The following is a 111,737-nucleotide window of genomic DNA, read 5'->3' on the forward strand; positions in this document are numbered from 1 at the left end:
CGTGGTCATGAGAACGAGGGCGATGATCAAGAATCCCCCCAAGATGGACCAGTATCGGATGCCGGTGCGGGCGAGCCCGACAAGGCTCGCCCCTCTAGTGCCGGAACCGGTTGTCCCCTTGGTATCCGGATCTTTCATTGTCGTTTTTCTTTTTGCATCGTTATTCTTCGTCGGCGTATTTGGTGATCGTGGCGCGCGCGGTCTCAACCAGCTTGCGCCCGTCGATGCCCTTGCTCTCCACATCCGCGATCCAGTGTTCGACCACCGGTTCCAGCTTTTTCTTGAAAGCCGCAATTTCCTCGGGCGAAAGCTCGATCACCTCGTTGCCGGCTTCCTTCAGAGTCTCTTCGCAGCCGACTTCCGACTGCGTCCAGATCCGTCCGACTTCCCTGGTGAATTCCACACCGGAATTGTCGTCGATGGTCTTCTTCAGAGCGTCGGGCAGGGACTCGTATTTCGCCTTGTTCATGGCGATGACAAAGGTCGTGGTGCCGAAACGGATGCAGCCCTGACCTTCGGTCTGGTACTTGGTGAGTTCCTGGATCTTGAGCGGACGGACGATTTCGAAGGGGATCAGAGTCCTGTCGACCACCTCCCTGGAAAGGGCCTGGGGAAGATCCGGAAACGGCATGCCGACGGGGTTCGCCCCCAGCGCTTCCAAGATCCAGGCGCCGGTGCGCGAGGGGATGCGCATCTTCTTGCCCTTCAGATCGTCCGGCGTTCTGACCGGCGTATCCACCATATGGAACGCCTGACCTGCATGGACGTGCAGCGTGATTACGTGCATGTCCTTGAATTCCTCGGCCAGCATGCCGTTCTCAAGCATCTCGCGCATGGCGAGATTGGTGGCGACCAGGTTGTTGGTGTGGATGAAGGGCAGCTCGAACACTTCTGAGCGCGGGAACTGACCGGTGGTGTAGCCGAGCACGGTCCAGATGATGTCCACCACGCCATTGCGCACCTGACCCACGAGCCGCGGCGGCTTGCCGCCCAGCGACATGGAGGGATAGGTGTCGATCTTGATCTTGCTGCCCGACGCATGCCTCCATGCGCTCGGCCCACGGCACGAGCATCTTCGCGTGAGCCGGCGATTTCGGGCCGAGCAGATGATGCAGTTTCAGCGTCACGTCTGCAACGCTTGCGCTGCCCGCGACGCCGAACGCCATGCCGACGGCTGCAGCCATCGCAATGAGTATACGGAATTTCATGTTTTCCTCCCAGAATAATCAGTTGTAAGCGGCGATTTTGCACTCCCCTCCGCGACGATGGCGTGAAGTGACCGTTTCCTCCGAGTGCCGAATACGAGAAGTACTCTTGCATTCGAGCAATACCACGTCAATTTATTTGTTTTGTAATTCGTGTTTTAAATGATTTAATATTTAAAAAAAGTTTGTGAAATAGGAGAAATATATCGTTGTGTTGGGAATAATTTCTTATCTGCCGAAATAGTCTCTGCGTAATATTGCAAAATATGAAATACGCATTGGAGCATCCCCCCAGCAAGGGGAACGATCGTCCCGCGTGGCTCCCGGCTCGTGGCTCGCAGCGCGTGGCGGGAAGGGGCATGATCGCGGGGCGCGCGACGATTCGAGATCTGCGGGCCGAAGCGCATCGGCGCATCGACAAGAACAAGCGGGGGCTGCTGCCGTCTTGTGGCAGACTGGAAACGAATGGGGCTGGATCGCATACACACCATTGCCGATCTGCACCTGCGCGCGCGACGTCGCGTTCCGCGCATGGCGTTCGATTTTCTGGACGGCGGCGGCGGAGAAGGGGTTGGCGGTTGAAGAGAACGAGACGGCTCTGGCGCGCCTGAAGCTCCAGCCGCGCACCTTGCGGGACGTCTCCGTGCGCACGCAGGCGGTGGATCTGTTCGACCGCAGGCGCTCAGGTCCCCTCGGTATCGCGCCGATCGGCTTTGCCAACGTGATCTGGCCGCACACGGACACGATCCTGGCCCGCATGGCGCAGGAAACCAGCATCCCCTACATAACTCTCCACCGCGGCCTCCACCAGCATCGAGGATATTGTCAAGGTCGCCCCCGATGCCTGGTCTCAGCTTTATGTGTCCGACAGCGACAAGATCGCCCTCGACATGCTGGCGAGCGCTCGGCACGTCGGGATCAAGGTCGTCGCTCTGACGGTCGACGTGCCGTTGCCGGGGTGTCGCTACCGCGATATGCGCAACGGCTTTTCACTGCCGTTGAGGCCGTCTTTTGCCAATGTGGCCGACTTTCTCCGCCGCCCGGCCTGGATCCCGGAGACGCTGCGCCGCGGCACCCCGACATTCGCCAACTATGCCCCTTATCTCACGAAGGGGGCGGATTTCGTTCGGCACCATGCAGCCGTCGAAATCGGGGCCGATGGCGACGTCCTCCGGCCCGAGCTTTTCCACCAGATGATCGACATGGCGCACCATCGTCTCCAGCGGCGTATCCGGATTGAAGGCGCCGTCGTCGCGCAGAAACGCCACATGGAAATTGAGCCCGACCACGCCACCGGTTTCCGCGATGGCCTCAAGCTGGCGGTCGGTGAGATTGCGTGCGGAGGGGCACACGGCATGGGCGTTGGAGTGGGTGGCGATAAGCGGTTTCGTTGCCATGCTCGCCGCATCCCAGAAGCCCTTTTCGTTGAGATGCTAGAGATCGACCAGTACGCCCAGCTTCTTGCAGGCGCGCACCAACTCTTTGCCGGCGTCCGTCAGTTCCGGTCCCGTATCGGGCGAAGAGGGGCAGCACATGGGCGCGCCTTCGCCGAAGATATTGGCTCGGCTCCAGACGATGCCGAGCGAACGCAGGCCTTCCGCGTAGAGCTCTTCCAACGCCTTGAATTCGCTGTCGATCGCCTCCGCGCCCTCGATATGCAGCAGCATGGCGATGCGTCCGGCCGCCATTGCTTCGCGGATCTCGGCGCTTGAGCGGCAGATCGACACCGCGTTCGGCCGCTCCGCCTCGATCGCCTTTGCCCGGGTGATCAGGCGATGTGTCATGTCGAGGGCGGACGACTGGCTGAGGCGGTCGAAATTGGCCGGGTCGTTCGGCCGGTACTTTTCGCTCGAGGTTATCTGCGAAGGCACGAACATCGCGAAGAACCCGCCTGCAAATCATTCCGCATTGGCGCGCGGCAGATCGATATGCCTGTTGGCGCTGCGCTCGAAGAGAGAGCGCTCCTTGTCCGTCTCCGTATCGAGTTCGAGCCGCAAAAGAGTGGTGTTATGGCCGTCGAAAACGGTGATCGGAGAACTGGTCATTGGGTGTTCTGATGGTTTCCGCAGGCGCGGGCAGAAGGAGAGCGAACCTGTTACGCCTTCGCTATGTTACATCTTTGTTTCGCCCTAACGGCGTGTCCCCATAAATGAGGCTGGAATGGGGATGCGATCGTGCGGTCGGAACCCTTGATGCGGCCTGTTCTTTCTCCGCGAGGTCATCGCCGACGACGCGAAGGTGTCGAATTTATATGCGATATTATATAAATGCCGAGCGCCATCCCGGCGCAAGCCTTGATTGCAAGGCTTCGTTCTTAACGGAAATGTCGTGGCTCTCCACTATTCTCATCAACGGGAACCGCGAGGGTAACAGGCGGAATTCGGAGCGGGAAAATGACGTATGATTGGGCGCATATTGTCTCCTGGCATGAGGATCGGCTGGGACGCATCGCCGATGCTGTGGTGCATTTCATCGGTCTGGCGCTGGCGGCAGGCGGTGCTGCGGTGTTGCTGGTTCATGCCTTCGGCGTTGCCGAACTGGCAGCCGTCTGCATCTATGTCGTCGGGCTGATCGCGGCGCTGACGGCCTCCTCGCTCTATAACATCTGGCCGGTCTCGCGGGCGAAATGGATCTTGCGCCGCTTCGACCATTCCGCGATCTTTCTGTTCATCGCGGCGACCTACACGCCCTTTCTCGCACAGATGCCGACCGGCGCGCTGACCATCGCTCTGACGGTGACCGTCTGGGAGCTTGCCGTGGTCGGGATCATACTCAAGTTGGCGTTGCCCGGCCGGTCCAACCGGATCGCCGTCGTCAACTATCTGGCGCTCGGCTGGTGCGGGGTGGTCGTCTACCCGACCCTCAGCGCGGCGCTGCCCGTCTCCACATTGTGGCTCATCGGGATCGGCGGCGGGCTCTATTCCTTCGGCGTGGTCTTCTATGCCTGGGAGTAGCTGCGCTTTTCCAAGGCGATCTGGCACGTCTTCGTTCTGGCCGGGGCCGCCTGCCATTTTAGCGCCGTCTTCGACAGCCTGCTCTATCTGCCCCATGTCAGCTGAGACGCGGATGGGCCCAGTTCTCGGCCTCGAAGATCCGCCCCGGTTCCCCCCATGATTTCATTCCCGCCGCTTTGTCGTAGTAACGCTACGTAAAATTTGGTACGCTCCGAGCATTGCTTTTGACGGGCGATGCTTTTGCATTTTGCTTAATGAGAGCAAAGTTCATGCGCCTTGGTTCTTTTTATATGTTATTTTTCCCGATCCGAGAAAATCGGATCGACATAGCAGGGTGACATTGACGAATGCGTTGGCAACGCGCTCCCGCACCCCGACAGGGCAGGAGACGGCGGCTGTGATTCGGGAAGCACGCACCTTCCACCGAACTCACGACGAGCTGGTTCTCCCCCATCTTCGGCGCCTGAGCGCAGGGGCCGGGTTGTATTTGGGAGATGATGGGAAAGACGGGGTATCCATTCCGGGTAGCGGTTCTGTCAACCGTGACAGCGTCTCCGAGGGGACGGCCCGGAGGCGGCTACCATCGAATCTCTTTCTTTGTCCGCCGTTTCTTCTCCTGTCCACACACCTTGCGTTTTCAATCGGCTGTGACCTTGTTGCGATCGAATGGATCGGCCCCCTTTTCTAAGCTTCGCCGCAACTGGTGTTCCTTGCGTCTTATGTGGAGGCATCGGCGGGTGAAGGCGGCGTGACAAGGGCATTTCGCGACCGCGCTCGTGCTCGCACTCGGATTGACGGGCCTTGCTCCTGAGGGCCGGGCACAGGATCCGGATGCGTTTCGTACCCTCGATGCCGCGGCTGCAAAACCCGAGACGGCGGTGCTCGACGAGGTGCGGATCGCGCCGTTGCCCAAGTCCGTTTCCTTCCCGCAAGTCGAAGATCTGTGTTTGTCCGTCGATAACGGTGAAACCTCTGCCTTTGCATCCCGCATCTGTTCCCAGATCGAGCGTCAGGTCCGCGCAAACTATCTGCCGCCGGCCTTTCTCGCCAAGCTCATCTGGAAGGAAAGCTGATTCGCCCCCCACGCCATCAGCCCAAAGGGGGCGGAAGGGATCGCCCAGTTCATGCCGGAAACGGCGGCGCGCTGGGGCTTGAGCAATTCGTTTGAGCCGATGGAGGCGATTGCGGCCTCCGCCACGTTGCTGGGACACCTGGCGCGGGCGTTCGGCAATCTGGGGCTGGCGGCGGCCTATAATGCCGGGGAGCGCCGGGTCGAGGCCTATCTGGCGGGACGGTCCGGCTTGCCTTTCGAGACGCGGGACTACGTTGCCTCCATCACCGGAGTGTCGGCGCGTGCATGGAAGGAGGAGCGCCACAAGGTCATCGACTTCAAACTCGATGCCGCGCGCCCGTTTGGTGAGGCCTGCGTGGAATTTCCCGTCCTGAAGGCGTCGCTGAAGAAGGCCTTCGCCAACACCTACTTCAATCGCGGTTTGGCGCTGACGGCCAAGGGGGTCGTTTGCCGAGGCGATCGATTGCTATTCGGTCGCCATCCGGCTGAAGTCGGATTTCCCGCACGCCTACAACAATCGCGGCATTGCCTATCGCCGGATGGGGGACTATGAGCATGCGCTTGCCGACTATGACGCCGCGATCCGGCTGAAGTCCGATTACGCCAATGTTTACAACAACCGGGGTTACGTCCGGCGCAAGCTCGGCCGCTATGCGGAGGCGATTGCGGATTACGACGCGGCGATCCGCCTGAAGCCGGGCTATGTGACCGCGTTGTTCAACCGCGGCTATGCCAGGGCGCGGCTTGGGCAGGATATCGAGGCGATCGCGGATTATTCGCGCGTGCTGAAGATCGCTCCAGATGATGTACTTGCGCTCTACAACCGGGCGGCCTCGCGGGTGAAGATCGGCAAGCTGGAGGCCGCGCGCGCGGATCTCGACCGTGTCATCGCGCTGCAACCGGATCTGGCCAAGGCCTATCTCCGCCGCGCGCTCGTGCTGAGGAAATTGGGACGGGAGAAGGCAGCCCAGGCCGACTACCGCAAGGTCGTCGCGCTGAAAGAGAACTACGCCGCAGCACGCTTCGCCCGGCTGTTCGAATAGGCGGGGAGGGGAAGGCGTTGCGGGTGCCCATCCTTCGAGACGGCGCTCGCGCGCTTCCTGAGTGTCCAGCACGAAAACAATATCGGTTCATCCGCAATACTCTCCATTCGTCATCCCGGCCCCGAGCCGGGATCTATTCCGTGATTTAGCGCCATGGAATGTGGTTGGATTATCCCACAATATCAAAATGTTACCGAGATGAAGGATCACGGCATGGATTGCCGGTCGGAGCCGGCAATGACGAAAGAAATGTGGCTGGAGTAATGCAACACCATTTACACGCCGAACGCTCAGGATGACGTTATCGTGTTCTTATCTCAGAAGAAGCGCGCCCCACACGGTAACGTCATCCTGAGGAGCGCTCGCAAGAGCGCATCTCGAAGGATGGGCCACAACCACCATCCCGCGCGTCACGGCAGCTTCGTCTCGATCATCGGCCGTTCGATCTCGCTTGCATGATAGGCATGGCAGAGCGTGCAGGACTGCCCCGCGCCCTCCGGCGTGTGACAGGTGGCGCAAAGCGTTTTGTCGACGGCTTGAAGATGCACACAAAGACCTTGGGATCGAACGCCTCATAGGTTTCGGTGAATTCTCCGCTGCCGCCGGGTGCCAGTGCATGACAGGCAAGGCAGCCCCTTGTCACCGACGGCGGAGAGATGCGGTTCGTGCGAGAAGACCGTGAACCGTCCCCGCACCCGGTCGCTGGAAAATCCGTGCCATTTCAGATGACGCGCGCCGTTATCGTCATCGATGCTGTGACATCGGGTGCATCGGCCCACCGCTCTGTCGGGCGAGAGCTCGTTGAAAATGGGAGCCAGCAATGTTTCCTGCGGTGTGGCGAAGGCGTGTCCCAAATAATCGAGCCAGGTGCGCAGAAAACGGTCGGCGTGCCCCGTCGGACGATAGCGGATCGTGAAATCCTGCCGATACCAGCCGCCGAATTCTGCCCAGGCTTCCGGATTGAACGGTTCGGTCTTGTACTGCGGTGTCGCCTCTGTGGTCTCGTTCTCGTCGGAAGTCGGAGTGGAGAGAATATCGGCCCCGGGTTCTCCGCCCGGAATGTTTGCGTCATCTCCGCCGAGAATATCGCCGCCGCCTTCATTGAGAATTCCGGCGTCGGCGGGAGCATCGAGAATGGATATCTCCGCTCCGTCGCCAGACAGAATGTCGTCTTGCGGGGCTTCTTCCGCGGCCTTCTCCGGAGCGGAAGGGGAGGGCTCCTCGGGGGCTGGCGGAATGAACCCCTTTGTCGGCTCGTCCATGGCGTGGTGGGCAAGGTCGTCACGGAGATCCGGGAATCAGTCGCGATTGGCGCTGCGGATGACGTTATGCGCGATCACGCCGGAAAGACGGGCCATTTCCTCATGTCCCATCGGCGCGGCCTCGCTCGTCGTGTCGCTGAGCGCCATCGTGTCGGAAAGCTGCCGGTCCTCCAGCCGCGCAAACAGCGCCTTGACGGCCCTGGCAAACGCCGCGACGCACTCCATGTCGTCCTCGCTCGCGGTGCGCAGGTCGAGAAGATCAAGATCGGCCACCCCCGCCGTCGGGTCCATGCTGCCTGTCCGCTTGAGAGAAGAAGCAGTAGGAAGGGCGTGATCCCGGCATCTGATTGACGGGGCCAGCTGCCGATATCGATCCCGCGTTCTTCAAGCGTCAGCAGATCGAGCCTCGGAACGGCAAGAAAATCGATACCCTTCGGGCCGGCCGCCCGCGTCGTGCCGAGAATGTCGCCGTCATGGCAGCTCTGGCACATTACCTCGTAGGAGCGCGTTTCCATGTAGCGGCGGTCGGGTCCCGACTCGTGGCAGCTTGCGCAGGACTCCGGTGCGCCGGATGCCCCGTCCCTGGCCGTCACATCGGGGAAATGCTTCGAGATGTGGGATTCGTGGCCAAAGATGATGCGCGTGCGCCGGTTGAACGGATAGCCGTCGAAGGGCGGATGCGAGCCGGAAAAGGACGTGAACTGCTTCACATGGCACGACTGGCAGCGTACATCGGAAATCGTGGTGAGGTCGTGATCCGCGCCCTGATGGTCCGCGTGACAGGTCGCGCAGAAGATTTCCGGCTGCCCCGTCGCCTCTGTTGGGGAGGGCGTCGCAAACCAAAGGGCGATGGATCCAGCTTTCACCGATGCCGTCGTCGGCCCTTGCGGCTTCCGTGAGCCGGGCAAGTTGCGCGACCGGTTGCGTGTGTGGCGTGAACGGATCGGAGTCCACATCGTGACAGGTGAGGCAGAGCTTCGAATTCGCTTGTGGCCCGGTTTCGGCCACGAAACTGTGCAGGAAACCGAACGCTCCCGGCCCAAGCCCCCCGCATGACAGCTCGCACACTCGCTCTGGCTCGCATGCGGGTCGGAAAGCGGCCCGGGCATCAGCCATTGGCTGGCGTGCCCGCCGCCGATGAATACCACGACCAGCCCGACGGCCAGCGCCGCCGCCCAGCGCGCGATGCGGCCGCGTCTGGCGCGCAAGGAAAGCTGTGGGCGGCACGGTTCAATGCGGATCGCGCAGGTGTCGTCCGGCAACGGACCGTGTTCGCAGGGATCTCCGTCCTGTTGTGAGCGGCGGCAGTTCCAGCGGCCGTCCTCCATGTGGGGACGGCAGACGCCTGAGGCCCGGCAGAGGCCATGCGCATCGGGGCCGAGCGTGCAGGGATGACCTTCGCCAAGATGGCCGCAGACCCACCTTTCCTGCGGGCGCTGGTAGCGGCTCTCGCGAAAGCCGAATTTCTGCAGGAGCCGCATGTCACGCCACCCCCGAGGAAAAGGCATAGGCGATGACGATATGTGCGACGATCACCAGCAGCATTGCCCAGCTTGCCGGAATATGCAGGAACAGCCAGAGCTTCAGCAGTTCGCCATTCGCGTACTGGAAATCGAGATTGTCCTTGGCCTCGACAAGCTCGCGAAGCCGTATCAGCCGCGCTTTGCCGTCCTCATCGAGATAACGCTCGATGGAGGAAAGCTCGCCCAGCATGTGGGAGGCGGGCAGGTTGGAGGAAAGGAGATGCGCGGCGATGTTGCGCGGGCACGCGAAATAGGCGGCGAGCCGGTCGGCATAAAGCTCAACGATGGAGACGGTGTTCCCGTCGCGAACGGAATCGAGCGCGATCGCTCCCGCCTCTTCCGCCAGTTGTCGCCGGAAGACCGGAATGCGCTCGAAGATGATCCGTTCGCCGTGCTCCTCAAGGTGCAACGGTATGGGCTTGCCGAGAAGCGCCCCCACGCATCCGCTTGCCGCCACCAGCATGAACAGCGTCCACAACAGCCATTCCATCGGCGCATCGGACAGCCCGTAGCCGGTGTGGACGAGAAAGGCGCTGAAACAGGCGAGCCCCAGGTAGGTGTGCAGCATATCCAGCCGTGCACCCGGCCGAGCGGCAGCAGTATGACGCGTTTTCTGAGTGTCAGCAGCATCAGCCCGGCGATGGAGCCCGTCAGCACCCAGCCGTTGAAATATTGCGGGTCGCGAAGGGCAATGTCCCAGCCCCGGTCGAGAAACCAGAACACGGCGAAGACGATGGCCGCCAGCGCCAGCCCGATGCCCACCCGCCTGTTGAACAATCCGCTCATGCCAGCCACTTCATCAAGAATTTGGTGTCGCGGATGTTGATCCGTGTCAGCGCATCGTGTGGGCAGGCCTGGGCGCAGGCCGGGCCGGTGAGCTGATCGAAACACAGATCGCACTTGGTCGCCCGCGCGATCGTCTGGCCCTCCCAATCTGCGATCCGCTCACCGTCCCGATCACGGATATCGATCATGCGGATGTTGTTGTAAGGGCAGTAATTGGCGCAGGTCGCGCAGCCGATGCAGATCCGGTCCTGGATGACGACGGTGCCGTCTATGGCGCCTGTCGGGTAGCCGATCAGGCAGATCGGATCGGTGCAATGCATGCAGGCATTGACGACCATCGCATTCTCGAACGTGTAGCCGTGGCGCACGAAACGCGGATTGTTGTGGTGCGCGGTCGCACAGGCGCGTACGAAATCGTCGCAACCGAAACAGCGGTCGATATTGATCACCATGGCGTTCTCGCCGTTGATGAAGCGGTGATCGACGAAGAAATCCATCATGCCCTGGCGCATGGTTTCGGTTTCGGCCGATAGCGCAGGTAGGGTTTCCGGTTTCAGCAACCGGCCGGGCAGGTTCGGCAGAACCAGCCGCCTGACCAGATGGGTGGGTATGCGGATGATGTCGACATAGCCGATGGCGTGAAGGCTGGCGCGATGTTCTGGCCCGCGCTCCTCTTGTGCCGCGGCGATCCCCTCCAGCCCGAACGTGTCGTTGCGCGACAGGTGGCGTACCGTGCGTGCGCCGTGATCCACCCGTTCGGAAACCCGCGCAAAGCCGCTGTTGATCAGCAGCAGGCCGTCGACATGATTGCCTTGGGCGCAGATCTGCGGTTCCTCGTCGATGATCCCGCCGGAATCGGCCCCGTGCGTGGCGCGGGCGCGCTTGAAGCGTTGGGTCCAATCGAAATTGCTGTAGGTCTCGAACAGGGAATGAGCGGCGATCTCGTCGAGCGCGGCCGTATCGAGATGGTCGAAGAGCGGGTATTCCTGCAACCGGGTGACAAGCCCGCGTTCGTGGTAAAGACCGTCGATCTGCTGGCGGAAGACTGGCGACCAGTCGTGGATTTCCCGCAGGCCCTGCCAACGCAGCTCGAATAGAAGCGTCTCGTCCTCAGCCACGAAGACGCTGGCGCTCCTTGGGCTGCGGGTCAGCGCTGCCAACTCGCCGAACATCTGCGGCGCATCCAGACGGAAGCTTGAGCCCTCCGCCTCCAAAGCGTCAATATCCTCCACCGTGCGTGGATCGTGGCCGTGGTAAGGGGCGTACTGATAGCCTGCGCGGGTGCAGCGCGGCGGGCGATATTCCGGCGGCTTTCGGCGTTCGCTCAGGAGACGCAAGGCACGCAGCCAAGAGGGACGTCGACGCGGCCGCGCAGCCCGCGTGTTCTTCGGCGCGGCCGCCAGACCGACGATCGAGCCCTCCAAAATGACGAACAGCGAATTGCCGTAATCGCCCTTGCGGATGATCGTTTGTCCGCGCTTGAACCGTCGCAACCGGCCGTCATTGGCGATGATCGCCTCTAACGGCAGCCAGGCGGGAAAATCGCGCGCGCTCACATGGGCAAAGGCGGGCAGCTCGAGAATGCGCGCCACCGTCTCTGCTTCGAGCGCGGCCTCACCGAAAGGTTCGTTCCAACGCCTGTTGCGGGTGTCGGGAGCCGGGGAGGTTAAGGGTGCGGAGGAGGGGGGAGTCATGGCCACTACCGGCACCGATCAGTTCGACGCCGTGCCCTTGTACTTGTCGGGGGTAGGCAGGTACTTGTCGACCGCCGCGAATTTCGAGCCGTCATAGGCATTGGCGAATTTCAGGCCGAGCACGGGAATCTTGCCCACCGCCTCGCTCAGTTCCACCTCGTTGTTGAGCTTGAGGCCCGGCGCCAATCCGATCTTGGTGATTTCCAGAAGCTCCGGCGCTTCCGGCAGGAGCTTGGCGAGCTGCGCCATGATCTTGCGCGCCCGGTCCGCGCGCTTGGCCCCATCTTCACCGCGTAATCGGCCTTCTGCGTCGCCTTTGAGACGCCGATCAGCGCGGTCTCAAGCTCCGCGATACGCCCGATGATGAACAGCATGCGCTGGCGTTCGGTGGAGGCTGCGGGATTGGAGGCGCCCTTGTTGTACCAGGTGTTGTGGCGCACCTCGCCCTGCGACCAGGCGACGAGTTCGAACGCGCTTCCCGCCGCGTGTCCGCCCACGTTGACGAGCTTTTCGTTCGGTGCCAGATGGCAGGAGAAACAGTTCTTGGCGAGCGTGTAGGTCATCGAGGGGCGGATCATGCTCGCGGCCTCCGCCTTCTCCCAGCTAACCTTCTCCTCCTCGGCCGTTTCCTGCCCTTCCTTCTTGCCGGAAAAGCCGGAATGAAGCTTGTATCAGTTCTTCGCCGAGCCGTGACAGGACTCGCACGAAATCCCGGCGATCGCCTCCGGCTTGCCGCCCTCAAGCTTTTCGGTGAAATGACACCCCAGGCACGCGCTGTCGGCCTTCAACCGGCGAATGCCCATCTTGGTGGCGATCTCTTCGGCCTCCTTGGAGCGCGGAAGATCGCGGAAGGTGGTGAAGTGGTGGGTCTTCTGTCAGATGGCAGCTTCCTTCTTGTGGCACTCCGCGCATTCGTTCGGCCCTACGACGAGCGCCGGGTCTTCGGCACGCACGAGCCCGGCGCTGAAGCAAAGTGCCGCAACAGCAAAAACCAGAGCAGCGAGCCAATCGGCCTGGCCGCGCAAAAAGCTCAAGTTTCTCATTTCAATTCCCCACCTCTTCGGGTCCGCCCGGCGCAATCGATCCCCTCGCGCGTCAGGCATCCAGAACCAGATCTCCCTCGGGACAGGCGATGCACAAAAGTGCGGTGCCTTCGGCTGGTTTGGTGACGTAGCTCACCCGGCCTTCTCTCAAGGCCGTGGTGCAGGTGCCGCAATTACCCGCCCGGCATCCGGCATTGACGCGGACGCCGTTCGCATCCGCCAGTTCCAGCAGCGTGCCGTCCGCCTCGTTCCAGGTCAGCGTCTTGCCCGAACGCGCAAACCGCACGCTGACACCGGAACGCGCGCCTGCGGCCGGTTCGCCGTGCGTCACGGTTTTCACCGAGGTCGGGCCGAACTCCTCGAACCGGATGTCCTCCTCCGGCACGCCCCAGTCTTCCAGCGCGGTCGTGATCGCCTCCATCATCGGCGGCGGTCCGCAGACATAGAATTCGTAGTTGGAGGAGCCGAGCGTCTCCTTCAGCACGTCGAGCGACAGCTTGCCCTTTCGGTCGAAGGCCCGGGCTGCTTCGCATTCCGGCGTCGGCGCGCTGAACAGCGTCACCGAATGAAAATGGCTGTTGCCGGCGATGATCCTGTTGATCTCCGCCCTCAGCGCGATATCGCGGCCGCTGCGCACCGCATAAAAGAACCAGACTTCGCGGTGGGTTTCGTTCGTCGCCAACCATTTCAACATGGAAAGAACTGGCGTCACTTCGACGCCCCCGGCGATCAGCACCACCGGTCGCTCGGACTGGATGTCGAGATGAAAACCGCCATTGGGGGCTTGTACGTCGAGAACGTCGCCGACCTTCAAAACGTCGCGGAAATAGCAGGAGGAAAGCTCTCCGGGCGTATCCTCTTTGCCGGGCGGCGGATCGAGCCGCTTGATGGTGACGCGATAGCGATCGCGCACTGTCGGCGTGTCCGACAGCGAATAACAGCGCACGACAGGCTGCGGCCGATCGGGGATCTGCAGCTCGAACGTGAGGAACTGGCCGGGCAGGAAGGGCGGCAGCGCGCCGCCGTGATGGGGCTCGAGACAGAGGGAGGATATCGCCCGCCTCGTTCTCAACCCGCCGCTCGACAATGCGGAACTTGTGCTTTCCCGCCCAGGTGAGCTGGGTGCGCACGCGGTCGGTCTCCGCCCGGCTGATCAGGATATCCGTCTGGCGCTTGAAAGCGGCAAGGCGGCGCTCGTCCATCCGGCGGTTGCGGATGGCGCTGCCGATCTGACCGGCAAGCCCCGTCGCCGCCTGCAAAAGCGCCAGCAGGACGATCGCACCTCCGCCGATCTCAAGAGCGAACACCATCACGCGCCTCCCTGTCCGGGACGCGCGGCGCACGGGACGGAGTGCCGTCGTTCATGCATTAGAACTGTCTTCCCGATCAAAACCGCGTCCTCAATTCCATGCGAAAGCTGGAGCCGAGATCCCGGTTCTGGCCTTCGGAGAGAAAGGCATCGACCTCCACGCTGGACCGATCGCTGAGCGCATGTAGAAACTGTCCGTCGACGGCGACTGACTGCTCCCTCATTCCAGCCGTCCGTATCCTTGCGTCCTCCGATTTCCAGCGTGAGCTGCGTCTTGTCCTCGTTGAAAAACATCTGGTAGCCGAGCGCTCCTCCGAAGGCCTCGTCCGCCCGGTTCGACAGCGCGGATGAGGCGGCACTGGGAATAGGGGAGGCGAACAGCACGCCGACTCGGCCGAGCGGCCCGCCGGTGGTCGGATCGCGTGTGGCCGAGGAATAATAGCCGATGCCCCAGAAGACGTTGGTGTAAAGAAGGTTTTCGGAACGCGGTAGGGTGCGCGAGACTTCCGAGAACAGCAGCACGCCGTTATCGACCTTCGCACCTTTGGCATCGAGGGTAGCCGACGCGTTGACGCGGAAGGCCGTATTCCAGTGTCCGATGCGCTGGACGGCCGAGGCCCCGAGATAGACGCCGTCGCCCCCGTCCGGGCTGTCGCCTACCACATAGGCGGCATCCAGATTGACGGTGGATTTGCGCAGGTCCGTTTCCGTGAACAGGCCGAAAAGCAGCGTGTTGTGGTCGAGCACGTTGTCGTCGCGGTGAATGTTGTTGAAGCCGAACAGCCCGGTGATGCGCATATCCGGCGTGATGCCGGGAATGACGACGGTGTCGCGCGTGATGCCGATGGAATCGATTCGCGCGTTGATCATCATGCCTTCCTGGAAGAGCAACTGCTGGCGGCCGATGGAAAAGCTGAAATCGAGGCCCTTGTTGTCGTCCGGGTCGAGATTGGGAAAGATCTCCCCGAACTCGCCCTCGAAGAAGAGCTGGGTGATGTTCGCGTTGACGCCGTTGACCTCGTTGAACCCCGTTCCATTGCGTCGCACGTGCGGCCGTTCTCCGAAAGCGGCGAAACGCCCAGGAATACCCGCTCGGTCGGCGTCAGTTTCAGATTGAAGAACAGGTTGAGCTGGTTCGACCAGTATTGGCGCCCCGATCCTACGCCGTCGTCGTAATGGCCGATGGAGGTGCGCGCATCGCCGAAGCCCCAGAGCGAAGGCTGCCAGATCGCGCCCGTGGGAAGTTCGATGCCGGGGGAAAGATTGCCGGTCGCCAGAAACTTCTCGCCGAGCTGGAAGATCGGCGGCGTTTCCTTCGGCTGCTTTTCTTTTGTCAGAAGAGGGATCGCCTTTTTGCTGAGTTCATTGCCATGCCCGCCGCGTGCCTCCACCTAGTGCGGCTTGTGTCTGGGCTCGGCTTTCTTGTGGCGCAAGATTTCCTCGCGGGTCAGCATCGGGATCGGTTTGTCGCTGAGCGCGCTGGAGCTTTGAGCGGCGGCAAGATCGACCCCGCCGAGCGCCAACAGCCCGACAAACAGTCCCGTTTTTCCCCTCCAGCCCCTGAACATCCGCCGCCCTATCTCACTCTGACTTTTGTACGCTTCGTCCACAGAACCGAACTGCCGCGCACCACCTCGCGGGCGATCTGGGCGGGGCTCATGCCGAAATCGAACCCTGCGTCCTGAATGGCGGCGATCAGGTTGACCGGCACCATCTGGGAAATGAGCTTGATATCGATGGAATAGGTCTCGCCGCGCTTCAGCTTGTCCGCAGGTACGCCATGGGTGGCGGTACGATGCATCAGCGGGTCGATGGTCTTCTTGTGCTTGCGCGCCCCGCGCGGTCGCCCGTAAAGCGTCGTCGGTCGAGGCTCGGGCCTGACGAAGGGCAGCACGTCGGTGGAGGTGTTGACCGCCAGCACCTGCTCGCGCTCGCCGCCGCGCAGCATCCGGATGACGAACTTCGATTGCAGCGTGAAAAGATCGGGATCGAGCGGCAATTCGCCGTTATGGACGTAGAGCGAATGGAGATCGCGCACGTCGCCGTTGGGATCGCGGTCGCCGGAGACATAGACCGTCCGCCCGTGCCGGTCCTTCACCGTCACTTGCAAGAAGATCATGCGCTCGGCGTCGAAAGCAGTCGGTACGGAGTGCCCGTCCGTCCCGTTGATCACGTCGATCTCGAAATCGAGCCCGCGCCCGTCCGCGCGCTTCACGCGAACATCGGAGAGTTTGAAACCGTTGCGCAGCACCTGTTCGCGCAAGCGCCGGGCCTTCTTCAGCCGCTCCAGTCGCTCGTCGATGATCTTACGCCCGTCATAACGGTCATCGATCGAGGCCCAGGCCTTGGGGAAGGGATAATCGCGCGAGATGCGGTTCTCGAAGGCATCCGTGCCCCATCCGCCTTTGACGTCGAATTGCAGCCATTCGGCAAGCGTCTTGAACTGAGCGGCTTCCACGTTATGCGGGAAGATGCCGGGATGGATGATCGAATAATCGGGGCCTGCGAAGATGTGGTTGGAAAGCTTGCGCGGCTTTGTCGGCTCGTCCCTCACCATCGCCGCCGGGCCCCAGTCGTAGCCTGAGGCCACCCCCTGGATCTTGCCCATGTGGCAGTCCTGGTAGGTCTCGCCGCGCTTGGCGGCAGGCGACTGCTTGTATTCGGCAAAGGCTTCTTCCAGCCGGAAACCGTTGATAGAGCGTTACGTCGTGGCACGTGCCGCAAAATCCGGGCTTCGTCAGCGCGAAGAACTTGTTGGCCTTGGTGTGGATGGAGCGGCTCGGATCGTCCTTCGAGGTAGAGACGCGATAATCCTGCGGGTTGTTGAGGACGCGTTTCAGTTCCTTGCCGCCGGTCGGGCTGTAGACGGGCGAAAGCTGCGCATGGGCGTACTGGGAGGCCGACCACTGCTCGTACTGGTGCGGATGACACGTCGCGCAGGTGTTGGCGGAGGGGTGTACTTGCTCTCCAGAAACAGCTTCTCGTGTTCCGCGTTGGCGCTGACCTTCGTCTGCGGCTTTTCTTCCTTCTTGCGGCCTTCCGCCGTCTCTCCGGCCGTGTCGTCGTTCAGCAGCAGATCGTCGTCGCCGGAAAGAAGGTCACTATCCGCGCCTCCGAGCTGTAGGAGCAGGTCGCCGTCATCCGTTCCGCTCAAGAGGTCGTCCCCCGACGGGGCGACATCCGCCCCGAGAAGATCATCTTCGCTGGGCGGAGAGCTTTCACTCGACAAGAGATCCTCGTCGCCGGAAGGGGCGAGCAGGCTGTCGTTGGAAGAGGGGCTGAGCAGATCGCCGCCGTCATCGGATTGGCCGAGCAGGTCGCTCTCGGGCGCTTCCGGTGTCGGATCTTGCGCCAGCAGATCGTCATCGGCGGCCATCCGAACGGGAGGGCGCGCGGCTTTACGGCCTGCAGTTTTCGCGAGATAGCCCTCAAGACGCGCTGTAAGCGGAGCGGCCCCGTAAAATCCGGCGCCATGGAAGCCGGGCTTCACCGGCGGGGAGGGCATTTCGGCGAGAGCGCCTGTCAGGCAGCCGGGAACCAGCGCCGCACACGCAAATACGAGAGCGCGAAACAGGAAAGGCCGGCTCACTGTCTACTCCGCCTTGGCTAATCGCTGCGCACTCGTTTCCGCAAACGCAAAGGTTGTGGGATGCATCCGGATTCACGATGCGAAAACAAAACACTTCCCCTCCACCCGCGGGTCGGGGGGCTGTCCACTCGTAAAAATCCGGCGAGTTTGTGCGCTCGCTTGATATCGCTAGGGAATGATGTGCATATCGCGTCCGCTAAAAAAAAGTATAACAATGAAATCCGTTAGGTAATCCACATTACAAAAAAATATCAGTATTTAAATTTCGTGAGGGGAATTGCGTATTTGGATTTAACGGACAAGAAAGATCATATGTTGATTTGAAATGTCGGCATTGCCGACTTTCCCGAAATTCAGGCGCGTTGGTCCGTGCAGGAAAGCCGCAAGTGTTGCGAAAGTGCCAGTTCCGCGGCTCCTGCCGAAAAACAAAAAAAGCGGCCGCTGGAACGGCCGCCTCGAATGATCTATCTTGTGACCCAGATCCTGTTTCAGGCGCTCTTGTGGCAGGTCGCGAAACGCGTGGCGTTGCGGCAGAAAGCGGGCGGTTCGCTGTGTTCGTGGCCCTCTTCCAGCCAGGAGCGGCATCCCTCGCCATGCTTGCAGAACAGGCAGTGCACAACCGCGCCGCGCAGGAAGGCGTCGCCGCTCGGGCCGCCGGTCAGGGTAACGTCGGTGTCGGTCTGGCGCATCATCTCGCCCATCATGTGCATGTGATCGCCGGCGTGTTTTAAAATTCCCATGGGAGTCCCCTCCATGTGCGGTGGCCGGCCGCGCGCGACCGGTATCGAACGGGGAGAGTGACGTAAGAGCAGGTTCTCGGCGTTGATTGATATCAATCCGGCATGAGCCCCGCTGAGAGGCGGTAAAGAAGATTGGGGATACCGCGAATTAATCGGTGTGGTCTTGTGTTGAAGACGAGATGTTCCAACCACGGAGCAAGCCATTGTCCGCCGTGTCCACCATCGCGTTGCCCGTTCCGGCATCTTCCGGAAAGGGGCTGCCCACGCTCTCCTCCGGAGACGTGCTGTACGCACGCTTGGTTTCGTAATGATCGGACGGCACGGCGCAGCTCTCATTGGGGCAGGGACGGCAGATTGATGTGCGTCTGCCGGTACAGGTGCCCGCAGGATCGGCAATCGCGCTGAAGGTCGAGACTGGATGGCCGCAGCCTCAGCTTGCCCTGATGGTCGACGGCAAGGGCCAGTCTGTCACCCCGCAGGCGGCACGGGCCGCGATCCCGCCCTCCGCCGGGCAGGCATCCGGTGCGGCCGGAACGGGACAGGCGACGGTTGCGCCGCAATCGGCACCGCAACCGGCTGTTCTCCCACCCGTGTTGACATCCGGGGACGTCTTCACCGTGCGGGCGAGGGGGCAAACGGGACGGCCCGGTTCGCACCCGGGCAATCGGAGGTGACGGCCTGCCTTCCCACGCCGCTCGATCTAGGCACACGCGTTCTTGCATTGAAGGTTGAGGCGGGCGGTACCAACACCCCGCGGCTTTCCATCGTGGTCGATGCCGAGGGTCGCCCCGCGACACCCGACACCGTGCGCGCGCAGGTCGCCTCCGGACAGGTGCGCACGGGTTCCAGTTTTCCCGCACAGATAAGCTCCTCGCAAACAGCCGCCTCGACGCAGACTGCACAGTAACCGTCCCTGAATGCCTCGACGGGCGATCTGGTACGCGCCCGCGTCCTCTCCCAGACGAGCGACGGCACGGCCCGGCTGTCGATAGGTCGAGTGCAGGTCGAAGCGCGCCTGCCGGTCGCACTGGAACTGGGAGCTGCCGTGACCCTGAAAGTTGAGGCTGGGAAGGTCGAGGCCGGGAAAATCTCGTTCGGCAATGCCGGAACAGGGGTTGCGACCGCAGGCAGTGTGGGCACCGGGACTGCGACGGCGGGGCAGGCTGCGCCACGTCTCTCCGTTCTCGTCGATCCGCAGAGCCGCCCGCTTTCCGGCGATGTGACGCGCACCGTCAATGCTGTCCGGGTCCAGCCGGGCGTGGAGGCAACCGTCGTTTCTGGATCACGCACCTTGCCCGCATCCGGTTCGGTCGTGACCGCCCGCTTCCTGTCGCCCGCCGCAGACGGCATGACGCAGCTTTCCATCGGCAAGACGGTCGTCAAGGTCCCGCTGGCAACGCCGCCGGAACCGGGCTCGACGGTTCTGGTGAAGATCGAAGGGACGGGGACCGCGGCAGCGTCGACGGCAGTTGGCGCCCGGTCCGAAGCTTCGGCTGCGACAGGGGGGCGCAGGCCGTCCGCAGATCGCTCTTCTCACCGATCATCAGGGCCAACCGATTTCCGATGAGACCGCAAAAGCGATTGCGCAGTCTCGGGCACGCCTTCGGGGGAGGCGACAATCACCCGCAATGCTGCGTCCACCGAAGGGCGCACTGAGCTGCGTCCCGAAGTCCTGCAAAAGGCGGTCGATGATGCGCGTCCGCAGGTTGCCGCGCCACAGGATTCGATGGCTCCGCTTTTCGCCAACGCTGCCACCGGGCGCAACAATCCCTTGCCGCCAGTCTTGCAGCAGGTGGTGCGCGATCTTCTGAGGTTCCGGGTGCCGACGGACGGCCTGAGCGGAGACCAGTTACGCACCGCCGCCGGACAATCTGGGATTTTTAACGAGGCCGAAGCCGCCGCCGCCAAGGTGCAGAACAAGGCCGCCGGCGCGCAGGCACGCCGCCGCCGCTGCCGCGCGCCGGAGGCCAGTTGCAGGGACAGCCGCCTGCCCAGGTGAGTCTCGCCGACGATGCCTCTCCCAAGCAGGCCGCGCGCGCTTCTGTCGGATACGGAGGCCGCGCTGTCGCGCATTGGCCTGTCGCAATTTGCCTCGCACGGCTCCGCAACCGGGGCAGATGCCGCCCACGGACGCGCGGTGCAGCCTGCCCAATGGATCTTCGAAATCCCGCTCACCATGGAGACGGGAACGACGATGGCGCAATTCCAGATCACCCATGAGGATCAGAACGGCGGCGCCTACGATCAGCCTGAGGCGGCTGGGTGATGACTGCATTTCGCGCTCGATCTGGAAGATACAGGGCCGGTCGAAAGCCTCGTTGCGCTGGGCGGTGCGGGAACGGCGGTGACGGTGTGGGCGGAGCGGCCCGATGTCGCGGCGACCTTGCGCGCGGGGGCGGACGAGCTTGCGGGCGTTCTGGAACTCTCCGAGATCGATGTCGCCAGCGTGCGGGTGCGCCAGGGTCTGCCCAAACGCAAGGCGGAGACGGCGACCTCTGGTCGCTTTCTGGACCGGCGTACATGAGCGACGAGATGAAAAAGGGCGATCCGAACTGGGTCGCGGTGGCTCTCAGAGACGACCATGTCGGCGCCCAGCGCGTGACGACAGCCAAGGGTGCCGGTCATGTAGCGGACAACATCCTGAAGCTTGCGCGCGAGAGCGGCGTGCCGGTGGAGGAGGACGCGATCCTTGCCCAGGCACTGGCGCAATTGAACCTCGACGAGGATATCCCGGAGGAGCTCTACAAGGCCGTGGCGGTGATCATCGGCTTCATTCTGCGCAGGGGCGGCAAACAGCCCAAATAGGGAATGAATTGCGGGCTTCCACCGTATTTTGGCAACCCGTTGTGGGGCGTGTTTCAAGAACCTCTTGCAGCTTGACGAAAGACGCACTAGGCAACAGCAAAGCCCGCGCGCGACGAACCCATCGCCGCGCAGGCCCAACGCTTTGCCGCAGACAGGATCCTTTGCAGCCATGACGATAGTCGATACCCGCACCCCCGACCCGAAGAAGTTCATCAAGGGCGACACGGGCGATTGGGAAATCGTCATCGGCATGGAGGTGCACGCGCAAGTCACCTCCAAGTCGAAGCTTTTCTCCGGGGCTTCCACCGAGTTCGGTCATGAGCCCAATTCCAACGTCTCGCTGGTCGACGCGGCCATGCCCGGCATGCTGCCCGTGATAAACGAGGAATGTGTCAGGCAGGCGATCCGTACCGGTCTCGGCCTGAAGGCGGCGATCAACAACAAGAGCGTGTTCGATCGCAAGAACTACTTCTATCCGGATCTGCCGCAGGGCTATCAGATCTCGCAGTTCAAGCAGCCGATCGTCGGCGAGGGTAAGATCCTGCTCGACATGTCGGAAGACGAGCAGGTGGAAATCGGCGTGGAGCGCCTGCATCTGGAACAGGATGCGGGCAAGTCGCTGCACGACCAGCACCCCTCCATGTCCTTCGTCGACCTGAACCGCTCGGGCGTGGCGCTGATGGAGATCGTCTCCAAGCCGGATCTGCGCTCCTCCGACGAGGCCAAGGCCTATCTCACCAAGCTCCGGACCATCCTGCGCTATCTCGGCACCTGCGACGGCAACATGGAGCAGGGCTCGATGCGCGCCGACGTCAACGTCTCGGTTCGCAAGCCGGGCGGCGAGTTCGGCACGCGCTGCGAGATCAAGAACGTCAACTCCATCCGCTTCGCCGGACAAGCGATCGAATACGAGGCGCGTCGCCAGATCGGCATTTTGGAGGACGGCGGCTCCATCGATCAGGAAACCTGCCTGTTCGATCCGGGCAAGGGCGAGACGCGCTCCATGCGCTCCAAGGAAGAGGCGCACGATTACCGCTACTTCCCCGATCCCGACCTGCTGTCGCTGGAATTCGATGACGCCTATGTCGATGCGCTGCGCGTTGGGTTGCCGGAGCTGCCGGACGAGAAGAAGAGCCGCTTCATCGCCGATTACGGCCTGTCGGCCTATGATTCCGACATTATCGTGCAGGAGAAGGCATCTGCCGACTTCTTCGAGGAAGTCGCGAAGGGCCGTGACGCAAAGCTTGCCGCCAACTGGGTGATCAACGAGCTTTTCGCCTATCTGCACAAGGCGGGCCTCGACGTTGCGACAAGTCCGATCTCCGCAGAACAGCTCGGTGGCATCATCGACCTGATCAAGGCTGGCGACATCTCCGGCAAGATCGCCAAGGATCTCTTCGAGATCGTGTGCGCGGAAGGCGACGATCCGAAGAAGATCGTCGAAGAACGCGGCATGAAGCAGGTCACCGACCTCGGCGCGATCGAGGCGATGGTGGACGAGATCATCTCCGCCAATCCCGACAAGGCCGAACAGGTCAAGGAAAAGCCCGGTCTGCTCGGCTGGTTCGTTGGCCAGGTCATGAAGGCGTCGAAAGGCAAGGCCAATCCGCAGGCGGTCAACGAGCTGCTGCACAAGAAGATCGGGATCGAATAGGCAACAGGCGCTAGTCGCCCGTCCCTCCATTCCGCAAGATTACCCCTCCCCCAATTGAGGGGAGGGACCTTTTGAGAAATGGAAATGAGGCGATCGATTCGCGTCCGGGTTCTGACGCGACCATTTTCGCATGCCCAGGTGCTGTGCATGCCTCAAATGAGGCAGAATGTCGTCAAACTTGCGCTACGGCAGGGCCGAACGCGCATTGGAATTCCTGAATCTTGCCATGCCTTTGCCGTGTTCGTTTCCGATTTTCCTCGTCTAAAGCGAGACATAAGCGGATAAGAGCCTAATCCGACCGTATGTCGGTAACGGGTGGAACCAACTCGCAATCGCCGCGTTGGCGTTGCAGGTCAAATGTTCGCTCAAAGAGAAATGAAGGCAACGAAGGGAACGGCAGGCGATCGATGGGACAATGCTTGTGCTGAAAGGCGCGTTCCCGAAACGTCAATGTTAAGCCCGACGGTCAGGTCTACACGTGCGAGATAAGTCACTACTCAACATTGATCGACGTTTTTGTCTCAAGGTCGGAGCCGGTTTCATCGCCGCTTTGGTTGGCAGCGGAGCACTTCCCGCTTTCGCGGAGGACGCAACGCAGCCGGACAAGAACTCCGACGCAACCCGTGACGTCGTCGGCGACAAGCAGGCCGACGGTGCCGATTCCGCCCCGTTCAACTGGGACTGGCTGGTCGCTCGCATGAAGGCGCGCGCTGATGCGCCCTATCAGGACGATCAGGGCACGCTGCCGGACATGGTGGCCGCTCTCGATTACGATAAGCATCGCCGGATCCGCTTCAAGCCGGATCATGCGCGCTGGCGCGACAGCAACCGCAATTTCGAGCTTCAGGCCTTCTATCCCGGGTGGCTGTTCGACAAGCCCGTACACTTGTTCGAGGTCGTGGACGGCAAGCTTCATCCGATGGCGTTCCAGGCGGACGACTTCGAATATCGCGAGCCGCTGGATGCGGAAGCCTTCGAGAAGGTGGATCTTCCCGGTGTTGCCGGTTTCCGGCTGCATTACCCGCTCAACCACTCCGACTATCGCGACGAGCTGGTTTCCTTTCTGGGCTCAAGCTATTTCCGGGTGCTCGGGCGCGGCAATGTCTATGGTCTGTCCGCCCGCGGCTTGGCGGTGGATACCGCGGCCGGTACCGCGGAAGAATTCCCGCGCTTCACCCGCTTCTATATCCAGCGGCCGGAACAGGGAGCGCGCGACATCCGCCTCTTTGCGGAGTTGGAAAGCGAGCGCGTGGTGGGCGTCTATGCCTTCACCATCACGCCCGGCGTGGAAACGGTTGTCGACGTTCAGGCCGCCATCTTCCTGCGCGATGCCGTGTCTCGTCTCGGCCTTGCGCCGTTGAGCTCGATGTATCTGTTCGGTGAGAACGATCACACCGGCTTCGACGATTTTCGCCCCGAGGTGCATGACAGCGACGGGCTGGTCATCCTGCGCGCCAGCGGCGAACGCGTGTGGCGGCCACTGACCAATCCGGGCGAGCTTCAGCTCTCCGTCTTCAGCGAAGACAATCCCGGCGGCTTCGGTCTTCTGCAGCGCGACCGCTCGCCCGACCACTATCTCGATACCGAGGCGTGCTACGAGCGCCGTCCCTCGGTCTGGATCGAGCCGGTTGGGGCATGGGGCAAGGGATCGGTATTCCTGGCGGAAATCCCCTCCAAGGAAGAAGTGCACGACAATGTCGTCGCCTTCTGGATGCCGGAAGACGGCCTGGAAGCCGGGTCGGAACACTGGCTGCATTATCGGATGCTGTGGGCGATGGAAGTGGAAGGCGATGTGCCCGTCGCCCGCGTGATCCGAACTCGAACCGGGCGCGGCGGTACGGGGTCCTCGGACGAGGATCCGGACTTCCGCAAGTTCCTGGTCGACTTTGCCGGTGAGCCGTTCGCCGGTCTTGGGGAGGATGCCGCCATGGAGGTGAAACTCCATGCGGACAACGGAAAGATAAAACATCAAATCCTGAACAAATTGCCGGGTAAGGACGTTTGGCGATTGATCGTGGACATAAGGCGCAAAGATACGGATAAGCCCATTGAACTCAATGCAGCGCTGTTCCTCGATGAAAAACGCCTCACGGAAACCTGGACATACCAATGGGGTCAAGCAGTATGAGAGCCGAAATGTCTCAGCGCGAACACAGCTTCAACCCGGAAATGAGCGGTGCGGAAAGCATGTCGTGCGACGGTTTGCGCCAGGCGCTCGGGCGTCCGGATCTCGATGACGAAACGTTGCGCGACGCCGTGCGCGATGTCGTCATGGGATTGACGCGTTTTCGATCGCTGGATGGCAAGGATGATCTGATCGCGCGGGTTAGCCGCGGCGAGCTCGATGACGATCGCGCGCGCGCCGTCGTCTCCTGCCTGTGCATCCCCGCGTCCAGGGCGCCGCTTCTCATGCCGCTGCAGGTGCTGGAAGTGCCGCACGTGCCGCTGCTCGCGCGGCTTTTCGCATTCACGCGTAATTCCAGCCGTGTCCGTGTTCGGCAAAGGGTGCGGGGCTGATCCCGTCATCCCGCCGAACTTGAACGGAGGTCCGCTCATCGCCCGTCCCTGACCGCGATGAGCGCCATTCGGAGTGCCATCCCATGGAGTCTGGTCCCGGTAAGCCCGGTCTTCTTGAGACGTTGACGGTCGGACTGCGTCGGTCCGGCGCTATGATTCTGACCCTCGTGTTGACGATGGCAGCGGCGGCCATGTTCGTTTCTATCGCGGTTGCGGATGGCTTCGACTGGATGGACGTGGTGCGGGTGACGCTGGTCGCGTTCTGCGCCCTGTGGCTGTCCTGGGGCGCGTGTATCGCCGTTCTGGGATTGTTGTTTGCGTCGGAAAAGGTTCTGCGGATCGAAGGCGCCCCCAGCGGGCGCACGGCGATCGTCGTTCCCATCTACAACGAGGCGGCCGACGCCGTTTTCGCCCGTATCGATGCGATGTATCGCGGGCTCAAGGACAAGGGCGTGCTCGACACGTTCGATTTCCACGTCTTGTCCGATTCCACCGAGGAAGAAGCGGTCGCCGACGAAAAGCGGCTCCATCGCCGGGCCGTGGCCGCGCTTGGCGCGGGCGGACGGCTTTTCTATCGCCACCGCTCGCCCAATACCGGGAGCAAAGTCGGCAATATCGGCGAATTCATCCGCGCCAACGGCGGCGCCTATGACTATATGCTGGTGCTGGACGCCGACAGCCTGATGATGCCGGAGACCATCGTGGAGATGGTGTGCCGGATGGAGGCTGTCCCCGATCTCGGTCTGTTGCAGACGGTGCCGCTCATCATTGGTCGTCGCACGCTGTTCGGCCGCATGATCCAGTTCTCCGCCAACTTCTATTCCCCGTTCTTCTCTCGCGGCGTTACCGCTTTGCAGGGGCGGCAGGGGCCCTTCTGGGGGCATAACGCGCTGATCCGCATGCGGGCCTTTGCCGAAAGCTGCGGCCTGCCTGCGCTCGTCGGCAAGCCTCCTTTTGGCGGTGATATCCTCAGTCACGACACGGTCGAGGCCGCCATGCTGGCGCGCGCCGGCTGGCGCGTCCGTCTCGATCCCGATCTTGGTGGCTCCTACGAGGAAGCGCCCGCTAATCTTATCGAATACGCCAAGCGCGACCGCCGCTGGTGCCAGGGCAACCTGCAGCACGCGCGCGTGCTCGGGGCCCCGAAACTGAAGTTCTGGAGCCGCCTCAGCATCATTCAGGGCATCTTCGGCTATGTCGCCTCGCCGATCTGGCTGCTGTTCCTGGTCGCCAGCGTGGCCGCGCCGCTGTTTGCGCCGCCGCCCGTCTACTTCATGTCGGACTCGCTCTTTCCCCGGTTCCCGCATCCGGAAACCGAAAAGGGACTGGCTCTGCTGTTCGGCGTCGTCGCCCTGCTGATCCTGCCCAAGGCGTTGCTGCTCATCCGGTCCGTTGCGACGGGGGAGGCGGGCGTCTACGGCGGCAGCATGCGCGCTTCGCTGTCCGCTCTGCTCGAACTGCTGCTCGCCTCGCTGCTGGCGCCGATCCACATGATGTTCCAGAGCCGGTCTGTCTATCAGGTTCTGTCGGGGGCAGATTTCGGCTGGCCGTCGAGCGACCGTGAGGACGGCTCCCTCGGCTTCCTTACCGCCTGGCAGGCAAGCTGGTGGATGGTCGCTTTCGGTGTCGGCACGATGGGCTTTGCCTACGAGTTCGCGCCTTCGCTTCTCGTCTGGCTGTGGCCCGTGGCCTTGCCGCTGGTCTTTGCGCCCGTCGTAATCTGGTGGACGGCCTCGCCCGATGCGGGCGGCAGTGCGCGCCGCCGCGGTGTCTTCCTCACGCCTCAGGAATGGCTCGAGGTCCCGGTGATCTCTTCTGTGGCCCGTGCGCTCGACTACTACGCGGCAACGGAAGAAGAGCCCTTTCCGCAGGCGGCCTGAAACCCGTTTTCCATAACAAAAGAGGCGGAGCTGCCCGACCCGGGCACGCTCCCGCCTCCTTCAATCCGCGTGATCGGCCGGCTGTTGCGCTAGCCGGACCCCGTCACTTCACCTGGCGCCCATCGCTGTACCCGGCGCCAAGTTTCGCCCTTGCAGATCAATCCGCCCAGAACGCAACCGGACAGCTTGAGCTTGGTGTTCGTCACAAGCTCCATCTTGCCGGTATAGGTCTTGCCGTCCTCGGCATTGTAGACCTTGCCGCGCCAGGCATCGTCGCCCTTGGGCTTCATGCCGTAGATGGTGAGCACGCCCAGAAGCGGGCGACTGCGCTTGGCCGCATCCGGGTTGTGAACGCCCTTTTTGCCCTTGTCACGCAGCCAGACGAGCTTTCCGCACAAGGCGGTGCACACAGTCGGTAATGCGGATGCGGGAGCTTCCCGAAGGGCGTTCCCACGTGCCCTTTGCGTCTCCTGCGGCGGCGGTGCCGATCATCATCATGCCGCTGAGCACGACGGCGGCTGCAAGATGCAGGGCTTTCTTCGTTGTCTTCATGATCTTCTCCTCCACGAACTCATTATTCTTTTGCTTGTTGGTTCACGGCCTACGATCCAGGCGATATCGGCATTTCTTTTGTTCTTCGCCGCGCATGCGGGGGGCGTTGAGGCGGGATCGATACGGGGCGGGAGAGCGATCGGGAGTTTTCCCCGTTGTTATCTGGATCGGAGTTTTCGACACGATCTGGCGCGATGGTTAGTGAATGGTGTTCGTTAATCAAACGTATTCATCGGTCGAATCCTGATTCAAATGGATAAATCTCCAGTGTTTTTTTATAAGAGTCTTACGTTTACACTCTGTTTTTAAATTGTATTCTCTCTGTTAACTGAGAAAATTTACTCAAGCTTGAAGCCATTGGCCGAGACTTTCCCCTGTCAGAACGCAAACCGCAAAGACGGTTCTGGCAACAGGGACAGGCTTATTGCAAGGGGTGAAGACAATGGCTTGCTTTGAGGTTCTGAGTGAAGACATGGCCGCGATGGGATCGCAGCAGATGAATGGCGAGATGCTCTATGAACTGGGCGTCAGCTACGCATCGGGCCGCGATGTGCCGGAAGATCTGGTGCTGGCCCACAAGTAGTTCAATCTGGCGGCGATGAAGGGCTGTGGCGATGCTGCGCGCTATCGCAAGGAAATCGCGGAAGTGATGAGCTCTGCCGATATCGCCGAGGCCCAGCGCGCGGCCCGTGAGTGGCTGAGCATGCATTGAGCCGCGTCGCGCAAATGTACGCCGCCGGGCGGCGTGACTTTTGTCGACGACCCGGTGCCCGCCTCTGCGAGACGAACGAGCGGGCGCGGCAAGATGCGGTTAGCTTCCGTCAGGACGCGGAAACGCGAATGAATCCGGAGCGCAGTCTCGTCGGCCGTTGAGGCGGGCGAGGGGACTGCGCTTCGCGAACTGCCGGAAGGTCCGGCCATGCGCCCCGGAGGGGGCGTGCAATCTCCCTATTTCAGATATTCGGTTATGAACTGGCGGAAATGTTGGGCCGCCGGTGAGAGGTATCTGTCCTTCATCCAGGAAAGTAGGATGCTGCGCTTCATCTCGGGCGTGGCGATTCGTAGTCTGGCCAACCGCTCCGCTCTGCCGCTGCTCCACCAGAAGGCGGGCAACAGGGCAATGCCGACGCCCGCATCCACCAGATTGCCGATAACCTCCACATCCGCGCTTTCAAACACCACATTGGGCGTGAAGCCTGACGTCTCGCACAGATGGTCGAGCATGTTTCTCAGTCCGTCCTCGCGGGTGTAGCTGACGAACTTCTCCGGTGCGAGTTCGCGAAGGTCGATGATATCCCGCTCCGCCCAGGGGTGGTTTCGTCCGACCGACAGAAAGATCTCCTCCTTCAAAAGTTCCTGTAAGGCGACCTCCTTTCCCCCGGTGAGATCCGGATGGGCAGGGACGAGATGCAGAAATCGAATTCCCCGTCGCGCAGCTGATGGGCGATCTTGTGCAGGCCGAACACCTGAAACAGCTTGAACTTGATGTCCCGATACTTCGCCAGATAGTCCTCGAACAGATTGGGCAGGATCTGGGACTTCGTCACGCCCACGGTCACATGGCCGGAATTCTCGTTGGCCATGTCCTTCAGTTCCTGCCGTGCCTGATCGATCTCACCGAAAACGCTGCGAACCCTGCGCAGGAATGCGTGTCCGAACCGGTTGAGCTTGATCCGTCTGCCGTTGCGATCGAACAGCGGCACGCCGAGGTTCTGCTCAAGCTCGGCGATCGTCTTGCTCAAGGAAGGCTGGGCGATATGCAGCACTTCCGCAGCCCGCGTGATGATAACCTGAAACGACTTCAACTGCAACAGCCACATCGTCTGCTCATTCCTTCAAGGCATAAAGAGATTATGAGATATATATTTTATTTCATATGATATCAATGATATCTGTTGGCTTTCTCTTCGAGATCTCCACCAGGGATCTCCTTCAACCCACCGATCAAGAATGAACCGTCGCGTCGTCCGCCTCGCGGTGTGACCGGGGCGCGCTGCCCCGTTCGCGTCCGCGGCGTTCCGGCATCCGTCGCCGCTTTCCTTGCCAGGAATGAAACGGAATATAGATGCTGGGACCCAATATCCTCGTAGCCTATGACGGCTCTGAACTGGCCGAAAAGACCCTCTCCGAGGCGCTGTCGATGTCGCATTTACTGTCGCAGGCGAAAATCGACGTGCTCTTCGTCGAAGAGGTCAAGCCGTTGCGCACTGGTGCCGAGGCTGTCGATGCCGACATCCAGTCCAGGAACGATCGGCTGTGTGAAGATCTGAAGAAGCGACTGGCGTCCCGCTCGGAGCCGGTCACCTTCCATCGCCTGCGCGGGCAAGGTGCGTCCTATGTGATCCTGCGCTTTGCCGAGGAAGAGCAGAGCGATCTCATCATTATCGGAAGCCGCGGACTTACCGGCGTGCGCGAGATGCTCGGAAGCGTCAGCCATGCCGTCATCCAGCACGCACTGGTCCCGGTTCTGGTCATCAAGTAAATAAAATTTCCTAAAGTGGAAAACGCAAGTCGTCCTCTTTGGACAAAGGATTTTATTGTCGATTGCATAATCTGCTTTCTGATCAACCTGGCCTACTACCTGACCATGGTCGTCGTGACGGACTATGCCTTCAAGCGACTGCACGCCTCCCTGAGTTTCGCCGGATTTGCCTGCGGGGTCACCATTCTGGACGTGCTCGCCGCGCTGCTCTTCATCGGCCATTCGATTGAAAGGATCGATCTGAAGAAGTGCCTTCACGCCGGCAACATCATCTTTCTCGTGGCCTCTGTCGCCAATCTCTGGATTTCGGATCTCACCTCGCTGTGTGTGATCTGCTGCATTCAGGGCATCGGGTTTGGCGCCGCTTCGACCGCGACCATCATGGCGCACCTCGTGCCCGACCAGCGCCGCGGGGAGGGGGCCAATTACTTCGCCATGTTCGTGACCATGGCCACCGCCATCGGGCCGTTTGCGGGCCTGTATCTCTATTCCGACGGAGATCTGTTCGCGAACCTGCTGGTCGGCTCGATCATGCTCGCCGTGTAGCTGTGTCCTGACGCCCTTTCTGACGCAACCGGAATTCCGGCATCCGTGAAGAACGAAGAGCCTGAAAGAAACCGGTTCTCGCCTCTGGCCTATCTGGAGGTGAAAACGCTGCCGATCGCCTTCATCACCTTCTTCGCTGCCGTCGGCTTTGCATCGCTACTGAGCTTCATCTCGTCCTATACGTCGGGTCGCGGGCTCGCGATCGGCGGGCAGTTCTTCTTCCTGTCCTATGCGGTGTTTACCGTCATCTCCCGGCCGGTGACCGGAAAGCTGTTCGATCTCAAGGGCGCCAATTTCGTCATGGTGCCGGCGTTCATTTTCTACGCGCTCGGCCTGGTTCTGCTGGCCTGGGCTCCCAATAGCCTCTGCGTTCTGCTCGCCGGTGCTCTCATCGGGTTGGGCTTCGGAACCTACATGTCCTGCTCGCAGGCCATCGTCATCAAGGTCTCGCCGGTCAATCACATGGGGCTCGCCAACTCGACGTTCTTCATCTTCATGGATCTCGGCGTCGGCCTCGGTCCGCTGCTGCTCGGCCAGGTTATTCTTTCGCTTGGCTTCTCCAGCATGTACGCGATGATGGCGATTGTCGTGGTGATCTGCCTGGGCCTCTACTACGTGCTGCACGGGCGCAAGTCCTCGCGCATGCGCCGCGCCGCCGAGATGGAAAAGCTCAGCCTCGCCAACGAATAGGGGGCGTCTCCGTCAATTCCGCGTCTCGTGGACAGACGGGAATTGTCACGGAGAGATTGACCCGGATCTTCACCGATCCGGGCCAGTCCATCCCCTTGGCGCCATTATCTTCCTGCCGGAGTCCCCGCGTGTTCCGGCTCGCTGTAGCGAGCGGCGAAAAGTCCCTTGGATTTCCGTGAGAACATTCGTTTTGTGCGGAGAAAACGCTTGAAACCAAGGGTATTTGCCGATACCAACGCGGGATCGGAGAGGTGGCCGAGCGGTCGAAGGCGCTCCCCTGCTAAGGGAGTAAGCGGGCAACCGCTTCGAGGGTTCGAATCCCTTTCTCTCCGCCATCATTTCTGTTTCCAATTGCAAATTCCCGCCTGCTGGGCGTCCTGCGAGGCGTTGCTCGTGAGGGCGAGGGCGGTAGTTCTTTGGTTTCGCTGTGGGCTGTCTGAGTCCCGATTCCTGCGTGCTTCTTTCGACATTCATCGTCAGTCGGGTCTTTCGTTCCTTTATCACTTTGGCTTCCCTGGGGGGATTGTCTTCTCGGTGCGGATTTCGGATGGCAGCGGCGCTGGCGGTGTTGCATGCCTCACAGCATTGGCTGTCTTGATCATTTGCAGAGGCGTCGTGCGTGACAAAGGTGGCGGCCCAAAGGCTTCACATCTCGACGTTGGCGCGGACCGCTGCGGCTCGGATGTGGCTTTCCAGCAGGGTGCAGGCTTCTTCCCGTCTGTCGGCTTCCAGCGCCTCGACGATGCGGAAGTGCTCCTGCGCGGTTTCCTTGACCCAGTCCGGAAGCGTCATCGGCATCCATTGGCTTTCCTGCATCTCCCGGCTCAATTGCTTGCGGACATCCTGATAGATGCGGTTCGGGCAGCGCAGGAAAATCAGGCCGTGGAAGAGCGTGTCGCATTCTGCCGCCCGCACCGGTTGCCCCTGTCGCGCGCCGGTGAGCATGGTCTCGGTGAGGTGCTTGAGTTCTCCCATGTCCTCTGCCGCTATTCGCGGCAGTGCCAGCGTCAGGGTGGCGAGCTCCAGCATAAGCCGGAACTGATAGATCTCACGCAGCGAATATCCGTCCGGAAAGCGCCGGTGCGAGGCGGCGGGCATCGCGTCGGGGTCGGCGACGAATAGGCCGCAACGGTCCTCCACGCGCAAGTGCCCCAGCGTTTCCAACATCGATAATCCTTCGCGAACCGACGGCCGGGACGCACCGAGCAGAGAGGTCAGTTCACGCTGCAAGGGCAGGGGATCTTCCGGTCTCAATCCACGCTCGCGGATCATCGCCTGAACCGCTTCGGCAACTCTTGCGGGGACTGAGGTAGGAGGCGTTTGGGAGGAGGTGACTTTTGGAAAGTTTTTGGTCATTTGCGCACAAATAATGGATTTGCACTATTTTTATTCGACCATACGCTAATCTGGTCAGACCAGATAGCCGATACCCTGCGGCAAGGCTCGCAGTAATAGGCGAAAAGTGGAGGCGGTTCGGGGGAAGTACCGCGGTAAACGTGCGCCCGAGAGGGATGACTAGCGCACGCAGGTTGCGGATATTGCGTCATCTGCGAGACGGGACGACGTCACCCGAATGCCGTGCGGACCATTGACCGGTGCTTCCAATCTCCGGGCTGCAATGAGGACGTTGTTGAAGCAAGAGTCGCCCAAGCGGCCTGGTTCAGGGAGGCACGCTCTTGATGTCCGGTCGGGGCCCCACCGTGTCGAGCACCGCTCGTCCCCAGCGACACCTTCAATGAGGAAAGGATATCGAGCATGTCGCTTGGAAGATTGAAGAAAACGGCGCTGGCGACCCTGTCCGTCGCCGTGCTGTGCAGCACCGCGCCGGCAGCATGGGCGGCCGGAACGCTGCGCATCGGCATGACCGCGGCCGACATTCCGCTCACCACCGGTCAGACGGACCAGGGCGGCGAGGGCATGCGCTTTATGGGCATGACCGTCTATGACACGCTCGTCGAATGGGACCTGACCAGCGCAGACAAGCCTTCCACCCTGATCTCGGGTCTTGCAATCGAGTGGAGCGTGGACAGCGCGGACACGACCAAGTGGACCTTCAAGATCCGCGAGGGCGTGACCTTCCATGATGGCAGCCCCTTCACCGCGCGTGACGTGGTGTGGAACTTTGACAAGCTCCTGAAAGAGGACAGCGAGCAGTACGATCCGCGCCAGGTCGCGCAGGGCAAGTCGTGCATTCCCGCCGTCGCCTCCTACAAGGCGATCCACGACTACACGCTGGAAATCGTCACCAAGGAGCCGGACGCGACGCTGCCCTACCAGCTTGCCTGGATCCTGATGTCATCGAAGGCCAACTGGGAAGCGCACGGCAAGAACTGGGAAGAGGTGGCCAAGGAGCTTTCCGGCACCGGTCCGTGGAAGCTGACCAGCTTCGTGCCGCGCGAACGTGCGGAAATGGTGCCCAACAAGAATTACTGGGACAAGACCCGCATCCCGAAGCTCGACAAGCTCGTGCTGATGCCGCTTCCTGAGCCCAATGCCTGTACCGCAGCGCTGATGTCCGGCCAGGTGGACTGGATCGAGGTGCCCGTGCCCGACACCATCCCCGCGCTGAAGGGCAACGGCTTCAACATCGTCTCCAACGCTTATCCGCATAACTGGACGTGGCATCTCTCGCGGCTCGAAGGTTCGCTGTGGAACGGCATCCGCATCCGCAAGGCCGCCAATCTCGCCATCGATCGCGAGGGCCTGAAGGCGCTGCTCGGCGGTCTCGCCATTCCCGCCAAGGGCTTCCTGCCGTCGTCGATCCAGCGGTTCGGCAAAAGCCGACCTTCGATGTTCACTACGATCCTGAAGCCGCCAAGAAGCTGCTGGCCGGAGCCGGTTACGGTCCGGACAAACCTCTGCATGTGAAGGCGCTGATCTCGCCCTCGGGCTCCGGCCAGATGCTGCCGCTGCCGATGAACGAATACGTCCAGCAGAACCTCGCCGAGGTCGGCATCGATGTGGAGTTCATGGTCGTCGAGTGGAACCAGATGATCAATCTGTGGCGCGCCGACGCCGCCGATACGAGCGTTGAAGGTTCTCAGTCGATCAACTTCAGCTACTTCATCCAGGATCCGTTCACCGGCCTCATCCGCCACGTCGCCTGCAGCCTGATCGCGCCTAACGGCACAAACTGGGGCCACTATTGCGACGAGGAGATGGAAAACCTGATCGCCAAGGCGAAGACCACCTTCGACCCGGAAAAGCAGGACGCCGTCCTCCAGTCGATCCACGAGAAGAACGTTAACGACGCCCTGTTCCTGATGATCACGCACGACGTGGCGCCGCGCACCATGAGCCCGAAGGTCAAGGGCTTCGTGCAGGCGCAGAACTGGTTCCAGAACTTCTCCGGCATCGAGATGGCCGAGTAATCGGAACCCCCGACAATCGCCTGCGGGGAAGGCTTTCCGCAGGCGACTTTCTCTTTCGCGTTTTCTTCTCAAGGCGGCCCCGGTGGAGCTACTGTGGTCAAAGGCACAGCCGATGCTCGTACATCTGGTTCGACGCCTGATCTATGTCTTGCCGGTCTGCTTCGGCGTCAGTCTGTTCTGCTTTCTACTGGTCCATATCGCGCCCGGCGATCCGCTGGCCTCGATCATGCCGGTCGATGCTTCCGCCGAGCAGCAGGCGGCGATGCGCACGGCCTACGGGCTCGACAAGCCGTTGCCCGTCCAATACGCGATCTGGATCGGCAAGGCTCTTCACGGCGATCTCGGCAAGTCCATCGCCACCGGCCGCCCCATGGCCGACGAGGTCTTCCGGGCGGTCAAGAAGTTGCTGCTTCTGGCCTTCACCGCGAGCGCCATCGCCTTTCCCATCGGGCTCGTGCTCGGCTTCGTCGCAGGCTACTTCCGCGATACGATCTTCGACCGGCTGGTGACCGCCATCGCGGTGACGGGCGTCTCCGTGCCAAACTACTGGCTCGGCATCGTGCTGGTGATCATCTTTTCCGTCACGCTGGGCTGGTTGCCCTCCATGGGCGCGGGGCCGGGTGGCTCGACGCAATGGAGCTGGGATCTCGCCCATCTCCGCTTCCTGATCCTGCCCTCGATCACGCTGGCAGTGGTGCCGATCGGGCTGGTGGCGCGCACCGTGCGCGCGCTCATTGGAGACATCTATTCGATGAATTTCGTCTCGATGGATTTCGTCCAAGCTCTCTACGCCAAGGGCCTGAGACCGCGCGGCGTGCTGCGCCACGCCATCAAGAATGCCGCGCCCACGGCCCTGTCGGTGATGGGTCTTCAGCTCGGCTATCTGCTTGGCGGCTCGATCCTGATCGAGACCGTGTTCAATTGGCCGGACTCGGGCTTCCTGCTCTCCAACGCGATCTTCCAGCGCGATTTGCCGTTGTTGCAGGACACGATCCTGATCCTGGCGCTGTTTTTCGTGCTCATGAACCTGATCGTCGACGTCGCGCAAGCCGCCATCGATCCGCGTATCAAGAGGAACTGAGCCATGGTCGCAACCGATCTGGAGGCGGAACTTCCCGCGCCGCGCGAAAAGGCTCCCGGATACTGATCGGGCGTTTTCAAGCGCGTGTCGCGCGATCCGGTCGCGATGGCCTGCGCCTCGGTCCTCGTTGTGCTGATCCTCGCGGCGATCCTGGCGCCCTATCTGGGGCTCGCCGATCCCTACAAGGCCAGCATGATCCACCGGCTGAAGTCGATCGGCCATCCCAGGTACCTGCTGGGTACGGGCGAACAGGGCCGCGACATGCTGGCCCGCCTCGTCTACGGCGGACGGCTGACGCTCTTCGTCAGATTGCTCCCCATCGTCTTGGCCTTCTTCATCGGCAGCTTGCTGGGGCTGGTCGCGGGCTATGCGGGCGGCTGGCTCAACACCGCGATCATGCGCACGGTCGACGTGTTCTTCGCCTTTCCCTCCGTGCTGCTTGCGATTGCGATCTCAAGTGCGCTGGGAGCGGGCATGATCAACTCGCTCGTGTCACTGACCATCGTCTTCATCCCGTCGATCTGCCGGGTGGCGGAGAGTGCCACTGCCAGCGTGCGCTCGCTCGACTATATCGAGGTGGCGCGGGCGTCGGGCGGCAACGTGCTCGGGCCGATCTTCGTCTATGCGACGAGCCTCACCAGCGTCTGCATGATCCTCGCCGCCGGGCTCTCCTTCCTCGGCATTGGCGTCAAGCCGCCGGAGTCGGAATGGGGCTTGATGCTCAATACGCTGAGGACGGCGATCTACATCAATCCGTGGGTGGCGGTGCTGCCCGGCGCGATGATCTTCATCGCCTCGCTCTGCCTCAATCTTCTCAGCGACGGTCTGCGGAGTGCCATGAATGTCAAGGACTGATGAAGCCGCAATGGTCGAGGATTGCGGCGACCTGCAACAGCCGCTGATCATCGCGGACAACCTGAAGAGGCACTTCCCCATCCGCTCCGACTTACTGAACCGGCAGACGGCGACGGTCCATGCCGTCGACGGCGTTTCATTCGAGGTGCGCAAGGGTAAAACGCTGAGCATCGTAGGCGAAAGCGGATGTGGCAAGTCCACCATCGCGCAGCTTCTCATCGGGCTGATCGAACTCGACGAAGGCGGCATCATCTTTGACGGGGACAAGCTCGGCGCGGACATCAAGCTGAAGGAACTGCGCCGCGGCGTGCAGATGGTTTTTCAGGACAGCTACGCCTCGCTCAACCCGCGCCTCACCATCGTGGAGTCCATCGCCTTCGGTCCGCGCATTCAGGGCATTGCCGATCCGCACGGCAAGGCGCGCGATCTCATGCGCCGCGTGGGGCTGGAGCCGGAACGCTTCGCCAACCGCTATCCGCATGAGCTCTCCGGCGACCAGCGCCAGCGCGTCAACATCGCCCGCGCGCTCGCCATGTCACCGCGTTTCGTCATTCTGGATGAGGCCATCTCCGCCCTCGACAGTCCGTCGAGGCGCAGGTGTTGATCCTCCTGAACGACCTGCGGCGCGAGCTGGGGCTCACCTACGTCTTCATCTCCCTGGTGCGCTACATCTCCGACCGGGTGCTGGTGATGTATCTGTGCGAGGTGGTAGAGGTCGGCCCGGCGGAGACGATCTATCACCGTCAGGCCCACCCCTATACGGCCTCGCTCTTTGCCGCTATACCGTCCATGGACCCGGATAATCGCACCGAGGAGCCGCCGCTTGCGGGCGATCCGCCGAACCCGGTCGATCCGCCCTTGGGTTGCCGCTTCCACACGCGCTGCCGCTTTTCCGAGGGCGTGTGTTCGGCAAAGAAGCTGGCGCTCGCGTTCATAGACGGCGACAAGGACCATCTCGCCGCCTGCCACATGCGCGATCCCGCTTCCGGGCATTCTCTCGCCGACGAGGAGGGGGGAGCGTGAACGCGCTGGTGGAATTTCGCGACCTCGCCGTCCGCTTCAAGGGCGAGAAGACCGTCCATGCGATCAACGAAATATCGCTGTCGATGCAGCAAGGCGAAATGCTCGAGCTTTTGGGCGAATCTAGATCCGGCAAGAGCGTGACGTTGAAAACGTTGCTGCGCCTTCTGCCGCCGAAACGTACCGAGATCGACGGCGACGTTCTGGTCGACGGCGTCGACGTGATGCGCCTGTCGGGCCGGGCCTTGTCGGCGTTTCGAGGCAATGCGGTGTCGATGGTCTTTCAGGAACCGGCACTGGCGCTCGATCCCGTCTACACGATCGGCGATCAGATCGCGGAAACGGTAATGAGGCACAAGAAGGTGAGCCGGGAGGCGGCGCGCGACGTGGCGCTCGACATGCTCACGCACGTCCGCATCCCGTCGCCAGAACGCCGCATGAAGGCCTATCTGCACGAGCTTTTCCGCGGCATGCGGCAACGCGTGATGATTGCCCTGGCGTTTGCCTGCCGTCCGCGTCTGCTGCTGGCCGACGAGCCGACCACGGCGCTCGATGCCACGGTCCAGATCCTGCTGCTCCTGCGCGAGCTGCAACGCGAGTTCGGCATGGGGGTGATTTTCGTCACCCACGATATTGGCGTGGCGGTGGAGGGCTCCGACCGCATCGCGGTCATGTATGTGGGCAATATCGTGGAAACGGGAACCGCGCGCGACGTGATCAAGAACCCGCGTCATCCCTATACGCGCGACCTGCTGGCGGCCAATCTGCACGGTGCGGTCAAGGGCGAGCGGTTCGATGCCATTCCCGGAAGTCCGCCCGCACTGCACGAGGCGCCGACCTCCTGTTCGCTTGCCCCACGTTGCGCCTTTACCCGGTCCGAATGCCGCAAGGCACTGCCGCCGGCTGCGGATCTCGGCGGTGGGCACAAGGTAGCCTGCGTTCTGGAAGCACCTGAAATGGCATAGGAGGTCGAGGCGTCGTTCGTTGCTCCCCTTCACAAAAGTAGCCGTCTCCGCCCCCTCTCCCATGGGGATAGGGCAGGGGTGAGGGGATGGGATGTCTCGGGGATACGGATAGCCCGACACCCCTCACCCGGCGCATTCGCGCCGACCTCTCCCCATGGGAGAGGTGATCGCCGCGACCATTTCGGAAAAGGTGCAAGCCCTAGGCTGCCGGTTCCTCCACGGGCCGTTCGGCGAGCAGGTCGGCCAGCCTGGAAACCGGCGTTCCCGGTGGTCGCGGCGGTCGCGGAAACGCAGGCCGAGCGGGAACCGGCGCACGCTGCCCGTGCCAAGATCAAGGCGCACCAGGCGGCGGCCTCCAGATCCTGCTCGATTATGTGGCTCGGCAGTCAGCTATAGCACAGGGCCCGCCGCACGGCCTCGATGGCCGTTTCCACCATGTTCATGCGCCAGATGCGGCCCTCGCCGCCGTGCTCCGTCTGCGCGCCTTCCATGCCGCGGATTTCCGCCCGCGTGTGATGGGCCAGCGCCGCATCGCCGGGCGCGCGACCGTCGCACAGCAGTGGGTGTTCGGTGCTTGCCATCGCAACGAGGCTCATTTCCGCAATCGGCTCGCTCCATTTCGCCCCGGGCTCTGCCATCAGCACCGCCAGGTCGAAATCGTCGGCACGAACGTCGACCATGGTCTGCCGGACGGTTTCCAGCAGATGCACCTCCACATACGGGTGCAACTCGGCAAAGCGGGCCAGCGCCGCAAACAACCTATCTTTCGGAAAGATCGCATCGACGATCAACCGGACCTCTGTATCGTCTCGCCCTCCGTGATGGCGCGGGACCGACGCTCCAGCCGCGCAAACCCGTCGATGAGCGGCATCGCTTCCGCCAGCAGAGTCGTTCCCGCTTCTGTAAACACCACTCGTCGGCCGCGCTGTTCCAGAAGCTCCACGCCGAGCGTCCCCTTCAGGCGGGCAACCATGTAGCTGACCGATGACTGGCTGCGGTTGAGCGCTTCGGCTGCTTGCGCAAAGCCGCCTTCCTCCACCACGGCGCGCAACACGCCCCATTACTCGACGGTCGACAAGGGCAGGCGGCTCATGTGGGACGGGCTCCGTTGGCGGTCTTGAGAATATATCGAAATATCCGATGAATTAGAATTGATAATAGAACTTTTAATTCGGATATTTGAATAATAAGGTTTCACCAGATCAATTGAGAAATTATTTCAATGTCTGACGAATTTGAATCCACGAAACCCGAAGAACTGACCGGGTTTGTATGTAATAATTTCATATATACTTATGACAAGAGTTGGCAGTACGAGCTGTACGTCAAGAACGATCGCATGATCGACTATTGCATCCATACGGGCATAGTCGGCGGCCGCTGGGTGCGCGATCAGATCGCCCACATCGTGTGGCTGGGCGACGGCGTCTTCAAGATCTCCTGGGACGAGCCGACCGGCACCACCGTCTCGGTTGCCTTCGACCTGCGTGAGCGCAAGCTGCACGGCGTGATCTTCTTCCCGCAGTGGATCGCCCAGAATTCGAAGAAGACGGTCTGCTTCCAGAACGAGCACATCCTGCTTCCAGAACGAGCACATCGACGAGATGCTGGCGCTGTGCGATGCCGGCCCGACCTATCCCAAGCTGGTGATCGACGAATTCGCACCATCACCTTCTGGGAAGATTGTGCCGCCAATGACGAGACCATCGTCGCGGCTGCCCCCTCCGAGCTTCCCGAAGGCTACGCCTCGCGCCGTAACTGAGGCGGTCGCCCGACCTTCCATGTCGCATGTCGGTGATTGAAAACAAAAAGCCCCGGACCAGAAGGCCCGGGGCTTTTCTTGTGTCGGTCACGGCGTCGTCGGCCGGTCAGGAATATGACCGGCCGTGCGTGCGATGGCTCACGCAGCTTTCGTCTTGTTGGCAGAGCGCAGCTTCTCGAGGATGTTCTGCGGGGAGGAGACGCCATAGGGGTCGGTCTCGCAGTTGTCGGAGAAGCCTTCCTCGACGAACCACTGCTCGACCTTGCCGTCATTGACGATGGCCGCATAGCGCCAGGAGCGCATGCCGAAGCCGAGATTATCCTTGCACACGAGCATGCCCATCTTGCGGGTGAACTCGCCGGAGCCGTCCGGGATCACCTCGACGTGCTCGATGTTCTTCGCCTTACTTCTAGGCGTTCATCACGAAGGTGTCGTTGACGGCGACACAATAGATCTCGTCGATGCCCTCAGCCTTGAATTCGGGATAGAGCTTCTCGAAGTCGGGAAGCTGGTAGGTGGAGCAGGTCGGCGTGAAAGCGCCGGGCAGGGAGAACAGGACGACGCGCTTGCCGGCGAAAAAGTCGGCAGTGGTCTTGTCTTCCCAACGGAACGGGTTCGTGCCGCCGATGGATTCGTCGCGCACGCGGGTGTGGAACGTCACATCGGGAAGAGACTTGTCATACATGGGATGGGGCTCTTTGTTTTTAAGTAGTCTAATTTGAAGTAGCCGTTGGTGCGAATTTCGGACGAGCGGGCGGCCGGATCAAGCACAACTTTTATGCAATGCACTTCAATAATAGTCGTTATATTACAATAAATTGAAGTGACGTAACGTCATGAACTGTGCGGCTGCAGCAGGATCCGGGCAGGAACAGTACGAACCTGCGAATTTCGTCAATTTCGCCGCGGCAATTAAGCTTCGCAAAATGGGCTTCGCTTATTGAAGGGGGACAAGGCAGGCCGTATCGGCGGTGCGAGGCGAATCGGGGTCGCCAGGAGATAAGCGATGACAGATGTTGAATTCGGCAAGCCGCCCGTGTTGGCCGTGGGCAACGTGCTCGCCGATGGGTCGCGAACGACGGCAATCCGGGATGCCGGGATCGCGCTGGAGACGGCTTCGGATGGAAACGCCGCGCTTGCCGTTCTGGCCGACAGGCGCCCGCGCATCCTGCTGCTGGGCGAAGAGCTTGCCGACATGAGCGGCGTCGCCCTGCTGCAGACGCTGGCGGCACGCAAGGTGTCGCGTACGAGCGTCCTGGTGGTGAGCGGTGAGGGCGCGCTCGATGCCAACCGCGTGCGCGGCGCCTACGATTTCCTGGTCGAACCGGTTGCGGACCTGAAACTGGTCACGGCGCTGCGCAATGCGCGCGAGCGGGCAGTCCTGCATGCCGCGGTGGAGGATCTGAGCCTCGATATGGGGCCTGCGGGTTATTTCGGCTTGATCGGGTGTTCTGTTGCCATGCGTTCGGTCTACCGGATGGTGGAAAGCGTCGCGCGCTTCGGCGCGATCGTCTTCATCACCGGAGAAAGCGGAACCAGCAAGGAAGTCTGCGCGGAGGCGATCCACAAGGCCGGTCCGCGTGCCAGCGGCCCGCTTGTCCGCGTCGATTGTGCGCCTTGCCTTCCGACCGGCTGGACGAGGAGATCTTCGGCTCTGCGGGCGATAGTGGATATGAAGGCTCTTTCGGCCCGCGCGGGACTGCGGCCAGCGCCAACGGCGGCACGCTCTTTGATTCGCGAGATCAGCGCGCTCTCCATCGATCTGCAGGAGAAATTCCTGAAATTCCTGCAGATCGGCAAGATCTAGCGTCCCGACGGCAAGGGCGAGGAGGTCGTGAAGGTCCGGGTCATCTGCGCCACCGATCACATCCGATGCAGGAAGTGGCAGCCGGGCGGTTCCGCGAAGACCTATTCTACCGCCTGCATGTCCTGCCGATCCACCTGCTGCTCTTGCGCGACCGGGAAGGCGATGCCGTCGAGATCGCCGCGCGCATGTTGCGCGAAGCGGCGGCGGAAGCGGGCAATGGATTTTGTAATCTCTCGCACGAGGTCCACATGCTGATCGCCTCCTACGACTGGCCGGGCAACGTGCGCGAGCTTCAGTTCGTCATCCATCAGGCCGTCGCAGATCACGAGGGCGAATTGTTGACGTCCGACATGTTGCCCGGAAAGATCTCCGGCGAAAGCGCGGAAGAGACAACGGATGGGGAGGGCGCGCGCGAGGAAGACGTCGCCGCCGCAAACTCCGAGGCGGATGTCGCGGATAGCGAAGCCGCGTCCGAAGACAATGCTGATGTGGCCGACGGCGCGCCGTCCGGCACGACGGCATCGACGGGCGTCGGAGACGACGAAACATTGCGGATAGCCGTCGGCGAGACGCTTGCCGAGATGGAGCGTCGCTTTATCGAGGCGACGATTGAGTCCTGCGATGGATCCTTGCCACGTGCGGCACGCATGCTGGAGGTCAACCCGTCCACTTTGTATCGCAAGCGTGAAAGCTGGTCGGAGGAGGCCTAGCCCGCTTTTCCGTGGGTAAGGCGCGCTGCGGCTCGTCCATTTTTCTGCGATCTGGTTTCTGCCCTTGTCTTGCTTTTTCTCCTGTAGGCGTCTTCACTTCACTCGCATGCTGACGCGGTGGGCGTTTTGGCCTGTCCCTCTGGCGGTTGATCGTGTGAAAATGGCCAAGACTACCGGAAGTAAGCCTTATGCGTGGCTGACTGGTGCGACGGATCGGGGCCGTGGCGACGGTTTCAGCGGCAATTGCGGCCATCTGCGCCGTGTTTGCCGCGCCTGTTTCGGCTGAGGCGGTGGAGCGGCGGATCGTTACCGTGCCCGATGCGGACTATTTCGGAGCGGATTATTGCACCGTGAAGGATGTTTCGCTGGGAACGTGCAAGGCGGTCTGTCTCGGCGATCCCCAATGCAAGGCTTCACCTACAATACCAGCGCCCGCTGGTGCTTCATGAAGAGCGATTTCGGCGACCTGCAGAGTTTCGCAGGCGCAGTCGCGGGCCGCGTGGTGGAGGTGAAGGCGCAGGCCACCGCACATGACACCGAGACGCGACAGAAGGAGCTCGACTATCTGCCGTCCTCGATCCGGCAGGAGGCCCGGAGTTTCGCCGCAAGTCTCGCCACCCGCTACAATCCCGGATCCGTCGATCTCGACGCCTTGATCGACAATGCGGAGCGCTCCGTGTCCTCCGGTCGCCCCGTGCAGGCGGTGACCTATTTCGGCCGTGCGCTCATTCTGGCGGGCGAGCACTCCGATCTCTGGCTGGCGGCGGCCAAGACGGTGAATGCCGCGCGGTTGAAGGATTGGTGAGAGTCGCAGTTGATGCGCGAAAACGCCACCTCGCTCGCCGTCAACGCCTATCTGCGCTCATCCGGCGATGACGCCCGCATTCAGGCGCTCGAAGCGCTCGCCCTTTCCCTGCAGGCGCGCAGTCTCTGGAAGCCGACGATCCGCAGCTATCGCGCCGCCCTCGCCATCCGCGAGGATGCGCGCCTCGCGCCGACTACGACCGTCTCGTCAACGAACACGGCTTTCGCATCGTCGAGCATCAGGTCGATTCCGATGCGGCCGAGCCCCGTATCTGCCTGATCTTCTCCGACAAGCTGCAGACGCTGCGGCCCAATCTCGCCGACTTCGTCACCGTTTCCGGTGCGCCGGGAACATCGGTGAACGTGGAAGAGGCGCAGATCTGCGTCGACTGCGTCCACCACGGCGCGCGCTATCAGATTGCGGTGCGCCCGGGCGTCCCCGCTGCCGACGGCGAGACGCTGGAAAAGGGTGCGAACCTGACCGTCTATGTGCGCGACCGCGCCCCCTCGGTGCGCTTCATGGGCCGCGCCTATGTTTTGCCCGGCGGAGATGATCCGACCATTCCCGTCGTGACCGTTAACACCAAGGAGCTTTCCGTCGAGATATACCGGGTGAACGACTGGGCTCTGGCCGAACTCGTGCGCGGAGACAACTTCCTCGATCAGCTCAATTCCTGGCGCGTCGACTAGATGGAAGAAGAGGTCGGATCGAAGGTCTGGGAAGGCACCGTCGAGGTCGGCTCGAAACTCAATCAGGACGTCACCACGGCCATTCCGCTCAAAGATATCGGTCTGACGCTGAAGCCCGGCGCCTATGCCATGATCGCCCGGGTGCCCGATGACAAGGAGAACCAGTGGGGCCCCTTTGCGACCCAGTGATTCATCGTGTCCGATCTGGGCCTGACCGCTTACACGGGGCGGGCCGGGATGCATGTCTTCGTCCGTTCGCTGACGAGCGCGAAGGCGGTATCGGGCGTCTCCGTGACGCCTGTGGCGGCCAATAATGACGTGCTGGGCGAGGCGGTTACCGATGAAGGCGGGCAGGAGACCTTCGATCCCGGCCTCGTGCGCGGCACGGGCGGAGATCGGCCCGCGGTTCTGAACGCTAGGCTGAAGGCAAAGGAAACCGGCCGAGACCGGGACCGTGGCGGCCTCAGGAACGAGGATTATGTGTTCCTCGATCTCACCAAGGCCCCCTTCGATCTGAGCGATGGCGGTGTGGACGGCCGTCTGGCGCCGGGGCCGCTTGATGTCTTCGCCTATACCGAACGCGGCGTCTATCGTCCCGGCGCGACCGTTCAAGCCGTAGCGCTGGTGTGCGACGGCAAGGCCATGGCGCAGCCCGACGTGCCCATGACCTTCGTCTTCTCGCGTCCTGATGGTGTCGAACAGCGCCGCTTCGTCGTGGCCGATGGTGGGGTCGGCGGGCACGCGATCGATCTCAGGTTTCCTGATGGCGCCATGCGCGGGACCTGGTCGCTCTCTGTTTATGCCGATCCCAAGGCCTCCGCACTGGCCAACCTTTCCTTCCTGGTGGAGGATTTCGAGCCGGAGCGGGTCGCCTTCGAGCTTGAGAGCGATGCGGAGCGCTTCGATCCAGACAATCCGGCCGAGATTTCCCTCAAGGCCGATTATCTTTACGGAGCACCCGCCGCCGACATGAAACTTGAGGGCCAGGTTTCGCTCATGCCAACGCGCGAATGGTCGGCCTTCAAGGGATATGTGTTCGGTTTGCAGGACGAGGAAGCCTATCCGAATTCTGGTCCGCTACCCTCCGGTCTCAAGACTGATGCGGAAGGAAAGCTCTCCTTCCAGCTCACGCTGCTCGATAGCCCGGTCGATACCCAACTTGCCAAGGCCGAGGTCGTCGCCCGGCTCGTCGATGCGGGCTGGCGCTATGTGGAGCGCACGCTGGAACGCGAGGTCGCGCCGGACGGTGCGCGCATCGGTATCCGTCCGCTCTTCGAGGACGGCGTGGAGGAGGGCGGCCCGGCCGAGTTCCGAGTCATCCTGGTTGATCGTGCGGGCACGCAGATGGTGGGCAAGGGACTTGCCTGGACGCTGAGCCGGATCCGAGACCCGTTACCAGTGGTTCCGCGCGAACGGATCCTGGCAGTTCGATGCGGTCAAGAGCACGCGGCGCGTGTCCAACGGTACACTCGATCTCACCGACAGCCAGGCGGGTGCGTTGTCGCTGCCTGTCGATTGGGGCCGCTACCGGCTGGAGATCGTCGGCGGACCGAACCAGACGGCGACCAGCGTCGAATTCACCGCAGGCTGGTATGTCGCCAAGGCGAGTGCCGATACACCGGACGTGCTGGAGGTTGGCCTCGACAAGGAGCACTATCGCGCCGACGAGACCGCCAAGCTGCGGCTTGAGCCGCACTTTTCCGGAACCGCGCTGATCGCGGTGATGGTCGACGGGCTGATCTACACCAAGGTGGTGCAGGTCGAAGGCGGGCACGAGACGAGCGTCGACCTGCCGGTTACTGAAGCCTGGGGCCCCGGCGCCTATGTCATCGCCACGCTCTACCGGCCGATGGATATCGCGGCAAAGCGCATGCCTTCGCGTGCGATCGGGCTGACCTGGCTCGATGTCGATCCCGGCAACCGGGACATTTCTGTCGAACTGTCGCCGCACGACATGATGCGGCCGAACGGAACGCTGTCGGTGCCGGTCAGGTTGGCAAACGTCACGGCGGGCGAGGAGGCTATGTGACGGTCGCGGCCGTCGATGTCGGCATCCTCAATCTGACCCGCTACGAACCGCCCGCACCCGACGACTGGTACTTCGGCCAGCGCAAGCTCGGCATGGAGATGCGCGATCTCTACGGGCAGCTCATTGACCGGATGGTGGGCACGCGCGGCTCGGTGCGATCCGGTGGCGACGGCGTGGGACTGCGTGCGGAAGGCTCGCCGCCGACCCAGAAGCCGCTCGCGCTCTTTTCCGGCATCGTGAAGGTCAATGCGGACGGGATCGCGACGGTCGATTTCGACATTCCCGACTTCAACGGCACGGTAAAAGTGATGGCGGTCGCATGGAGCACGACCGGTGTCGGCCACGCGAGCGCCGATGTCATCGTCCGCGATCCGGTGGTGGCGACCGTCAGCCTGCCGCGGTTCCTCAATCCTGGCGACGATTCCCGCATGCTGGTAGAACTCGACAATGTGGAAGGGCCGGCGGGGCAATACACACTGTCCTTCACGGAGACGCCGGAAATCGCCATCGCGGCCTCCGATTCTGAGCTGACCGTCGATCTGGCTGAAAATGAACGCAAAACGATCCGCGTGCCGATCGAGGGCCGCATCGTGCGGGGATGCGGAACTGGCGCTCGTCGTCAACGGTCCGAATAGACCGGTGGCGTCCAAGGCGCTGGCGCTCGGCGTGCGCGATCTCAGCCCGACCGTGACGCGGCGCTCCAAGGTGTCGCTGGTTTCGGGTCAGTCCATCTATATGGGATCGAGCATGCTGGACGGGCTGCGCCCGGAGGCTTCGCAGGTCAGCTTCTCTGCCGGTTCTCTGGCCGGGCTCAACGTGGTCGGGCTGCTCTCCTCGCTCAATCACTATCCGTACGGGTGTACCGAACAGCTCACCAGCGTCGCGCTGTCGCTCGTCTATCTGAACGAGGTGGCGGTTGCCGCGGGGCTTGCGAGCGACGACGCCCTGCGCGGACGGGTGAACAAGGCGCTCATCGGCATCCTCTCCAACCAGGCGTCGAACGGCGCTTTCGGCGTGTGGCGGCCCAACGACGACGGCCGCAGTCTGTGGCTCGACGCCTATGTCACCGATTTCTTGACGCGGGCATGTGAGGCGGATTACGACGTGCCGGATCTTGCCTATACCCAGGCGCTCGACAACCTCGCCAACAGCCTGCCCTACGCATCCGACTTCGATGACGGAGGTGAGGACGTGGCCTATGCGCTCTACGTTCTGACGCGGGCCGGGCGCGCTTCCATCGGCGATATCCGCTACTTCATCGATACCAAGCTCGGCAATTTCGCAACGCCCTTCGCCAAGACCCAGCTCGGGGCCGCCGCTGCGCTTTACGGCGAACAGCGCGGGGCACGCACGGCCTTCGCCGCCGCTATCTCCGCACTGGCGACGCAGTCGGGCAAGTCGGTGCTCTACCGCTCCGATTACGGCTCCCACCTGCGCGATGTGGCCGGTGTGTTGGCCCTTGCCACCGATTTCGGCAAGGTCGGCGTCGATCTCGATGCGCTGCGAAGCCGCGTTGCGGAGGCAGCTTCATCGCGGGCCCGGCTTTCCACCCAGGACAAGGTCTGGATGCTGCTGGCCGCCGATGCGCTTCTCAAGGGCGACAAGATCAGCGGGCTGACGCTCGACGGCAATCCTCTCACCACGCCCGCCTCCGCCCTTGTGGAGGGGACGACGCTAATGAACGCCGTGCTGCAGGTCTCCAACACGGGCAAAGACCCGGTGGAACTGGCCACCACGGTCACCGGGCCTGCGCTTGTCCCCGTGGTGTCGCGGCGGGCCGGGGCTTCACCCTGACGCGCGAGACCTACGACCTGAACAGCAAGCCGGTCGATGCCGCAGCCGTTGCCTAGAACGAACGGATGGTCGTGGTGTTGCGCGTTCAGGCGCTTGATGATCAATCCGCCCGTCTGATGCTGGTCGATCCGCTGCCGGCAGGTTTCGAGATCGACAACCTGAACCTGGTCAAGAGCGGCGATCTGGGTGGGCTCGACTGGCTGGCGCTGAATGACGACGCAACGCATATCGAATTCTGTGATGATCGTTTCGTGGTGACGTTCGATCGCAGCGGTTCGGGCCCGCGCAACGCCACCTTCGGCTATCTGGTGCGGGCGGTGACGACCGGCAGCTACGCACGTCCTGCCGCGCAGGTAGAGGACATGTACCGCCCCGGCCGCTTAGCACGCACGGCATCGGAACGTGTCGATGTCATCGGGTCCAACCGGTAGGCGGAAGCGGGAGAGCATCGTGTTGCCCATCCTTCTAGACGCGGCCTGGGGCCGCTCCTCAGAATGGCGTCATTGTGTTGATGGGTTCGAAAGAGCGCGCAACACCCACCTGAGGAGGCCCGAAGGGCCGTCTCGAAGGATGGGCCCCACGAAGACCACCTCAGTCGAAACGCGGAAACAGGCGATGGTTGCACAGAGCGGCGAGACGGGACTGAGCGAAACCGGCAACAATCCGGCGCCTCGCAAGCGGCGTCTGATCTGCCGCGCGGGGGTGGTCGTCGGGTCCATATGCGCGCTCGGGCTCGCTCTCAACGTGTTTGCGCCGACTCTCGTCGATGACCCGATTCCCGAGCCTTCCACCATTTCCCGTTCCGTAGAGGTGCTTGATCGCGACGGACGATTGCTGCGTGTCTATGCGGCTGCCGACGAGCTCTGGCGCATGGCGGTGGGGCAGGGGGATGTCGACCCGAAATTCGTCCGGATGCTGCTCGCCTATGAGGATCGGCGCTTCTATCGGCACGGAAGCGTCGATCTGCACGCGCTCCTTCGCGCTGCCTGGCAGGGGCTTTAGGTCGGACGGATCGTGTCCGGCGGCTCGACCCTGACCATGTAGGTCGCCCGGCTGATCGATTGCGGCGGCGAGCGCTCGCTGATCGGCAAGATCCATCAGATACTGTGCACCTGGAAGATCGAGCGCCGTCTCGACAAGAAGGACATCCTCGCCCTCTACCTGCTGAAGGCACCCTATGGCGGTAATATAGAAGGTGTGCGCGCCGCCTCGCTTGCCTATTTCGGCAAGGAGCCGAAGTGGCTGACGGCGGCCGAAGCCGCTCTTCTGGTGGCCTTGCCGCAATCGCCGGAGCGCTGTCGTCCCGACCGTCATCCGCAAACGGCGCGAAAAGCGCGCGATCGCGTTCTGGAGCGCATGGCGAAGGCGCAGGTGATCACCCCCGGTGACGCGCGCGCCGCCGAGTGCGAACGCATGCTGGGCCGCCGCCGCGCCTTTCCCATGTTCGCCGCCCATGCCGCCGATCGCGCTGTCGCGGCGAATCCTGCGGCAACGCTCCACCGGTTGACCATCGATCGCCGTCTTCAGGCCCAGCTGGAGGACTTGGCGCGGATAAGGGCGGGGCGGCTTGGAACCAAACGCTCGGTGGCAATCCTCGCCATCGACCATGCAAGCGGCGAGATTCTCGCCTCTGTCGGATCTCCCGGCTATCTCGATCAGCGTCGGCAGGGCGCCATCGACATGATCCGCGCCGTGCGCTCGCCCGGTTCCACCCCGAAGCCGCTGATCTAAGGACTTGGATTCGAGGAGGGGCTTGCCGCCCCCCAAAGCCTGATCGAGGATCGGCCCGCGACCATCTCCGGCTATGCGCCGAAAAACTTCGATCATGAGTTCCACGGCACGGTCACGGTGCGCGAGGCGCTGGAGCTGTCTCTCAACATGCCCGCAGTGGCGATGCTCGATGCGGTCGGCCCCGCGCGCCTGATGGCGCGGTTGAGGGCGGCGGGTGTGGTCCCGGTCTTGCCGGAGGGCGAAGCGCCCGGCCTCGCCGGCGGTCTCGGGGGCATGGGCGTCACGCTGAATGATCTGGCGGGTCTTTATTGCGATTGCGCCATTGCCCGCGGCGGCCTGTCGGTCGCCCTGCGCGAAATGCGCGATGAATCGAAGGGCCCGGCCGCATCCGGCACGTCCAATGGTGCGGGACGGCACGTGTTGAGCAGCCTGGCGGCCTGGTATGTGAGCGATATCCTGTCCGGCACGCCGGCCCCTGTCGCGGCCGTTGGCGGTCGAATCGCCTTCAAGACCGGCACCTCCTACGGCTATCGCGATGCCTGGGTGGTCGGATTCGACGGAGATGTCGTGATCGCGGTGTGGACCGGACGGGGCCGCCATTCCCGGTGCAACGGGCTTTCGCGTCGCCGCGCCGATTCTCTTCGATGCCTTCGCACGCCTCGGGCGCCCGCCCTCCGCCTTGCCGTCACCACCGCCGGGGGTTCTGGCGGTTCCCGCCGCTGATCTGCCCGCGCCCTTGCGCGCGGTGCGGGTGAGCGGACGGGCCCCGACGCGCGACGGGCTTGCCATCACGTTTCCCCCCGACGGAGCCGTCCTCGACCTTGGGATCCAGGGCGTTTCAGGCGGCGACGGCGGGACGGCTGGCAAGGTGGTTCTGCGGCTCTCGCAAAGCAGACCGCCGTTCTACTTGTTTTCAAATGGGCATTTCATTGTGGCCTCAGCACATCGCAGAAGTATTCCATGGAAACCGGATGGAATCGGCTTCGCGACGATCTAGATTATTGATTCCTCAGGAAATTCAGCGCGAGCGCGGATAGAGATTCGCTAGGGCACGGGGCAAAACTGTCACGGTATTTCGCTCAAATAGGTGTTTTAAAACTACGTATAAGCCCTTGGAATCTTATTAAAAACTTAATATGCAGATCATCTTTGTGTTGTTCCTGCAACACCGTGGCCCAAAAGCGGCGCTGTTTGGTGTCCTCGCGTTTTTTGTTGGTTGAACCGTAGATCTATCCGGATATGGTGATTTTGCGAACGGCGGGAACGTCGTACCTCAGCGTCTTTGGCGTGCGGACTCAGTAGAAGCTGACGTAGCATTTCGATAAAGATGCAAATCGCGGGGAAATGGAAGCGGTCATGAAATGGGTAGGGCCCAAGACCTCTTCCGTGTAATTTTGATTTGGAGGTCAGGAAATGACTATGAAGACCCTCATCCTCGGCGCTGCGGCGAGCACGATCGTCGTTGCCGGCGCTCAGGCTGCGGACCTGCCGGTTGCTCCGGAGCCGGTTGATTGCGTCCGTATCTGCGACGCTTACGGCGCTGGTTACTTCTACATCCCGGGCACCGAGACGTGCCTGCGCATTGGCGGCGGCATGCGTGTCGAGTTCCGCTTCCGTGACTTCGCTGACGACGGCAACACGGAGTGGGGCACCCGCGACGGTAATGGCACGACGGCCCGCGCCCGCGCCTACATGAAATTCGACTCCCGCACCCAGACCGAGTACGGCCTGCTGCGCACCTACGTCGACCTGTGGTTCACCGGTGATTCCGGCGGCGATCTGTCTCCGACCGTGACGCTGTGGGATGGCTTCATCCAGTTCGGTGGCTTCACCTTCGGTCGTGCCGAGTCGTTCTTCGACTTCTACACCGGCGACAACTGGGGCTCGCTGATCCAGCAGGGCTTCTCCGGTCACGGCACCAATATGTTCGCTTACACCTACGGCTTCGGCAACGGCTTCTCGGCCTCGCTGTCCATGGAAGATGCGACCTTCGTGCGTGGCGGCATCATGAACACCGCCCTGACGCCTCTTACGACCACCGACCTTTACGGCGGTCACAAGTGGTGGCCTGACTTCGTCGCCAATCTGCGCGTTGATCAGGGTTGGGGTTCCGCTCAGGTCATGGGTGCTGTGCACCAGGTCTGGGGTGGCGATGCTCTCCTCGAGTCTGAACTCGGCTGGGCGATCGGCGCTGGCGTGACCTTCAATGCGCCGATGCTGGCTCCGGGTGACACCGTCAGCTTCCAGGGTGCTTATGCCGATGGTGCCGTGCGCTACGTGCATGAAGCCGCTGGCCTGCCGGATGCCATGGAAACCGTCGTTGGTACGGACTTCGAGACGACGACCGGTTGGGGCATTGGCGGTGGTATCACCCACCACTGGACGCCGACCCTGTCGTCTGCTCTGACGGCCAACTACGCGTCCTTCGAGAATGACCGCGGCGCTCTGGCTGATGTCGATCTCGACCAGTGGGGCGTTCAGGGTAGCCTGGTCTGGTCGCCGATCTCTGGCTTCCTGATGGGTGTCGAACTCGAATACGAGAGCCAGGATCTTGCGGTTGGTGGCGTGTCTACCGACGACGATCTGGTCAGCATATTCCGCGTCCAGCGCACGTTCTAATCTGATCTCATAAGATTGGATTGAGAGCCTGGCGGAGAAATCCGCCGGGCTTTTTTTTGTTTTTACGCGCCTGTGATGTGGGATCTGCACTTTTGCCAACGGTGATTGTATCTAGATGGCAACAGACGTTTCAAAAGGGAAGCAAACGCTCTGTTTCGGAGCTTTGGAGAATTGCGGAGGCGGCGGAATACGCAGACCGTTGCGAAAAGTTGGGCGAACATACTGAAGCCCGCTGGAATCAGCCATTCAGGATTCGGAACCAATGACGAAGAAGGTTCTCTTGCTCGCCGCCACGGCTGGCTTCGTGACAATTTCCGGCGCTCAGGCCGCAAACCTGCCGGTCGCTCCGGAACCGGTTGATTACGTCCGTGTCTGCGACGCTTACGGCGCCGGCTACTTCTACATTCGGGGCACCGAGACGTGCCTGCGTATTGGCGATGGCATGCGTGTCAAGTTCCGTTTCCGCGACTTTGCTGACGACGGCAACGCGACCGCGGATTGGGGCAGCCGTGATGCCGACGGCACCTCTATCCGTGCACGTGCTTACGTCCGCTTTGACTCCCGCACCCAGACCGAATACGGCGCTGCTGCGCACCTACGTCGACCTGTGGTTCACCGGTGATCCCGGCGGTTAGCTGTCCCCGACCGTGACGCTGTGGGATGGCTTCATCCAGTTCGGCGGTTTCACCTTCGGTCGTGCCGAGTCCTTCTTCGATTTCTACACCGGCGACAACTGGGGCTCGCTGATCCAGCAGGGCTTCTCCGATCATCGCACCAATCTGTTCGCCTACACCTACGGTTTCGGCAACGGCTTCTCGGCCTCACTGTCGGTGGAGAGGACGCGACCTTCGTGCGCAACACGAATCTTCACGGCTCGGGTGCTACGGCGACCGTGGACTTTTACGGCGGTCACAAGTTGCCGGATCTGGTTGCCAAACTGCGTGTTGACCAGGGATGGGGATCCGCTCAGCTCATGGGCACGCTGCACCAGAACTACGGCAATTCCTCCATCCCGGATTCGGAGATTGGGTGGGACGTCGGTGCCGGAGTGACCTTCAATGCTCCGATGCTGGCTCCCGGTGATACCGTTTCGTTCCAGGTGGCCTATTCGAAAGGCGCAATGCGTTATGTCCATGAAAATGCCGCGCTGTCGGACATGATCCCGGCATTGTCCTCCAATGTTAATCCCTCCAATGACTGGGGCGTTGGCGGTGGTATTACCCACCATTGGACGCCGACTCTCTCCTCCGCTGTGACGGGAAATTACAGCTACATGGAAAGCGACATTCTCGGCGCGGATTTTGAAGTCAAGCAGTGGGGCGCCCAGGGTAACCTTGTGTGGTTTCCGGTTGCCGGTTTCCTGATGGGGGTCGAGCTCGAATATGAGGGGCTGAACTGGTCCTCGAATACGCCCTTTGGCAGCGAGGATAATATGGTCGACGTCTTCCACGCCCAACGCACCTTCTGATCGACAATCGGTCTGAGAAATGAAAAAGGCCCGGCGGTTTCATTTCGCTGGGCTTTTTTGTTTGTGATCATTTCGGCTTTCGAGAACGTGGGCCTTCAGGTCAGTTCGGCTTGCCGCGGGGGAGGTCTGCGGCGATGTTCAGGCCCTTGCCGTCGAGGCGGGCGCGGTAGACCTGCAGGTTCTCGGTGATCCGCTGCACGTAGTTGCGCGTCTAGGTGAAGGGGATCCGTTCCACCCAATCCACCTGATCGACCTTGCCCGAGCGCGGATCACCGAAACGATCGATCCATTCGTACACCCGGCTGCGCCCGGCATTGTAGGTGGCGAACGTCATGATGTAGGAGCCGTCGAATTCGTCGATCAGTTCCTTCAGGTGTTCCGCGCTCAGTGTGGTGTTGTAGGCCGGGTCGTTGGTCAGCGCGCTCTTGGAGTACCGCATGCCGATCTTGCGCGCCGTCGCCTTGGCTGTGCCGGGCATGAGTTGCAGAAGTCCCAGCGCGCCCGCACTGCTTTTGGTTTGCGGGTTGAAGGTGCTTTCCTGGCGTGCGATGGCATAGACAACCGGCTTCTCGACCCCCGAAATACGGGCCTTCTTCGGAATGGCTGCCGTCGGGAAGGCGAGGGCGGCGGCATCGTTGTTTCGTCCGGCCGCCAGCTTGCCGACCATCAGCGCCAACTGGTGCGTGCCGTGCTCTTCGGCGAGATCCGCCAGCAGCGCCACCTGGCCCGCATTGGGCAGAGTCAGCGCGAGAGTGCGGAAGAGCAGGGTGATCTCGTCGAACTGACCGGCCTTCTCCATTCGCCGGATCGCATGCACCAGTTCATTGCGATTGAACGCCAGCCTGTCGACCGTCGTCGGCTTGGGCGGCTGAGGCATGGCCTCCTGGGCCATGCCGAGCCGTGCACGGGCGAGTTGGTCGTAATAGGTCATGCCGTAAACGGCCGCGAGACCGTAGGCCTTCCTGGCATCCGTCTTCTTGCCCTGCACCTCGAGCGCGCGGCCGATCCAGTATTGCGCACGCGAGATGGTGATCGGCGTGGTGTCGATGCGCGCGATATTGCAGAAATGCGGTTCGGCGCGGCGGGCGTCGTCCAGGAAACGCAGCGCGTACCAGCCTGCATGGAACTCGGTCTCCGCATATTTGGCCGGCGAAACTGCGCTGTGATTGGCGGCGATCGCGTAAGCCGCCCGTGGGTCGCCCAGATCGAGCGCGATGCGCGAGTCCAGACGGCGTTCGATCCACCATTCATCTGGATTGACCAGCCGGTCCGGCTTGGTCGATGCCTTCAGCATCAGATTGACGGCCCCGCGGCGGTCATTTGCCCGGCGCAGCATCTGAATGCGTGCGAAGGTGTAGCCCGCACGGGCCTTTTGCGAGCGCGGCACCACATCCATCAGCCGCCGCTGGTTCTTGTCGCGGCGGATGACGGTAACGCGCGCCTTCTTTACATAGGCCTGGGTCGCGGAGTTCAGCTTCTTGGAAAGCTCCAGCGCGTCGTTCGTGTGCTCCTTGTAGAGCAGCATCTCCACCCGTCGGTCATGGTTGGAGGTGCGCAGAAGTTGACCGAAATCCCTGAGGATCAGCCGCTCAGACCCCTCATCGAAAGTGTCCGTGTGCCAGACCTTGCGGATGATGTTCGCCGCTTCGCTGGTTCTGCCCGTATCCATCAGCGCGCGGGCATAGGCGACCTTGCCCGTCAGCGTGATCGGCCCGGCGCTGCGATAGGCGGCGAGGACGGCGGAATCTTCCGGCTTATCGCGCGAGAAGGCGACTTCCGCGCGCCGCCGCATCAGCTTGGCATTCGGCCAGTGCGGCGCTTCGCGGGTAAACTCCGTGATGAAGGCGGACGGAATGACGGGATCGCCGGAAACGATGATCCGCCGGTCGAGCGAAGGCTGCATGCGGTTGCGGATCGCCATTGCGGCAGCGACGTCGCCCTTGTCGATGGCCCCTCAAGCGCGCTTTTCAGGCTCGCGACCAGTCCCGCGCTGTCGGGGGCGGACAGGCCGACGGCCTCGGCTGCGTCCTCGTCGTCGGAATAAAGCGGCGAGCGGGTTGGCGTCGGAACCGAATAGGCGGCGCTCGGCGTGGGATCGGCATAGGCGGATCGCTCGGGCCGAAGTGGGCTTGGGCCGGGCATGGGCGCGCTGCCGGTCACCATCTGGGTGATGGCTTCGCTTGCGGTCTAGGGGCTGGAGCCGGAACGGTATTGGTCTGCGGCTTGGCGCGGGGCAGGGCGGACACCGCCTCGAAGGCAAGGGCGGACTGAGTCCCCGGTAAGATTGCCAGCGAGGTGGAGATTGCTGCGAGCAGCAGGCCTCGCGCGCGCATTTGCATCCGGTTCGGCATCGCACCCGGTCGCTCAACGGCCGGGCGAACCTCTGCCGTTGTTGAAACGATCGTCGCGCGTGTCATGGAAGTTGCCATTCATGCATCCCGCAATCGGCGTAAATCATTGGAAATCGGGCCGGACTGCCGCAATATTCGCCAGACCTGCGACGCTCCGATGCTATCGCGAGAGCAATTAACGGGGCGTTTACCAATCCTGCCGTCGTTGCGGCTTTTGTGTGGCCGAAGCGAGGTGGCGAAAAGCCTCTGTACGCACTTGAAACCTCGGCTTGCCGAGGCTCCCGCGGACGACTATTGTCCGGCGCTATTCAACCGCGTGAACGCGGCAGGAAAACGGCAGAATTAGAGGAAGCCAAGATGTTCAAGGGATCTATTACCGCACTCGTTACACCGTTCCTGAATGGTTCGGTCGACGAGAAAGGGTTTCAGGATTTCGTGGACTGGCAGATAAAAGAAGGCTCCCATGGGCTTGTACCGGTGGGAACCACCGGCGAATCCCCGACCTTGAGCCACGATGAGCACAAGCGCGTCGTGAGGCTCTGCGTGGAAGCCGCCGCAGGCCGTGTTCCGGTTATTGCGGGCGCAGGTTCCAACAACACCGCGGAAGCGATCGAGCTGGCGCGGTCGGCCGAAGCTTCGGGCGCGGACGCGGTTCTGGTCGTAACCCCTTATTACAACAAGCCGAACCAGGAAGGGCTCTACCAGCATTTCAAGGTGGTGAACGACGCCATCTCCATTCCGATCATCATCTACAACATCCCGACTCGCTCGGTGATCGACATGAAGACAGAGACGATGGCGCGGCTGTTCAAGGACTGCAAGAACATCGACGGCGTGAAGGACGCCACGGCGAACATCACGCGGGTCTGCGAACAGCGTGAGGTGATGGGGCCGGAGTTCAACCAGTTGTCGGGCGAAGATGCGACGGCGCTGGGCTTCATGGCACATGGTGGCCACGGCTGCATTTCGGTGACCGCCAACGTGGCGCCGAAGTTGTGTGCAGAATTCCAGCAGGCGTGCCTGTCGGGCGATTTCGCCAAGGCGCTGGTGGAGTATCAGGACCGTCTGGTTCCGCTTCACCGCGTGATGTTCCTTGAACCGAACCCGGGCGGGGCCAAATATGCCCTGTCGCTGCTCGGCAAGATGGAGAACCGGTTGCGCCTGCCGCTGGTGCCCGTGTCCGAGCCGACCCAGGCAAAGATCCGCGATGCGATGGTGCATGCGGGTCTGATCAACTGAGACCAGGCGTAAGCCCCAGCGCTTTGCGCCGTCTCGGCAGATATTGCGAACCGAATCTGAGGCCGGGCGGTCAACCAACGTCTGGCCCTTCTGTCAGGAAGGGCTGATCCAAATGGCTAAGAAGCCGCACGAGCAGACGAACCGCAAGGTCGTCGCCGACAACCGGAAGGCCCGGTTCAACTACGAGATCATCGACACCGTTGAAGCGGGGCTGGAACTGACCGGTACCGAGGTCAAGTCGCTGCGCGCCGGCAAGAGCATGATCGCGGAATCCTACGCCACCGAGCAGGGCGGCGAGATCTATCTGATCAACAGCTTCATTCCCGAATACCTGCAGGGCAACCGCTTCAACCACGAGCCCAAGCGCCCGCGCCGACTTCTTCTGCACAAGAAGGAGATCAGCAAGCTGCTCGGCGCCGTCCAGAAGGACGGTATGACACTTGTGCCGCTGAAGCTCTATTTCAACGATCGCGGGTGGGCGAAGTTGGAACTGGCGGTCGCGCGCGGCAAGAAGCTGCACGACAAGCGCGAGACGGAAAAGAAACGCGACTGGGAGCGCGAAAAGGGCCGCCTCCTGCGCGAGAAGGGCTGACGCCGTGCCGACGGTCGCCGACATTCGCGCGGAAGGCGTACGGCTCACCATCTGTTGCCCGAACTGCGCGCGGTTGCGTTATCTCAACATCGACCGGCTGGATCAGTCCGCGACTCTGGAAGAGGTGGCCGCGGGCCTGAAATGCACGCGGTGCCTGGAGCCGGATATCGAGGTGCGGATCATGCGGTGCGACCCCGAGACGGGCTTCTGGCCTGCGGAGAGTGCGCGCTAGGCGAGGGGGAGGAAGGCACGTGCTGTGTGCCTGCGTGCTTTGCCCCAACCAATCCCTTCCGACTACCCAAGCCCGTTCGAACCGAACTTGTTCGAGCGTGGGAAGCCCGTCGGCGGCAGGCGGCCGGCCTGGGCGCGGTCACCGCACCAGTCGGAGAGTTCTTCCAGCGTGCGGGTGAAGCTGTGGCCGGCCGAGTTGATCCAGGTCAGCCCCTCTTCTGCCTTGAACACCACCGCGTCCGAAATGCCGCCGTCGCAATAGCGCTGCAGACGCACGCCGCGCCCGCGTGTCATCTCGCCGACCTGTTCCAGCGGGAACACCAGAAGCTTGCGGTTCGTGCCGATCACCGCGATGCGGTCGCCGTCGGCGGGAACGCAGAGCTTCGCTTCCGCATCGGCGGAAACGTTCAGCACCTGCTTGCCCTTGCGCGTATTGGCGACGATGTCGTCCTCGCTGACGACGAAGCCGCGCGCATCGGTGGCCGCCACCAGCAGCTTGCGGCCCGGCTTGTGCACGAAGACGGCGACGATGTCCTGATCCTGATCCATGTCGACCATCAGACGGATCGGCTCGCCCTGACTGCGCCCGCCCGGCAGCTTGTCCGGCGTCAGAGTGAAGAAGCGCCCACCGGTGGAGAAGACCAGCAGCTTGTCCGTCATCTCCGCCGGGAAGGCAAAGGCGAGGCCGTCGCCCTGCTTGAACGACAGGCCGGAGGTGTCCTGGATGTGGCCCTTCATGACCCGGATCCAGCCCTTCTGGGAGACGACAACCGTGATCGGTTCGCGCTCGATCATGGTGTTGTGGATCCCCTCAAGGTCGATGTCTTCTGCCTCGCCGAACTGCGTGCGACGCTTGCCCATCTCCGTCTCCGGGCCGTAGCTCTTGCGCACGGTGCGGATTTCGGAGGAGATCGTCTTCCACTGCAGGTCGTCTGAGGCGAGCAGCGCGTTCAGCTCGTCGCGCTCGGCCGCCAGCTTGTCGTGCTCGCCGCTGATCTCCATCTCTTCCAGCTTGCGCAACGACCGCAGCCGCATGTTGAGGATCGCCTCGGCCTGGATTTCCGACAGGCTGAAGGTCTTCATCAATTCGCGCTTGGGCTCATCCTCGTGGCGGATGATGCGGATCATCTCATCGAGGTTGAGATAGGCGATCAGGTAGCCGTCGAGCACTTCCAGTCGGTGCTCGATCTTGTCCAGCCGGTGCTGCGAACGGCGGATGAGCACTTCCTTGCGGTGCTCCAGCCATTGCGAGAGCACGTTCCGGAGGCCGAGAACGTTCGGCACCTGGCCGCGCGACAGCACGTTCATGTTGAGCGGGAACCGGCTTTCCAGATCCGTCAGCTTGAACAGCGAGGCCATCAGCAGGTGCTCGTCCACATTGCGCGAGCGCGGCTCAAGCACAATGCGGATGTCTTCGGCGGACTCGTCGCGGATATCGGCCAGAAATGGCAGCTTGCGGGCCATCAGAAGCTCGGTGATCTTCTCGATCAGCTTCGACTTCTGCACCTGATAGGGGATCTCGGTGATCACCACCACCCAGGTGCCGCGCCCGGTTTCTTCCTTTTCCCACTTGGCTTGCACGCGGAACCCACCGCGCCCGGTCTTGTAGGCTTCAAGGATGGAGGTCGGATACTCCACCAGCACACCGCCGGTCGGGAAATCGGGGCCCTTGGTGAATTCCACCAGCTTTTCAGTCGGCGCGTTGGGATGCTTGATCAGATGAAGCGCGGCGTCGCAGATCTCTGCCACGTTGTGCGAGGGGATCGACGTCGCCATGCCAACCGCGATGCCGGCGGAACCGTTCGCCAGCAGGTTCGGGAACCCGCCGGGCAACACCACCGGTTCCTGGTCGAGCCCGTCATAGGTCTCGCGGAAGTCGATCGCGTCCTCGTCGATGCCGTCGAGCAGCAGGCGGGCGGTCTCGGTGAGGCGGGCCTCGGTGTAACGCATGGCGGCGGCGCTATCGCCGTCGATATTGCCGAAATTGCCCTGGCCCTCGGCCAGCGGATAGCGCTGCGAGAATTCCTGGGCGAGACGCACGAGGGCGTCATAGATCGCGCTGTCGCCGTGCGGGTGATATTTACCCATGACGTCGCCGACGATGCGCGCGCACTTCTTGAAGCCCTGACCGGGATCGAGCTTGAGCAACCGCATGGCATAGAGCAGGCGGCGATGGACCGGCTTCATGCCATCGCGCACGTCGGGTAGCGCGCGGTGCATGATGGTCGACAGCGCATAGGCGAGATAGCGCTCTTCCAGCGCCTCGCGAAAATCGATCTGCTCGATGCCGTCCGGCCCTTCAGGACCCCCGGCGCCTCCTGGCGGAATCAGCTTGTTTCCCATGTGTTTTGGGTATCGCGCGGGCGCGAATCGCGCAAGGCGGGAAAGCGCGGAATTGGCAGGATTGCGAGGAAAACAGGGGGCTGAGGGAGCGTTTCTTCGCCGCCTTGAGGCCGTACCTCTCCTTCACCTCTCCCATTGGGAGAGGTGAAGGAGAGGGGAGGAGATATCGCCGTACCCTTGAGAGCTCGGCGTCCCGCTCCAAAGCCGAAGGGTAAAGGCTCTTGGCCGCCTATGCCAATGCCCGCTGCATCGTCGTGACGAATGCCTCGTGCGCCGTCGGCCACGGTAGTTCGCGCGGGCCATAGATGCGGCGGTCGAGGAAAAAGCCCGTCAGGCGGAAGGCGTCGGTCAGTTCCTGCAAGGTCGCACTCGCGGTCTCGTTGGTGCCTTCCAGCCGGTGCAGGAAGGCGGGCAGCGGCAACAGCCTGGTCGCATAGGACGCGCCCGCTTCGCGGCTGACCGCGCGGCCCGATTTCGGCGAAACCCAGATGAGATCGTGTGTCACGCCCGTCGCCGCACAGTGCGAAAGATCGAGCCCGACGCCCAGTTCGTTCAGCATCTCAAGCTCGAAGCGCACCAGCAGGGCGGCGGCAAGGCCGGCATTGTCCATGTGGTCGAGCACGACCTGCAGCGCGTTGTAGAGCCTGGGATTGGGATCTCGTTCGGGGAGCAGGCGTAAGAGCGCGGCGAGCGTCTGGACGCCATGAATGCCGATTGGGGTTTCCATCAGGGCGGCGGCGCGGAATTCCAGCCCCTCGACATGAAAATTGCCGAGATGCCCGTCGAGGCGCGCGCGCCAGGTGAGGCGGACGGAATTTCCTGGTTGTAGGGTCGGCTGCATCTTGCGCGAACGCCCGCCGCGCACCAGCCCCAGATGCCGACCGCGCGTTGCCGTCATCGCCTCCAGTATGACGGAGGATTCTCCGTGTTTTTGGGTGCCAAGGACAATGGCGTCGTCGCTCCATTCCATGACGCGAGATTAGACGATTTCGATCGGCAAATGGGAACATTGAAGCCGGGGCGAACCAATGTTCGCGTCCCGATGCACGTCGTTGTTCGCGGAGGTTCGTCGCTAGGCAATTTAAATAAAATCTCGACTGGTGATTAGTATAGATTGAATAAAATAGATGTTAATTTGATATTTTTATATCTAAGATATTGTTATTAATTACTGATAATAATGATAAAATTCGTATATATTATAAAATCATATGGAATTCACATAATATTAAGGCGCCATCTTGTTTCTGGATGTTAGGATCTATGTTGCGCGGGTGGGAAAGATATATCTCAAGAAATTCGCTTATCTTTTGATTGGTGCCATGATTTCCGGTGCGGTGATATCCAGTGCGGATCGAATTGTGGAGATAGAGCGGGACTGGATCGCCTACTCCGACCGCAAGTCACAGCGTTACGAAGGATTGGAATATCTCACCGCCGCGCTGGGCTATGGCGGGATGATCCATCAGTTCAAGAATTACGTGTTGCGCGGCGATGCCGGACGCATCTCGCGTGTCCGCGCCGCGATCGGCGGTGCGGATATGGCGCTTCAGGTGTATTCCGCCGCCGATCTGACGAGCGCGGAAACGTCGGCCGTATTCGACATTCGCGGTGTCATCGAGGCTTACGGAGAGGCCTTGAATGTCGCCATCGAAAAGGTCGGCGAGGGTCTGTCGCCTGAGGAAATCGATGCTGAGGTTAAGGTCGATGACGGTCCGGCGCTGAAGGGGATCGAGACGCTCTTTGCCGCGCTCGGGGCGCACCGGGCGGGGGCGTCCGGACAATTGAAGGGCGATCTGCTCTTCGCCATGCGTCGGTATATGGGCTATGGCGGCATGATCCATCAGTTCAAGAACTATGTCTTGCGCAAGGATGCGGGCAGGCTCGACAAGATCCGCGCTGCAGGCGAAGGCGCCTTGGAGGACATCAAGTGGTACCGTGCATTGCCGAATTCAAGCGGGGAGGAGGCAGCTCTCTCTGAGATCGAAAACGTTGTGACGGCCTATCTGTCGGCAAGCGATACCGTGCAGGCGATGGCGGGGGACGGCAAGACGACGCGAGAAATCGATCAGGTCGTGAAAATCAACGACGGACCGGCCGTCAAGGGACTGGCCGACCTGGAGCAGCAGTTGACTCTCAATGCGGATGCCGCCCGCGACGAGCTGATCGGGAGCATTCGTACCGTCTTCGGAGCAGCCCCCCTATGTGGTCGGCTTTGTCGTCATCTCGCTGGTCATCGTGGCGGTTCTCATCGGATATATGCTTTTCGGCCGAATCCTGTCGCCCATGTCCCATATGTCGGAGGTCATGAACCGTCTTGCGGAAGGGCATGCGGAGGTCGACATCTGTTGTCTCGAGCGCCGCGACGAACTGGGCGACATGGCGCGCACCGTCGAGGTGTTCCGCGGAAATCTCGTCAAGAACCGCGAGTTGGAACAGGAAAATCGCAACACTTCGGTATTGGCCGAGCAACGCCGCAAGGAGGATCTGGGCCGGGTGCTGGACGACTTCCAGCACACTGTCGGCACGATTGTGGAGGGCGTTTTCAACGCCGCCGAAACCCTGTCTCGCAACGCCAACGGCATGTCGGATGTCGCGGATCGAACCAACGGTGAAATGTCGTCGGTCTCCGACTCGGCTCAGGAAGCGAGCGAGAACGTTCACGCGGTTGCAGCGGCCGCGGAAGAACTGGCGGCGAGCATCAACGAAGTCGCCGAACAGATTTCCAACACGTCGGAGCTGACCATATCCACCGCGAGCGAAGTTGGCAGGACAACGGATTCCGTGCGCCAGCTGGGGAACATGGTTTCCAAGGTCGCCGAGGTCACCAACCTCATTCAGGACATTGCGGAGCAGACGAACCTGCTGGCACTGAATGCGACCATCGAGGCGGCGCGGGCCGGTGACGCCGGACGGGGCTTTGCGGTGGTCGCGTCAGAAGTCAAGGATCTCGCGACGCAGACCTCCAAGGCGACCGAGGAGATCAAGAGCCAGGTGGAGGAAATTCAGAACGCGTCGTCGAAGTCCGTGGGCGCGGTGGAGCACATGGCCACGATGGTGTAGAAGATCTCCGAAAGCGCGAGCGTGATCGCGGAGGCTGCAACCGAGCAGGGGGCTGCGACCGGCGAGATCGCACAGAACGCGTCAAGGGCATCGACGGCACGCTGCGGGTCAGCAAGGGCGTCGCCGGCGTGTCCTCCGCCACGCGTGAAACGGGTACGGTGAGTTCGGAGGTCGCCAGTGCCGCCACCGAACTCAACGCTCAGGCGACGGAACTACGTGATCAGATTTCGGCATTCGTCTCCCGCGTCAGGGCCGCCTGAGCGAAAAGCCTTCTAGCGCGGGAACTCCAGCCCCATCTCGCGGTAGCGCTCGGGGTCGTTGCCCCAGTTCTCGCGCACCTTCACGAACAGGAACAGGTGCACCGGGCGTTCCACCATCGTGGCGAGGTCCTGGCGCGCGGCTTGGGAGATCGCCTTGATCGTCTGTCCGCCCTTGCCAAGCACGATCTTCTTCTGGCTGTCGCGCTCCACGTAGACCGTCTGTTCCACGCGCGCCGAACCGTCCTTCAGCTCCTTCCACTGGGTCGTCTCGACCGTGGAGGCGTAGGGAAGCTCCTGGTGCAGGCGCAGGAACAGTTTTTCGCGGGTGATTTCGGCCGCGATCATGCGCAGCGGCAGATCGGAGATCTGGTCTTCCGGATAGAGCCACGGGCCCTTCGGTAACTTTTCCGCGAAATAGTCCAACAGATCGTCCGCCCCGTCGCCGTTGAGCGCGGAGATCATGAAGGTTTGATCGAACCCGACCTCCGCATTGGCGCGGCTCGCCAAGGTCAGCAGGTCCTCGCGCTTGGTGACGTCGATCTTGTTGAGGATCAGCACCTTCGGTCGCTTGAGCTCCGCCAACCGCTTGAGGATCGGAGCGATCTTGTCGTCGATGTCCTTGCGCGCGTCGATCAGCAGGGCAACGATATCGGCCCCTTCCGCACCCGACCACGCCGTATCGACCATCGCCCGGTCGAGCCGGCGCTTGGGCGCGAAAATGCCGGGCGTGTCCACGAACACGATCTGCGCCGTGTCGTGGATCGCAACGCCGCGCATGATGGCCCGCGTCGTCTGCACCTTGTGGGTGACGATGGAGAGCTTCGCCCCGACCAGACGGTTTAAAAGCGTCGACTTGCCCGCATTCGGCGCCCCGATCAGCGCGACGAACCCGGCGCGGGTCTCCTCGGGAGCTCCGCTTTCGGCGGTCTCGGATGCCACGGGCGTCTTGTTTTCGTTGTCTGTCACTTGCCGCTCTCTGACCAGATGCCTTCTTGGCGCAGGACGGTTTCGGCCGCCGCCTGTTCCGCCAGTCGCTTGGACGGTCCCTTGCCCGATCCCGTATCCATGCCGTCAACCGCCACCGTGACGGTGAAGACGGGCACATGATCGGGGCCGGAGCGATCCGATATCTTGTAGTTCGGCGTTGCAAGGCCCTTGCCCTGCACCCATTCCTGCAAGGTGGTCTTGGCGTCGCGCTGGTTGCCCGACCACGACAGCATGCGTCCGCGCCAGTGCCTTTCGATGAAGAACCGCGCGGTCTTCCACCCGGCGTCGCGATAAAGCGCGCCCAGCACGGATTCGCATATGTCGGCCAACAGCGCCACCTTCGCGCGTCCGCCGGAATGGGCCTCGCTCTCGCCGATCACCATCAACTCGCCGATGCCCAGTTCCGCCGCCACTTTGGCACAGGTCTCGCGCTTGACCAGATGGTTCAGCCTGCACGCCAGTTCGCCTTCCTCGGCCTTGGGATAGGTCTGGAAGACCATTTCCGCGACAGCCAGTCCCAGAACGCGATCGCCCAGGAATTCTAGTCGCTCGTAGTTCTCGGTCGCGCTGCGGGCCGAGGGCAGGGCGCTGGCGTGCGTCAGCGCACGGATAATCAACGAACGGTCGGAAAATTCATGCCCGAGTTCGTCCTCGAGCCGTTTCAGACCAGCGACGTTTTCGCGTGCCATTCCATCCTCAAAGTGTCTTGAAGGGCCGGTTCCAGCGTACTGTCCACGGCCACTTCCAGAACATCCAGGCCGGTTCGCCGTCCTCCACGGAGAAGAACAGGATCTCGGCCTTGCCGACGAAGTTTTCCAGCGGCACATAGCCCACGCCGGACCCGGGAACGCGACTGTCGGCGGAATTGTCCCGGTTGTCTCCCATCATGAAATAGTGGCCCTGCGGCACCTTGAAGACCTGGGTATTGTCGGCCGCCCCGTTGGGGGTCAGGTCGAGGGTCTCGTAAGACACACCGTTGGGCAGCGTCTCGCAGTAGCGCGCCACGCGCTCGGTGCGGCCATAGCGGTCGGTCTCGATATAGTCGTCCAGCCGCTCGCGCTTCACCGCCTTGCCGTTGATGTAGAGCCGGTCGTCGATCATCTGGATCGTGTCGCCCGGCAGGCCGATCACGCGCTTGATGTAGTCAGTCGAGTTGTCGCGCGGCAGCTTGAAGACGGCCACGTCGCCGCGCTGCGGCTTGCCTTCCCAGATGCGGCCGGAAAAGGGCGCCAGGCCGAAGGGGAAGGAATACCGGCTGTACCCGTAGCTGAACTTGGAGACGAACAGATAGTCTCCGATCAGCAGCGTGTCCTTCATCGAGCCGGAAGGAATGTTGAAGGGTTGGAACAGGAAGGTCCTGAGAACCATGGCCAGCAAAAGCGCCTGGATGACGACCTTTACCGTTTCGCCCCAACCGCCCTTCTGTCCGTTCTTGTCGCTCGCCTCGCTCATCGGGTCCTTCGTGCTCATACTGTTTCGCGCGGATTCCGCGCGTCCACCGTTTGGCCCGGCTGATGCGGGCGGCTTTATACTCCAGTCCGAGTCCACCCGAAGGGGAGCTCGGCTATTTGAGAGCAGGGCCGGGCCGCTGTCGCCCGATGCTTTCCGGTCCTGGTGTCCGGCATAAGAGGGGGCCGGAAATGCGACGCGCTCATGACGAATGGCGCTTCGAGAGCTGTCAATCACTCCCCGACCGTGATTCCCCGACAATCATGCGGGAACGAGCGCCTTGATACCGGGTTCGCCCGTGCCGCGCAACGCAGGCTCTACGGATGGCCGGTCATTTGCCCCGGCTTCGCAAGTATCTCGCCGATCCGCAAGGCGCGCTATCGCGCCGGGACGATTGCCGTGCGGGCCTTGTCCATGCGACGGCGCATTTCCGAAAGCGCGGGCTCCAGCCCTACGAAGATCGCCTCGCCGATCAGGAAATGGCCGATATTGAGCTCCCGGATTTCCGGCATGCAGGCGATGTCGTCGACGGTGTCGTAGGTCAGACCGTGTCCAGCATGGGCTTCCAGTCCGATCTGGGTTGCGTGACGGGCCGCTTCACGCACGCGCTCAAGCTGGACCGCGCGGGCTTTCGCGTCGCCCGCCAGGGCCGCCTCGCAATAGGCGCCCGTGTGAAGCTCCACCACCGGCGCGCCGACGGCGCGCGCGGCGTCGATCTGGCGCATATCCGGTTCGATGAACAGCGACACCCGGATATCGACGTCATAAAGCGATTCAACAAACGGCTGCAAAACCTTGAAATATCTCTCTAAGTCGAGACCTCCCTCGGTAGTGCGTTCCTCGCGCCGTTCGGGCACCAGGCAGGCGGCGTGCGGGCGCATCTTCACCGCGATGTCGCGCATTTCCGGCGTCGCCGCCATTTCCAGGTTGAGCGGGATCTTCAGGTGCTTGCGCAAGGCGGCGATGTCCGCGTCGCGGATATGGCGACGGTCTTCGCGCAGATGCGCGGTAATTCCGTCGGCACCGGCTGCCTCTGCGGCCAGCGCCGCGCGCAGGGGATCAGGATGCGGCCCGCCGCGCGCGTTGCGCACCGTGGCCACGTGATCGATGTTCACGCCCAGGCGTAGGGTCATGAGATTTTCTCCGGTGGCCCGTTCCAACTAGTTCCGGTCGATGGCCTGCGGCTGCGCGCCCTGCGTTGCCGTGCGGCGTGCGCACAGCTTCTCCCGGCGCGTTATCATCCCGTAGATGATGAAATAGGCAATGGCGCCCGCCGTCAATCCGAGCGGCAGGGACCCGATGAGCATCGGCTTGAAAATCGGCCAGATGGCATCGCGCGACTGGCTCAGCAGGTTGAGCTTGAGCGGGTGGTGGGCCTGAAGGGCGGGGTCGTGGCCGAGCAGGATGTGGCCCAGCCGGTAGGTGGACGTCCAGATGAAGGGGAACATCAACGGGTTGCCGACGGCGGTTCCCAAGGCGGGTGCCAGCATGTTGCCTCCGATCAGGAAGGCGAAGAAGAAGGTCAGCATGAAGTGTAAGCGACGAAGGGCGTGAAGGAGGCGAAAGTGCCGGCCGCAAAGCCCAGCGCAACGGCGTGCGGGCTTGCGGTCAGCCGGAGGACGCGCTTGCCGAAATACTTGGCCGAACGGGCAAAGCTGTGCCGGGGCCAGAGGGCGACCCGGATCTGTTCAAGCCAATGAGGGGGCGTGCGACGCTGAAACAGTATTTTCTACTCGGCCGATAACGGCATTTTACTCATGACGGCCCTTAGCGGGGCCGCCATTGATGTGAGAACCCGAACCACCTCAGGCAAGCCCCCGGCTGCCCGGCTTGACGGCGGGCAGGGCGGCAAACTCCGGCGGAAGGGCATCTGCCGGATAGGCGGGAACCTTGTACTGCGCCAGTGCGATCAAGGGAACACCGCAATCTGCCTCGCCCGCGGAGCGGTCGATCAGGCAGGCGCAACCGACGACATTCGCGCCCATGGTCTTCAATGCGTTCACCGTTTCGCGCGATGACAATCCGGTGGAGACGATGTCTTCCACCACGATCACCCGTGCGCCTTTTTCCAGCTCGAACCGCCTGAGCCGCAATTCACCGTTTTCGCGCTCCACCCACATGGCGGGCACGCCCAGGTGGCGGGCAGTTTCATAACCGGGAATGATGCCGCCCAAAGCAGGCGAAACGATGTAATTGATCTGCCCGAGATCGGCCTCGCGGATCTTTTCTGCCAGGGCCCGGCACAGGATTTCCGTGCGCTCGGGATCTTGGAAGACACGCGCCTTTTGCAGAAAGACCGGACTGCGCAGGCCGGACGACAGAATGAAATGGCCCTCCAGAATTGCACCCGATTCCCGGAAAATGGCCAGAACTTCGTCCCTCGTCATATCGTCCTTTCCTTGACAGCGTCCCTTCGGGACGTCGCCTTTTTTCTTCAGTGGTTCAGCCGCTGCGCGGACGAGACCACGGAGGCGCCGCGCAACTGGTTGATGATACGATTGAGATGTTTCAGATCCCATACTTCTAGATCGATTGTCATCTCGTGAAAATCGGCCGCGCGGCTCATCATTTTTATGTTGTCGATGTTTCCGTCGTTCTGACTGATGATTCGCGCGATTTCGGCCAGCGTGCCGGGCTCGTTGATCGCCGCGACCGACACGCGCGCGGGAAAGCGCTCCGGGTGTTCGGTATCGACGTCCCAGCGCACGTCCAGCCATTGATCGTCGTCGTCGAAATCCTTCAGGGCCTCGGAATGGATCGGATAAACCGTGATTCCTTCGCCGGGCGTCAGGATGCCGACAATACGATCTCCGGGCACCGCCCCGCCATCGGGAGCGAAGCGGATGGGAAGATTGCTGTGGAGGCCGCGGATCGGCAGCGAGGCGGTCTCCTCCGTCGCCCCTGTGGGCACGCGGAATTTCAGCCCGGATCCGCCCTCCAGATCGAACCAGCCCTCTTCGCGCGCCTTGTCGGCGGACGCCGCGCGCTCCGTGCTGATCACCTCGTGCGGGGTGTCGTCGTGGGAGGGATCGACCGTGTTGAGAATGTCGGCGGCATGGATCTCGCTGCGCCCCACCGCAGCCATCAGATCGATCACCGAGGCCTGCGAGAAGCGCAGCAGGACGGGGACGAGCACCTTGTCGTTCAGCTCCAGCCCGCGCCGCTCGAAACCGCGCTTCAGGATATGACGGCCGAGAGCAGCGTACCGTTCGCGCTGGGCATCGCGGATCGAACGGCGGATGGCCGCGCGCGCCTTGCCGGTTACGGCGATGTTGAGCCAGTCGTCGGTCGGCGTCTGGGCGCCGGAGCGGATGATCTCGACCTCGTCGCCGTTTCTCAGTTCGGTGACCAGCGGCACGATCTGGCCGTTGATCTTGCAGCCGACCGTGGTGTTACCGATGTCGGTGTGAACCGCATAGGCGAAGTCGATCGGGGGCGCGCCGCGCGGCATGGCGATGAGCCGCCCCTTCGGCGTGAAGCAGAAAACCTGGTCGTGGAAGAGCTCCAGCTTGGTGTTTTCCAGGAATTCTTCCGGCGTATCGCCCTGCGAGAGCATGTCGATGGTCTGGCGCAGCCATTCATAGGCGCGGGACTCGTCGGCAAGATGCGAGATGTTGCGGCCGCCCTTGACCTCGTCCTTGTAAAGCGCGTGGGCGGCGATGCCGTATTCCGCCACGCGGTCCATCTCGCGGGTGCGGATCTGCAGCTCGACGCGTTGGCGCGAGGGGCCGACGACCGTGGTGTGAATGGAACGGTAGTCGTTCTGCTTCGGCGTTGAGATGTAGTCCTTGAAGCGGCCCGGCACGCTCGGCCAGGCGGTGTGAACGACGCCCAGAACCGCATAACAGGTCTCAAGGTCGTCCACCACGACGCGGAAGCCGTAGATGTCGGAGAGCTGCTCGAAGCCGATCGATTTCTGCTCCATTTTGCGGAATATGGAGTAGGGCCGCTTCATGCGGCCACGCACGGTCGCCTGGATCTGGCGTTCGGCAAGGCGTTCGGTCAGGTCGCGCTCGATGTCGCCGATCAGCGCGGAGTTCTTTTCACGCAGCGCATCGAGGCGCGCGGTGATGGTCTGATAGGCCTCCGGATTGACCGTTCGGAAGGCCAGATCCTCCAATTCGTTGCGCAGGTCCTGCATACCCATGCGCCCGGCCAGCGGCGCATAGATTTCCATCGTCTCTTCCGCGATCCGCTTGCGACGCTCGTCTTCCTTGACGAAATGCAGCGTGCGCATGTTGTGCAAACGGTCGGCCAGCTTGACCAGCAGCACCCGCACGTCGTCCGCGATCGCCAGCAGCAGCTTGCGGAAGTTTTCGGCCTGCTTGGCGCGCCGTGAGATCAGGTCGAGACGGCTGATCTTGGTCAGCCCGTCGACGAGCTTGCCGATCTCTTCGCCGAAGATCGTGTCGATCTCGGCGCGCGTGGCGTCCGTGTCCTCGATCGTGTCGTGCAGCAGGGCGACGGCGATGGTGGCGTCGTCGAGCCGCAGATCGGTCATGATGGCGGCGACTTCGAGAGGATGGGAGAAATAGGGGTCGCCGGAGGCGCGCATCTGCGTGCCATGCTTCTGCATGGCATAGACATAGGCTTTGTTGAGCAGCGCTTCGTCGGTGGTCGGGTTGTAGCGATTGACCCGCTCAACGAGCTCATATTGACGCATCATGGCGGTGGCGACGCATTCCCGCAGCGGGGGCTCGAGTCCTGCCGGTCTTTGGCTGGCTTCGGGCTGGTTAAGGGCGATTGAGAAGACTTAACTCAGATAGGTTACCCGTCTACGAAGTGCCAGACTTTCCGTCTCCCGCCATTTTTAGCGCCTGACGGCTTCGACAGGGGTCCTGACGCTGCGTCTGAGAGGCCTTGCAAGGGCAGGGAGATGCGGGCCGGCGGTTCGCTGACACACCCCGTGCGGACCGCGGCCATTCCTGGGGGCAGCGCGTCCCTTTCGGGAAGAAAAAGGCGGCGCACCGGAAGCGCGCCACCTCATGTTTCAAGCCATCCGTCGGGAAAGACGCGGGAAACGCGACCCGGCGCGGGATGGCCTTATCAGTAGTCGTCGCTGCGATCGGGCGGGACGAGGCCTTCCAGGCCCTTCAGCAGGTCCTCTTCCGACATGCGGTCGAATTCCACCGGGGGCTCGCTGGGGTCGGTCGGACCGGCAGCAGCGCTTGCCGCGCTCGGCACCATCGGAACGGCTTCCGGTTCCGGCTCGTCGACCTCAACGTATTTCTGCAGCGAGTGGATCAGATCTTCCTTCAGATCTTCCGGGCTGACGGTCTGTTCCGCGATCTCACGCAGAGCAACGACCGGGTTCTTGTCGTTGTCACGATCGATGGTTAGCGGGGAGCCGGAAGCAATCATCCGCGCCCGATGGCTGGCCAAAAGCACCAGGTCGAAGCGGTTGTCGACTTTACCGATGCAGTCTTCGACGGTCACACGCGCCATGGCAGATCTCCAGTCGCGGGCCGGAGGCGGCGCCAATACGCCGGTCGGCCCAAGTCTCGTTGGCATGCGACGGCTCCGGGCCTAACCGGGCTTGACCTTGAGGTCTCGTTCTTGGATCTCCGGCGAAGCCTCGCCTTATAGATCCATGATCGGCCTCAGAGGGCCGCCCCACCAGGGTCGGACACTCGGTCGCGCGCATGGGAATGAACTCGCTTTATTAGGGTTTTTGCACCGCAAATGCAAGGGTGCACTTGACATGAAAGTCGAATGTTTTACAGGGCCTCAAAGGGACGCGGTGAACGTGGGATGAGGCCCAAACCGCATCATGGCTCGACCCGTTGTCCGGTTTCAGGAAAGCTCTCAGAGCATCGGCGCGATGCAACCTTTGGTGGTCTCTGATATTTCACATGTTAGTCAAAGCGGCAAAAGAGCTGTGCGTATCGTATGCGGCAGATCGTGGCATTAGGGACGCGAAACGCTTGCGGTAACCTTCCGATCCTCTTGAAGATTGGCTTTATGATCAAAGTTTCTAGAAAAAATTCGAGGTGATCCCCATATTTTGAGAAATCTGTAGTCGTACTGTGTTCTTGCGTCAGGATTTAATTTATATCAAACAGGCAAAAATGACGAAGTTGGTCGTATTGGCTCGGGCTCATTGTCCTAATTTTTTAGTGCTCATTACGCTCAAGGGTCGCGGTTCCGTAGCTGATCAGCCTCATTCTTATCTGTGCACATGGCAATTCCAAACCCATAGAAGATAAAGAGAATAAAGATGTTTGACCCGCGCGAGAAAGTTGCGCTGTTCATTGACGGCGCAAATCTCTATGCGACCGCGAAATCTCTTGGTTTCGATATTGACTACAAGCGGTTGCTGAAAGAGTTTCAAGGAAAACCTTATCTGTTGAGGGCCTATTATTACACGGCTCTTGTGGAGGATCAGGAGTATTCGTCAATTCGCCCGCTGATCGATTGGCTTGATTATAACGGTTACAAGGTCGTTACAAAGCCGGTCAAAGAATTCATCGACTCCTCCGGCCGCCGTAAAATCAAGGGCAGCATGGACATCGAACTGGCCGTCGATGCGATGGAAATGGCCGAATATGTCGATCATCTGGTGCTTTTTTCCGGCGATGGCGATTTCCGCTCGCTGGTCGAAGCCGTCCAGCGTCGCGGCCGCAAGGTCTCCGTGGTCTCCACCCTGCAGACCCAGCCGCCGATGATTGCCGACGACCTGCGTCGTCAGGCCGATCACTTCATCGACCTGAGCACGCTGGCCAACAAGATCGGTCGCGATCCGGCCGAGCGCGAGGAAGTCTACGACGATCTTTGAGGCGCGCACCCGCAAAGGGTGAGCGTCCTGGCGGCCATGCTGAGCTCGGTGGAAGCCGGATCGGTAAGATAAGATCGTTGTAAATCATTGGGTTAGGAGATGGGGCCAGGGCCTTGGAACCGACCTGGTCGACACGAGCCCGCCGATCCCGGCGGGCAGGGGGGCAGACGGCGATGACGCGCGAGGTGGCGGGATGCACCTTGCGTAACGAGCCAACGGCCCACGTTTTCGTGCGGCCGTGCGCGGACCGGGCAGGGTGCACGTACGGGCCGGTGTCGGCAGCCGAAATGGCTCAGGCAGTCTTCCGTCGCTCTTGGCGGACGCCGTATTGAGGCGTCCAGCGTTTTGGCGAACTGGTTCGGGCCTTCTTTCCTGCAAGGCTCGCGGACTGCGACATTCAATTTTTCGGAGAATGCATCGCTCCTGTTTGACCGGGAGTGGGGATCGTCTGTGCTCTTGTGGGAGGATGGGTGCGGACCGGGAATATCTTTTCGTATTGGCGGTGATATCTTGGTGCCAGCTCGCTGCGCGCGAGGGCGGCAGGACAGGAGTCGGCCGGATATCGGGCTAATACGGAACTGCGGCCTCAGAACCGAAAAAAGTATAAGAAAACAAAGAACTGACGGTGTTTCTGAACACCGATTAATTTTCGTTTCGAATTCTCTCGAATTCCATTGAATTTCGGTGTTGGTCGCCAAAATCATCGAAAGGCCGATGCAATCGCGCCGACATTGCTCTGAGAACCTGGTCCGGATCACTTATCCCCACTCTGCGTTGGACTTCGGGGCGGTCCGGCATTCCGGTCGTCGCTTGGGGGAGGGATCTGGTTTAATGAGGCATGTCGGCCCGTCGCGATTCGGGGCCGTTTTCCTGTGTTTCGGAGCATCCCGACCTCCCATGAGCGCTTCTTTTGAAACCTCCTTCGCCGCCGTTCCCGCGACCGTCACCGATCCCGATCGCGACTGCCCGCGCTGTCCGCGGCTGGTGGAGTTTCGCCAGCTGCATCGCGGCCGCGAGCCGGAGTGGTTCAACGCTCCGGTGCCGAGCTTCCTGCCGTGCGGCGGAGCGAAGGAGGCGCGGCTGCTGATCGTCGGTTTGGCGCCGGGCTTGCGCGGTGCCAACAAGTCCGGGCGGCCCTTCACGGGCGATTATGCGGGCGATCTTCTGTACGAGACGCTGGATGCCTACGGCTTCTCGCGCGGCACCTTCAAGGCGCGGCCCGATGATGGGCTGGAGCTGGTCGGGGCCGCGATCACCAACGCGGTGCGTTGCGTGCCGCCGGAAAACAAGCCGACGGGTCCTGAAGTCAAGGCGTGCTGTCCGTTCCTGATCAACACGCTTGCGTCGATGACGAACTTGACCGCGATCCTGGTGCTCGGTCGGGTGGCGCACGAGACGGTGCTGACGACGCTGGAAAAGCGCCGCGCCTCCTATCCCTTCAGCCACGGCAGAGTGCACGATCTTGGCCATTACACGCTTTTCAACAGCTATCATTGCTCCCGTTACAACACCAATACCGGCCGCCTGACGCCGCAGATGTTCCGGGACGTGTTCGACAAGATCGCCGCGCATCTGGGGTGAGGGGCGTTCGCGGGGGTTGAGTTGAACGTTGGGCGTTCTTTGCGGGGCCCATCCTTCGAGACGGGCCTGTCGGCCCTCCTCAGGATGACGTTATCGTATTGATGTCTTTGAAGAAGGCCGCGCCAAACACAACCTCATCCTGAGGAGGCGCGACGCGCCGTCTCGAAGGATGGGCCACACGATAATGGCCGTCCGGGAGCTCTCGCCCCACAGCTCACTTCCCGTCGGCACGGATCCAGCCCTGCGGACCCAGATGCTCCTGCGGCTGAAAGCGGGTCTTGTATTCCATCTTCTTGGAGCCCGGCACCCAATAGCCGAGATAGACGTAAGGCAGCCCCATCTTCCGCGCGCGCTCGATGTGATCGAGGATCAGGTAGGTGCCGAAGGAGACGTGGCGGATGTCCGGGTCGAAGAACGAATAGACCATCGACAACCCGTCCGAGAGCACGTCCGTAAATGCGGCGGCCACGAGCGGGCCTTCGCCGCGATCCTCCTCGCTGAGGTCGGGACGGTTGTCGGCGCGATGGCGGTATTCGACCACGATCGTGTCGACATGGGTGTCTTCGATCATCAGGGCATAGTCGAGAAGCCGCATGTCGGCCATGCCGTCTTCGCCGTGACGGGCCGCCAGGTAGCGGCGAAAAAGCTCGTACCGTTCGGTCGAGGGAGTGGGTGGCTCCTCGCGCCCGACAAAGGCGCGTGCCGCATTGCGGGCGCGGCGCAGCGAGCGCGTGTAGTCGAACTCGTCGACCAGAATGCGCACCGATGTGCAGGAGCGGCAGGTATCGCAGGCCGGACGGTAGGCGATGTTCTGCGAGCGACGGAATCCGCCATGGGTCAGAACGTCGTTGAGAAACGTCGCGCGCTCCCCCACCAGATGCGTGAAGACCTTGCGTTCCTCTTGATCCGGCAGGTACGGACATGGTGCCGGTGCCGTCAGATGGAATTGCGGATTATCTGTAATGGGCTTTGTCATTGCCCGCGTCTCGCACCGAAATCAACATGTCAAAATTGTCAAATTATCATCCGAATTATACCGTAAGGTTATGAAACAGAACGGAAAAACAAAATACGAGGAAAACGCGCAGGTCAAAATGTCTGACCCCGACGCCGCAATCTGCGCTCCCTTGTATTCAGAAGCTATAATACCACGGCGCGAGTAATGAGAAAGACAGCCAAATGACCAACACGAGCGGTGTTCCGGCGCGCAGGAAATCGGAAAACCGGTAGTGGCCCGGGCCCATCACGATCAGGTTCGTCTGATAGCCGATGGGGGTGGCGAAGGAGCAGTTGGCCGCAAAGATCAGGCACGTGGCGAAGGCGTTGACGTCGACGCCCGTGCGCGCCGCCATGTTGACGGCGATGGGCGCGAAAAGGACGGCGGTCGCGTTGTTCGACAGCACGTTCGTGAGCGCCGCGATCAGCAGGAACATCATGGACAGGATGACGGCCGGCGACTGGCCGGACATGGCGTCCATTAGCCCTTCGGCGACGAACTGTGCACCGCCGGTGCGTTCCAGCGCGGTGGCGGCGGCCAGCGAGGCGCCGATCAGCATGAAAATGCGGCTGTCGAGTGCGCGCATCGCCTGACGCACGTTCAGGCAGCCGAACATCATCATCGCCAACGCGCCAGTAATCGCGGCCGTGACGATGGGCACCGCGCCGCTTGCCGCGGCCGCCACCACGGCAACGAAGATCGCCAGTGCGCGCGGGGCGTAGCGGCGCTTGGGCACCTCGGCGGTGGACCAGTCCATCAGCAGCACATCGCGATTGCCGCGCAACGACTGGATGTCTTCGTGCTCGCCCGCCAGCAGCAGCACGTCGCCGGCTTCCAGACGGATATCGGTCATCGCCATGCGCGGCATGCGGCTGCGGCGCTGCAGGCCCATGACAACGCAGTTCGATTCCGCCTTGAGGCTCGATTGCGCCGTGGTGCGCCCGATCATGCGCGAGCCGGGCGCCACCACCGCTTCGGCCAATGAGACGGCGCCGTCGGGCAGGGCGTGTTCGTCATCGGAGACTTCGCCGTTGTGGCCGGAGCGCACGATCGGCTTGCGCAACGACAGCGCCTTGGTCAGCGTCTGACGGGTGGCTGCGACGATGATCGTATCGCCCGGCTGCAGCTCCACCCCCTCGAAGGGCGGCAGGAACGGTTTTTCGCCGCGCTGGACGAGGCGCACCGTCATGTCGTGCAAGGACGGGAACATGCCTTTGACGGGCTTTGCGCCGACCAGCGGGTGATTGTAGGTGATCGGGATTTGGGCGATGAACTGCTTGCCGTCGGCCGGGGCCTGGATTTCGTCGGCCATGGTCTTTCGCGGCGTCAGCAGGTAGGGCATCATGAAGATGATGTAGAACGAGCCGATGAAGGCCAGCATCACGCCGAGCGGCGTGAACGAGAAGAAGCCGATGGTGATGCCGCTGGTCCGTCCCGCGACATCTGCCGCCAGCAGGTTGGTGGACGAACCGATCAACGTCGTCATGCCGCCCAGGATGGCGATGGAGGACAGCGGCATCAGCACCCGCGAGGCCGAGGTCCCCGCAGCCGCGGCCACGGCCGCCAGAACCGGCAGGAACATCACCACAACCGGCGTGTTGTTCAAAAAGGCGGAGATGACGGCGACGCCGATCAGGATGGGCGTGACCGGTCGAAGCCTGATCCGGCGAAAGCCGCCCAGCACGACCTGGGTCGGCTTTTCTAGCGCATCGGTCTGAAACAGCGCCTGACCGACGACGAGCAGCGCCATGATGGTGATGAGCGCGGGATTGGCGAAGCCCATCAGCAATTCGCGTGGGCCGAGCGGGGTCGGACCCTGATAGGGAAAAACGGTGAAGATGAGCACGAAGGCAACGACAGAGCCCAACGCCGTGAACTCGATCGGAAACCGTTCCCAGGCATAGAGCAGAATCGTTCCGGCGATCACCACGAAGGTGAGTGTCATCTGGATATCGGCAACCGTCATTCGTCGCCCGCCTGCACTCGCTTCCCCTGAGCGTTGAACGCATCGAGCCCTTCAGCCCCCTTCGTCGGGAACGAAGGCGGTTCCCCGTTGCGTCTCATCTCGTTCAAAAACCTCCATTCAACCCTTGCCGGGTCGATGATGCCATCCGTTACGCTGCCCGCGAACGGCCGTGTGAAATCCGCTCCTCCGATTTCGCGATTCCCCGGATCGGCATGAGCCTGACCCAAACGGGTAGCCGCTTCAATCGACAGGTGCAAGCGCCGTTCAGAAGCTCCGCGACAGTGCCGCTGAGTTAACGATGATGCTGCCCAGAATGATATCGTGAAGAAGCCGCTTCTTATTGGAAAACAGCGAAACCAGCAGCACGAGCGGCGTGATCATGGTGACGGAAACCCAGAACAGCACCACGTGGACACCAGCCAGAAGTGGGCTCGACCTGCTGCCGTCGTGAAGACGCATCTCGACGCCGAAGGCGCGCATGCCGGGGGTGGCTGCTTCCGGTCCACCCAGCGTGAAGGCGGTGTAGAGAATGGCGACGCCCTGCCACAGGAAGGCATAGACGAGCCAGCCGAGGCCGAGGGTAAAGATGTCGACAAAGAAGACGATCACACCGGCGACGGAGGTGAGGATCGCGATGGCGATCGCGTCGATCAGGAAGGCGAAGATGCGCTTGGTGCGCACGCCCTCATACAGCGCCATGTATTCCAGCGGATCGGGGGCGGAAAGCGCGTCCGGTTCGACGGTGCTCATGATCTGACGTCCTTGCGGATCAGGGGCCGGGTTCAGGGTCTCGTTAGGAAACTGGGGCTTGCGGGCCGGTTTTTCAATCGTTTGACGCGTTTGAAATCACGCCACGGGAATGACAGTCAGGAACGAAACGCGCCTGATCTGGACGCCTCGCCTCGGCCGAACTCCGCCTCGGTTCCGCTCACCCTCACATTCCGTCATTGCCCGGCTTTAGTCTGGGTAATCCAGCAGTCTCAGCGTGTATTGAGGGTGCTGGATCCCCCGGACTACGCCGGGGGATGATGGTGAGAGGGCGTCAAAGAGCCGAAAATGCGTTCGGAACCAACGGTTCGTCTCAGCCCGCCGTCTCGGCCGCATCGACGCGCTTCACCGTGTAGCCGCGCTTCTCGATGGCGCCGATGATCTCTTCGGCGTGCTCGTTGTCGCGCGTTTCCATGGTGATATCGAGGATCGCGCCCTTGGCGGGCACATCGAGGAAGCGGCGGTGGTGGGCGACTTCCACCACGTTGCCGTCCATCTCGCCGACGAGCGAGGTGATTTCGCCCAAAACACCCGGACGATCCGGAATGGCGATGCGGATCGCCACCATCCGGCCCTCGCGGGCAAGCTCGCGTACGATGATGGAGGCGAGAAGCTGTGGATCGATGTTGCCGCCCCACAGAACAAGCCCGACACGCTTGCCCCAGAATTCCTCCGGCTCCTGCAACAGGGCGGCAAGCCCGGCCGCGCCCGCGCCTTCGGCAACCGTCTTCTGTAGCGCCAGGAAGGCGTTGACGGCCCGCTCGATGGCCGCTTCCTCCACCAGCACGATATCGTCGACGAGTGCGCCTGCGATCTGTCCCGTCAGCGCTCCGACATTCTTGACCGCGATGCCCTCGGCCAGCGTGTTGCCACCGCAGCGCGGCTCGGTGCCGTGAAGCGTGGCGTACATGGAGGGGTAGAGCGCGGCCTCCACGCCGATGATCTTGATTTCGGGCGCCAGCGCCTTGGCGGTAATTGCGATGCCGGAAATCAGCCCGCCGCCGCCGATCGGCACGACGAGGGCATCGAGATCCTTGTTCTTCTCCAGCATCTCCAGCGCGATGGTGCCCTGACCGGCAATGACGCGCTTGTCGTCATAGGGATGGACGAGGGTGAGGTTGCGCTCCTTGATTAGGCGTTCCACCTCGATCTGGGAATCGGCAATCGTCTCGCCCGCCAGCACAACTTCCGCCTCGTGCGAGCGGGTGGCGGCGACTTTCACATGCGGGGTCGTCTTCGGCATAACGATGACGGTCGGAATGCCGAGCCGTGCGGCGTGATAGGCAACCGCCTGGGCGTGTTTTCCCGCCGACATGGCGATGATGCCGCGCGCGCGTTCCTCCTCTGTGAGCGAAAGCATCTTCAAGGAGCGCGTCGCGCTCCTTGAAGATGACGTATTGCTGGTTCGCGAACTTCACCCAGACGTCCGCGCCGGTCAGTCGCGAGAGGCTGGGGGCGGGAAAGAAGGGCGTGTGCACCCACCTGCCCCTCGATAAGCCGTGCCGCCTCGCGAATGTCTTCAAGCGTGACGGGAAGGGGAGCGGAGGCAGGATCTGAAGACACGGCGGCACCGAGGGAGGGAAAAAGGTTGTCGATACCGCGATGTGCCACCAAAGGATGGCCGTGGCAAGGCCGGGTTACTGCGCCCGTAGCCTCCCTAAAGAATGCCGATACGGAACCTCGTGGCGACGCTCAACTGGCGGCAAGGCTCGCAAGCGTGCTGGCGAGCATCAGCAGCGCGAAGGCGACGTTGATCAGGCGGTAATGCGCGGGGTGCGCACGACATAGGAAAGCAGCCGCCCGCCCGCGACCCAGCAGAAGTTCATAGCGCCGCCCAGAAAGAAGAACGTCAGCCCGATCACCGTCGCATCCGCGCCGTAGTGTTGCGGTGAGGTGAATTGCGAGATCGCTGCGATCTGCATGGCGTAGGTCTTGGGATTGAGCGGATGGATCCAGAACCCGTGCAGGAAACCGGGCGCCGCCGCCTGTCGTTCGGTCGTTCCTTCGCCGGGGTCCTTGTCGGCGCCGGGTGAGGGAGAGGGCGCTGCTGCGGGAACGGGCGCCGTGGCGATGAGCCAGGCGAGATAGGTGATGTAGGCGATCTTCAACCCCTGCCACAGGAGCGGAACGCCGGAAAGCATGGCAAGCAGCCCGGCGGCCGCGAGGCAGAAGGTAAGCGTGAAGCCGAAAAGCGAGCCCGCAAGGAAGGGCAGGGTGTGCGCGATGCTGTGCGAGCCGCTGACGGCGACGAACGCCATGTTCGCCGGACCCGGCGTTTCCGTCAGCGCCATGACGTAAAAGGCAAGGAGCAGAAAGCGGTCCGCAGGCATCAGCGCGGAGAGAAACGTGTCGGCGAACATGGCAAAACGCCTCGTCGGCAAGGTCCTCGCCCGGCAATGGCCTGCGTGACGCGCTTGAGGAGCGGGATCTCTCCTTACAGTCCCACGGAGAGTCGCTTGGCGACCTTGGGGGCGAAGTAGGTGAGGATGCCGTCGGTGCCCGCGCGCTTGAAGGCCGCGAGGCTCTCGATCATCGCCTTGTCGAAATCCAGCCAGCCGTTCTGGGCAGCCGCGCAGATCATCGCGTATTCGCCCGACACCTGATAGGCGTAGGTGGGAACCGCGAACTCGTCCTTCAGACGACGCACGATGTCGAGATAGGGCAGGCCCGGCTTGACCATGATCATGTCCGCGCCCTCATCGAGATCGAGCCCGGCTTCCACGATCGCCTCGTCGGAATTGTGATAGTCCATCTGATAGGTGCGCTTGTCGCCCTTCAGGCAGGCATTGGTGCCGATGGCATCGCGGAACGGACCGTAGAAGGCCGAGGCGTATTTCGCCGAATAGGCCATGATCTGGATGTCCTGGAAGCCGACCGCGTCGAGCCCGGCACGGATGGCGCCGATGCGGCCGTCCATCATGTCGGACGGCGCGATGACGTCGGTCCCAGCCTCCGCCTGGTTCAGTGCCTGGGCAACGAGGACGCGCACCGTCTCGTCGTTGACGATCGTCTCGCCCTCCAGAAGGCCGTCATGGCCGTGGCTGGTATAGGGGTCGAGCGCCACGTCGGTGACAAGGCCGATATGCGGGACTTCCTCCTTGATTGCCCAGCACGCCCGGCAGACCAGATTGTCCGGATCGAGCGCGGCCGATCCGATCTCGTCGCGCAAGGCGTCGTCCGTACAGGGAAAGAGGGCCAGCGCCGGAATGCCGAACGAGGCGGCAAGAGCGGCCTCGCGCACGGCCTCGTCGACGGACAGGCGGTAACAGTCTGGCATAGAGGCGACAGGCTCGCGGCGCTTTTCGCCGTCGATTATGAAGATCGGCCAAATGATATCATCGACCGTGAGCGTGGTTTCGCGCACTAGACGGCGCGACCAGTCGGTGCGGCGATTGCGTCGCACCCGCTTGCCGCCCAGGATCTCCCCCATATCGATTTCGGGCATGGGGCGGCGTTTACGCGGTTCGACGTTCATGGTCAGGCTCCGATAGCGGCATGTTTCTCCCAGTGAGGCATGGTGTAGCACCATGCAGCAGGTGGGGAAACCGGATTGGAGGTAGATCTGTCGGATTTCCGGGAGGGAGGGGATTGGAATGTGGGGCCCATCCTTCGAGACGGCGCTTTGCGCCTCTTCAGGATGACGTTATCGTGTTGCTCGCTTCTGCAGAGCCATCAACACGATAACGTCATCCTGAGGAGCGCTCGCAAGAGCGCGTATCGAAGGATAGGCCACACATTCCAATCCAACTCCCCACACCTCATGTTTGATTGACGCTTTCCGCATCGGCAGATATCTCCGGGGCCGACAAGAGGACCCATCGATCCGGCAGTGAGGAGACGGGGATGGACTTTGCTCTGAGCGAAGAGCAGCGCGCCTTTCAGGAAATGGCGGGCGATTTCGCGCGTGAGGAAATGGAACCCCATGCGCACGAATGGGACGAGACCTCGACCTTTCCCGTCGAAACCCTGCGCAAGGCCGCAGCCCTCGGCTTCGGCGGCATCTATGTGGGCGAGGATGTCGACGGCTCCGGGCTGACCCGGCTCGATGCGGCGCTGATCTTCGAGGAACTGGCCAAGGGCTGCACCTCGACGGCTGCCTATATCTCCATTCACAACATGGCCGCCTGGATGATCGACCTCTTCGGGTCCGATGATCAGCGTGAACGTTTCCTGCCAAGACTCTGCACCATGGAGCATTTCGCCGCCTATTGCCTGACCGAGCCTGGCTCGGGATCGGATGCGGCGGCGCTGCGCACCAAGGCGGTCCGGGACGGCGACGCTTACGTGCTGAACGGCTCCAAGGCGTTCATCTCCGGCGGCAGGGCGGCCGATCTCTACGTGGCGATGGTCAGAACCGGAGAGGCCGGGCCAAAGGGCATTTCCTGCATCGTGGTGGAGAAGGGCACGCCCGGGCTTTCCTTCGGCGCGCAGGAGGTGAAACTCGGCTGGAAGAGCCAGCCGATGACACAGGTTGATTTCTCCGACTGCCGGGTGCCCGCGGAAAACCTGATCGGCGGCGAGGGGCTCGGCTTCAAGATCGCCATGGCCGGGCTTGACGGCGGTCGGCTCAATATTGGGGCCTGCTCGCTGGGGGCGGCACAATCCTGCCTGGAGCGCGCCATCGCCTACATGAAAGAACGCAAGCAGTTCGGCCGGGCGCTGGTGGAGTTTCAGGCGTTGCAGTTCCGTATCGCCGACATGGCGAGCGAGCTGGAGGCCGCGCGTTTGCTGCTGCACAAGGTGGCCATGAAGGTGGACGCCAAGGAGAGCGACGCGGTTCGCGGCCATGGCCAAGCGGATCGCCACCGATACCGGCTTCAAGGTGGTGAACGAGGCGCTGCAACTTCACGGCGGCTACGGCTACCTGCGCGACTATCCGATCGAGCGGTATCTGCGCGACGTGCGCGTGCATCAGATCCTGGAAGGAACCAACGAGATCATGCGGCTGATCGTGGCGCGCGAGCTGCTGGCGGGGTGAGGGGCGACGGGGAGATCTTGTGCGGAGCGGCCATTGGCACGTTTTGCTCCGGATTGTCATCCCGGCGAAGGCGGGGATCTAGTACTCCGTGGGGCTGGCTGTGTAATCCGATGGGCATGATACTGTGGTTACTGGTTCCCCGCCTTCGCGGGGATGACAGTTGTGCGGAGGCAACCCGAGGATGATCCTCGTGAACGCATCGGATGACCGTGAAAGGGTTCCTTCCGATATAACAACACGATAACGTCCCCTTGAGGGGCCAGCCGAACCGACCCGCCTTATCCCGACCGCAGCGCCGAAAGACAAAAGACGAAACAGGAAGGAATGCGACCGTGATCGATCCTCTTGCCCAGTTCGAAGTTCTGTTTGATGTGCGCGGCCATTCCGGGGTCATCAAGCTTTCCCGGCCTCAGGCGCTCAATGCGCTGACCCACGGCATGATCCAGGCCATTCGCACGCAGATGGACGCCTGGGAGGCCGATCCGGCCATCGTCCAGATCGTTTTCCGCTCGCTGCACCCCAAGGCGTTCTGCGCCGGCGGCGATATTCGCGCCGTCTATGAAATGGGGAAGGCGGGGGACGAAACCGTCACCTCCTTCTTTGCCGACGAATACCGCCTGAATACCCGCATCAAGCATTATCCCAAACCCATCGTCTCGCTGATTGACGGTATTCTGATGGGCGGCGGCGTCGGGCTGACCATCCACGGCGACTATCGACTGGGTGGGGCAAAGACGCTGTTTGCCATGCCGGAGGTCGGCATCGGCTTCTTCCCTGATGTGGGGGCGAGCTACGCCCTGCCGCGGCTGCGCTCGAAAGCGCTGGGGCTTTATTGCGCGCTGACCGGTGGTAGGTTGAAACAGGCCGATGCCTTGTGGGCGGGCGTGCTGACCCATTGCGCCGATGCCGGGCAGTTCGACGAGATCCTGAAGACGCTGGCCGAGGAAGACGTGAAGACGGTCGTGGAGCGGTTCGCAGCGCCCGCTGAGGGCGAGGCGGCGCTGGCGCCGCACGCGGATGCGATCGAGAGCTGCTTTTCCGCCGACAGCGTGGAGGCCGTTCTGGCTGCGCTCGATGCGGTGAGCGGGGTGGACGAGGAATGGGCGCGCGCAACGGCTGCTGAGATCCGCACGCGCTCGCCGATGAGCCTCAAGGTTGCCTTCAAGGAAGTGCAGGAAGGTGCGGCACGCGAGTTCGATGATTGCATGGTCATGGAATTCCGCATTCTCAGCGAGATCCTGAAGGGAAACGATTTTTACGAAGGCGTGTGGGCCGTTCTGGTCGACAAGGACAATGCGCCGAACTGGACCCCCTCTCGGCTGGAGGATGTGGAATCGCTTGCTATCGAGCGGCATTTCATGCAACCGCAAGAGGGTGATCTAGTCCTTAGCTGAGGTCCCGTCACAAGAACACGGAGCCTTGGGGCGGGCCGGATCGGATCTGGCCGCCGGGGCCTCTGCCGGGCCATGAGAGCTCGGTCATACCGGAGATGTGTTTTCCATGCTGAGCCTCTTGCAGCATCTGGCCAGGACGCGCCTGTCATGGCGCACGATGCTGGTCTGGTATCTGCGCCTGCTGGCGATCCTGCTCATCGGCGGCGGCATCATCCATTGGGCGCGCATCGTCGGATACCTTCCGTGGCGCGGCGAGATGTTCGTCGACATGCCGGTCGAATGGCAGGTCGCGACCGCCTATTTCGGCGTTCTCGACATGGTCGCGGGCATCGGATTGTGGCTCGCCGCCTCCTGGGGGCTGGTCATGTGGTTTCTGAGGGTGCTGTCCCAGGTGGCGATGCATACGGTGTTTCAGGACACGTTCGGCTCAAGGCCCTACGAAATCACCTACTATATCCTTACCATCGCCATCTATCTGGTCCTCACGGTGCTGACGGAACGCGAACGGCGCAACGAATAGGAGTGCGGTCGGCATCGCGGGGGCGCGATTGGAGGGGCGCGGACGCCCGTTCCACCGACGCCGAGATCGTTGCAATCGCTTGTCCGATTTTAGAAAAAAATTCGTGGCCTTGATCTTCGGTGTTGAAAACGGGGCAATAGGTAAACGGCTGCCGTAAGGGGCGAAATACCCGAAAACCCTTGCTCCGTAAAGCGCCACGGGCAAATTGCATAGTCGGAATTTTCTAAAATTTCCAAAGTATCTTAAAGTATCTTTAAGAGAAGATTCATGCTGCTTTTTAAGAAGATTTTATAATATCCCGAATAATGTCCTCAACAAGCGGAATAAAACCGCACACAAACAGGACATAAGGGTCGTAACCAGATGATCACGGCAAAAAGGGCCGTCGAGATCCTGGCGCAGGATGAAGGTAATACCGAAATCAAGCCGCTTTACCTGGAAGCGCTTACTCTAGTCGGGCGGTTGCATCGGCGGTTGCTTGACGTCACCAAGGATGAATTCGATCGGATGGGACGGTCGGATGTGAACTCCGTGCAGGCGCTTTTGCTGTTCAACATCGGCGACAACGTGCTGACGGCTGGAGAGCTTCGCACCCGCGGCTACTATCTGGGGTCGAATGTTTCCTACAGCCTGAAAAAGCTGGTCGACACCGGTTTCATCAATCACGAGCGTTCGCGCGTCGACCGTCGTTCGGTCCGCGTCAGCCTCACCGAGAAGGGTCTGGAAGTGGCCGGTATCGTCAACGATCTCTACGAGCGTCACATGCGTTCGGTCGAGGCGGTCGGTGAGATTGCGCCGGAAGACTTCCAGCAGTTCAACCAGTCGCTGCGTCGGCTGGAGCGGTTCTGGACGGATCAGAGCCTCTATCGTTTGTAATCCGGCTCGCACTGGAACATTCCGAAACGCCGTCCGCGGTGAGCGGGCGGTGTTTTCGTTTGTCCTTGGCAACCTTGTCGGCTTCCGTTTGCGACACGAACTTGCCATGATGACATGAAAAGCAGCGGCGCAGGCAGAATACGGCCCGGAATGCGAGGTTCGGATACCGGTGAATGAATCGTCGGGATCGAGCTTTTCCGGACTTTACGGTTGTGTCGCTAAGGGCAAACATGACCGACGCGGGCCGTGGGAAACGGTTGCCGCGATGAGTGTGGCCGTTCGATAACGATTGCGCGTTCGAATGCCTGCTTGAGTTGCCTCGCATGGGCGCAGGTTCTACCGCAACCAGAAATCCGTCACGGCGCGCAGGACTTTTGAGGGTTCTGCGCCATTCGCATCCGGGAGACAAGCTCCGTGAACCGACACATCGTCGCCGGCGAGATCCGATCGACGGCAGGCCGCTTCGCGGTTGTCGCTGCGCTTTTACCGGCGGCTCCGCTGGCGACGCCCGCTCAGGCGGAATCCCCGTTGCAGGCGCTGCGGAACTATCAGCAGCATGAGCAGTGGGAATCCAAGCTCGACGACACGATGAAGAATCTGGAGCAGATTCGCTCCGATCAGCCCACGCTGTCGCCGGCGACCGTGACCTATATCGAGCAGGCGATCTCACAGTATCGGAAGATCGTGGCCAATGGCGGCTGGGCGGAAGTCAGCGCGCCGGGGCGCAACCTCAAACTCGGGTCGTGGGATCGCGCCGTGGTGGCGCTGCGCCATCGTCTGGTCGCGTCGGGCGATCTGTCTCCCGATCTGATCTCCGGCAACCGGTTCGATTCCTCGGTCTGCGTGCGCGCCCAGAACGTGCGCGATCTGGTGGCGTGGCTGCTTGAAACCACGACGCCGGGTTGGGACTGTCAGCAGGTGGACGTCACCATCGCCTCCTGCGAGCGCGAGGACGTGCGGCTGGATACCGAGGTGCCGCTTTACCTCGCCTACGTGACCGCCTGGGCGACGTCGAACGGCGTGGTCAACTTCCGTGAGGATATCTACAACCGCGACGGTCTCAACGGTTCCGAGATCGAGGGTCCGCAGATCGTGCTGCAATAGGCGCACGAACGCGGAAAGAATCGAAAGGGCGCCTTCGCAAGAGGGCGCCCTTTTTGCGTTTGGGGGAGGGGAGAAAACGGAGGCGCTTGCACGCCGACTGTTGCGCTGGATTCCGGATCTGGCGCAACAAGCTGCGGTGAAACCGCTCCGTCTCCTTACCCTTCCTTCCCCAGTCCGCCGTCTCAATGCGTCGCGGCGTATTCCTGTAGGAGTTTTATGAATTCCCCCGGCGGCGGGAATCCCTCATAGCTGTAGACGGCCAGTGTCGTGACCCAGGGCAGTTTCTCGCGGGTCATGGTCTTGACGAACGGGACGCACCAGTCCGGTTCGTCGAACATCGTCGCCCGGACGTTGACGAAGTGGGGGAGCTTGGCGACCCTGGTGAAGACCCAGCTCTTGCAGTGTGGGCAGTGATAGTGATCGATCCCCTCGGAGTGCGCGCCGCCCTTGACCGGCTCGCTTTCGATGACTTCGAAACCCTCGTCAGGGAACATCGCGGTCAGCGAAAAGGTGCTTGAGGTCATGCGCTGGCAACCGCGACAATGGCAGACGAATGTCGCGCAGGGAGCGCAGGTGACCCGCATGCGCACCCGGCCGCAGCGACAGGTGCTCTCACGGGGGGATGGGAGAGAGTTCATTTCCTACATCCTGACCCGAAAATAATTGATATGTAAATTTCATATACGAAACCAGAGCCTGCGTCCCGGGTGGTTTGCCGCCGCCGGAACCGCGCGAAGCGACAGAAGAGGTTGGACATGACGACCGGCAGGACGCCGGCGTGGACGTTCCCATGATCGGTCCGCTCAATGTGTTGCAGGATGAACTCGGCCGGTTGGCCGTGCGCAAGCTCAAGCGGCATCTGGAACAGGGGGTGTTAACCATATCGCGTTGGATCGAAACTGTTTTTCGATCTCAACCCCTTTCTTTCTGCGCTGTCACCGTCCACATTACACAGGATCATGGTTAGCGAGCGGGCTTGGTTCACCACATCTGGTATGCTATGGCGGCAACGCGGTTCGCGCGTCTCGGCAAGCCCGCGTTCCGTTCGCTTATCGTCCTTGTCCGAATTGCAGGAAGGCCCGCCTAATGTCGACTTCGAAAAGCTCCGTTTCTGAGCCTGTTCAGCTGGATTTCTTCACCCAGTCACTTGCCGAGGCGGATCCGGAAATCGCGGATGCGATCGACAAGGAGCTTGGCCGGCAACAGCATGAGATCGAACTGATCGCTTCGGAAAACATCGTCAGCAAGGCGGTGCTGGAAGTGCAGGGTACGATCCTGACAAACAAGTATGCCGAAGGCTATCCCGGTAAGCGCTATTACGGCGGCTGCCAGTACGTCGATATCGTGGAAATGCTTGCCATCGAGCGCGCCAAGAAGCTGTTCGAGTGTGAGTTCGCCAACGTTCAGCCCAACTCCGGCAGCCAGATGAATCAGGCCGTTTTCCTGGCGCTGCTGCAGCCGGGCGACACCTTCATGGGGCTGAACCTGAATTCCGGTGGGCACCTGACCCACGGTTCGCCCGTCAACATGTCGGGCAAGTGGTTCAACGTCATCTCCTACGGCGTGCGCGAGGGCGATCACCTGATCGACATGGACGTGGTCACGGAAAAGGCGCGCGAGCACAAGCCGAAGCTGATTCTGGCCGGCGGCACCGCTTATTCGCGCATCTGGGACTGGAAGCGCTTCCGCGAGATCGCCGACGAGGTGGGCGCCTACTTGATGGTGGACATGGCCCATATCGCAGGGCTGGTCGCAGGCGGCGTGCATCCCTCGCCGGTGCCGCACGCCCACGTGGTCACCACGACGACCCACAAGTCGCTTCGCGGCCCGCGCGGCGGCATGATCCTCACCAATGACGAGGCGATTGCCAAGAAGATCAATTCCGCCGTCTTCCCGGGTCTCCAGGGCGGCCCGCTGATGCACGTCATCGCGGCCAAGGCCGTGGCGCTGAAGGAAGCACTGCAGCCGGAATTCAAGGCCTATGCGGCCAATGTGGTGGCCAACGCCAAGGCGCTGGCGGCAAGCCTTCAGGAAAATGGGCTCGACATTGTGTCGGGCGGCACGGACAACCATTGCATTCTGGTCGACCTGCGCCCCAAGAACGCCACCGGCAAGAAGGCTGAAGCTGCACTGGGGCGGGCGAACATCACCACCAACAAGAACGGCATTCCCTTCGACCCGGAAAAGCCGTTCGTGACCTCCGGCATTCGCCTCGGCACGCCCGCGGGCACGACGCGCGGTTTCGGCCAGGCGGAATTCCGCGAGATCGGTCAGATGATCGCGGAAGTCATGGACGGTCTGCGTGCGTCCAATTCCGAAGACGGCAACGCGAAAGTGGAGGCGCGCGTGAAAGAGCGCGTCATCGCGCTGACCGATCGTTTCCCGATCTATCAGAGCTAGAGAGCTAGGAAGCGCGAATGCGGTGTCCCTATTGCGGTGGAGACGAAACGCAGGTCAAGGACAGTCGTCCGACCGAGGACAACACCGCCATCCGCCGCCGCCGCGTGTGTGCAACATGCGTCGGGCGCTTCACGACGTTCGAGCGCGTGCAGTTGCGCGAGCTCAGCGTCATCAAGCGCAACGGCCGTCGTGCGCCGTTCGACCGGGAAAAGCTCGCGCGCTCCGTTCAGATCGCCGTGCGCAAGCGGCCGGTGGAGCCGGACCGCATCGAGCGGATGATCTCCGGCGTCGTGCGCCAGCTTGAATCCTCCGGCGAAAGCGACATTCCGGCCGAGCAGATCGGCACCCTGGTGATGGAGGATCTGCGCGAGCTGGACGATGTCGCCTATGTGCGCTTCGCCTCCGTCTACAAGAACTTCCGTGAGGCCAGGGATTTCGAGGCGCTTCTGGGCGAGCTGAACACCGACGGCTTGCCGATCGAGAGGCCGAAATCCGACAGGCCGAAATCCGACAGGCCGAAATCCGACAGGCCGAAATCCGACAGGCCGAAATCCGACAGGCCGGACCCCGACAAGAAGTGAGCCTGACAAAGAGTGAGCGAGGCGGTGACGGATTATGACGTGGCGCCCGATTGCGGCCGGGTCCTTCCCTACGATGAACGTTTCATGCGCATGGCGCTTGCCATGGGCCGCCGCACGCGCGGCATCACCTGGCCGAACCCGTCGATCGGGGCGGTGATCGTCGCCGATCATGACGGCGTTCCCGTCGTGGTGGGGCGGGGCGCGACCGCGCCTTCCGGACGGCCCCATGCGGAAGTGGTGGCACTAACGCAGGCCGGCGAAAAGGCCCGTGGTGCGACCGCCTATGTGACGCTGGAACCCTGCGCCCACTGGGGGCGCACCGGGCCTTGCGCCCTGGCGCTGTCTCAGGCAGGGGTCGCGCGTGTCGTCATCGGAACCTCCGACGCCAATCCCCGGGTTGCCGACAAGGGCGCGGCGATGCTGCGCGAGGCGGGCGTGGAGGTCGTGCGCGGCGTGCTCGGGGCGGAATGCCGGGCGGCCAGCATCGGCCATTTCCGCCGGTTTGCGGAAGGTCGGCCGCAGGTTGCGCTGAAGCTCGCCGTGTCCAACGACGGCTTCATCGGCCGCGATGGACACGGGCAGGTCTACATCACCGGGCCGCAGGTGCAGCGTTTCGTCCACATCATGCGCGCGGAGGCCGACGCCATTCTGGTCGGCATTGGCACGGTGCTGGAAGACGATCCGATGCTGGACGTGCGCCTCGATGGTCTGGAGGACCGGTCTCCGGTTCGCTACGTGTTCGATTCCACCGCCAGGCTTCCGGTCGACTCGCAACTTGTGAAGACCGCCGATCAGGTGCCGATAAAGGCATTGACCACGGCCGCCGCGCCGATCGAGCGCACCACGGCGCTAATCAAGGCGGGCGTGGAGGTAATCACCGTTCCTGCCGATACGGATGGGCGGATTGATGTCGCAGCCGGCCTGCATGCCCTTGCCCATTGGGGGGTAACCCGGCTTATGGTGGAAGGCGGCGCGGCCACGGCCGAGAGTTTCGTGCGCAGCGGGCTGGTCGACGAGGTCGTTTTGTCCACCGGGGCAGATCCGATCGGGAAGGGCGGCATTCCGCCTCTTGGATCCCTGCCGCTGGAAACCCTGACCCGGGGTCCGGCCTTTACCCGCATCAGCACGCGTCGGCTCGGGCGAGACCTGGTCGTTCATTATCGTCGCGAAGGATAGCGTCGTGTTCACCGGCATCGTCACCGATATCGGACGGGCTGTTTCGGTCACCGAGATCCCCGCCGGTCAGCGCACGCGGATCGCGTGCCGTTATGAGGCCGACGGGATCGATATCGGCGCCTCCATCGCCTGTTCCGGCGTGTGCCACACGGTCACCGCCAAGGGCACGGAGGCCGGAGAGACCTGGTTCGAGGTGGAATCGGGGGCGGAAACGCTGAAGGTGACGGCGGCGGGAAGCTGGAAGGCGGGCACCCGGCTCAATCTGGAACGCTCGCTCGCCATGGGCGATGAACTCGGCGGCCATCTGGTGCTGGGCCACGTGGACGGTCTGGCCGAAGTCGTGGAACGGCGCGATCACCCTGACAGCGTCTATTTCCGGTTCCGTGCGCCGCACGATCTGGCGCGCTTCATCGCCAAGAAGGGTTCTGTCGCGCTTGACGGCACGTCGCTGACGGTGAACGAAGTGGAGGGCGACGAATTTTCCGTCTTCCTCATCCCCCACACCTTGGCCGTGACCACCTGGGGCGACCGCCAGACGGGCTCTGCGATCAACCTGGAAGTCGACATGATGGCCCGCTACGTTGTGCGGCTTCGCGAGTTCGACTGAAGGCTGAGCGGGTTTTCCAAGTGCTCTCGGTACGTGCCTGTATATCCCCGCGCAGGCGGGGATACAGTCACCACAGGATCTGGCTTTCGGGCACAATCGGTTGTGTCTCTGGAGTGCTGGATCTCCACCTACGCGGGGATGACAACCGGGGGAGGCGGGCCTTTAATTCCAGCAAAGCAAGCTCATCCGCTTTGCCCCCCATTCACCTCGCATCCCTGCCGCCCCATCTGAGGTCTGGACAAACCACCCCATAAGTGGTTCCTGTTGCCACCCAACAAAGATAACGAAAGCACAAAGCCATGGCCGCTCCGCACCTGCTCATCATCGATGCGCGTTTTTATGACGATATTTCGGACGAACTCGTCCGCGGGGCGCTGGCGGCGCTGGATGAGGGCGGGGCGATCTATGATCGCGTTTCCGTGCCCGGTGTGCTGGAAATCCCGGCGGCACTTTCCATGGCGCTGATTGCGGCCGACGATGGCGGCACCGACTATGACGGCTTCGTGCTGCTGGGCTGCGTCATTCGCGGCGAGACCTCGCATTACGACATCGTCGCCGGCGAATCCGCCCGTGCAGTGATGGACATGGTCGTCGATCAGGGCCTGGCGCTGGGCAACGGCATTCTGACGGTGGAGAATTCCGATCAGGCCTGGGCACGTGCCAAGATATCGGAAAATAACAAGGGCGGTTTCGCCGCCGAGGCGGCGCTGGCGATGATTGCCGTGCGCGACAAATTCGGAGCCTGAAAATGATGGCGGAGCGGAACGCCGATTCTCGTCCTGAGCCGGCAAAAATGGCAGGTAAGACCGGCACACGCGAAACGTGGCCCGCGAACAAGCGCGGGCTGGCACGGCTGGCGGCCGTGCAGGCGCTCTATCAGATGGAGATATCCGGGCAGACGCTGGCCGATACCATTCTGGAATTCCAGATGTATCGGCTCGGCAAGGAGATCGACGGCGAGCAGTATCGCGAAGCTGATGAGGACTGGTTCCGCGATCTGTTGCAGGGCATGGTCGCCAAGCAGCGCGAGATCGATCCGCGCATCCACACGGCGTTGCAGCAGGACTGGCCGCTGAAGCGGATCGATTCCATCCTGCGCGCGGTGCTGCGCGTCGGCGTCTACGAGCTGATGCGGGGCAAGGAAGTGCCCGCCCGGGTGATCATTTCCGAGTATGTGGAGGTCGCCAAGGCGTTCTTCTCCGAGGACGAACCGAAGGTCGTTAACGGCGTGCTCGATCGCATCGGCCGCGAAATCCGCCCCGGCGAGTTCAACGAAAAGCCGACCGAGTAGCACACGGCGATGGGGGAGAAACGGGCGCACGAATTCGAGTTGATCGAGCGCTATCTGGCGCCGCTGGCCACCGATTCGGGCAGCGTTGGTCTCAGTGACGACGCCGCCGTGCTGACGCCCGCCCCCGGCACCGACCTGGTGCTGACCAAGGACGCGCTGGCCGCCGACGTCCATTTCTTCGCCGTGGACCCGGCCCGCTCCATCGCGCAGAAGGCGCTGAGGGTCAATCTCTCCGATCTTGCGGCCAAAGGCGCGATCCCGTGCGGCTATCTGCTGGGGCTGGCGCTGGCGCCCGACTGGAACGAGGCCTGGGTCGCCGACTTTTGCGCCGGACTGAAGGTCGATCAGGACACTTACGGCTTCCCGCTTTACGGCGGGGACACGATCATGGTGCGCCAGGGCCCGGTTTTTTCGGTCACCGCCATCGGCAGAGTTCCCCGTGGAACCGCCGTGCGGCGCTCCACGGCTGAGCCCGGCGATCGTCTCTATGTCACCGGTACGATCGGCAATGCCGCGCTCGGTCTGGCCCTGAGGCTCGATGGAACGAAGGCGCGAGACTGGGGGCTCGGCGAAAACGAGATCTCCCAACTGTTGCAGCACTACCTGGTGCCCGAGCCGCGGAGCGTGGCGGCGGAAGCCGTACGCCTTCATGCGCGTGCATGCATGGATATTTCCGATGGACTGGTCGCCGATCTTGCCAAGATGCTGGCCGGTTCGCACGTGGGAGCCGACGTGGATCTCGACGCCGTGCCTCTGTCGGATCCGGCGCGACGGGCCGTGTCGAACGAGGCCGCTTTCGTCACCGCAATGACGGGCGGTGACGATTACGAACTTCTGTGCGCTGTGGCGCCGGACAAGGCGGCGGCCTTCGAGCGCGCCGTCGCGGCTGTGGGGCTGGAATTGGCCTGCATCGGAGAGGTCCGCGCGGGTGAGGGTGGGCACTATCGGCGCGGCGGGGCGGCCTACGATTTCGGGGCTGCGGCCGGGTACTCGCATTTCTAGAATCATTCGGTGCGACTGTTGCGTGTGTCCATTCAAGGTGACGCAAGCACGGTTGTCATCCCCGCGCAGGCGGGGAACCAGTACCCACCGGATCTGGCTTTAACGCACAATTGTTCTCGTCTCTGGAATGCTGGATCCCCGCCTGCGCGGGGATGATAATCAGGAACAAAACGTGCTCGGTGGCCTGCTTTTCAGAGCGACGTCATCGCGAATGCCGGGCATGCCGATCGGGCCTCTCCACCGAAGCCCACAAATCCCCCGTATCAAAAACTTGCGACATCCCGCTCGCAATTTGATCCATGTCGTTGAGGAAGTGATCCAACGTCAATTTCAATGCCGCTTCACTCGATCTGGATTTATTCGGGATATAAAATGTGTTCCACGGACGTGCCAATGAACGTATCGGAAGGGCCCGCCTATGACCCGGATTCCGCCATGACCGTCCAAGCCCAGATCGACTCCGCAGCCGGTGACCGTCTTGCACGTCGCAACGCGCTTCTTCTCGCCGTGGCGCAATCGGTGGGGGGCGTGACGGCGTCGATCGTCTTCGCGCTGGGCGGACTGGGCCGGATACGAGCTGCTCGGCTCCGCACGGCCTGCGGCATGCTGCCGGCCGGCTACATCATGCGGCATCTGGGGCGGCGCACCTCCTATCTGAGCGCGGCGATGCTGAGCGGGCTCAGCGGGCTGATCACCTGTTTCGGCATTATCCAGGAAAGCTTCCTCGTTCTGCTCCTTGGCACCATATGTTCCGGGTCCGCCGGGGCGTTCGTGCAGAGCTATCGTTTTGCCGCGGCCGATACGGCAAGCGACACCTTCCGCCACAAGGCGATTTCCTGGGTGATGACGTGCGGCGTGCTGGCGGGCATCATCGGCCAGCAGACGGTGATCGCGACCAAGGATCTGTTCGAGCCGATCATGTTCGCAGGCTCGTTCGCGGCGATCGCGGTGCTCAACCTGATCGCGGTCTGTCTGCTGATCTTAGTGCGCATCCCGAAGCCCACGGCGGCGGAACGGGCGACGAAGGGGCGGCCGCTGCTTCAGATCATCTCGCAGGAGCTCTTCATCGTGGCGGCGGCCTGTGGCATCGGCTCCTACGCGCTGATGAGCTTCGTCATGACCGCGACGTTTCTGGCGATGATCGGCTGCGGTCTCACCCAGACCGACGTCGCCCTGGCGATCCAGTGGCACGTGCTGGCCATGTATGTGCCGAGCTTCTTCACCGGAGCGCTGATCGCACGCTTCGGTCAGGCGCGGATCGTGGCGTTCGGGCTGTTGTTGCTGGTGGGCTGCGGCTTCGTTGCGCTGGCGGGCGTCAACGTGGAGCATTTCTGGGTGGCGCTGGGCTGCTCGGGCTCGGCTGGAATTTCGGCTTTATCGGCGCGACCTCAATAGTCACCGGATACCTATCGACCGGAAGACCGCGCCAAGGTACAGGTGACAAACGACTTTCTGGTTTTCGGTTTTGTCGCCGCAGCTTCCTTTTCGTTGGGCAACGTCCTCAACGATTACGGCTGGGGCGCCGTCAACATGATGCTCTTTCCGGTTGTGGCGTTTTGCTTGGTTTTGCTCGGATGGCTGGTCATTCGGGAGTGGCGCGCGTCGTTCTGACACCCCCTATTTTCGCTCAAGCGTGCAACCTACGCTTGACCTCGTCATAAATCTCGATACGGTTTGCTTGCGCGGAAAAAGCGGACCGGTCGAGCCTGCTTGCGCGTGCGTTGAAAGTGTCCGGAAGGGCCGCAAGGTGATCCGGGCGTATCCTTAAGAATTTAAGGGGAGGGCCCAATCGTGCTCTATGTCGTAATCTTGTGCGGTCTTCTTTCGATCGTCTATGGCGTCTGGGCTGTCCAGTCCGTCATGGCGGCGGGTGCCGGCAATCAGAAAATGCAGGAGATCGCCGGAGCGATCCAGGAAGGCGCGCAAGCATACCTGACGCGGCAGTACACGACCATCGCCATCGTCGGCGTCGTCGTCTTCTTCCTCGCCTGGTGGCTTCTCTCCATCACCGCAGCCATCGGCTTCCTGATTGGCGCCGTTCTGTCCGGTTCGGTCGGCTTCATCGGCATGCTGGTGTCGGTCCGCGCCAATGTGCGCACCGCGCAGGCCGCCTCCCGCTCGCTGGGAGCCGGGCTTGAAATCGCCTTCAAATCGGGCGCCATCACCGGCTTCCTCGTCGCCGGTCTCGCGCTTCTCGGCGTTGCCGTCTACTTCTGGGTTCTGACCGGACCAATGGGGCTTTCCGGCACCGATCGCGAAGTGATCGACGCCCTGGTCGCTCTCGGCTTCGGCGCTTCGCTCATCTCCATCTTCGCCCGTCTCGGCGGCGGCATCTTCACCAAGGGTGCGGATGTCGGCGGCGATCTCGTGGGCAAGGTGGAAGCGGGGATCCCGGAGGATGATCCTCGCAACCCCGCCACCATCGCCGACAACGTGGGCGACAATGTTGGCGACTGCGCCGGTATGGCCGCCGACCTGTTCGAGACCTACGCGGTGACCGTCGTCGCCACCATGGTGCTGGCCTCCATCTTCTTCTCCGGCGAAGTTGCCGGTCACATGATGATGTTGCCGCTGGTCATCGGTGGGACCTGCGTGATCACGTCGATCGCGGGCACCTTCTTCGTCAAGCTCGGCGCCTCCAACTCCATCATGGGTGCGCTCTACAAGGGCTTCCTGGCAACGGCGGTTCTCTCCGCGGTCGCTCTGGGGCTGATCGTCGCCTTCTGGCTCGGGTTCGGGACGGAGTTCACGGCCGGAACGAAGACCTTCTCCGGTTTCGACGTCTTTGCCTGCGGCCTGAGCGGCCTGGTCATCACCGGGCTGATCATCTGGGTGACGGAATACTACACCGGCACGGATTATCGTCCGGTCCGCTCCATCGCCCAGGCCTCCGTGGCCGGTCACGGCACCAACGTCATCCAGGGGCTTGCCATTTCGCTTGAGGCGACCGCGCTGCCGGCGATCATCATCATCGCGGGCATCATCGTCACCTTCGAGCTGGCTGACCTCTTCGGCATCGCCATCGCGGTCACCACCATGCTGGCTCTGGCGGGCATGGTCGTCGCTCTCGACGCCTTCGGCCCCGTTACCGACAATGCCGGCGGCATTGCTGAAATGGCGGAACTGCCGGATGAGGTTCGCACCACCACCGATGCGCTGGACGCCGTCGGCAACACCACCAAGGCCGTGACCAAGGGCTACGCCATCGGCTCCGCCGGTCTCGGCGCGCTGGTGCTATTTGCGGCCTACACCTCGGATCTGGCGCACTTTGCCGAAACGGCGCAGCCGGGCTCTATCTTCGAAGGCATCGACGTCTCCTCGCTGTTCTCGCTCTCCAGCCCCTATGTGGTGGCCGGTCTGCTGTTCGGCGGTCTTCTTCCCTATCTCTTTGGCGGCATTTCGATGACGGCTGTGGGGCGTACGGCCGGTGCGATCGTGGAAGAGGTCCGGCGCCAGTTCCGCGAGAAGCCAGGCATCATGCAGAGGACGGAAAAGCCGGATTACGGCCGCGCCGTCGACATGCTGACCCGGGCCGCGATCAAGGAAATGATCGTACCCTCGCTGCTGCCGGTGCTCTCGCCGCTAGTGGTGTTCTTCGTGGTCTGCATGGTGTCGACGCCCGCAAACGCGTTCGCATCCCTCGGCGCCATGCTTCTGGGCGTGATCGTCACGGGCCTCTTCGTCGCCATCTCCATGACGGCGGGCGGTGGTGCCTGGGACAACGCCAAGAAGTCGTTCGAGGACGGGTTCACTGACAAGGACGGCCAGACCCACGTCAAGGGATCGGAAGCCCACAAGGCCTCCGTCACGGGTGATACGGTCGGCGATCCCTACAAAGATACGGCCGGTCCCGCGGTAAACCCGATGATCAAGATCACCAACATCGTAGCGCTGCTGCTCCTGGCTGTGATGGCGCACCACTAATCACGATCAGGAACGAAGGACGGCCCCTCGTGAGGAAACTCGCGGGGGGCTTTCTTTTTGGGGAGTGAGACGGGGGGAGAGAAGTAAGGGAAATGGCGCGGCTTCGCCGCCCTGATATCCAGATTCCGGATCAGCGTCCGGCTTGCGCCTCACTTGTCCGGAATGAGGAGCAAGAGGGGAGACGTAACCACACGCTGATATCGGAAGAGCGAATAAGAGCCGCAGGGGAGGAGTGCACGTCGTTCACGTGTGCCTGCAACTCACCCCTTGTTCGTCATTCCGGGCGGTCGGCAGAGAAGCTGCATGGCCAGCCCCGGAATCCAGCACGACAAGAGCACGCAAGGTGCGCGGTCCTGTCCTTTCCGAGCGTTGCTCTCTTAGAGCCCCAGGCTCGGCTTGGTGGCGCCGCGGATGATCTGGCTGATGAAGCCGTAGTCGGAGCCGCCGGTGCGGGTCTTGCGGGAGATGAAGTCGAAGACCTTGCCGTCCTTCAGGCCGTAATCGGTGATCTTGGCGACGCGGCCGTCCTTGTCGAAGTAAACGGCGACGACGCACTGCTCGACCACGTCGGGGGGGAGGAAGGCGGTTTGCTGTTCCTTCTGGGAGATGTAGTAATACGTCTCGTTGTCGACGACGGAGGTGGTCGATGGCGTGCCGAGCACGAGCTGGATTTCCTCGCGGCTGGCTCCGACCTGCACCTGCTGCAGGGAATCGGGAGAGATCACGGCGCCGCGGTTCAGCGTCTTGGTGAAGCAGCCGCCGAGCGCCAGCGACAGGGCCGCAACAAGCGCGATGTTTCTCACTGCCGGGAAAATCCCGCGGCCATTACCGGCGACGTTCAAGCGCATGGAGAAGATACCTTCCTTGATGATCCGCTGGCGTTTCAACAGAACTTGGCAAAGTCCCTAACCTGCGTTAGGCCACTTGGCAAGGTTGCAGGGTGTGAGCGCCCAGCGCAAGAACGCGCCATCCGGTCCGTTCCACGACAAGAAGCGATTTTTGCCACGGTTTTTTCCTTTCTCCGGCGGCGCGAGGACCAAGCGAGCAACGATCTATATGCAGCGATCGTGGCACAGGCGCGGCAGCCTCACTTCTACGAGCATCTCGCGGTGCCCGACACGATCGATGGCCGCTTCGACATGATCGCCCTGCACGCGATCCTTCTTTTTGCGCGACTCAAGGCCGAAGGCGAGGCGGCAAAAGCCCGCGCGCAGGCGGTTTTCGACATCCTGTTTCGCGAAATGGGGGCAAGCTATACCTCCGTTCCTCACAAGATCAAGCGCATGGCGGAGCTTTTCTACGGCGAGGCAAGCGCCTACATGAACGCGCTTGAGGCCGATGACGATCGCGCTCTCGTCAACGCGCGCGCGTAACGTCCATGCCGGGCGTGCTGTCCCCGATGCGGAGATGGCGGCCCTGGCGGACTATGTGCGGGCGACGGTAGCGGATCTGGCGGGGCAGGGCGCTGCGGATATCGTGGCGGGCTGCTTCACCTGGCCGGACACGGCCGTAGGACAAGAACGAAGAATGAAGGAAAGGCGCACGATGGCGGATCGCGATCGCTTGGAAGTGGAAGGTGCCGCGGCGCACGCACTCGGCTGGCGCCAGCCGATAGATGCCGTTCCTCCCGCCGGCGTCGACTTTGATCGCACGGCGGACGAGGCGGAACGCGCACGGCTTTGCGAGGTCTGCGATCTGCTCGAGGTGCTGCGCATGGAAGCGCATTTCACCATCAAGCCGTGGCGAAAGACCGGCTTTTCGGTGAAGGGCCGGGTGAGCGCGGAGGTCGTGCAGGCTTGCGTGGTGAGCCTGGAACCGGTCAAGCAAACGGTAGACGAGGAGGTCGACGTGAAATTCGCACCTGCCCGCGAGGCGGACAAATGGCGCGAGATGCTGGATGAAGACGGTGAGATCATCGTTGATCCGGAGGCCGAGGATCCGCCGGATCTGTTTAAAGGCAATGCCATTGAGGTGGGGGCGCTGGCGGCTGAGTATTTCGCCTTGGGGCTCGATCCCTATCCGCGAGCGTCGGGTGTTGCCTTTGAGGGCGGAGAGGTCGAGGAAACGGTGGAAGAAGACCGAGAGATCCCGTTTGCCGGTTTGAAGGCTATGATGGAAGCCAAGAAAGAGGACGGGAACTAGGGGGAAGGGAACGAACGCAAAAAGGCTTCGGGGACTTGACGCTTGAGCGCAGGCGTCTGGCATGGAACAGTCGCGGCCTGCAAACGCGGGAACGACTCGCATGAGCGCAAACGGCGCGCTACGCGGTTTCCTCCCTGTTTGATCTTCCGACAAAGCTGTTGTCACTAGCGGTGAAATCGCTATGTTCCGACGGCCTTTTGTGCGCGCCGCGCGCGGTGCGCTCGGCTCGGTTCATTTCCTTCATTCGAGATCCGGCATTAGGCTTTATGGCAAGTCAAATTCGTATTTCCCTGGACGCGATGGGCGGCGATCACGGGCCGGAAGTGGTGTTGCCCGGTGCGGAAATCGCGCTCGAGCGTCGTCCTGACATCCGCTACGCGCTTTATGGCGACGAAGCGAAGATCAATGAAATTCTCGCGCATCATCCGAAGTTGAAGGCGGTCTCCGAGGTTCATCACTGCACCGTTTCGGTGAAGATGGACGACAAGCCGAGCCAGGCGCTCAGGAACGGGCGCTATTATTCCTCCATGTGGCGGGCCATCGAGGCGGTCAAGACGGGGGATGCGGATGTGGCCGTGTCCGCCGGTAATACCGGTGCACTGATGGCGATGTCGCGCTTCTGCCTGCGCACGATGGCCAATATAGAGCGCCCGGCGATCGCCGCGATCTGGCCGACGCTGAAGGGCGAATCCATCGTTCTCGACATGGGTGCGACGATCGGCGCGGATGCCCAGCAGCTCATCGATTATGCCATTCTGGGCGGCGCGATGGCGCGCGCACTGTTCGGCATCAAGAAGCCGAGCGTGGGTCTGCTCAATATCGGGGTTGAGGAGGTCAAGGGATTGGAAGAGGTGCGCACCGCCGGGCGGTTGCTGCGCGAGGCCGATCTCTCCTCGCTCTCCTATGCGGGCTTCGTCGAAGGCGACGACCTGGGCAAGGGCACGGTGGACGTGGTCGTTACCGAAGGCTTCTCCGGCAATATCGCCCTGAAGGCGGCCGAAGGCACTGCCAAGCAGATCAGCCAATATCTGCGCTCCGCCATGAGCCGGAGCTGGGTGGCCAAGCTCGGATACTTGCTTGCCAAGAGAGCCTTCCACCAGCTTCGCGAGAAGATGGACCCCTCCAAGGTCAATGGCGGCGTGTTCCTCGGCCTCAACGGGGTCGTCATAAAGAGCCATGGCGGAACCGACGCGGAAGGCTTCGCCAGCGCCGTGGAACTCGCCTACGGCATGGTACGCAACGAGCTTCTGGAGAAAATCTCGCAGGATCTGGTGTTCTATCACCGCAGCGGGTTCCAGGATCGGATCGACAACGAAAAGGTGGAAAGTCAGAAGGCAGGTAATCAGTGAGCTTGATGCGTTCCGTCTTACTTGGCTGCGGCAGCTATCTCCCTGAAAAAGCTCTGACCAATGACGATCTGTCCAAGATCGTGGAAACTTCGGACGAATGGATCGTCCAGCGGACCGGTATTTGCGAACGTCACGTGGCCGCGGAAGGGGAAGTGACCTCTGCCCTGGCGCTGAACGCGGCCCGCGCGGCCCTTGCCAATGCGGGCGTTGAAGCCGACACAATCGATCTGATCGTCATGGCGACTTCCACGCTGGACAATACCTTCCCCGCCTCGGCCGTGACCGTGCAGGAGGGGCTCGGCATCACGACGGGCGCCGCCTTCGACGTGCAGGCGGTGTGCTCGGGCTTCATCTTCGCGATGACGACGGCGGATGCCTATCTGCGCACCGGGCTTGCCAAGCGGGCCCTGGTCATCGGCGCGGAGACCTTCTCGCGCATTATCGACTGGACGGATCGCTCCACCTGCGTGCTGTTCGGCGACGGCGCAGGCGCGGTGGTGCTCGAGGCGCAGGAGATGCCCGGTGACGTAAAGAGCGATCGCGGCGTGCTCTCCTGCCATCTGCGCTCCGACGGATGCCACAAGGAAAAGCTCTACGTCGACGGCGGACCGTCCTCCACCCAGACGACCGGCCACCTGCGCATGGAGGGCCGCGAGGTCTTCAAGCACGCGGTGGGCATGGTCATCGACGTGATCCGCGATGCGTTCGAGGAAACCGGCACGACGCCGGAGGATCTCGACTGGTTCGTGCCGCACCAGGCCAACCGGCAGATCATCGACGCCTTAGCCAAGAAGCTCGGCATTGCGCCCGAGAAATGCTTGATCACCGTCGACCGGCAGGCAATACCTCGGCCGCCTCCATTCCGCTGGCGCTCGACGTCGCGCTCAAGGACGGACGCATCAAGAAGGACGATCTCGTCATGCTCGAGGCGATGGGCGGCGGCTTCACTTGGGGCGCGGTGCTGCTGCGCTGGTAGCGCACCGCATTCTGATTCTTTTGTTTCCGATCTGATTTCCGGCTGCCTCTCGGCCAAGAGAGGCGGCGAGGCGCAGACGACGTGTGGGCATTGTGTTGTGCAATCGCCACGGGCATGTCGATGCGACAATGGATTGAGGCGAGGATGCGTGTCGGCAGTTGACCCCCACTCGCGGAACGCATACCGTGTCGCTTCAAGGAAGTTTCGTAGATAACTCAGCCCTATGGGCGTTTTTGCCCGAAAGAGGGGCCATGAGCGGCAAAACCGTGACCCGTGCAGACCTTTGCGAAGCCGTCTACCAGAAGGTCGGCTTGTCGCGGACTGAATCCGCCGATCTGGTGGAGCAGGTTCTGTCGGAGATCTCCGACTGTCTTGTGTCCGGTGAGGCGGTGAAGCTGTCCTCTTTCGGATCGTTTCTCGTTCGCTCCAAGGGCGAGCGTATCGGCCGTAACCCGAAGACGGGTGAAGAGGTGCCGATCTCGCCGCGGCGCGTGATGGTCTTCCGGCCGTCGAACGTGCTGAAGCAGAAGATCAACGAGGCTCTCGTCGGCGATTGATCGTCCGGCATCTTTCGTGCGCGCCTCACGCAGAGAGGGTTCACAGCCTTTTCCGCATGAGGCTTGTTCCCACGGCCCGCAAGACGGAACCCGGTAGCTGAGAGATGTTACGCGGCACGGTCGCGGAACTCGCAAGCGGGGCACTCGTCCGCTGACGGCGCAGGCAAACCTCGCGAATGGAATGACACGGGATGTATCCCCGGGGCGATTTTGCGACCCCGGCAGGAAGCGTCCCGCAATCGGGCGTGATTGAAGCCAGTGGATAAGAGTCCGGGCGCTTTTCGAACGATCAGTGAAGTCGCAGCGGAACTCGACCTGCCTCAGCACGTGCTGCGCTTCTGGGAAACCAGATTCGCCCAGATCAAGCCGCTCAAGCGCGGTGGAGGGCGGCGGTATTACCGGCCCGACGACGTGGACCTGCTGGCCGGGATCCGCAAGCTTCTCTACGGCGAAGGCTACACCATCAAGGGCGTGCAGCGTCTCTTGAAGGAGAACGGCGTCCATTGGGTGATAAATGTGGGCCGTGGTATCGAAAGCGGCGCGCCCAGCGGCTCGATGCATGAGGACGACGAGCCCGCACCTGCCCAGAGCGAGCCCGCCGTGAAGCCTCAGCCGGCCCCGACGCGCACCGCGGTGCTCGTGCCGGAACGGGCAACAGCCGAGCCTGCGGGCGCCGACGCTGCCGTTGCTATGCGCTCGGGAGCACAGGCTATCGGCCCGGCCCTGCCGACGGCCCCGGCCCTTGCCCCCAACGATGAACCTCTGCCGCGCGACGTGCTGGCCGAAGAGACCGGCGGCGAGCCGCAACGCGCCTCCTTCCGGCTGATCGACCGGTTGCGGGGCGAGCCGCGCGGCGCCGAGGAGGGGGAAAAAAAGATGCTCGCCAAAGACGACGTCCGTCGCTTGCAGGCGACGCTGTTCGAGCTTCTGGAATGTAAGCGGGTTCTCGATCAGGCGCGTTGATCGCCCCGTTGCCTGCTACTTGATATTGGCCGTCCGTCGACGTGAGCGGATCATTTTGCGAGCCGATGAAGACGACGGAAGATCAGAAATTTCGACACGTTTCTTGAAGGTCTGGTTCCGACAGACGTTCGGCAGGCCTGTTCACAAGGGTGGGGATGTTCTGCAAACAACGTCCGGTCCGCCTTTTTATCTGCACAGTGCCTTGCGACCCTTCTTTTTGATGCGTCCCTGTCAGGGCGCTCGGAACATTCGGGGGTGGGAATGAAACGCACGATCCTTAGCCTGAGCGCAGCGTTTTTACTGCTGGGCGGAAGTCTCGCGGAAGCGCAGACCGTCAAGGTGACGCCGCTCGGCGGCAAGACCGGTGAGTTCTGTCGGCTCGGCCGCGCGTTTCTCTTCGAAGATTCCGACGGGACCCGCATTCTCTACGATGCGGGCATGACGGTCGCCGGACCGGAGGACCCACGGCTCGGTGAGATCGACGTGATGCTTGTCTCTCATCTTCACGGCGACCATGTCGGCTCGCGCCGCACGAAGGAAGTGGATGCGGGCACCTGCGCCAAGCCCGATCTTTCCGTCGATGCGACCACGAACACCAATGTGGTGCAGATCGCGATCGCCAAGGGCGCGAAGATCGTCACCGGATCGGAGATGCCCGCCTTCTTCGCCGCCAAGCTGGAGGCGCTGGGCGGCGATTCTGCAAATTCCGTGTTGACCCGCTTCGGTGCGAGCGTGAAAGTCGGTGGGGTGGAGATCTCCACCGTCCCGGCGGTGCATTCCAACGGCGTCTCAGGCGATCTTATCGGCGAAGAACTCGGCGAATCCATGAAGGTGGCGGGCATTTCCGGCTATGCCGGGCCCCCGACGGGCTACGTGCTGCGCTTTTCCAACGGTCTGGTGACCTATCTTTCGGGCGATACCGGCATGACCGCGGAGCAGGAAACGGGGGTGCACGGCTTCTATGACGCCAAGCTGGCGTCATCAATATCGGCGACACCTTCACCACCGGCCCGAAAGAGGCGGCCTGGGTGGTGAACGAGCCGGTACAACCGACCTCCGTCATCCCCTCCCACGCCAACGAGGCGGCGACCCAGAACGGCGAAGTCGTCAAGGACACCCGGACCGAGGCCTTCCTGAAGGCGGTCAACGTGCCCGCGCATGTTCCGTTGTCGGGCAAGATGATGGAATTCGACGCCGGCGGCGCCTGCGTGGCGGGCTGCTGACGGGGTTATTGAGGTTCACGGGGAGGGGCGTTTGCCCCTCTTTCGCGGTGACGTCGCCGTGTGCCCGCTCGAACCGACACGGGCACGGTTGTCATCTCTGCGAAGGTGGGGAGCCAGCATTCCAGAGACCTCTACTCTGGTATTCGGGCGATTTCCGCTCTCTGTGGGTACTGGATCCCCGCCTGCGCGGGGATGACAGTCTGGTGTTGAGCGTGCCTATCCCCGACCGGACTTTCCGAAATCTGTCTGCTTATCCCATCAAACTAGATCGCGCGGGATGGATACGTTCCAGTCGCCCGAATAGACGCGGTTGCCGTTCTCGAAGGCATCGAGATCGGCGTTGATGTGGAATTCCGTTTCGCTCAATGTCAGCACGGTGTGAGCGGCAGTGCGCACCGACCAGTCGCCGCGCTCAAGGCCCCGGATCAGCCGCGTTTCGCCCTTCACCGACAGAAAATCGTCGACCCGCGACGAATACTATTCGAAGGCGCGGTCCTCGATGGTCAGGTCGATGTCGACGAGCCGGACCTTGCCGTTGTCGTTGATCACCTCAAGGGTTGAGATATCTGTGGCGAAATCGCGGTGGATCAGTCAGTTGTGGTGCCCGGGTTCGACATGGCGCCGGGGTGCGGGCGCGGCTCCTTCGGGCGCCTCGAAGGCCCGCAGATACGCATCGTCGGCGCGCGGTGTGCGTTCGGGCAATGTCAGGAAATTCACTCCGGCGCGAACCGTCAGCCGGACCGGGGAGGGCGAGGGCCAGGCCAGCGGCCAGTAGGAGGTCGACAGCGAGACGCGGATGCGATGGTCGGTCGGAAATGATTGAGCCGCATCGTTCAGCCTGACGCCGACGCGATAGAATTCGCCGGGCGTCAGGGCTTCCGGCATCTCGTCAGAGGTACGATGGGTCAGATTGAGCAGGTCGTAGGTGATCCGCGTCGTCTTGTCGTCGGGTGCGATATTGGAAAGCCGTACGGCCACCATCGCGACGGGCCTGTCGCTCGCAAGTTCCAGCTCGACCTCCGGCCCGCCCAGCATTTCGAGCGGGGCGACGAGTGGCCCGGTTTCGAAAACGAGCGCACCGCCGTCTTCCTGGCGCTGGCCATGGGCGAGGTCCGGTCCGGCGGCATAGGAGCACCATTTTCCAGCGCAGATGACCAGTGTGAGCGGCGACTGGATCGTCAGCGGCGCGATATCCGCCGTATCTGCTTCCGTCATGGTGCCGTGTTCGCCGAAAACGAACCGGCGCGTGATGATCTCGGGCGACGGCCGACTGGATTCCCCGACCCAGCGGCCCGGGCGGTGATCGTAGCTTGTTGTCTACGGCACGCTGTCCTGCATCCAGACACGCAACATCGGCTCGTTCATCAGGCCGGTATCGAGGGCCCTTCAGACAGTGATCCCACCAGCGCACTACCTCCTGCAGAAATCCGATGGCCGGGCCGGGCACCGCGATGTGCGGATATTTGTGGCTCCACGGGCCGATCAGTCCCTTGCGGGGCACCTTCAGGTTTTCCAGCAGGTGGAAGACGGCATTGGAATAGCCGTCGGTCCAGCCGCTGACCGCCACCACCGGACATTCGACGGCGTCATAATATTCCGCGATCGAGCCGTGCTTCCAGTAGTCGTCGCGGCGCTGGTGGCGCAACCAGGTCTCCAGCCACAGCCCGCTTCCCTCCAGACGCTCAAACCACATGTCGCGCCACCACCCGCCGACGATCTCGGGATCCGGCGGCAGGGAGTTGTAGGAAAACATGACAGAGGCCCAGGAGAGGTTATCGCCGAGCAGGCAACCGCCCACATGGTGAATGTCATCGGCATAGCGGTTATCGGTCGAACACAGCGAGATGATGCCCGCCAGTGCGGGAGGCTTTAGGGCCGCGATCTGCAACCCGTTGAACCCGCCCCAGGAAATGCCGATCATCCCGACCTTGCCGGTGCACCAGTCTTGCGCGGCAAGCCAGGCGATCACGTCGCAGCCGTCCTCAAGTTCCTGCTTGAGATATTCGTCGCGCAAGATCTCGTCGGAATCACCCGCACCGCGCAGGTCGACGCGTAAGCAGGCATAGCCGTGTCCGGCGACATAGGGGTGCATGACGCTGTCGCGATGGCAGGTGAAGTCACGCTTGCGATAGGGGATGAATTCGAACACGGCCGGAACGGGCGCGCTGTCGGTATTTTCCGGCAGCCAGATGCGGGCCGCCAGCCGCGCCCCGTCGCGCATCGCAATGAAGACATTTTCGATCGCGCGCACCTTGCGCGGGAATTCGGTGCGGATGGCGGGGTCGGTGATCATGACAGATCTCCACAATCGCTCTCGAAGCGGATATCCAGCGCATCCATGATCGCATGGTAGTCGCGCCGCAGCGCTGCGCGGTTGTTCGCTCCGACGAAGATCGAGGCCAGCTCGTAGCTGTAGGCATCGTGGTGATGCAGATCGCCGAGACGCATGCCCTCGTGGACGTGGAGCTGGATTTCGTCGCCGGGCATGCGCGCCTCGATGGCCGCCACCTCGCCAGAAGAGGGAACGTGCGCGACGCGTATTTTGTCATGGTGGCCGTAAAGGCGCGGCATGAACTTCGCGGCATAGCGGAAGTCGCCCTACCGCACCGGATAGTCGGGCCGTCGGCCGAGCGCAATGTCGATCATTACCTCATTGTGCGGAACGCCTTCCACCTTGTCGAAAAGCGGACTGTGCGACTTGGAGATGCGGGCATTGATCTCCAGAAGCGAGATGAAATCGTCGGCCTCGCGATAGAAGAACTCCATGTTGAAGGGGGAGTCGTCGAGGCCGACGGCTTCGATCACCGCGCAGGCCGATCTCGTCATCCGCTCGCGGATGCGCTTTGGCAGGCTTGAGGGATATTCGTAGCGCTCAAGGCTGCAACGGTTGCGGTCATGTATTGAATCAACAATGCCATAAACCTTGATATTCCCTTGAAAGGAATAACCTTCCAGCGTGCACTGACGGCCTTGCGAGATGATCTCCTCCGCAATGCATTTCGTGCCGTCGGCCGCCGCGATCTCGTCGGGCAGGTCCGCATAGGAGAGGATGACTTTGAACGGGTCGGCAAAGCGGCTGATGCTCGCCCGGATCGTGGCGAGCACCGAGGCCAGCTCGTCGCGGTCCTTCACCCGGAAACCGAGCAGCGAGGAATGGGCCTTCACCGACTTGATCTAGATCGGGAAGGTCAGCCCAAACCTGTCGACGGCCGCCTCATCGAAGGGATCGACCAGCTCGAACGGGGGAACCTCGCCGGGGATGACCTTGGCCTGCTCGAGACGGGCCCAGTACTTGTGCTCGCACCGCAGCACGCTTTCGTGCGTGGGACCGCTGAGGCCTAATTCTCGGCGCAGGATCGCCATCATCAGGATGGTCGGAAAATCCCAGTACCCGACGATCGCATCGATCGGTTGATCAAAGGCCCGCAACGTGTCGCGCGCCTTTTCCAGAAGCGCTTCCAGGTTGAACCTGGCGGCGGCGGCAATTTCCTCGAAGTCCAGCAGATCGTGGAAGACGTATTCGTCCGCGTGCCGCACGCTGCGTAACAGGTTCAGGTTGAAGGGATCGAGATCGACGACGAAAATATTCCGTTTCCGATCAGCCATGTTCAACCCTCCACTTTACGTGAACGCTACGTAAATGTGGTCGCGATGGCGGGTGATGTGAAGCGGGCCGCGGTGTGGTGAAATGCCCGGTTATGCAGGGTTGCAGGAGTGCCTCACTGCTACCGCATTCCTCGTCGACAGAAAGGGCCGCAAGTGACGTTGCCGAAGAATCACGGCAAGGACCGGCCGGGAGGTGGCCACCTCGAACCGCAGGCCGGGAAATCCCCGCGCAAGACGCTCAGTTCTCCTTTGGGAAGGTCGGCGTGGATGGGCTGAAAAGATTTTCAAACAATGTTAATTTTAACTATATTCCACCCTTGGGTTGAAAATTTCCGGCCAATTTGGCGTATGCACCGCGCCCTGTGCACGCAAGGGTGCATTGTGTCTGACTGTAACGAGTCTCGGTCAAGCTGCGGAAACCGTAGCGTCAGTAGGGTGCGCGACCCAAAGGAAGATAAAAAGTTACGAGAGGTCGTTATTATCTTTCCGAATTGGGTGAGAGGCTAGATCAATCTCTCTTCGATGCTTCCTGACCACAATTTGTTCTGAGTTGTACATATAAAATTGCGAGCGTAGTAGTTGCGTGTGACCGGACGAGAACGGAGTTCGTGCGCAATTACTAATGAATAAATTATAATAAATAACTTATTTTAAATAATACAAAATTAGTTAAATGACACTTTTGTTATGAAGTTGCGTTGCTCGAAAACCAATAAAGTTTAAGCACGAGCGTCGCTTCTTCGGGAAGAAATACGTCTGACACAGGAAATCCCGATGGACGTCCTCTCTAGGAACGGTCGGCACGCCGCTTCGGCATGCTTCCGTCACATGCGTGCGAGCATTTTGGCTCTCTTTCTCTGCACAGAGGGAGCCGTGCTTGAGATTCCGACGGCCGCGGCCGATCCGGCAACTGAATGCATCGCGGTCGCCAGTTCGAAACTGAGAACCGGCGACGGCGGACAGCAGATCGGCAATCTCTATGCCGGCGCTCCCATCCACGTGGATGGGAAAGAGGGGGGAGAGCGACCGGGTGGTCGCCGACCTCTGGATGAAGGGTTCTTTCGGGCTCGGACCTCTCTACGAACATCCAAACGGCATCGTTCGCGGTCGTCTGAAGGCCATGGACGATGATCTTGTCACTGCAGGTACCCCCCCCCCAAGGATGGCTGGGTGCCGGTTCACGTCACCGGTTTCGTCCGCGCCGACGCGGTCACGGACGACATGGAAGTGGCGTGGATGAACGCGGAAATGACCTACCAGTTCACCTGCGGCGCTTGTCACGAGTTGCACGCGCCCGACGACTTCTCTCCTCAGGAATGGATCAGCCAGATGCAGAGTATGGTGTGGAACGCGAACATGCGCTCCGCCGACGCCCTGATGGTTCTGAAGTGGCTTCAGACGAAATCCGAAGAAGCCCGCGAGACCAAATAAAGGAGGCAATCGATGTATCACGATGAACACCCGTCCGGTTCCTGGCAGATAACCAGGCGTGGATTGCTCAGCGGAGTTGCGAGCATCGCGGCTCTGTCGATGATGGGAACGCGGTCCTTCGCGAAGATCGTGTCCGCGGTCACCGGCGATGCGGTACTCTCCAGCGCTGACAGCGACGGACTGATTGACATTCACGTCACCGGGGGCAAGGTGACGAAGGTTACGAGCCTCGATCCGGAGAACAACCTGGCCTCTCTGATGGGGCTCAACTGGTACGGCCGCGACACGGCCACCGACCGCATTCTCTATCCGATGGTGTGTGAGGACTGGAAGTCGGGCGGAACCGGCGGTGACCGCTCCACCCGCGGCGAGCCGCGCTATCGCCGGGTCTCCTGGGACGAGGCGTTCGAACTCGTCGCAGCCGAACTGAAGCGGGTCAAGAAGGACTACGGCAACGAAGCCTTCCTCGCCTACGTGGTTGGCGGCTGGTAGACGGCCGGCTGCCTGCACTCCAAGAACTCGCAGGCCAATCGCTTCTTCGGCCTGATTGGCGGCTTCACCAGCCTGCTCGGCAACAAGAGCTATGCCTGCTGGCAGTGGGTGGCACCCTATTCGTGGGGTGTGCAGTATTTCGACGACAGCATGGATGACTCCGTCGCGAACTCGAACGGCGTCATCTTCTGGTCGTCCGACTCGATGGACAACTTCAAGGTTCGTGGTCCCGCCTACAAACGCGTGCGCGACTGGATCCAGAGCCTGAAGGACAAGAAAGCGAAGCTCATCACCATTGATCCGTTCCACACCGAAACGGCGCGATTTACGATGAGTGGATCACCCCGCGGCCGGGCTCCGACACGGCGGTGATGGCGGCGATCGCCTATCACATGATCACCAACGACAAGGTCGACAAGGACTTCCTCGACAAGTACGCGGTCGGCTACGAGCCCTTCCGCAAGTACATCCTGGGCGAGGATGACGGGGTT

At 62.0% G+C, this 111,737-nt stretch carries 126 protein-coding genes, 1 tRNA gene and 12 pseudogenes (2 of these 139 running past the window's edge); 83 read left to right on the top strand and 56 right to left on the bottom strand.

The window, feature by feature from the left end:
* Together QNJ43_RS16850 and QNJ43_RS16855 are read right to left on the bottom strand one after the other, a co-directional pair.
* On the bottom strand, positions 1-138 hold the start of the coding sequence (locus QNJ43_RS16850) for a TRAP transporter small permease (RefSeq protein WP_300471745.1). Its footprint begins 411 nt before the window's first position; only the first 138 of its 549 coding nucleotides appear in the window; the start codon lies at positions 136-138; its stop codon lies beyond the left edge, outside the window.
* 22 nt (positions 139-160) lie between these two features.
* Positions 161-1,000: a TRAP transporter substrate-binding protein gene (locus tag QNJ43_RS16855; RefSeq protein WP_300471746.1), complete on the bottom strand. Its 840-nt coding sequence runs from the start codon at positions 998-1,000 to the stop codon at positions 161-163.
* 10 nt (positions 1,001-1,010) lie between these two features.
* Between QNJ43_RS16855 and QNJ43_RS16860 the strand changes: the two genes are divergently transcribed.
* A complete protein-coding gene (locus tag QNJ43_RS16860) occupies positions 1,011-1,226 on the top strand; it encodes a hypothetical protein (protein WP_300471747.1) in 216 nt (71 codons plus the stop codon).
* Between the two features lie 968 nt (positions 1,227-2,194).
* Here the strand turns inward: QNJ43_RS16860 and QNJ43_RS16865 are convergent.
* Positions 2,195-3,085, bottom strand: a pseudogene (locus QNJ43_RS16865) (membrane dipeptidase); the annotation flags it as partial.
* Between the two features lie 18 nt (positions 3,086-3,103).
* Positions 3,104-3,250, bottom strand: coding sequence for a hypothetical protein (locus tag QNJ43_RS16870; RefSeq protein ID WP_300471748.1), 147 nt, complete (start codon positions 3,248-3,250; stop codon positions 3,104-3,106).
* 348 nt (positions 3,251-3,598) lie between these two features.
* On the opposite strand from QNJ43_RS16870, the gene QNJ43_RS16875 reads away from it, so the two are divergent.
* The 4 genes and pseudogenes from QNJ43_RS16875 (at position 3,599) to QNJ43_RS16890 (ending at position 6,274) form a co-directional block, all read left to right on the top strand.
* Positions 3,599-4,159, top strand: a complete 561-nt coding sequence (locus QNJ43_RS16875; protein WP_346433022.1) for a hemolysin III family protein — start codon at positions 3,599-3,601, stop codon at positions 4,157-4,159.
* 776 nt (positions 4,160-4,935) lie between these two features.
* The gene (locus QNJ43_RS16880; RefSeq protein WP_300471749.1) at positions 4,936-5,232 is read left to right on the top strand and encodes a hypothetical protein; all 297 of its coding nucleotides are present in this window, start codon (positions 4,936-4,938) and stop codon (positions 5,230-5,232) included.
* 12 nt (positions 5,233-5,244) lie between these two features.
* Positions 5,245-5,784 (top strand): annotated as a pseudogene (locus QNJ43_RS16885) (lytic transglycosylase domain-containing protein); the annotation flags it as partial.
* Positions 5,717-6,274: a tetratricopeptide repeat protein gene (locus QNJ43_RS16890; RefSeq protein WP_300471899.1), complete on the top strand. Its 558-nt coding sequence runs from the start codon at positions 5,717-5,719 to the stop codon at positions 6,272-6,274. The pseudogene QNJ43_RS16885 and the gene QNJ43_RS16890, both read left to right, overlap by 68 nt.
* 410 nt (positions 6,275-6,684) lie before the next feature.
* Here QNJ43_RS16890 and QNJ43_RS16895 read toward each other — a convergent pair whose 3' ends face one another.
* Genes QNJ43_RS16895 through QNJ43_RS16905 form a run of 3 tightly spaced genes read right to left on the bottom strand, consistent with a single transcriptional unit; the run spans position 6,685 to position 7,827 of the window.
* Positions 6,685-6,822, bottom strand: a complete 138-nt coding sequence (locus QNJ43_RS16895; RefSeq protein WP_300471750.1) for a hypothetical protein — start codon at positions 6,820-6,822, stop codon at positions 6,685-6,687.
* Positions 6,823-6,846: 24 nt separating this feature from the next.
* On the bottom strand, positions 6,847-7,536 hold the full coding sequence (locus tag QNJ43_RS16900; RefSeq protein ID WP_300471751.1) for a hypothetical protein: 690 nt from the start codon (positions 7,534-7,536) through the stop codon (positions 6,847-6,849).
* Between the two features lie 36 nt (positions 7,537-7,572).
* The gene (locus QNJ43_RS16905; protein ID WP_300471752.1) at positions 7,573-7,827 is read right to left on the bottom strand and encodes a hypothetical protein; all 255 of its coding nucleotides are present in this window, start codon (positions 7,825-7,827) and stop codon (positions 7,573-7,575) included.
* 833 nt (positions 7,828-8,660) lie between these two features.
* Between QNJ43_RS16905 and QNJ43_RS16910 the strand changes: the two genes are divergently transcribed.
* Positions 8,661-8,834, top strand: a complete 174-nt coding sequence (locus QNJ43_RS16910) for a hypothetical protein (protein ID WP_300471753.1) — start codon at positions 8,661-8,663, stop codon at positions 8,832-8,834.
* A 184-nt stretch (positions 8,835-9,018) separates the two neighbouring features.
* On the opposite strand, the gene QNJ43_RS16915 is transcribed toward QNJ43_RS16910, so the two are convergent.
* The 12 genes from QNJ43_RS16915 to QNJ43_RS16970 form a co-directional block, all read right to left on the bottom strand.
* On the bottom strand, positions 9,019-9,627 hold the full coding sequence (locus tag QNJ43_RS16915) for a hypothetical protein (protein ID WP_300471754.1): 609 nt from the start codon (positions 9,625-9,627) through the stop codon (positions 9,019-9,021).
* A gap of 214 nt (positions 9,628-9,841) precedes the next feature.
* Positions 9,842-11,539, bottom strand: coding sequence for a cyclic nucleotide-binding domain-containing protein (locus QNJ43_RS16920; protein ID WP_300471755.1), 1,698 nt, complete (start codon positions 11,537-11,539; stop codon positions 9,842-9,844).
* 18 nt (positions 11,540-11,557) lie between these two features.
* Complete coding sequence (locus tag QNJ43_RS16925; RefSeq protein WP_300471756.1) at positions 11,558-11,695, bottom strand: hypothetical protein; 138 nt, start codon at positions 11,693-11,695, stop codon at positions 11,558-11,560.
* The gene (locus QNJ43_RS16930) at positions 11,686-12,117 is read right to left on the bottom strand and encodes a hypothetical protein (protein ID WP_300471757.1); all 432 of its coding nucleotides are present in this window, start codon (positions 12,115-12,117) and stop codon (positions 11,686-11,688) included. The genes QNJ43_RS16925 and QNJ43_RS16930 overlap by 10 nt, the downstream gene beginning before the upstream one ends.
* 93 nt (positions 12,118-12,210) lie before the next feature.
* Positions 12,211-12,354 carry a multiheme c-type cytochrome gene (locus tag QNJ43_RS16935; protein WP_300471900.1) on the bottom strand — a complete coding sequence of 48 codons (144 nt, stop codon included), beginning with the start codon at positions 12,352-12,354 and terminating at the stop codon, positions 12,211-12,213.
* Positions 12,355-12,414: 60 nt separating this feature from the next.
* A complete protein-coding gene (locus QNJ43_RS16940) occupies positions 12,415-12,573 on the bottom strand; it encodes a hypothetical protein (RefSeq protein WP_300471758.1) in 159 nt (52 codons plus the stop codon).
* 61 nt (positions 12,574-12,634) lie between these two features.
* Complete coding sequence (locus tag QNJ43_RS16945; protein WP_300471759.1) at positions 12,635-13,669, bottom strand: 2Fe-2S iron-sulfur cluster-binding protein; 1,035 nt, start codon at positions 13,667-13,669, stop codon at positions 12,635-12,637.
* A 222-nt stretch (positions 13,670-13,891) separates the two neighbouring features.
* Entirely contained in the window at positions 13,892-14,938 is a 1,047-nt protein-coding gene (locus QNJ43_RS16950; RefSeq protein ID WP_300471760.1) for a hypothetical protein, read from the bottom strand.
* A 344-nt stretch (positions 14,939-15,282) separates the two neighbouring features.
* Entirely contained in the window at positions 15,283-15,459 is a 177-nt protein-coding gene (locus QNJ43_RS16955; RefSeq protein ID WP_300471761.1) for a hypothetical protein, read from the bottom strand.
* An 8-nt stretch (positions 15,460-15,467) separates the two neighbouring features.
* Positions 15,468-16,499: a hypothetical protein gene (locus QNJ43_RS16960; protein ID WP_300471762.1), complete on the bottom strand. Its 1,032-nt coding sequence runs from the start codon at positions 16,497-16,499 to the stop codon at positions 15,468-15,470.
* Between the two features lie 228 nt (positions 16,500-16,727).
* The gene (locus QNJ43_RS16965; protein ID WP_300471763.1) at positions 16,728-17,480 is read right to left on the bottom strand and encodes a hypothetical protein; all 753 of its coding nucleotides are present in this window, start codon (positions 17,478-17,480) and stop codon (positions 16,728-16,730) included.
* Between the two features lie 488 nt (positions 17,481-17,968).
* Positions 17,969-18,220, bottom strand: a complete 252-nt coding sequence (locus QNJ43_RS16970; protein ID WP_300471764.1) for a DUF6455 family protein — start codon at positions 18,218-18,220, stop codon at positions 17,969-17,971.
* 335 nt (positions 18,221-18,555) lie between these two features.
* On the opposite strand from QNJ43_RS16970, the gene QNJ43_RS16975 reads away from it, so the two are divergent.
* The 11 genes from QNJ43_RS16975 (at position 18,556) to mdoH (ending at position 27,076) form a co-directional block, all read left to right on the top strand.
* Positions 18,556-18,894 carry a hypothetical protein gene (locus QNJ43_RS16975; RefSeq protein ID WP_300471765.1) on the top strand — a complete coding sequence of 113 codons (339 nt, stop codon included), beginning with the start codon at positions 18,556-18,558 and terminating at the stop codon, positions 18,892-18,894.
* The gene (locus tag QNJ43_RS16980; protein ID WP_300471766.1) at positions 18,891-19,127 is read left to right on the top strand and encodes a hypothetical protein; all 237 of its coding nucleotides are present in this window, start codon (positions 18,891-18,893) and stop codon (positions 19,125-19,127) included. The genes QNJ43_RS16975 and QNJ43_RS16980 overlap by 4 nt, the downstream gene beginning before the upstream one ends.
* A 90-nt stretch (positions 19,128-19,217) precedes the next feature.
* Positions 19,218-19,787, top strand: coding sequence for a hypothetical protein (locus QNJ43_RS16985; protein ID WP_300471767.1), 570 nt, complete (start codon positions 19,218-19,220; stop codon positions 19,785-19,787).
* 159 nt (positions 19,788-19,946) lie between these two features.
* Positions 19,947-20,219: a hypothetical protein gene (locus QNJ43_RS16990; protein ID WP_300471768.1), complete on the top strand. Its 273-nt coding sequence runs from the start codon at positions 19,947-19,949 to the stop codon at positions 20,217-20,219.
* A gap of 12 nt (positions 20,220-20,231) precedes the next feature.
* Positions 20,232-20,486 (top strand): hypothetical protein, encoded by a 255-nt coding sequence (locus QNJ43_RS16995; protein WP_300471769.1) that lies wholly within the window; start codon positions 20,232-20,234, stop codon positions 20,484-20,486.
* A gap of 3 nt (positions 20,487-20,489) precedes the next feature.
* Positions 20,490-20,744, top strand: a complete 255-nt coding sequence (locus tag QNJ43_RS17000) for a flagellar hook-length control protein FliK (protein ID WP_300471901.1) — start codon at positions 20,490-20,492, stop codon at positions 20,742-20,744.
* Positions 20,741-21,025 (top strand): EscU/YscU/HrcU family type III secretion system export apparatus switch protein, encoded by a 285-nt coding sequence (locus QNJ43_RS17005; RefSeq protein ID WP_300471770.1) that lies wholly within the window; start codon positions 20,741-20,743, stop codon positions 21,023-21,025. The genes QNJ43_RS17000 and QNJ43_RS17005 overlap by 4 nt, the downstream gene beginning before the upstream one ends.
* A 169-nt stretch (positions 21,026-21,194) precedes the next feature.
* Positions 21,195-22,679, top strand: coding sequence for an Asp-tRNA(Asn)/Glu-tRNA(Gln) amidotransferase subunit GatB (gatB, locus tag QNJ43_RS17010; RefSeq protein ID WP_300471771.1), 1,485 nt, complete (start codon positions 21,195-21,197; stop codon positions 22,677-22,679).
* Between the two features lie 550 nt (positions 22,680-23,229).
* Positions 23,230-24,807 (top strand): glucan biosynthesis protein G, encoded by a 1,578-nt coding sequence (locus QNJ43_RS17015; RefSeq protein WP_300471772.1) that lies wholly within the window; start codon positions 23,230-23,232, stop codon positions 24,805-24,807.
* 8 nt (positions 24,808-24,815) lie between these two features.
* Positions 24,816-25,196, top strand: coding sequence for a hypothetical protein (locus QNJ43_RS17020; RefSeq protein WP_300471773.1), 381 nt, complete (start codon positions 24,816-24,818; stop codon positions 25,194-25,196).
* 83 nt (positions 25,197-25,279) lie between these two features.
* Complete coding sequence (gene mdoH, locus QNJ43_RS17025; protein WP_300471774.1) at positions 25,280-27,076, top strand: glucans biosynthesis glucosyltransferase MdoH; 1,797 nt, start codon at positions 25,280-25,282, stop codon at positions 27,074-27,076.
* Between the two features lie 89 nt (positions 27,077-27,165).
* Here the strand turns inward: mdoH and QNJ43_RS17030 are convergent, their stop codons facing one another.
* Positions 27,166-27,474, bottom strand: coding sequence for a DUF2147 domain-containing protein (locus tag QNJ43_RS17030; protein WP_300471775.1), 309 nt, complete (start codon positions 27,472-27,474; stop codon positions 27,166-27,168).
* Positions 27,446-27,628, bottom strand: a complete 183-nt coding sequence (locus QNJ43_RS17035; protein WP_300471776.1) for a hypothetical protein — start codon at positions 27,626-27,628, stop codon at positions 27,446-27,448. The genes QNJ43_RS17030 and QNJ43_RS17035 overlap by 29 nt, the downstream gene beginning before the upstream one ends.
* A gap of 442 nt (positions 27,629-28,070) precedes the next feature.
* Here QNJ43_RS17035 and QNJ43_RS27340 point away from each other — a divergent pair, with 442 nt between their 5' ends.
* Positions 28,071-28,211, top strand: a complete 141-nt coding sequence (locus tag QNJ43_RS27340; RefSeq protein WP_346433023.1) for a hypothetical protein — start codon at positions 28,071-28,073, stop codon at positions 28,209-28,211.
* A gap of 365 nt (positions 28,212-28,576) precedes the next feature.
* On the opposite strand, the gene QNJ43_RS17045 is transcribed toward QNJ43_RS27340, so the two are convergent.
* On the bottom strand, positions 28,577-28,978 hold the full coding sequence (locus QNJ43_RS17045) for a LysR substrate-binding domain-containing protein (RefSeq protein ID WP_300471777.1): 402 nt from the start codon (positions 28,976-28,978) through the stop codon (positions 28,577-28,579).
* Complete coding sequence (locus tag QNJ43_RS17050; RefSeq protein ID WP_300471778.1) at positions 28,975-29,448, bottom strand: LysR family transcriptional regulator; 474 nt, start codon at positions 29,446-29,448, stop codon at positions 28,975-28,977. The genes QNJ43_RS17045 and QNJ43_RS17050 overlap by 4 nt, the downstream gene beginning before the upstream one ends.
* Positions 29,449-29,693: 245 nt before the next feature.
* Between QNJ43_RS17050 and QNJ43_RS17055 the strand changes: the two genes are divergently transcribed.
* From QNJ43_RS17055 to QNJ43_RS17070, 4 genes are all read left to right on the top strand, one after another.
* The gene (locus tag QNJ43_RS17055) at positions 29,694-30,110 is read left to right on the top strand and encodes a universal stress protein (protein WP_300471779.1); all 417 of its coding nucleotides are present in this window, start codon (positions 29,694-29,696) and stop codon (positions 30,108-30,110) included.
* 15 nt (positions 30,111-30,125) lie between these two features.
* On the top strand, positions 30,126-30,656 hold the full coding sequence (locus QNJ43_RS17060; protein ID WP_300471780.1) for an MFS transporter: 531 nt from the start codon (positions 30,126-30,128) through the stop codon (positions 30,654-30,656).
* Positions 30,657-30,701: 45 nt separating this feature from the next.
* Complete coding sequence (locus tag QNJ43_RS17065) at positions 30,702-31,346, top strand: MFS transporter (protein WP_300471781.1); 645 nt, start codon at positions 30,702-30,704, stop codon at positions 31,344-31,346.
* 245 nt (positions 31,347-31,591) lie between these two features.
* Positions 31,592-31,681, top strand: a tRNA-Ser gene (locus tag QNJ43_RS17070).
* Positions 31,682-31,991: 310 nt separating this feature from the next.
* Here QNJ43_RS17070 and QNJ43_RS17075 read toward each other — a convergent pair.
* Positions 31,992-32,702: an FCD domain-containing protein gene (locus tag QNJ43_RS17075; protein ID WP_300471782.1), complete on the bottom strand. Its 711-nt coding sequence runs from the start codon at positions 32,700-32,702 to the stop codon at positions 31,992-31,994.
* A 576-nt stretch (positions 32,703-33,278) separates the two neighbouring features.
* Here QNJ43_RS17075 and QNJ43_RS17080 point away from each other — a divergent pair.
* From QNJ43_RS17080 to QNJ43_RS17100, 5 genes and pseudogenes are all read left to right on the top strand, one after another.
* Positions 33,279-34,717 (top strand): annotated as a pseudogene (locus QNJ43_RS17080) (ABC transporter substrate-binding protein).
* Between the two features lie 112 nt (positions 34,718-34,829).
* Positions 34,830-35,798, top strand: a complete 969-nt coding sequence (locus tag QNJ43_RS17085) for an ABC transporter permease (protein WP_300471783.1) — start codon at positions 34,830-34,832, stop codon at positions 35,796-35,798.
* A 3-nt stretch (positions 35,799-35,801) separates the two neighbouring features.
* A pseudogene (locus QNJ43_RS17090) lies at positions 35,802-36,653 on the top strand (ABC transporter permease).
* Positions 36,640-37,676, top strand: a pseudogene (locus tag QNJ43_RS17095) (oligopeptide/dipeptide ABC transporter ATP-binding protein). The pseudogenes QNJ43_RS17090 and QNJ43_RS17095 overlap by 14 nt, the downstream one beginning before the upstream one ends.
* Positions 37,673-38,638, top strand: coding sequence for an ABC transporter ATP-binding protein (locus QNJ43_RS17100; protein WP_300471784.1), 966 nt, complete (start codon positions 37,673-37,675; stop codon positions 38,636-38,638). The pseudogene QNJ43_RS17095 and the gene QNJ43_RS17100 overlap by 4 nt, the downstream one beginning before the upstream one ends.
* A 123-nt stretch (positions 38,639-38,761) precedes the next feature.
* Here QNJ43_RS17100 and QNJ43_RS17105 read toward each other — a convergent pair whose 3' ends face one another.
* The 4 genes from QNJ43_RS17105 to QNJ43_RS17120 all read right to left on the bottom strand — a co-directional run bounded on the left by QNJ43_RS17105 (position 38,762) and on the right by QNJ43_RS17120 (position 40,211).
* The gene (locus QNJ43_RS17105) at positions 38,762-38,980 is read right to left on the bottom strand and encodes a hypothetical protein (protein ID WP_300471785.1); all 219 of its coding nucleotides are present in this window, start codon (positions 38,978-38,980) and stop codon (positions 38,762-38,764) included.
* Positions 38,981-39,024: 44 nt separating this feature from the next.
* On the bottom strand, positions 39,025-39,429 hold the full coding sequence (locus QNJ43_RS17110; protein WP_300471786.1) for a LysR substrate-binding domain-containing protein: 405 nt from the start codon (positions 39,427-39,429) through the stop codon (positions 39,025-39,027).
* On the bottom strand, positions 39,426-39,692 hold the full coding sequence (locus tag QNJ43_RS17115; protein WP_300471787.1) for a LysR family transcriptional regulator: 267 nt from the start codon (positions 39,690-39,692) through the stop codon (positions 39,426-39,428). Before QNJ43_RS17115 ends, QNJ43_RS17110 begins: the two co-directional genes overlap by 4 nt.
* 165 nt (positions 39,693-39,857) lie before the next feature.
* Entirely contained in the window at positions 39,858-40,211 is a 354-nt protein-coding gene (locus QNJ43_RS17120; RefSeq protein ID WP_300471788.1) for a hypothetical protein, read from the bottom strand.
* A gap of 31 nt (positions 40,212-40,242) precedes the next feature.
* On the opposite strand from QNJ43_RS17120, the gene QNJ43_RS17125 reads away from it, so the two are divergent.
* Positions 40,243-40,440 (top strand): hypothetical protein, encoded by a 198-nt coding sequence (locus QNJ43_RS17125; protein ID WP_300471789.1) that lies wholly within the window; start codon positions 40,243-40,245, stop codon positions 40,438-40,440.
* A 98-nt stretch (positions 40,441-40,538) separates the two neighbouring features.
* Here the strand turns inward: QNJ43_RS17125 and QNJ43_RS17130 are convergent.
* Positions 40,539-41,085, bottom strand: a pseudogene (locus QNJ43_RS17130) (peroxiredoxin).
* A gap of 321 nt (positions 41,086-41,406) precedes the next feature.
* On the opposite strand from QNJ43_RS17130, the gene QNJ43_RS17135 reads away from it, so the two are divergent.
* The 19 genes and pseudogenes from QNJ43_RS17135 to QNJ43_RS17225 all read left to right on the top strand — a co-directional run bounded on the left by QNJ43_RS17135 (position 41,407) and on the right by QNJ43_RS17225 (position 54,052).
* Complete coding sequence (locus QNJ43_RS17135) at positions 41,407-42,207, top strand: sigma 54-interacting transcriptional regulator (protein WP_300471790.1); 801 nt, start codon at positions 41,407-41,409, stop codon at positions 42,205-42,207.
* Between the two features lie 65 nt (positions 42,208-42,272).
* Entirely contained in the window at positions 42,273-42,917 is a 645-nt protein-coding gene (locus QNJ43_RS17140) for a helix-turn-helix domain-containing protein (protein ID WP_300471791.1), read from the top strand.
* 221 nt (positions 42,918-43,138) lie between these two features.
* Positions 43,139-43,366 (top strand): hypothetical protein, encoded by a 228-nt coding sequence (locus QNJ43_RS17145; RefSeq protein ID WP_300471792.1) that lies wholly within the window; start codon positions 43,139-43,141, stop codon positions 43,364-43,366.
* Complete coding sequence (locus tag QNJ43_RS17150) at positions 43,363-43,722, top strand: hypothetical protein (RefSeq protein ID WP_300471793.1); 360 nt, start codon at positions 43,363-43,365, stop codon at positions 43,720-43,722. The genes QNJ43_RS17145 and QNJ43_RS17150 overlap by 4 nt, the downstream gene beginning before the upstream one ends.
* A 12-nt stretch (positions 43,723-43,734) precedes the next feature.
* Positions 43,735-44,001 carry a hypothetical protein gene (locus QNJ43_RS17155; RefSeq protein ID WP_300471794.1) on the top strand — a complete coding sequence of 89 codons (267 nt, stop codon included), beginning with the start codon at positions 43,735-43,737 and terminating at the stop codon, positions 43,999-44,001.
* Between the two features lie 77 nt (positions 44,002-44,078).
* Positions 44,079-44,411, top strand: coding sequence for a hypothetical protein (locus QNJ43_RS17160; RefSeq protein ID WP_300471795.1), 333 nt, complete (start codon positions 44,079-44,081; stop codon positions 44,409-44,411).
* Positions 44,412-44,600 (top strand): hypothetical protein, encoded by a 189-nt coding sequence (locus tag QNJ43_RS17165; protein WP_300471796.1) that lies wholly within the window; start codon positions 44,412-44,414, stop codon positions 44,598-44,600.
* A 48-nt stretch (positions 44,601-44,648) separates the two neighbouring features.
* Positions 44,649-45,734, top strand: a pseudogene (locus QNJ43_RS17170) (MG2 domain-containing protein); the annotation flags it as partial.
* 121 nt (positions 45,735-45,855) lie between these two features.
* Positions 45,856-45,942: pseudogene (locus QNJ43_RS17175) on the top strand (hypothetical protein); the annotation flags it as partial.
* Between the two features lie 93 nt (positions 45,943-46,035).
* Positions 46,036-46,440, top strand: coding sequence for a hypothetical protein (locus QNJ43_RS17180; protein ID WP_300471797.1), 405 nt, complete (start codon positions 46,036-46,038; stop codon positions 46,438-46,440).
* Positions 46,437-47,075 carry an alpha-2-macroglobulin family protein gene (locus QNJ43_RS17185; protein ID WP_300471798.1) on the top strand — a complete coding sequence of 213 codons (639 nt, stop codon included), beginning with the start codon at positions 46,437-46,439 and terminating at the stop codon, positions 47,073-47,075. The genes QNJ43_RS17180 and QNJ43_RS17185 overlap by 4 nt, the downstream gene beginning before the upstream one ends.
* A 4-nt stretch (positions 47,076-47,079) precedes the next feature.
* Positions 47,080-48,234, top strand: coding sequence for a hypothetical protein (locus QNJ43_RS17190; RefSeq protein ID WP_300471799.1), 1,155 nt, complete (start codon positions 47,080-47,082; stop codon positions 48,232-48,234).
* 65 nt (positions 48,235-48,299) lie between these two features.
* Positions 48,300-48,665: a hypothetical protein gene (locus tag QNJ43_RS17195; protein ID WP_300471800.1), complete on the top strand. Its 366-nt coding sequence runs from the start codon at positions 48,300-48,302 to the stop codon at positions 48,663-48,665.
* 184 nt (positions 48,666-48,849) lie between these two features.
* Positions 48,850-49,965: pseudogene (locus QNJ43_RS17200) on the top strand (transglycosylase domain-containing protein).
* Between the two features lie 117 nt (positions 49,966-50,082).
* On the top strand, positions 50,083-50,688 hold the full coding sequence (locus QNJ43_RS17205) for a hypothetical protein (RefSeq protein WP_300471801.1): 606 nt from the start codon (positions 50,083-50,085) through the stop codon (positions 50,686-50,688).
* Positions 50,689-50,716: 28 nt separating this feature from the next.
* A complete protein-coding gene (locus tag QNJ43_RS17210) occupies positions 50,717-50,962 on the top strand; it encodes a hypothetical protein (RefSeq protein ID WP_300471902.1) in 246 nt (81 codons plus the stop codon).
* Between the two features lie 416 nt (positions 50,963-51,378).
* The gene (locus QNJ43_RS17215; RefSeq protein WP_300471802.1) at positions 51,379-52,584 is read left to right on the top strand and encodes a porin; all 1,206 of its coding nucleotides are present in this window, start codon (positions 51,379-51,381) and stop codon (positions 52,582-52,584) included.
* Positions 52,585-52,846: 262 nt separating this feature from the next.
* A complete protein-coding gene (locus QNJ43_RS17220) occupies positions 52,847-53,206 on the top strand; it encodes a porin (RefSeq protein ID WP_300471803.1) in 360 nt (119 codons plus the stop codon).
* Positions 53,207-53,434: 228 nt separating this feature from the next.
* A complete protein-coding gene (locus QNJ43_RS17225) occupies positions 53,435-54,052 on the top strand; it encodes a porin (RefSeq protein ID WP_300471804.1) in 618 nt (205 codons plus the stop codon).
* Between the two features lie 211 nt (positions 54,053-54,263).
* Here QNJ43_RS17225 and QNJ43_RS17230 read toward each other — a convergent pair whose 3' ends face one another.
* Positions 54,264-55,973: a lytic transglycosylase domain-containing protein gene (locus QNJ43_RS17230; protein WP_300471805.1), complete on the bottom strand. Its 1,710-nt coding sequence runs from the start codon at positions 55,971-55,973 to the stop codon at positions 54,264-54,266.
* A gap of 494 nt (positions 55,974-56,467) precedes the next feature.
* On the opposite strand from QNJ43_RS17230, the gene QNJ43_RS17235 reads away from it, so the two are divergent.
* From QNJ43_RS17235 to QNJ43_RS17250, 4 genes are all read left to right on the top strand, one after another.
* Positions 56,468-56,749 carry a hypothetical protein gene (locus QNJ43_RS17235; RefSeq protein ID WP_300471806.1) on the top strand — a complete coding sequence of 94 codons (282 nt, stop codon included), beginning with the start codon at positions 56,468-56,470 and terminating at the stop codon, positions 56,747-56,749.
* Between the two features lie 11 nt (positions 56,750-56,760).
* Positions 56,761-57,642 (top strand): 4-hydroxy-tetrahydrodipicolinate synthase, encoded by an 882-nt coding sequence (dapA, locus tag QNJ43_RS17240; protein ID WP_300471807.1) that lies wholly within the window; start codon positions 56,761-56,763, stop codon positions 57,640-57,642.
* A 112-nt stretch (positions 57,643-57,754) separates the two neighbouring features.
* Positions 57,755-58,234: an SsrA-binding protein SmpB gene (gene smpB, locus QNJ43_RS17245; RefSeq protein WP_300471808.1), complete on the top strand. Its 480-nt coding sequence runs from the start codon at positions 57,755-57,757 to the stop codon at positions 58,232-58,234.
* 4 nt (positions 58,235-58,238) lie between these two features.
* On the top strand, positions 58,239-58,466 hold the full coding sequence (locus QNJ43_RS17250; RefSeq protein ID WP_300471809.1) for a hypothetical protein: 228 nt from the start codon (positions 58,239-58,241) through the stop codon (positions 58,464-58,466).
* Positions 58,467-58,528: 62 nt separating this feature from the next.
* On the opposite strand, the gene parC is transcribed toward QNJ43_RS17250, so the two are convergent.
* The 3 genes from parC to QNJ43_RS17265 all read right to left on the bottom strand — a co-directional run bounded on the left by parC (position 58,529) and on the right by QNJ43_RS17265 (position 62,652).
* The gene (parC, locus tag QNJ43_RS17255; RefSeq protein ID WP_300471810.1) at positions 58,529-60,808 is read right to left on the bottom strand and encodes a DNA topoisomerase IV subunit A; all 2,280 of its coding nucleotides are present in this window, start codon (positions 60,806-60,808) and stop codon (positions 58,529-58,531) included.
* Between the two features lie 229 nt (positions 60,809-61,037).
* Complete coding sequence (recO, locus tag QNJ43_RS17260; RefSeq protein ID WP_300471811.1) at positions 61,038-61,778, bottom strand: DNA repair protein RecO; 741 nt, start codon at positions 61,776-61,778, stop codon at positions 61,038-61,040.
* Positions 61,779-62,211: 433 nt separating this feature from the next.
* Positions 62,212-62,652 carry a hypothetical protein gene (locus tag QNJ43_RS17265; protein WP_300471812.1) on the bottom strand — a complete coding sequence of 147 codons (441 nt, stop codon included), beginning with the start codon at positions 62,650-62,652 and terminating at the stop codon, positions 62,212-62,214.
* 361 nt (positions 62,653-63,013) lie between these two features.
* Between QNJ43_RS17265 and QNJ43_RS17270 the strand changes: the two genes are divergently transcribed.
* Both QNJ43_RS17270 and QNJ43_RS17275 read left to right on the top strand, forming a co-directional pair.
* Positions 63,014-63,871 carry a HAMP domain-containing methyl-accepting chemotaxis protein gene (locus tag QNJ43_RS17270; protein WP_300471813.1) on the top strand — a complete coding sequence of 286 codons (858 nt, stop codon included), beginning with the start codon at positions 63,014-63,016 and terminating at the stop codon, positions 63,869-63,871.
* A gap of 128 nt (positions 63,872-63,999) precedes the next feature.
* Positions 64,000-64,131, top strand: coding sequence for a hypothetical protein (locus QNJ43_RS17275; RefSeq protein WP_300471814.1), 132 nt, complete (start codon positions 64,000-64,002; stop codon positions 64,129-64,131).
* A gap of 12 nt (positions 64,132-64,143) precedes the next feature.
* Here QNJ43_RS17275 and era read toward each other — a convergent pair whose 3' ends face one another.
* The 9 genes from era to rpoZ all read right to left on the bottom strand — a co-directional run bounded on the left by era (position 64,144) and on the right by rpoZ (position 72,012).
* Entirely contained in the window at positions 64,144-65,070 is a 927-nt protein-coding gene (era, locus tag QNJ43_RS17280; RefSeq protein WP_300471903.1) for a GTPase Era, read from the bottom strand.
* A gap of 23 nt (positions 65,071-65,093) precedes the next feature.
* Positions 65,094-65,807, bottom strand: a complete 714-nt coding sequence (gene rnc, locus QNJ43_RS17285; RefSeq protein WP_300471815.1) for a ribonuclease III — start codon at positions 65,805-65,807, stop codon at positions 65,094-65,096.
* Between the two features lie 7 nt (positions 65,808-65,814).
* Positions 65,815-66,570 carry a signal peptidase I gene (gene lepB, locus QNJ43_RS17290; RefSeq protein ID WP_300471904.1) on the bottom strand — a complete coding sequence of 252 codons (756 nt, stop codon included), beginning with the start codon at positions 66,568-66,570 and terminating at the stop codon, positions 65,815-65,817.
* 374 nt (positions 66,571-66,944) lie between these two features.
* Positions 66,945-67,700 (bottom strand): pyridoxine 5'-phosphate synthase, encoded by a 756-nt coding sequence (locus tag QNJ43_RS17295; protein WP_300471816.1) that lies wholly within the window; start codon positions 67,698-67,700, stop codon positions 66,945-66,947.
* Between the two features lie 27 nt (positions 67,701-67,727).
* Positions 67,728-68,096: a DUF2062 domain-containing protein gene (locus QNJ43_RS17300; RefSeq protein WP_300471817.1), complete on the bottom strand. Its 369-nt coding sequence runs from the start codon at positions 68,094-68,096 to the stop codon at positions 67,728-67,730.
* Positions 68,090-68,293, bottom strand: coding sequence for a DUF2062 domain-containing protein (locus tag QNJ43_RS27345; protein ID WP_346433030.1), 204 nt, complete (start codon positions 68,291-68,293; stop codon positions 68,090-68,092). Before QNJ43_RS27345 ends, QNJ43_RS17300 begins: the two co-directional genes overlap by 7 nt.
* Before the next feature lie 79 nt (positions 68,294-68,372).
* Positions 68,373-68,954, bottom strand: a complete 582-nt coding sequence (gene pyrE, locus QNJ43_RS17310; RefSeq protein WP_300471818.1) for an orotate phosphoribosyltransferase — start codon at positions 68,952-68,954, stop codon at positions 68,373-68,375.
* A gap of 47 nt (positions 68,955-69,001) precedes the next feature.
* Entirely contained in the window at positions 69,002-71,233 is a 2,232-nt protein-coding gene (locus tag QNJ43_RS17315) for a bifunctional (p)ppGpp synthetase/guanosine-3',5'-bis(diphosphate) 3'-pyrophosphohydrolase (RefSeq protein WP_300471819.1), read from the bottom strand.
* Between the two features lie 380 nt (positions 71,234-71,613).
* Positions 71,614-72,012, bottom strand: a complete 399-nt coding sequence (gene rpoZ / locus QNJ43_RS17320; protein WP_300471820.1) for a DNA-directed RNA polymerase subunit omega — start codon at positions 72,010-72,012, stop codon at positions 71,614-71,616.
* A 772-nt stretch (positions 72,013-72,784) separates the two neighbouring features.
* On the opposite strand from rpoZ, the gene QNJ43_RS17325 reads away from it, so the two are divergent.
* Entirely contained in the window at positions 72,785-73,342 is a 558-nt protein-coding gene (locus QNJ43_RS17325) for an NYN domain-containing protein (protein ID WP_300471821.1), read from the top strand.
* 897 nt (positions 73,343-74,239) lie between these two features.
* Entirely contained in the window at positions 74,240-74,923 is a 684-nt protein-coding gene (locus tag QNJ43_RS17330; protein WP_300471822.1) for a uracil-DNA glycosylase, read from the top strand.
* A 214-nt stretch (positions 74,924-75,137) separates the two neighbouring features.
* Here QNJ43_RS17330 and QNJ43_RS17335 read toward each other — a convergent pair whose 3' ends face one another.
* From QNJ43_RS17335 to hemB, 6 genes are all read right to left on the bottom strand, one after another.
* Complete coding sequence (locus QNJ43_RS17335) at positions 75,138-75,899, bottom strand: arginyltransferase (RefSeq protein ID WP_300471823.1); 762 nt, start codon at positions 75,897-75,899, stop codon at positions 75,138-75,140.
* A 157-nt stretch (positions 75,900-76,056) separates the two neighbouring features.
* Positions 76,057-77,886: an SLC13 family permease gene (locus QNJ43_RS17340; RefSeq protein WP_300471824.1), complete on the bottom strand. Its 1,830-nt coding sequence runs from the start codon at positions 77,884-77,886 to the stop codon at positions 76,057-76,059.
* A 264-nt stretch (positions 77,887-78,150) separates the two neighbouring features.
* Positions 78,151-78,636, bottom strand: coding sequence for an RDD family protein (locus QNJ43_RS17345; protein WP_300471825.1), 486 nt, complete (start codon positions 78,634-78,636; stop codon positions 78,151-78,153).
* 331 nt (positions 78,637-78,967) lie between these two features.
* Positions 78,968-80,014 carry a pyridoxal-phosphate dependent enzyme gene (locus QNJ43_RS17350; RefSeq protein WP_346433024.1) on the bottom strand — a complete coding sequence of 349 codons (1,047 nt, stop codon included), beginning with the start codon at positions 80,012-80,014 and terminating at the stop codon, positions 78,968-78,970.
* Between the two features lie 394 nt (positions 80,015-80,408).
* On the bottom strand, positions 80,409-81,014 hold the full coding sequence (locus QNJ43_RS17355) for a LysE family transporter (RefSeq protein WP_300471826.1): 606 nt from the start codon (positions 81,012-81,014) through the stop codon (positions 80,409-80,411).
* A gap of 74 nt (positions 81,015-81,088) precedes the next feature.
* Positions 81,089-82,084: a porphobilinogen synthase gene (gene hemB, locus QNJ43_RS17360; protein WP_300471906.1), complete on the bottom strand. Its 996-nt coding sequence runs from the start codon at positions 82,082-82,084 to the stop codon at positions 81,089-81,091.
* Between the two features lie 413 nt (positions 82,085-82,497).
* Here hemB and QNJ43_RS17365 point away from each other — a divergent pair.
* From QNJ43_RS17365 to QNJ43_RS17385, 5 genes and pseudogenes are all read left to right on the top strand, one after another.
* Positions 82,498-83,632 (top strand): annotated as a pseudogene (locus tag QNJ43_RS17365) (acyl-CoA dehydrogenase family protein).
* Positions 83,633-83,964: 332 nt separating this feature from the next.
* Positions 83,965-85,026, top strand: coding sequence for an enoyl-CoA hydratase/isomerase family protein (locus QNJ43_RS17370; RefSeq protein WP_300471827.1), 1,062 nt, complete (start codon positions 83,965-83,967; stop codon positions 85,024-85,026).
* Positions 85,027-85,132: 106 nt separating this feature from the next.
* Positions 85,133-85,546 carry a DUF6163 family protein gene (locus tag QNJ43_RS17375; RefSeq protein WP_300471828.1) on the top strand — a complete coding sequence of 138 codons (414 nt, stop codon included), beginning with the start codon at positions 85,133-85,135 and terminating at the stop codon, positions 85,544-85,546.
* Between the two features lie 363 nt (positions 85,547-85,909).
* Positions 85,910-86,422 carry a MarR family winged helix-turn-helix transcriptional regulator gene (locus QNJ43_RS17380; protein ID WP_300471829.1) on the top strand — a complete coding sequence of 171 codons (513 nt, stop codon included), beginning with the start codon at positions 85,910-85,912 and terminating at the stop codon, positions 86,420-86,422.
* A gap of 414 nt (positions 86,423-86,836) precedes the next feature.
* The gene (locus QNJ43_RS17385; RefSeq protein WP_300471830.1) at positions 86,837-87,526 is read left to right on the top strand and encodes a hypothetical protein; all 690 of its coding nucleotides are present in this window, start codon (positions 86,837-86,839) and stop codon (positions 87,524-87,526) included.
* A 182-nt stretch (positions 87,527-87,708) separates the two neighbouring features.
* Here the strand turns inward: QNJ43_RS17385 and QNJ43_RS17390 are convergent, their stop codons facing one another.
* A complete protein-coding gene (locus QNJ43_RS17390; protein WP_346433025.1) occupies positions 87,709-88,164 on the bottom strand; it encodes a GFA family protein in 456 nt (151 codons plus the stop codon).
* 74 nt (positions 88,165-88,238) lie between these two features.
* Here QNJ43_RS17390 and QNJ43_RS17395 point away from each other — a divergent pair, with 74 nt between their 5' ends.
* The 11 genes from QNJ43_RS17395 (at position 88,239) to QNJ43_RS17440 (ending at position 98,507) form a co-directional block, all read left to right on the top strand.
* Positions 88,239-88,493: a hypothetical protein gene (locus tag QNJ43_RS17395; protein ID WP_300471832.1), complete on the top strand. Its 255-nt coding sequence runs from the start codon at positions 88,239-88,241 to the stop codon at positions 88,491-88,493.
* A 119-nt stretch (positions 88,494-88,612) separates the two neighbouring features.
* Positions 88,613-89,926 carry a serine hydroxymethyltransferase gene (gene glyA, locus QNJ43_RS17400; protein ID WP_300471833.1) on the top strand — a complete coding sequence of 438 codons (1,314 nt, stop codon included), beginning with the start codon at positions 88,613-88,615 and terminating at the stop codon, positions 89,924-89,926.
* Between the two features lie 17 nt (positions 89,927-89,943).
* Positions 89,944-90,507, top strand: a complete 564-nt coding sequence (nrdR, locus tag QNJ43_RS17405) for a transcriptional regulator NrdR (RefSeq protein WP_300471834.1) — start codon at positions 89,944-89,946, stop codon at positions 90,505-90,507.
* A 12-nt stretch (positions 90,508-90,519) separates the two neighbouring features.
* Positions 90,520-91,683, top strand: a complete 1,164-nt coding sequence (ribD, locus tag QNJ43_RS17410; protein WP_300471835.1) for a bifunctional diaminohydroxyphosphoribosylaminopyrimidine deaminase/5-amino-6-(5-phosphoribosylamino)uracil reductase RibD — start codon at positions 90,520-90,522, stop codon at positions 91,681-91,683.
* 4 nt (positions 91,684-91,687) lie between these two features.
* Positions 91,688-92,290, top strand: coding sequence for a riboflavin synthase (locus QNJ43_RS17415; protein WP_300471836.1), 603 nt, complete (start codon positions 91,688-91,690; stop codon positions 92,288-92,290).
* Positions 92,291-92,589: 299 nt separating this feature from the next.
* A complete protein-coding gene (ribH, locus tag QNJ43_RS17420) occupies positions 92,590-93,036 on the top strand; it encodes a 6,7-dimethyl-8-ribityllumazine synthase (RefSeq protein WP_300471837.1) in 447 nt (148 codons plus the stop codon).
* Between the two features lie 47 nt (positions 93,037-93,083).
* Entirely contained in the window at positions 93,084-93,581 is a 498-nt protein-coding gene (nusB, locus tag QNJ43_RS17425) for a transcription antitermination factor NusB (RefSeq protein ID WP_300471838.1), read from the top strand.
* 9 nt (positions 93,582-93,590) lie between these two features.
* Positions 93,591-94,583: a thiamine-phosphate kinase gene (gene thiL, locus QNJ43_RS17430; RefSeq protein WP_300471839.1), complete on the top strand. Its 993-nt coding sequence runs from the start codon at positions 93,591-93,593 to the stop codon at positions 94,581-94,583.
* Between the two features lie 393 nt (positions 94,584-94,976).
* A complete protein-coding gene (locus QNJ43_RS17435) occupies positions 94,977-95,978 on the top strand; it encodes an MFS transporter (protein ID WP_346433026.1) in 1,002 nt (333 codons plus the stop codon).
* A 42-nt stretch (positions 95,979-96,020) separates the two neighbouring features.
* Positions 96,021-96,194, top strand: coding sequence for a hypothetical protein (locus tag QNJ43_RS27350; protein ID WP_346433027.1), 174 nt, complete (start codon positions 96,021-96,023; stop codon positions 96,192-96,194).
* Positions 96,195-96,371: 177 nt separating this feature from the next.
* Positions 96,372-98,507, top strand: coding sequence for a sodium-translocating pyrophosphatase (locus QNJ43_RS17440; RefSeq protein WP_300471907.1), 2,136 nt, complete (start codon positions 96,372-96,374; stop codon positions 98,505-98,507).
* A 377-nt stretch (positions 98,508-98,884) separates the two neighbouring features.
* On the opposite strand, the gene QNJ43_RS17445 is transcribed toward QNJ43_RS17440, so the two are convergent.
* On the bottom strand, positions 98,885-99,394 hold the full coding sequence (locus QNJ43_RS17445) for an outer membrane protein assembly factor BamE (RefSeq protein ID WP_300471840.1): 510 nt from the start codon (positions 99,392-99,394) through the stop codon (positions 98,885-98,887).
* Between the two features lie 180 nt (positions 99,395-99,574).
* On the opposite strand from QNJ43_RS17445, the gene QNJ43_RS17450 reads away from it, so the two are divergent.
* From QNJ43_RS17450 to QNJ43_RS17485, 8 genes and pseudogenes are all read left to right on the top strand, one after another.
* The gene (locus QNJ43_RS17450; protein ID WP_300471841.1) at positions 99,575-99,880 is read left to right on the top strand and encodes a ubiquinol-cytochrome C chaperone family protein; all 306 of its coding nucleotides are present in this window, start codon (positions 99,575-99,577) and stop codon (positions 99,878-99,880) included.
* Positions 99,846-100,649, top strand: a complete 804-nt coding sequence (locus tag QNJ43_RS17455; protein WP_300471842.1) for a YceD family protein — start codon at positions 99,846-99,848, stop codon at positions 100,647-100,649. The genes QNJ43_RS17450 and QNJ43_RS17455 overlap by 35 nt, the downstream gene beginning before the upstream one ends.
* Positions 100,650-100,915: 266 nt before the next feature.
* Positions 100,916-101,998, top strand: coding sequence for a phosphate acyltransferase PlsX (gene plsX / locus QNJ43_RS17460; protein ID WP_300471843.1), 1,083 nt, complete (start codon positions 100,916-100,918; stop codon positions 101,996-101,998).
* 2 nt (positions 101,999-102,000) lie between these two features.
* A pseudogene (locus QNJ43_RS17465) lies at positions 102,001-102,974 on the top strand (beta-ketoacyl-ACP synthase III).
* 251 nt (positions 102,975-103,225) lie between these two features.
* Complete coding sequence (locus QNJ43_RS17470; protein ID WP_300471844.1) at positions 103,226-103,531, top strand: integration host factor subunit alpha; 306 nt, start codon at positions 103,226-103,228, stop codon at positions 103,529-103,531.
* Between the two features lie 258 nt (positions 103,532-103,789).
* Positions 103,790-104,494 (top strand): MerR family transcriptional regulator, encoded by a 705-nt coding sequence (locus QNJ43_RS17475; protein WP_346433028.1) that lies wholly within the window; start codon positions 103,790-103,792, stop codon positions 104,492-104,494.
* Positions 104,495-104,755: 261 nt separating this feature from the next.
* The gene (locus QNJ43_RS17480; RefSeq protein WP_300471846.1) at positions 104,756-105,529 is read left to right on the top strand and encodes an MBL fold metallo-hydrolase; all 774 of its coding nucleotides are present in this window, start codon (positions 104,756-104,758) and stop codon (positions 105,527-105,529) included.
* Positions 105,526-105,717: a hypothetical protein gene (locus QNJ43_RS17485; protein WP_300471847.1), complete on the top strand. Its 192-nt coding sequence runs from the start codon at positions 105,526-105,528 to the stop codon at positions 105,715-105,717. The genes QNJ43_RS17480 and QNJ43_RS17485 overlap by 4 nt, the downstream gene beginning before the upstream one ends.
* Before the next feature lie 258 nt (positions 105,718-105,975).
* On the opposite strand, the gene QNJ43_RS17490 is transcribed toward QNJ43_RS17485, so the two are convergent.
* From QNJ43_RS17490 to QNJ43_RS17515, 6 genes and pseudogenes are all read right to left on the bottom strand, one after another.
* A complete protein-coding gene (locus QNJ43_RS17490; protein ID WP_300471848.1) occupies positions 105,976-106,164 on the bottom strand; it encodes a hypothetical protein in 189 nt (62 codons plus the stop codon).
* 144 nt (positions 106,165-106,308) lie between these two features.
* Positions 106,309-106,971, bottom strand: coding sequence for a CocE/NonD family hydrolase C-terminal non-catalytic domain-containing protein (locus tag QNJ43_RS17495; RefSeq protein ID WP_346433031.1), 663 nt, complete (start codon positions 106,969-106,971; stop codon positions 106,309-106,311).
* A gap of 265 nt (positions 106,972-107,236) precedes the next feature.
* Positions 107,237-108,010 (bottom strand): annotated as a pseudogene (locus tag QNJ43_RS17500) (CocE/NonD family hydrolase); the annotation flags it as partial.
* Positions 108,007-108,288, bottom strand: coding sequence for a hypothetical protein (locus tag QNJ43_RS17505; protein ID WP_300471849.1), 282 nt, complete (start codon positions 108,286-108,288; stop codon positions 108,007-108,009). The gene QNJ43_RS17505 and the pseudogene QNJ43_RS17500, both read right to left, overlap by 4 nt.
* 27 nt (positions 108,289-108,315) lie before the next feature.
* Complete coding sequence (locus QNJ43_RS17510) at positions 108,316-108,882, bottom strand: ATP-grasp domain-containing protein (protein ID WP_300471850.1); 567 nt, start codon at positions 108,880-108,882, stop codon at positions 108,316-108,318.
* Positions 108,883-108,891: 9 nt separating this feature from the next.
* On the bottom strand, positions 108,892-109,323 hold the full coding sequence (locus tag QNJ43_RS17515) for a hypothetical protein (protein ID WP_300471851.1): 432 nt from the start codon (positions 109,321-109,323) through the stop codon (positions 108,892-108,894).
* A 1,170-nt stretch (positions 109,324-110,493) separates the two neighbouring features.
* Between QNJ43_RS17515 and QNJ43_RS17520 the strand changes: the two genes are divergently transcribed.
* The 4 genes from QNJ43_RS17520 to QNJ43_RS17535 all read left to right on the top strand — a co-directional run.
* On the top strand, positions 110,494-110,754 hold the full coding sequence (locus tag QNJ43_RS17520) for a hypothetical protein (protein ID WP_300471852.1): 261 nt from the start codon (positions 110,494-110,496) through the stop codon (positions 110,752-110,754).
* A gap of 12 nt (positions 110,755-110,766) precedes the next feature.
* The gene (locus tag QNJ43_RS17525) at positions 110,767-111,246 is read left to right on the top strand and encodes a molybdopterin-dependent oxidoreductase (protein WP_300471853.1); all 480 of its coding nucleotides are present in this window, start codon (positions 110,767-110,769) and stop codon (positions 111,244-111,246) included.
* Between the two features lie 108 nt (positions 111,247-111,354).
* Positions 111,355-111,618, top strand: a complete 264-nt coding sequence (locus QNJ43_RS17530; RefSeq protein ID WP_300471854.1) for a hypothetical protein — start codon at positions 111,355-111,357, stop codon at positions 111,616-111,618.
* Positions 111,618-111,737, top strand: the 5' portion of a protein-coding gene (locus QNJ43_RS17535; protein WP_300471909.1) for a molybdopterin-dependent oxidoreductase. Its footprint extends 756 nt past the window's final position; the window shows 120 of its 876 coding nt (coding positions 1-120); its start codon is at positions 111,618-111,620; its stop codon lies off the right edge, out of view. Before QNJ43_RS17530 ends, QNJ43_RS17535 begins: the two co-directional genes overlap by 1 nt.

This window comes from Breoghania sp., from assembly GCF_030066895.1.
In the GTDB taxonomy this organism is placed as follows: Bacteria; Pseudomonadota; Alphaproteobacteria; order Rhizobiales; family Stappiaceae; genus Breoghania.

Coding starts and splice junctions, on each gene's coding strand:
- QNJ43_RS16855 (WP_300471746.1), bottom strand. CDS start 1,000: ATGTCGCTGGGCGGCAAGCCGCCGCGGCTCGTGGGTCAGGTGCGCAAT.
- QNJ43_RS16870 (WP_300471748.1), bottom strand. CDS start 3,250: ATGACCAGTTCTCCGATCACCGTTTTCGACGGCCATAACACCACTCTT.
- QNJ43_RS16875 (WP_346433022.1), top strand. CDS start 3,599: ATGACGTATGATTGGGCGCATATTGTCTCCTGGCATGAGGATCGGCTG.
- QNJ43_RS16900 (WP_300471751.1), bottom strand. CDS start 7,536: ATGGACGAGCCGACAAAGGGGTTCATTCCGCCAGCCCCCGAGGAGCCC.
- QNJ43_RS16905 (WP_300471752.1), bottom strand. CDS start 7,827: ATGGACCCGACGGCGGGGGTGGCCGATCTTGATCTTCTCGACCTGCGC.
- QNJ43_RS16915 (WP_300471754.1), bottom strand. CDS start 9,627: ATGCTGCACACCTACCTGGGGCTCGCCTGTTTCAGCGCCTTTCTCGTC.
- QNJ43_RS16920 (WP_300471755.1), bottom strand. CDS start 11,539: ATGACTCCCCCCTCCTCCGCACCCTTAACCTCCCCGGCTCCCGACACC.
- QNJ43_RS16930 (WP_300471757.1), bottom strand. CDS start 12,117: ATGATCCGCCCCTCGATGACCTACACGCTCGCCAAGAACTGTTTCTCC.
- QNJ43_RS16955 (WP_300471761.1), bottom strand. CDS start 15,459: ATGTTCAGGGGCTGGAGGGGAAAAACGGGACTGTTTGTCGGGCTGTTG.
- QNJ43_RS16960 (WP_300471762.1), bottom strand. CDS start 16,499: ATGGGCAAGATCCAGGGGGTGGCCTCAGGCTACGACTGGGGCCCGGCG.
- QNJ43_RS16970 (WP_300471764.1), bottom strand. CDS start 18,220: ATGGGAATTTTAAAACACGCCGGCGATCACATGCACATGATGGGCGAG.
- QNJ43_RS16990 (WP_300471768.1), top strand. CDS start 19,947: ATGGCTCCGCTTTTCGCCAACGCTGCCACCGGGCGCAACAATCCCTTG.
- QNJ43_RS16995 (WP_300471769.1), top strand. CDS start 20,232: ATGCCTCTCCCAAGCAGGCCGCGCGCGCTTCTGTCGGATACGGAGGCC.
- QNJ43_RS17005 (WP_300471770.1), top strand. CDS start 20,741: ATGAGCGACGAGATGAAAAAGGGCGATCCGAACTGGGTCGCGGTGGCT.
- gatB (WP_300471771.1), top strand. CDS start 21,195: ATGACGATAGTCGATACCCGCACCCCCGACCCGAAGAAGTTCATCAAG.
- QNJ43_RS17020 (WP_300471773.1), top strand. CDS start 24,816: ATGTCTCAGCGCGAACACAGCTTCAACCCGGAAATGAGCGGTGCGGAA.
- mdoH (WP_300471774.1), top strand. CDS start 25,280: ATGGAGTCTGGTCCCGGTAAGCCCGGTCTTCTTGAGACGTTGACGGTC.
- QNJ43_RS17035 (WP_300471776.1), bottom strand. CDS start 27,628: ATGAAGACAACGAAGAAAGCCCTGCATCTTGCAGCCGCCGTCGTGCTC.
- QNJ43_RS27340 (WP_346433023.1), top strand. CDS start 28,071: ATGGCTTGCTTTGAGGTTCTGAGTGAAGACATGGCCGCGATGGGATCG.
- QNJ43_RS17050 (WP_300471778.1), bottom strand. CDS start 29,448: ATGTGGCTGTTGCAGTTGAAGTCGTTTCAGGTTATCATCACGCGGGCT.
- QNJ43_RS17055 (WP_300471779.1), top strand. CDS start 29,694: ATGCTGGGACCCAATATCCTCGTAGCCTATGACGGCTCTGAACTGGCC.
- QNJ43_RS17075 (WP_300471782.1), bottom strand. CDS start 32,702: ATGACCAAAAACTTTCCAAAAGTCACCTCCTCCCAAACGCCTCCTACC.
- QNJ43_RS17085 (WP_300471783.1), top strand. CDS start 34,830: ATGCTCGTACATCTGGTTCGACGCCTGATCTATGTCTTGCCGGTCTGC.
- QNJ43_RS17125 (WP_300471789.1), top strand. CDS start 40,243: ATGCTGGCGCTGTGCGATGCCGGCCCGACCTATCCCAAGCTGGTGATC.
- QNJ43_RS17135 (WP_300471790.1), top strand. CDS start 41,407: ATGACAGATGTTGAATTCGGCAAGCCGCCCGTGTTGGCCGTGGGCAAC.
- QNJ43_RS17140 (WP_300471791.1), top strand. CDS start 42,273: ATGCAGGAAGTGGCAGCCGGGCGGTTCCGCGAAGACCTATTCTACCGC.
- QNJ43_RS17150 (WP_300471793.1), top strand. CDS start 43,363: ATGAAGAGCGATTTCGGCGACCTGCAGAGTTTCGCAGGCGCAGTCGCG.
- QNJ43_RS17155 (WP_300471794.1), top strand. CDS start 43,735: ATGCGCGAAAACGCCACCTCGCTCGCCGTCAACGCCTATCTGCGCTCA.
- QNJ43_RS17165 (WP_300471796.1), top strand. CDS start 44,412: ATGGAAGAAGAGGTCGGATCGAAGGTCTGGGAAGGCACCGTCGAGGTC.
- QNJ43_RS17195 (WP_300471800.1), top strand. CDS start 48,300: ATGGTCGTGGTGTTGCGCGTTCAGGCGCTTGATGATCAATCCGCCCGT.
- QNJ43_RS17215 (WP_300471802.1), top strand. CDS start 51,379: ATGACTATGAAGACCCTCATCCTCGGCGCTGCGGCGAGCACGATCGTC.
- QNJ43_RS17220 (WP_300471803.1), top strand. CDS start 52,847: ATGACGAAGAAGGTTCTCTTGCTCGCCGCCACGGCTGGCTTCGTGACA.
- QNJ43_RS17230 (WP_300471805.1), bottom strand. CDS start 55,973: ATGGCGATCCGCAACCGCATGCAGCCTTCGCTCGACCGGCGGATCATC.
- QNJ43_RS17235 (WP_300471806.1), top strand. CDS start 56,468: ATGGAAGTTGCCATTCATGCATCCCGCAATCGGCGTAAATCATTGGAA.
- dapA (WP_300471807.1), top strand. CDS start 56,761: ATGTTCAAGGGATCTATTACCGCACTCGTTACACCGTTCCTGAATGGT.
- smpB (WP_300471808.1), top strand. CDS start 57,755: ATGGCTAAGAAGCCGCACGAGCAGACGAACCGCAAGGTCGTCGCCGAC.
- parC (WP_300471810.1), bottom strand. CDS start 60,808: ATGGGAAACAAGCTGATTCCGCCAGGAGGCGCCGGGGGTCCTGAAGGG.
- recO (WP_300471811.1), bottom strand. CDS start 61,778: ATGGAATGGAGCGACGACGCCATTGTCCTTGGCACCCAAAAACACGGA.
- QNJ43_RS17265 (WP_300471812.1), bottom strand. CDS start 62,652: ATGGATCATGCCGCCATAGCCCATATACCGACGCATGGCGAAGAGCAG.
- rnc (WP_300471815.1), bottom strand. CDS start 65,807: ATGGCACGCGAAAACGTCGCTGGTCTGAAACGGCTCGAGGACGAACTC.
- lepB (WP_300471904.1), bottom strand. CDS start 66,570: ATGAGCGAGGCGAGCGACAAGAACGGACAGAAGGGCGGTTGGGGCGAA.
- QNJ43_RS17295 (WP_300471816.1), bottom strand. CDS start 67,700: ATGACCCTACGCCTGGGCGTGAACATCGATCACGTGGCCACGGTGCGC.
- QNJ43_RS17300 (WP_300471817.1), bottom strand. CDS start 68,096: ATGCTGACCTTCTTCTTCGCCTTCCTGATCGGAGGCAACATGCTGGCA.
- pyrE (WP_300471818.1), bottom strand. CDS start 68,954: ATGACGAGGGACGAAGTTCTGGCCATTTTCCGGGAATCGGGTGCAATT.
- QNJ43_RS17315 (WP_300471819.1), bottom strand. CDS start 71,233: ATGATGCGTCAATATGAGCTCGTTGAGCGGGTCAATCGCTACAACCCG.
- rpoZ (WP_300471820.1), bottom strand. CDS start 72,012: ATGGCGCGTGTGACCGTCGAAGACTGCATCGGTAAAGTCGACAACCGC.
- QNJ43_RS17325 (WP_300471821.1), top strand. CDS start 72,785: ATGTTTGACCCGCGCGAGAAAGTTGCGCTGTTCATTGACGGCGCAAAT.
- QNJ43_RS17330 (WP_300471822.1), top strand. CDS start 74,240: ATGAGCGCTTCTTTTGAAACCTCCTTCGCCGCCGTTCCCGCGACCGTC.
- QNJ43_RS17335 (WP_300471823.1), bottom strand. CDS start 75,899: ATGACAAAGCCCATTACAGATAATCCGCAATTCCATCTGACGGCACCG.
- QNJ43_RS17340 (WP_300471824.1), bottom strand. CDS start 77,886: ATGACGGTTGCCGATATCCAGATGACACTCACCTTCGTGGTGATCGCC.
- QNJ43_RS17345 (WP_300471825.1), bottom strand. CDS start 78,636: ATGAGCACCGTCGAACCGGACGCGCTTTCCGCCCCCGATCCGCTGGAA.
- QNJ43_RS17350 (WP_346433024.1), bottom strand. CDS start 80,014: ATGCTTTCGCTCACAGAGGAGGAACGCGCGCGCGGCATCATCGCCATG.
- QNJ43_RS17355 (WP_300471826.1), bottom strand. CDS start 81,014: ATGTTCGCCGACACGTTTCTCTCCGCGCTGATGCCTGCGGACCGCTTT.
- hemB (WP_300471906.1), bottom strand. CDS start 82,084: ATGGGGGAGATCCTGGGCGGCAAGCGGGTGCGACGCAATCGCCGCACC.
- QNJ43_RS17375 (WP_300471828.1), top strand. CDS start 85,133: ATGCTGAGCCTCTTGCAGCATCTGGCCAGGACGCGCCTGTCATGGCGC.
- QNJ43_RS17380 (WP_300471829.1), top strand. CDS start 85,910: ATGATCACGGCAAAAAGGGCCGTCGAGATCCTGGCGCAGGATGAAGGT.
- QNJ43_RS17390 (WP_346433025.1), bottom strand. CDS start 88,164: ATGAACTCTCTCCCATCCCCCCGTGAGAGCACCTGTCGCTGCGGCCGG.
- glyA (WP_300471833.1), top strand. CDS start 88,613: ATGTCGACTTCGAAAAGCTCCGTTTCTGAGCCTGTTCAGCTGGATTTC.
- nrdR (WP_300471834.1), top strand. CDS start 89,944: ATGCGGTGTCCCTATTGCGGTGGAGACGAAACGCAGGTCAAGGACAGT.
- ribH (WP_300471837.1), top strand. CDS start 92,590: ATGGCCGCTCCGCACCTGCTCATCATCGATGCGCGTTTTTATGACGAT.
- nusB (WP_300471838.1), top strand. CDS start 93,084: ATGGCAGGTAAGACCGGCACACGCGAAACGTGGCCCGCGAACAAGCGC.
- thiL (WP_300471839.1), top strand. CDS start 93,591: ATGGGGGAGAAACGGGCGCACGAATTCGAGTTGATCGAGCGCTATCTG.
- QNJ43_RS17435 (WP_346433026.1), top strand. CDS start 94,977: ATGAACGTATCGGAAGGGCCCGCCTATGACCCGGATTCCGCCATGACC.
- QNJ43_RS17455 (WP_300471842.1), top strand. CDS start 99,846: ATGACGATCGCGCTCTCGTCAACGCGCGCGCGTAACGTCCATGCCGGG.
- plsX (WP_300471843.1), top strand. CDS start 100,916: ATGGCAAGTCAAATTCGTATTTCCCTGGACGCGATGGGCGGCGATCAC.
- QNJ43_RS17470 (WP_300471844.1), top strand. CDS start 103,226: ATGAGCGGCAAAACCGTGACCCGTGCAGACCTTTGCGAAGCCGTCTAC.
- QNJ43_RS17480 (WP_300471846.1), top strand. CDS start 104,756: ATGAAACGCACGATCCTTAGCCTGAGCGCAGCGTTTTTACTGCTGGGC.
- QNJ43_RS17505 (WP_300471849.1), bottom strand. CDS start 108,288: ATGCCGCGCCTTTACGGCCACCATGACAAAATACGCGTCGCGCACGTT.
- QNJ43_RS17515 (WP_300471851.1), bottom strand. CDS start 109,323: ATGGCTGATCGGAAACGGAATATTTTCGTCGTCGATCTCGATCCCTTC.
- QNJ43_RS17525 (WP_300471853.1), top strand. CDS start 110,767: ATGTATCACGATGAACACCCGTCCGGTTCCTGGCAGATAACCAGGCGT.